Genomic DNA, 113,156 nt, shown 5'->3' with positions numbered 1-113,156 from the left:
CTGCCGGGTGAGCCGGGTGAAGAGCAGGGCGACTCCGGGCACCGCCAGCAGCCCCGTGGGCACGGCGGTGCGCTGCACTCGGATCTCGGGCAGGGCGGGCGACACAAGCGTGAGCGTACGGACCAGATCGGGCCGGACCGCGGCGACACGGGTGGCGATTGCGCCACCGAGCGAGTTCCCGAACAGGTGCACGGGACCGCGCCCGGAGGCCTCGAGGTAGCGGATGACCGCGCGCGCGTGCCCCGTGACGGAGTAGTCGCCGTCGTCCGGCGGCGGGGAATCCCCGAAGCCGGGCAGGTCGAGGGCCTCGCTGTCGACGCACTCGTCCAGCAGGGACATCAGCGCCGACCAGTTCTGCGAGGAGCCGCCGAGCCCGTGCACGTACAGCGCCGGGGGGAGCCCCTCGCACGCGGGCGGCCTCGACCGGACCGTCAAGGTGACGCCGGGCAGCTCGACCGACCGCAGCCTTTCGCCCTCCGCGACCCGGACGGTCCCCACCTTCGGCAGCACATTGGCAGGCGGCACGAAGGGCAGCTCGGTCGAAGACATGCGGCAATGTTACGAGACGATCACGTAGTGGCTCATGCGTTCGCCTGTGTTCGCCGTCACAGGAATCGGCCGTTGGGAGGGCTCGGGAGGAGGCACCCGGGTGCGCGGGGGTAGCAGTCAACGGAATGAGCACTGTGTCACGTCCCGGACGCGGATCGCATAGCGTCCGGACCGGGTGTCTCCTAGGCTCATAGGGAGGGCACCCGCGTGTGGCCCCTGCATTCCCAGGGACGTTCGTAGGAAGGGAGCCCAGCATGGCCGTAGACCCCACCGACCCGGAGACGTTCGAGGCCGATGACGCGCAGGAGGCGCGGGAGTTCGACGTCGAGGCCCCCGAGGTCGACGCGGCGGAGCAGCAGGCGGATCTCGCGCCGGACCGCGACGACCCGCTGACCTCCGTGGACCCGGACCGCGCCAACGAGGCCGACCTGGTGGAGCAGACCCGGATCGTCTCGCTCGACGAAGACGACTACCGGTGACCTTCGCCGCCGACCGGCGACGAGGAACCCCCGAGAACAGGAAAGGGGCAGCATTTTGCCCGCTCTGACCCTGTTTGAAACCTTGGCAACCGCTTTCGGATCCGTCCGGTCCGTGAAATTCTGCGTTCTCACCGCGCACACCACGGTTACCGAAAAGTACGATGGCGACGCGGCCAGATCCGCATGTGGACGACTATGGGAGGCGGCGTGACAGCCATCGAGCAGACAGAGGCGGTTCGCCCGCGGGGCACACGCCTGCCGCGCCGTGCCCGACGCAACCAGCTCCTGGGTGCCGCCCAGGAGGTCTTCGTGGCCCAGGGCTACCACGCCGCCGCGATGGACGACATCGCGGAGCGAGCCGGTGTCAGCAAGCCGGTGCTCTACCAGCACTTCCCGGGCAAGCTCGACCTCTATCTCGCGCTGCTGGACCAGCACTGCGAGTCGCTCATCCAGTCCGTCCGCAACGCGCTCGCGTCGACGACCGACAACAAGCAGCGCGTCCGGGCCACGATGGACGCCTACTTCGCCTACGTGGAGGACGACGGCGGAGCCTTCCGCCTGGTCTTCGAGTCGGACCTGACCAACGAGCCCGCCGTGCGCGAGCGCGTCGACAAGGTCACGAACGAGTGCGCGGAGGCGATCTGCGACGTCATCGCCGAGGACACCGGCCTGTCGCGCGCGGAGTCGATGCTGCTCGCCTCGGGCCTGGGCGGCCTGGCCCAGGTGGTGGCGCGGTCCTGGCTGCACAGCGACCGCAGCGTGCCGCGCGACCAGGCCGTGCAGCTGCTCACCTCGCTGGCATGGCGCGGCATCGCGGGCTTCCCGCTGCACGGCATGGACCAGCCACAGCACTGACGGCACTTTGTTCCCGCCCGTTGTTCGCTCGTGGCGTTCCCGGGCGGAGCATGTACGTCCCCTCACCGGGCTAATGTGTGCTGCGTACGGCGCGGAAGGTCGCGCACATCACTGACCGTCGGAGGGACATAGCCGTGGAGGTCAAGATCGGCGTGCAGCACGCGCCCCGCGAGATCGTTCTGGAGAGCGGTCAGACCGCCGAGGAGGTCGAGCGCGTGGTCGCCGAGGCGCTGGCCGGAAAGTCGCAGCTGCTCAGCCTCGTGGACGAGCACGGCCGCAAGCTCCTCGTCCCGGCCGACCGTCTCGCGTACGTCGAGATCGGTGAGCCGGCCCCGCGCAAGGTGGGCTTCGGAGCGCTGTAGGCGCATACGCGCGAAGGGGCGGGACGGCCAGTGGCCGTCCCGCCCCTTCGCGTTGATGTCCCTGTTCGCGTCGGTGTCCCCGTTCGCGTCGGTGTGCCCGTTCGCGTCGGTGTCCGCGTTTGCGCTCGTCTCCCCCTTTACGCCCGTCTCCCCGTTTGCGTCGGCCGTCCTCGGACACTCCTCCCCCGTAACGCTCGGCTTCCCCTTGCGGCGCACCGGTTCCTTCACGGATGGACCACAAGTCGCCCACAGGGGTGGATTGGAATCCGCAGGTCAGGGGTAAGACGGGCTACGACCGATTTGGGCAGGCCGGCCATGTGGGAGGGACCCCGACATGCTCCTGGAAGCGCTGAGTTCCGCGATCCTCGGCCTGGCTCTGGCGTGGGCGGCCACGCACCGCTGGGCGCACCGGCTCCCGGCCCGCTCCATGGTGCTGTCCACCGGTGTCGCGGGGGCTCTGTTCGGGGCCTTCGTCATGCACAGCGCGCTGGACGCCGGGCACGTGCTGCTCGTCCTGCTCGGCGCGGTCATCGTCTCGGTGGCCTCGCTGTCGCTGCTGCTGCGCCCCGCGGGAAGACTGCGCCGCCGGTCGGCGACCGCCTGAGGCGTCGCCGGTGGTGGCGGCGCCGATGACGACGGGCGCCGGCCGTACGGCGCCGGGCTAGGCGGCCAGTCCCAGCGCGGCCATCCGCTTGGTGTGGGCCTCGGTGATCCGGGAGAACATCTTGCCGACCTCGGCCAGGTCGAAGCCGTCCGCGACCCCGCCCACCAGCATGGTCGACAGCGCGTCCCGGTCGGCGACCACCCGCTGGGACTGCGACAGGGCCTCGCCCATCAGCCGCCGCGCCCAGAGCGCGAGCCGTCCGCCCACGCGGGGGTCGGCGTCGATGGCGGCGCGCACCTTCTCCACGGCGAAGCCGCCGTGCCCCGTGTCGTCGAGGACGGCCAGCACCAGGGCGCGGGAGTCGGAATCCAGCCGGGCGGCGACCTCGCGGTAGAAGTCGCTGGCGATGGAGTCGCCGACGTAGGCCTTCACCAGGCCCTCCAGCCAGTCCGAGGGGGCCGTCTGCTTGTGGAAACCGTCGTACGCGGCGACGAACGGCTCCATCGCCCGCGTCGGCTCCTCCCCGATCTCGGCCAGCCGGTCGCGCAGCCTCTCGAAGTGGTGGAACTCCGCCGACGCCATCTTGGCCAGCTCCGCCTTGTCCGCCAGCGTCGGCGCCAGCTTGGCGTCCTCCGCGAGCCGCTCGAACGCCGCGAGCTCCCCGTACGCGAGCGCGCCGAGCAGGTCCACGACCGCGGCGCGGTACTGCGGGTCGGCCGAGGCCGTCGCCCAGTCCTGGGCGGCGACGGAGGTGGGGGCGGCGGCGGTGTCCGAGGCGTTCTCAGGCTTGTCAGAGCTCGTCATGAAGCGCACAATAGCCCGCCTGCCGGGAGGCGTAAGGCCCTGGCCGATCACTGTGACGACGACTACGTGACCAAATCGGCCATCGCATGTGCGCGATTCCGGGGTATGGTGGTAATGCGCCTGCTGGTACGTCGTCGTACCTCGACAGGCCGCACGTATGAGGATGCCCGGTCGGTGGCCCGATCGGCTCCGACCCGACAGCCTTCCCCGGCCGTCCGCCACAGTGCGTACGAGACCCGGAGAGGGACACCCTCAGCGGCACGAGCGCTAGAGCGTCGGCGCGGTCCCGTGCTCTACGGCCCGCCCGTAGGCAGCCGACGTCCCCCGGCACGGTTGACACGACCCCCGCGCTCGCCTCGCGCCGCCCACACAGAAGAGGCAGCACCCTGACTACGTTCCGAGAGCTCGGAATCCTTCCCGAGACCGCCGAGGCCCTGGAGGCCGTCGGCATCGTCGCCCCCTTCCCCATCCAGGAGATGACGCTCCCCGTCGCCCTGTCGGGCAAGGACGTCATCGGCCAGGCCAAGACCGGCACCGGCAAGACGCTGGGCTTCGGCCTCCCGCTCCTCGAGCGCGTCACCGTCCCCGCCGACGTCGAGGCCGGACGCGCCGAGCCCGAGGACCTCACCGACGCCCCGCAGGCACTGATCGTCGTCCCCACGCGCGAGCTGTGCACGCAGGTCACCAACGACCTGCTGACCGCCGGCAAGGCACGCAACGTGCGCGTCCTGGCCATCTACGGCGGCCGGGCCTACGAGCCCCAGGTCGAGGCCCTGAAGAAGGGCGTCGACGTGGTCGTCGGCACCCCGGGCCGGCTCCTGGACCTCGCCGGGCAGAAGAAGCTGAACCTGAAGCACGTCAAGTGCCTGGTGCTCGACGAGGCCGACGAGATGCTCGACCTGGGCTTCCTGCCCGACGTCGAGAAGATCATCAACATGCTGCCGGTGCGGCGCCAGACCATGCTGTTCTCGGCCACCATGCCGGGCGCGGTCATCGGTCTCGCCCGCCGCTACATGTCGCAGCCCACGCACATCAGCGCCACCTCCCCGGACGACGCCGGCGCGACGGTCGCGAACACGAAGCAGTTCATCTACCGCGCGCACAACATGGACAAGCCCGAGATGGTGGCGCGCATCCTCCAGGCCGAGGGCCGGGGGCTGGTCATGGTGTTCTGCCGCACCAAGCGCACCGCGGCCGACCTGGCCGACCAGCTCAAGCAGCGCGGTTTCGCCTCCGGCGCGGTCCACGGCGACCTCGGCCAGGGCGCCCGCGAGCAGGCGCTGCGCGCCTTCCGCAACGGCAAGGTGGACGTGCTCGTCTGCACCGACGTCGCCGCCCGCGGCATCGACGTCGAGGGCGTCACGCACGTCATCAACTACCAGTCGCCGGAAGAGGAGAAGACGTACCTGCACCGCATCGGCCGCACCGGCCGCGCGGGGGCGAAGGGTACGGCGATCACGCTCGTCGACTGGGACGACATCCCGCGCTGGCAGCTGATCAACAAGGCGCTGGACCTGGGCTTCAACGACCCGCCGGAGACGTACTCCACTTCTCCGCACCTGTACACGGACCTCGGCATCCCCGAGGGCACCAAGGGTGTCCTGCCGCGCTCGGAGCGTACGCGCGCCGGGCTGGACGCGGAGGAGCTGGAGGACCTCGGCGAGCCGGGCGGCCGCGGGCCGCGCGGGCGCGGCGGCCGAGGTGGCCGCGGCGACCGCGAGGAATCCCGCTCGGCCGACCGCGAGCGGTCGCCGCGTACGCCGCGTCGCCGCCGCCGTACCCGTGGCGGTACCGCGCTGGACGGGGCGCCGGAGTCGGTCGGCGGCACCACCCAGGAGACCACGGCCACGGCCACCGAGGGCGCCGCCGAGGCGGACGCCGTCACGACTCCCCGCACTCCGCGTCGCCGCCGCCGCACCCGCGGCGGTGCCCAGTCCGAGCCGGCTTCCGTCACGGCGGTCGAGGCCCCCACGTCCGCGCAGGCGGCAAGCGCCGTCGCGACGGCCGAGGGCACGGCCTCGACGGCTCCCGGATCGGCGCCCGAGGCTGCGGCCGAGGCGCCTGAGGCGGCTGCCAAGCCGCGTCGACGCCGCACGCGCCGCTCGGAGCCGACGGTGGTCGAGACCGAGGCCGCGGTGACGCCGTCGGCCCCGGAGGCGACGGTCGTCGCCGACGCCCCGGCCACCGTGGACGCCGCACTGCCCGAGGCCTCGGCCACGCCGCGCCGCCGCACCCGCAAGGCCACGGCCTCCGCGGCCGAGTCGGCGGTCGACACGGCCGAGGGGAGCACCGAGTCCGCTCCGGAGCCGTCGGAGACGAAGCCGCGCCGGGCCCGCAAGACGGCCGCGCAGGCCGAGTCGGCCGTCGACACGGCGGAGGCCACCGAGGCCGCGCCGCGCCGCCGCACCCGCAAGACCGCCGTGGCGGCGCAGGACGGCGTCGAGGCGGCGGAGGCGAAGCCCCGGCGTACGCGCAAGGCGACCGCGGCCGAGTCGGCCGTCGACACGGCCGAGGCCACCGAGGCCGCGCCGCGCCGGCGCACCCGCAAGACCGCCGAGCCCGCGGTCACGGCCGAGGCACCCGCTGCCGCCGAGACCAAGCCGCGCCGCACCCGCAAGGCCGCGGTCGCAGCCGAGGAAGCGGTCGACACGGCCGAGGGCACGGAGGCCAAGCCGCGCCGCACCCGCAAGGCCGCCGAGGCCGCGCCCGCCGTCGCCGAGATCCCGGCCCAGTCGGTTCAGGAGCCGGAGACCGCCGAGGCCAAGCCGCGGCGTACCCGCAAGGCGGCGGCCGCCAAGGCCGAGGCGAGCGTCGACACGGCCGAGGGCACCGAGGCGAAGCCGCGCCGGACGCGCAAGGCGGCTGCCGCCGCTCCGGACGCGGAGGCCGTCGAGGCCAAGCCGCGCCGGACGCGGAAGACCGCCGCGGCGGCCGAGGCGAGCGTCGACACGGCCGAGGGCACTGAGGCCAAGCCGCGCCGTCGCGCCCGTAAGGCCGCCGAGCCCACCGAGATCCCCGCCCAGGCGGATCAGGAGCCGGAGACCGCCGCCACCAAGCCGCGCCGGACGCGCAAGGCGACCACGGCCGCCGCCGCGACCGCGGAGGACGCGGCCGAGGCGAAGCCCCGGGCCCGTCGCCCGCGCAAGGCCACGGCCGCCGCGGAGTCCTCGGAGGGCTGACACACCCCTCCCGGACGGCCCGGTCCCCTCACTCGGGGGGCCGGGCCGTTCGGCGTTCACCGGGGCACCGGGCCGGTGTCCCAGCCGTTACCCTCACCCCGTGACCAGCCACCCCGTCTTCCCTCCGCCCGCGGGCGCCCGTGCCCGCCGCCTGCGCACCTCACGGGGCGAGTTCGCCGCCGTCGACTCGCCGGCGGCGACCGGGCAGGAGGCGGGTGTGGTCCTGATGCTGCCCGGGTTCACCGGGAGCAAGGAGGACTTCAGGCTGCTGCACGAGCCGCTCGCCCAGCGCGGATACCGGCTCGTCGCCGTGGACGGGCGGGGACAGCACGAGTCCGGCGGCCCCTTGGACGACGAAACCCCCTACGCCCAGCGGGAACTGGCGCGGGACGTGCTCGCACAGGCCGAGGCGCTGGGCGGGCCCGTGCACCTCGTGGGGCACTCCCTGGGCGGGCAGATCGCCCGTGCGGCCGTGCTGCTCGACCACTCGCCCTTCCTCTCCCTCACCCTCGTCTCGTCCGGCCCGGCGGAGATCTCCGTCTCCCAGCAGCAGCGCGTGAAGCTGCTGCGCGACGCGCTCGCCGTGCTGTCGATGGAGGAGGTGTGGGGGGCCATCCGGGCCATGGGCCCGCCGGAGGAGGTGGGCGGACCCGCCCGCGGCCTCGGGACCGAGGAGCAGTTGCGCCGCCGCTGGCTGGGCCACAGCCCTGCCCAACTGCTCGCCACCGGACGCCAGTTGTGCACCGAGCCGGACCGCGTCGCCGAACTGGCGGCGGTGCCCCTGCCGTTCCACGTGCTGTCGGGCGCGCACGACGACACCTGGCCGGTGGCGATCCTCGACGACATGGCGCGGCGGCTGAACGCGCACCGCACGGTCATCACGGGGGCGGAGCACTCCCCCAACGCCGACCGGCCCGTTCCGACGGCCCACGCCCTCGCGGACTTCTGGGACGGCCTGCGACGGGCCTAGGGCCTGTCGTTTGGATCATGCCGACCCGAGCGGGGCGCCGACAGGCGCAGTCACTCTCGGCCGACCTGATCCAGACGACAGGCCCTAGCCATCCGGCCGACGTGCACTGGAGCCGGGCCCTAGTACTGCGTCCTCAGGTGCTCCCAGAAGCCGTCGCGCAGGGCTCGCCGCAGGTCCGCCTGACCGCGCAGCGAGTACTGAAGGAGCCCCTCCGCCTCCACGAGCAGGTCCTGGTCCACCGAACCGGGCAGGTACGGGTGTCCGGGCAGCAGTTCCACCAGGGTGTCCCGGCCGCGTGCCGCCAGCCACTTCGCGGCGATCTGGGCGCCCACGAACCGCACGTCCTCACGGCCGGGCCGGGCCGCTCCCGGCTCATGGGCGGCGGCGGTGCGGCGGGAGACGTACGGCTTGAAGAAGTCGAGGTCGAAGGTGCGCTGGCTGTCGACCTCCCAGAGCAGGGGCTCCGCCTGGTTGCGGCCCTCGGGCGCCTCGATGCCCCAGAGGTGGACCCGGGCGCCGTACCCCTGGGCCGCCTCCACCGCCGACACCAGGTCCTCGTCGCCGCCGAGCAGGGCGGCGTCGCTGATGGCGCGGTGCCGGGCGAGCGACTCCAGGTCGGAGCGGATGAGGGAGTCGACGCCCTTCTGCTGGTTGTTGGCATTGAGGTTGCCCAGGCGCACCTTGACGTCCGGCAGTTCCGCGATGGTCTGCTGCTCGGCCGTGTGGATGCGGCGCCGGGCGCCGTCGTACCAGTAGACCCGCAGCAGCCGGCTGTCCGCGAAGATCGTGCGGGCCTTGTCGATGAGCGCGTCGATCAGGCCTTCGGCGTCCAGGTCGAAGGCGCGGCGGTCCTCCGTACCGGCGACGAGGCGTCCCGCGGCCGCGTACAGATACCCCGCGTCCACGAAGATCGCGTGGGTCGAGGGCGTCTTCGCCACCTCGGCGAGCATGCGCTGGAGCAGCTCGTTCGTGCGGTCGATGCGGGCGTGGAGAGCCGCTGGGTCGTCGTTCATCACCTCCATTGTCCGGGCGGTCACACTGCGAACACAACCGGTCCCGGTCGGTCCCGTAACCACACTCTTACGTCTCGGTAATTAGCCGTTCGAAAAATTTCCTTAGCGTAGGGAATGTTTGACGCACGCATCGCTGTTGACTCATAAGGAACACCGGGCACGGACCCGGTGGACCGGACAACGCAGCACCACCAAGTAGTTCTCCTCAGGAGGATGACCAGACGAAGGGAGAAGCCCATGCGCTTCGAAATCATGCGGCTGGACGACGTGGACGGCACACCGGTGGACACGACCGTCGTGGACGCCGCCTCCGTCAACCGCATCGTTCAGCAGGCGGCCGCCATCGGGCAGCGCCTCTGGATCCGCCCGGCCGAGACCACGGCCTCATAACGCGCGCAGCTCTCCCGTACGCGGAGCCCCCGCCCGGCATCGGCCGTGCGGGGGCTCCGCTGTTGCGGACCTCACCGGCCGGGGGCGTACTGGCTGGGGGGCGCGCGAACCAGGACGGGACGGTGGAGCATGTCGGTGACGGACCAGTCGCACAGGGCGCTGCACGAGCGGGCCGCCGCCGAGGCCGCCCGGCGCTACGAGGACTCCACCGCCGAACGCGAGCGGGTCGAGGGCCGGCTGGCGGCCGGTGTGCGGTTCCCCGACTCCCCGGACGCGCTCGCGGTGCGCGCCGACCGGATCATGGACCGGGGCGGTCTGTCGCCCTCGGCGGTGGTGGCGGACATCCACCGCGAGGCCATGGCCCTGCCCGACGCCAACGAGCGGATCATCGACCTGTCCAACGAGCTCCAGGCCTGGAGCTTCCTGCCGCGCGGTGTCAGGGCCGGGGCCACGGTCGCCCGGATCACCCGGCGGCGCGACGGCCGTGAGCTGCCGCACGGCACCGGCTTCCTGGTCTCGCCGCGGCTGCTGATGACCAACCACCACGTCCTTCCGGACGAGAGCTTCGCCCGCACCTGCTTCGTGGAGTTCAACGCCCAGGTCACGGCCGACAACCAGCCCGACACCGTCGTCCGCATGGAGCTCGACCCCGGTACCTTCTTCGCGGCGGACGGACGGCTCGACTTCGCGCTCGTGGCGGTGGCGCCCGCCCCGGACGGCCCGCCACCGGGTGAGGTCTTCGGCTGGAACCGGCTGAGCGTGCAGATCGGCAAGCTGGTGCTCGGCGAGAAGGTGAACATCATCGGCCACCCTCAGGGGCGGCTGAAGGAGATCGCGCTGCGCGACAACGCGGTGCTGGTCCGGCTCGACGACTTCGTGCACTACACGACCGACACGGAACCGGGGAACTCCGGCTCCCCGGTCTTCAACGACCAGTGGGAGGTCGTGGCGCTGCACCACAGCGGCGTGCCGAAGCGGGACGACCAGGGCCGTGTGCTGCGCAAGGACGGCCGGCCCTGGCAGGAGGGCGACGGTGACACCGTCGAGTGGGTCGCCAACGAGGGCGTCCGCATCAGCTCGATCCTCAAGCACCTGGCCGGGCTGGACCTCACCCCGGAGCGGCGTGCGCTGCTGGCGGAGATGGGCCCGGACAGCGGTCTTGACCAGGCCTTGGCGGGCGCGCCGGCCTCTCTCACGGCACCCGGCCTCGTGTCCCCCGGCCTCGCGTCCCCCGGCCTCGGGGCGCAGCCCGACACGGCCATGCCCGGCCTCCGGGCGCAGCCCGGCGGGACGACGGCGCCGGTGCCGGGCGGGGGCGGTGTCACGAGCCTGCCGGTCCCCGCGGTCGGGGTCACCGAGACCGGGACCGGGGGCGAGGGGCCCAAGGTCGGGCTCCGGGCCCGCGCCACCGCCTTCGGCGGCCGGCAGCACCTGGTCTTCCTGCACGGCCGGGACCAGCAGGAGAAGGACCCCGCCGAATTGCGCCTTACCTGGACGGCCGGCCTGAACCGCGGGCTCACCCTCGCGTCCCTGCCCCCGCTCGACCCGGAGGACGCCTGGTTCCCGTTCTACGGCGTGCGCCTGCACGACCTCGTGAGCGGCAGGGAGAGCAGCGCGGCCGAGTCCATCGGCCTGGACCGGGTGAGCGCCGCAGCAGCCGCCGAGGTGTTCGCCGCGCAGTCGCCGACGGGCTCCTACGAACGGCTGCTCCACGAGGCCGCCACCCGGGCCGGCATGCCGCAGAACGGGCCGGCGACCACGGAGGGCTTCGGTGCGGGCCTGGTCGACGCGTTGCACCGCCCCCTGAGCTGGCTCGCCGCCAAGTCCGACGTGGACGAGTGGACGATCGCGACGTTCCTGCGGGACGTCGACCTGTACCTCGGTGACGGCGCGGTGCGGCAGGCGGTGCTGGACAGCGTCATGGAGACGATGCCCACCAGCGGTGAGCTGGTGCTGGTCACGCACAGTCTGGGCACGGTCGTGGGCATGGACCTCCTGACCCGCCTCCCCGACACCCTGGACCCGGTCCTGCTGGTCACCGCGGGCAGCCCGCTCGGGCTGGACGGCGTCAACGAACGGCTGCTCGTCCGGGGCCCGCACCGGCCGCCCCGGGTGCGGGACTGGGTCAACGCCTGGTGCCCCACCGACGCGGTGGCCATCGGCTGCCCCCTGGAGGACGAACGGTGGGGGAAGCTCTCCCAGCCGGCCGTCCGCAACGGCCGGGAGCGGGCGCACAAGATGGACGAGTACCTCGGCCACCCGGCGGTGGCCCGGGAGATCCGCGGCGTCCTGACCCACCAGGCATGAGGCGGGCCGTCAGCACCTCTGGACCCGCGCGGGCCGTCGGCACCTCGCGGGCCGTCGGCACCTCTGGACCCGCATGGGCCGTCGGCACCTCTGGACCCGCGCGGGCCGTCAGCTGCCCTGGATCACCTGGGTGACACCGTTGATGATCTGCTGCACGGCGATCGCGGAGAGCATCATGCCCGCGAGCCGGGTCACCAGGACGACACCGCCGTCCTTGATGATCCGGATGATCACCAGCGAATAGCGCATCACCAGCCACAGCACCACATGGATGGCGAGGATCGCCGCCCACACCGACACCTGCGTGGCGACGCTGTGGGCCTTCTGCACGGCGAGGATGACCGACACGATCGCCCCGGGTCCGGCCAGCAGCGGCATGCCCAGCGGCACGAGGGCGACGTTCACGTCCTTGGTCTGCTTGGGCTCGTCGGTCTTGCCGGTGAGCAGGTCCAGCGCGATCAGCAGGAGCAGCAGTCCGCCCGCGATCATCAGCGCGGGCACGGACACGTGCAGATAGTCCAGGATCTGGTGCCCGAGGAGCCCGAACACGGTGATGACCCCACCGGCCACGCAGACGGCCTGGAAGGCCATCCTCTTCTGCACCTTTCCGGGCCGGCCGGCGGTGAGCGCGAGGAAGATCGGGGTGATCCCGGGGGGATCCATGATGACGAAGAGGGTCAGGAACAGGGAGCCGAAGACGGCGAGGTCGAACATGAGTGAGCCTTGCGCAGGGGGCTACGGCCGTGGCCGGTCCGTTCCGCGGGAACGGGCGGGCACGGCGCGCAGCGCCGAGTGAGAGAGAAGGAAGAAGTGAGGAACGGGCCTACGGCAGGAGGACCTCAGAGGGCTCCGCCGGCGCCCGGCACGGGAAACGCCCCGAAGGCCCGCCGGGTGATCTCCCCGTAGACCTCGGGGTCCGTCGTGTACTCCCCGAGCACGCACGTCTTGCGGCTGCCGTGGTAGTCCGACGACCCGGTGACGAGGAGTCCGAGCTCCTTCGCCAGCCCCCGCAGCCGCGCCCTGGTGTCGGCGTCGTGGTCCATGTGGTCGACCTCGAGGCCGTCCAGCCCGGCGGCGGCCATCTCGGCGATGGCGGCCTCCGGCACCGTGCGCCCCCGCTTGCTGGCCGCGGGGTGCGCGAACACCGCGACTCCGCCCGCGCCCTTGATCAGCCGGATGGCCTCGAAGGGGTCGGTCTCGTGCTTCTCCACGAAGACCCGGCCGCCGTCGGCCAGCCAGTCCTGGGTGAAGGCGTCGTTCACGGTCGGCACGACACCGAGCTCGACGAGCGCGCTCGCCACGTGCGGGCGCCCGACGGACCCCTCACCGGCGATCCGCGCCACCTGCTCCCACGTCACCGGCACGCCCAGCTCCTGAAGCTTGGCGATCATCCCCTGGGCGCGCGGCACCCGGTCGTCCCGGACCAGCTCGCGCTCGGCGAGCAGAGCCGGCTCCTCGGCGTCGAAGAGGTACGCCAGCATGTGCATGCTGATCCCGTCGAGCCGGCAGGAGAGCTCGGCCCCGGTGACCAGCGTGACCCCTTCGGGCAGCGCCGCGATGGCCTCGGCATGCCCGCGGGTGGTGTCGTGGTCGGTCAGCGCGACGACGTCCAGCCCGGCCACAGCGGCCTTGCGCACCAGCTCGGACGGTGTGTCCGTGCCGTCGGAAGCGGTGGAGTGGGTGTGCAGATCGATGCGCACGACACGAACTCCAGACAGGGACGGCACGAACAGGGCTGCTCCAGGATAACCGGCTTTTCGACCCCGGATGTCACACCCGAACCCGCCAGGCGCCCCCTACACTCCCGGCGCTCCCCGCTCCCCGGCCCGTCCCCTCAGGGCCCGAGCAACCGCGGGGACAGGGCGCCGCAGGGGACCAGCTCGACCTCCGCACCGGCATCGCGCAGATCCGTCAGCACCAGTTCGTCGTACATCAGCAGCCCGGACTGCTCGGGCCACACCACGGCCCACAGCCACATGCCCAGCGCCTCACCGGCGAAGACGGCCCGGTCCTCCGGCGCCCCGGCCACGTGCCACAACGGCGTGGGACGGCCGGCGGCCAGCACCTTCGCCTGGGGCGGTTTCTCGACGTCCATGTGGGGGCCGGGGTCGGGGCCGTCCATGCCCGCGTACCGCGCGCCGAGTCCGACCCCCAGTTCCTCGGCCACCAGGATCAGCTCGCCCATGCCGCCGAGCGGCCCGGGCCCTGCGCAGGCGACGGCGGTCGCGCGGCCACCGGTGCGGTCGTCACCCGCGCAGGCCACGCCCGTGAACAGCCACCCGACCGGCAGCGGCCACGGCATCCACAGCGGGACCCGGGTGCGGTGCACCACCACGTCGAGGGCGTCGACGCTGGGCGGTATCACGGGCTGCACCGGGTGAACGGTGCCGTGCACATCGCACTGCCACGAGTCGGAGAAGAGGCCGGGAGCCCTGACCCGGCCACCGCACTTCGGGCAACTGGGTTCGCCCCTCATAGGGCCCCACGGTCCTACCCCTGCCGCGCCGCGTCAAGGACGATCACCCATCCGGACGGAACCCTTCACCACCGGCATTAGATGCAACTTGCATTAATTAGCTTGGCTAACTTAGTATGTGTATATACCAACTACATCGGTCTCGGGGGAATGGGAGCAAGCAATGGACCCCTTCGACGCCGGAGCGGGCGGCCTCCTGAAGCAGCCCACGTCCGTGTGGGCGACCGCCGGGGCGTCGGTCGTCGCCTTCATGGGCATCGGGCTCGTCGACCCGATCCTGCCGTCCATCGCCCAGGGTCTCGACGCCACGGCGAGCCAGGTCTCCCTGCTCTTCACGTCGTACTTCCTCATCACCGCCGTCGCGATGCTGGTGACCGGCTGGGTCTCCAGCCGGATCGGCGGCCGCAGGACCCTGCTGCTCGGCCTCGCGTTCGTCGTGGTGTTCGCCGGACTCGCGGGCACCTCCGGATCCGTCGGCGAACTGGTCGGCTTCCGGGCCGGGTGGGGCCTGGGCAACGCGCTGTTCGTCTCGACGGCCCTCGCGGTCATCGTCGGCGCGGCGGCCGGCGGCAGCGCCGCGGCGATCCTGCTGTACGAGTCGGCCCTCGGCCTCGGCATGGCCTGCGGCCCGCTGCTGGGCGCCCTGCTCGGCGACGCCAGCTGGCGCTACCCCTTCTTCGGCACGGCGTTCCTCATGGCCGTCGGCTTCCTGTGCATCACGGTGTTCCTGAAGGAGCAGCCCAAGCCCGCCCGCAAGACCTCGCTGCTCGACCCCCTCAAGGCCCTGGGCCACGGCGGTCTCGCCTCCGCGGCGGTCTCGGCGTTCTTCTACAACTACACGTTCTTCACCGTGCTGGCCTTCACGCCGTTCGTGCTGAACATGAGCCCGTACCGGTCGGGTGCGGTGTTCTTCGCCTGGGGGGTGCTGCTCGCCGTCTTCTCGGTGATCGTCGCGCCCCGGCTCCAGCAGCGGTTCGGTTCGCTGAAGGTGCTCGGCGGTTCGCTGGTGCTGCTCGCGGCCGACGTACTGGTGCTCGGCTACGGCTCGCACACCACGGCCGTCGTCTGCACGATCCTGTCCGGCGCCTTCATCGGCGTGAACAACACCGTCTACACGGAGCTGGCCCTCGGCGTCTCGGACGCACCCCGGCCGGTGGCGAGCGCGGGTTACAACTTCGTCCGCTGGTTCGCGGCGGCGGCCGCTCCGTTCTTCGCGCCGAAGATCGAGGAGTGGACCGACGTCCACGTCCCGTTCGTGGTGGCGGCGCTCACCGCGGTCCTCGGCGCGGCCGTGGTCGTCGTGCGGCGCAAGGCGCTCACGCACGAGGCAGCGGAACTCGAGCCGAGGCACGCCGGCGAGGACAGCGTCACCGTGTTCGCCAACTGACGCTTCGCGGACCGGCGTTGGTGAGCTTCCTCACTCCAGCGGGACGGACTTCCGGGACGGATCCCGGAGGTCCGTCCCTGAGTTCAGCCACTTCTCCTGAAGCGCCTGCGCGCCGTGCACCCGCTTCCAGGCGGCCTCGTTCGGCGTCATCGGCAGCAGCGGCAGGAACCGCACGGGGTCGAGGGGCTCGTCGAGCTCCAGGTCCTCCACCAGACCGCCCGGCTCCGCGACCAGGACCGAGGTGAACGGAGCGCCCGGCCACAGCGGCTCACCCACGTCGAGGGACGCGCCGGGGGCCACGACCAGGCCCTCCACCTGCGGAGACGCCGCGAGCACGGCGAGCGGCCGGAACGCCTTGTCGGTGTCGGCCCGCCCGGAACGGACGGAGAGGACCAGCTCGGCGCGCGGCCCCTTGACGGGGTCGGCGACCACCGCCGTGGGGTCCGTCATGGGGTGCGCGGACATGCCCAGCGTGGCGTAGCGGACGATGCCGCCCTCCTGGAAGCGGAGCACCTCGATGCGGTCCGTGCCCAGGAAGGTGACCGCCGCGCGCGCGTCCGGTTCGCCCAGCGCGGTGCGCAACCGGGCCTCGACCAGAGGAAGAACATCTGCCATGCGGCGAGCATAGAACTCGCCAGTAGCGGGCAAAGCAGCACCTTGACAGTTGTGTCGGCTGCTACTCTTGCCCGGTGGTTCGGGGCAGCACGCAGAAGCGTCGCGATCAAGCCCCGACGCCGAAGGAACTCCCTTACGAGGGACCGGCCGGAGGAGGTGGGGCTGCAATGGATCGAAGTCGACCGTGCAGTAGCACCACGCTCTTCGCGCCGCCGATGTAGCTGCTTCTGTACCTGGCTGCCACCTCTCGCACTCGCTTCACCGCGGAAGAGCGCTTCGTTTCGCTTTGCCTGATCTGCCTCAGTAGCTGAATCAGTAACGAAACCGGCCACCGCGACGGTGCGGTGCTCCCCGCTTTGTGGACGTGCCAAACATCCGTAGTTCCTACGTCCTCATTCCGGGTGGTTCCAACCGTCGCCGGCGCCGTTCGTTGCACGCCCGCGAAGGAGCCCGCCATGTCGATGATCCGCGACCTGCGCGCAGCCGTCCGTCCGTCCCGTGTGTCGCTGCGCAAGGAGGGCGGCGCCTACGACGCCACCCGCAGTCCCGCCGCGTCCTCCGCCGTCGTCGACTGCGCCGTCTACCGCGACGGCCGCCGCATCGAGACCGAGAACGCGCTGACCCCGCACGAGGCGGTGCGCCTGGTGCGCCGCGACGGGGGCTTCGTGTGGATCGGCCTGCACGAGCCGACGGAGGCCGAATTCTCCGGCATCGCCAGTGAGTTCGGGCTGCACCCGCTGGCCGTGGAGGACGCCGTCCAGGCCCACCAGCGGCCCAAGCTGGAGCGCTACGACGACTCCCTGTTCACGGTCTTCAAGACCATCCACTACGTCGAGCACGACCAGCTCGACGCCAACAGCGAGGTCGTGGAGTCCGGCGAGGTCATGTGCTTCACCGGACGGGACTTCTTCATCACCGTCCGGCACGGCGGGCAGGGCTCCCTGCGGGCCCTCAGGCACCGCCTCCAGGACGACCCCGAGCTGCTCGCCAAAGGCCCCTCGGCCGTGCTGCACGCCATCGCGGACCACGTGGTCGACGGGTACATCGCCGTCGCCGACGCGGTGCAGGACGACATCGACGAGGTCGAGACCGAGGTCTTCTCCCCGGGCCGCAAGGGCTCGCCGCGCGGTTCGGACGCCGGGCGGATCTACCAACTCAAGCGCGAGGTGCTGGAGTTCAAGCGGGCCGTGTCGCCGCTGCTGCGACCCATGCAGCTGCTGAGCGAGCGGCCGATGCGGCTGATCGACCCCGACATCCAGAAGTACTTCCGGGACGTCGCCGACCACCTCGCCCGTGTCCAGGAGCAGGTCCTCGGCTTCGACGAACTGCTCAACTCCATCCTCCAGGCCAACCTCGCGCAGGCGTCCGTCGCCCAGAACGAGGACATGCGGAAGATCACCTCCTGGGCCGCGATCATCGCCGTGCCGACGATGGTGTGCGGTGTGTACGGCATGAACTTCGACTACATGCCCGAGCTGCACTGGCGCTACGGCTACCCGGTGATCCTTGGCTTCACGGTGGTCGTCTGTCTCGGCATCCACCGCGCCCTGAAGCGGAACGGATGGCTGTGAGCGGCCTGGTTAGGCTGGGGCCCATGACAAGCGAGCTGCTCGACCAGGCCCTCGTCGAGGAGGCCACGAAGAAGTCCGGCCTCGTCTGGGTCCAGGGTCCCGACGGCCCGGCGCGCGCACTGTGGCACGTGTGGCACGACGGCGCCGCGTGCCTGGTCGGCGACGGGCCCGGCGAGCAGCCGCTGACGGGGCTGGCCGACGGCGCCGAGGCGACGGTGACGGTCCGCAGCAAGGACAAGGGCGGCCGGCTGGTCACCTGGACGGCCCGCGTCACCCGGCTCGCACCGGGCTCCGAGGCGTGGGACGCGGCGGTCGCCGAGCTCAAGGGCAAGCGGCTGAACGCACCCGACGGCGAGGCCATGCCCGAGCGCTGGGCCCGCGAATGCCGGGTGCTGCGCCTGGAGCCGACCGGTGCGACGGCGCCGCTGCCCGACGGCTCCCTGTCCGAGCCGCCCCTGCCGTCCCCGGCGATCACCCGTCGGCCGATCCCGGCGGGGCTGCCCCGCCTGCTGCTGAAGCGGCGCAAACGGGCCTGAGGGCCTACGACGCCGGCAGCTGTTTGCCGTAGTCCACCGTCTCGTTCCGCTCCGGCTTCCGCAGGGAGAAGTCCTCGCCCCAGGCGGAGAGCGTGAGGGTGCCCGCTCCGCCGGCCCGCTCCAGGCGCAGCGGATACGGCTTGCCCTCCAGGGAGACCTCCAGGGTGCCGCCGGAGCCCTTGTCGCCGGTGACGCGGATGGTGCGGACGCCCGCCTCCTCGTCGTGGCCGTCCGTGGCGAGCGTCCCGTGCAGGGTCAGCAGACCGTCGAGGAGGAGAGCCTTGTCCGTGAACCCGCTGAACTTCTTGTACGAGGGGTCGCCCTGCGGCACCTTCACGTACTTGCCGCCGAGCTTGGAGGCCGCCGCCGCGTCCCCCTCGCCGTCCTCGCCCTGGCCGCTGCCATGAGCCCAGAACGCGGCGTCCGCCTTGACGTAGAGCTGCTCGCCGATGCGCAGCAGCTTGAAGGTCGCGCCCTCGGTGGTGACCGAGCCGTCGCCGCCGTCGTCCTTCAGCCGCATGTCGAGGGCGTACGTGCGCCCGCCGCTGACGACGTTGCCGTGCACCCGGACCGCCCCGGCGGACTCGGCGGCCGACCGGGTCTTGCCCTGGATCTTGGCTGCGGGAAGTCTGCCGACGCCGTTGGTGCCCTCGTTCGGATCCTCCGCACAGCCGGTGAGCACCGTTCCCGTCACGAGCAGCGCGCACGTCGCGCTGGCGAGTGCGGCACTGCGGCCGCGGCTGCGGCTCTGGCGAATCGGAGTCACAGGTGGGGCTGCCTCTCTGACGAAAGACCTGAACGGCGTACCGCAGGGTACCGGGGTCGTGCGGGCGGATCGGAGCCAGTCCGTCCGGACCGCCCGCCGACGCGACCGCGATCAGGACGGGCTAGCCTGAAGCCCACCCGAGCGGGCAATTCGGAAGACACAGGCACAAAGACAGCCACCCAGACAGCCACCACGAACCACCCCGCACGTAAAGGAGCCGCGGCCATGGCAGCGGGCGTCCCCCGGATCTTCGTATCGCACCTCCAAGGTGTCGCCGTATTCGACCCGGCCGGTGACCAGGTGGGGCGGGTGCGCGATCTGGTCGTCATGCTCCGGGTGGGGCAGCGGCCGCCGAGGCTGCTCGGCCTCGTCGTCGAACTCGCCACCCGCCGCCGTATCTTCCTGCCGATGACCCGGGTCACCGCCATCCAGTCGGGCCAGATCATCACCACCGGCGTGCTCAACGTCCGCCGCTTCGAGCAGCGGCCCACCGAACGGCTGGTCTTCGGGGAGCTGCTGGACCGGCGCGTGACGCTCGGCGAGACCGGCGAGGAGGTCACCGTCCTCGACCTGTCGGTGCATCAGCTGCCGGCCCGCCGGGAGTGGGAGATCGACCGGGTCTTCGTCCGCAAGGGCAGGAAGGGCAGTGCCTTCCGGCGGGCCAAGGGCGAGGCGCTGACCGTCGAGTGGACCGCCGTCACCGGCTTCTCCCTGGAGGAGCAGGGGCAGGGCGCCGAGAACCTGCTCGCCACGTTCGAGCAGCTGCGCCCCGCCGACCTCGCCAACGTCCTGCACCACCTCTCCCCCAAGCGCCGCGCCGAGGTCGCCGCCGCCCTCGACGACGACCGGCTCGCCGACGTCCTGGAGGAGCTCCCGGAGGACGACCAGATCGAGATCCTCGGCAAGCTGAAGGAGGAGCGCGCCGCCGACGTCCTGGAGGCCATGGACCCCGACGACGCGGCCGACCTGCTGGGCGAGCTGCCGACGGACGAGCAGGAGCGGCTGCTGAGCCTGATGCAGCCCGGCGACGCTGCCGACATGCGCCGCCTGATGTCCTACGAGGACCGCACGGCGGGCGGTCTGATGACCACCGAGCCGATCGTGCTGCGCCCGGACGCCACCGTCGCCGACGCCCTGGCCCGCGTCCGCAACCGCGACCTCTCCCCCGCGCTGGCCGCCCAGGTCTACGTCTGCCGGCCGCCGGACGAGACACCGACCGGCAAGTACCTGGGCACGGTCCACTTCCAGCGTCTGCTGCGCGAGCCACCGCCGTCCCTGGTCAGCTCGATCGTGGACAACGATCTCCAGCCGCTCGACCCGGAGGCCGAGCTGCCGGCCATCGCCGGGTTCTTCGCCACGTACGACATGGTCGCGGCGCCCGTCGTCGACGAGGCCGGATCGCTGCTGGGCGCGGTCACCGTGGACGACGTACTCGACCACATGCTCCCGGAGGACTGGCGGGAGCAGGAGTTCCACCTGGACGAGGAGGTGGCGACCGATGGTCCCTGAGCGCGAGAGCCCGCGCGAACGCACCCCGGCGGGCGCCACGGCCGCCTCCCGGCCGCGCACCCGGCTCGACCAGCCGCTGCCGCGCCGGCGCCGGTTCCTGCCCGAGTACGACCCGGAGGCCTTCGGGCGGCTGTCGGAGCGCATCGCGCGCTTCCTCGGCACCGGGCGGTTCATCGTCTGGATGACGGTCGTCATCATCCTGTGGGTGGTGTGGAACATCTTCGCGCCCCGCGACCTGCGCTTCGACGAGTACCCGTTCATCTTCCTGACCCTGATGCTGTCGCTCCAGGCCTCCTACGCAGCCCCGCTGATCCTGCTCGCGCAGAACCGGCAGGACGACCGGGACCGGGTCAACCTGGAGCAGGACCGCAAGCAGAACGAGCGGTCGATCGCCGACACCGAGTACCTGACCCGCGAGATCGCCGCCCTGCGCATCGGCCTGGGCGAGGTCGCCACCCGCGACTGGATCCGCTCGGAGCTGCAGGACATGGTCAAGGAGATGGAGGAACGGCAGAACGGCCACCGTCACGACCCCGTCGTATTCCCGGCGGAACGGTCACGGGGACGTGACGCAGACGACCGCTGAGACACTTTCCTACGCACCGGTACGGCGCCGTACCATCGTCCTTATGGCTACGGAAGACGCGGTGCGCGAGGCACTGGCGACGGTGAACGACCCCGAGATCCACAAGCCCATCACCGAACTCGGGATGGTCAAGTCGGTGGAGATCGGCGCGGACGGGGCGGTCGCGGTCACCGTGTACCTCACGGTCTCGGGCTGCCCGATGCGGGACACGATCACGCAGCGCGTGACGGACGCGGTCTCCGCGGTCGAGGGCGTCACGCGCGTCGACGTCACGCTCGACGTGATGAGCGACGAGCAGCGCCGCGAGCTGGCGTCAGCCCTGCGCGGCGGCCAGACCGAGCGCGAGGTGCCCTTCGCCAAGCCGGGCAGCCTGACCCGCGTCTACGCGGTCGCCTCCGGCAAGGGCGGCGTCGGCAAGTCCTCGGTGACGGTCAACCTGGCCGCAGCGATGGCGGCCGACGGCCTGAAGGTCGGTGTCGTCGACGCCGACATCTACGGCCACTCCGTGCCGCGCATGCTGGGCGCCGACGGCCGTCCCACCCAGGTCGAGAACATGATCATGCCGCCGTCGGCGAACGGCGTGAAGGTCATCTCCATCGGCATGTTCATCTCGGGCAACGCCCCGGTCGTCTGGCGCGGCCCGATGCTCCACCGCGCCCTCCAGCAGTTCCTGGCCGACGTGTACTGGGGCGACCTGGACGTGCTGCTCCTGGACCTGCCGCCCGGCACCGGCGACATCGCGATCTCCGTGGCCCAGCTGATCCCGAACGCCGAGATCCTCGTCGTGACGACCCCGCAGCAGGCCGCCGCCGAGGTCGCCGAGCGGGCCGGCTCCATCGCCGTGCAGACCCACCAGAAGATCGTCGGTGTCGTCGAGAACATGGCGGGCCTGCCCTGCCCGCACTGCGACGAGATGGTCGACGTCTTCGGCACGGGCGGCGGCCAGACGGTCGCCGACGGCCTGACCCGCACGACCGGCACGAACGTCCCGGTCCTCGGCAGCATCCCGATCGACGTCCGCCTGCGCGAGGGGGGCGACGACGGCAAGCCGGTCGTCCTGTCGGACCCGGACTCCCCGGCGGGCTCGGCCCTGCGTGCTATCGCCGGCAAGCTGGGCGGCCGCCAGCGCGGCCTGTCGGGCCTGTCCCTGGGGATCACCCCGAGGAACAAGTTCTGATCTGACGGCCGGCGGGACAGCGCCCCTCCCAGGGGCGCGGGGCACTGCGCGAGCAACCACGAACGGTCCGCGGCCGCCCGCCGGCCGCACTCCTCATGGCGAAGGGGCGCCGCAGACGACCGGCGCCCCCGGGCTCACGCGTACGCGGCGATGTCCTTCACCACGGCGAAGCCGAGCCCGTACGCACTCATGCCCCTGCCGTACGCCCCGACATGGACCCCGGTCGAGGTGGACCCGGCAAGCACCCAGCCGAACTCCGACTCCCGGTAGTGGAACGCCGTCGGCACCCCGTCCACGGGAAGCGACAGCATCGACCAGTCGGCGCCGTCCAGGTCGTCCGCCAGCACCCAGGCCGTCTCGGTCTGCTGCTCCAGCCAGTCGTCCCGCAGCGCGTGGTCCATCTGCCCGGGCCAGGTGAACGACAGCAGCCCCACCCCGGCGAGCCACGCCGCGGAGGACACGGACGTGGCCTCCAGCAGGCCCGTTCCGTCCGCCGTGCGCCGTGAGGGATGGCCCGCCACGGTCACCACGACCGCGAACTTCTCCTTGGCCTCCTGGTCGCCGCCCGCGGCAAGCTCGTTGCGCAGCGTGGGCTCGTCACCGTGCCCGACCGACCCGTGTTCCACGGCCCCGTCGGCCGTCGTCCCGACCTGCATCAGCCAGCGCGGTCCCGTGAAGGCCTCGTCGAGGCCGTACCACGGGAAGGGCGCACGCAGGTAGCCGTCGACCGTACGCCGGGCGGAGGGGAGCTGTTGCCCGCCTTCCGCGGCCGGCGTCTGCGCGACTGCCCGACTCGTCGTCTCCATGTGCCCGGACGCCTCCTCGCTCTAGTCGGACCGGAACGGCCCGCCCCCCTTCGGGCGTACTCGTCACGGTCCGCACAACAACTCGGCAGCATAGCCACACCGCTGCGAGCAGCAGGGAAACCGCCCGGCGCGTGGGCCGCACGGGCGCCCCGATCGGGCCGTACACAGCCCGACCGGAGTATGAAACGCGTCACGTGCCCGGGGGCGTGCGCCCCTGGCTCGTCGCTCAGGTGGCGTCCGCGTCGAAGGGCGGCCGGTCGTCCGGGGCGGGCGTCTCCGGCTTCTTCGTCATGTCGATGCGGCCACCGGAGGAGCTTGCGGAGGACGCCGAGGAGGTGTCGGAGTCACGGCTGTGGACGGCGTCGGTGACCTCGGCCATCTCCTTCTTCAGGTCGAAGCCGTTGCGGATCTCCTTGAGCCCCAGGTCCTCGTTGTCCAGCTGCTTGCGGATGAAGGTCTTGGGGTTGAGGTCCTCGAACTCGAAGTCCTTGAACTCCGGGCCGAGTTCCTCCCGGATGTCGTTCTTGGCGCTCTCCGAGAACTCACGGATCTTCCGGATCGTGCGCGTCACGTCCTGGATGACCTTGGGGAGCTTGTCCGGACCGAAGACGAGCACGGCGAGGACGATGAGCGTCACCAGCTCGAGTGGTCCTATGTCATTGAACACCTGAAGCTCCTAGCGATGTCCTCGGTCCTCGGCCCTCGTGGTCGGTGCGGGTCTTGCCGTGGTCCGGGCCGGATCCACGGTACCCGGCGATCCTGTCCGACCGGTACCGTCCCGGGTCCTCCGTGTGCGGGAGGTGGGAGCGCTTTCCCGTTTGTTTGCCTTGTCGGTCCCTTATGCGGCCTGATGAGACGACTTCGCGGGTCCCGGGGCTCACCTCAGCCACCGGACGATCCGAGGACGAGGGAGACCTTCCGTTCCTTGCCGCCGCGCTCCACCGTCAGCTCCAGACGGTCGCCGGGGCGGTGCGCCCGGGTCTTGACGATCAGTTCCTCACCGGAATGCACCCGTTGACCGCCGACCTCCGTGATGACGTCGCCCGCCTTGATCCCGGCCTTGGCGCCCGGGCCGCCCGGGGTGACCGGAGATCCCCCCTCGCTGCCCTCGGAGGCGACGCGGGCGCCGTCGCCCGAGTAGTCCATGTCGAGGGTGATGCCGATGACCGGATGGGTGGCCTTCCCGGTGTTGATCAGCTCCTCGGCGACGCGCTTGCCCTGGTTGATCGGTATGGCGAAGCCGAGGCCTATCGAGCCGGACCGGCCGCTGTCCTCGGTGGAGCCGGTGCCCGCCGAGCGGATGGCCGAGTTGATGCCGATGACCCGGGCCCGGGCGTCGAGCAGGGGCCCGCCGGAGTTGCCGGGGTTGATGGGTGCGTCGGTCTGCAGCGCGTCCACGTACGACACGTCGCTGCCGTCGCCCTTCTCGCCACCGGCCGTGATGGGCCGCTGCTTGGCGCTGATGATGCCGGAGGTGACGGTGCCGGCCAGGTCGAAGGGGGCGCCGATGGCCACGACCGGGTCACCGACCTGCACGTTGTCCGAGTTGCCGAGGGGCAGTGGGGTGAGTCCGCTGACGCCCTTCACCTTCACGACGGCGAGGTCGTAGCCGCTGTCCCGGCCGACGACCTCGGCCTGGGCGCTCTCCCCGCCGTTGAAGGTGACGGTGATCTCGCCGCCCGATCCGGCGGGCTGCACGACGTGGTTGTTGGTGAGGATGTGCCCGCGGGCGTCGAGCACGAAGCCGGTGCCCGTCCCCTGCTCGCCGGCGCCGCTGACATGGAGGGTGACCACGCTGGGCAGGGCCCGCCCGGCGATCCCGGCCACACTGTCCGCGTCCCGCGTGGTGGGCTCTTTCCCGGCCTGCGGCAGCGTGATGGTCCCGACGCCGCCGTTCCGCTCCAGATACGTCCCCACGCCACCGCCGATGCCCCCGGACACGAGCGCGAGCAGCACGGCCCCGAGCACCAGGGACTTCCTGCCCCGCTTGCGCCGCTGCTCCGTGCTGAGGACGGCGGCGCCGTTCTGCTGGAAGGGGCCGTGCCCTCCGGCGACCCCGGGGGCCGCCCAGGGGTCGTAACGCTGCCAGGGGTCACCGGCCGGGGCCGGTGCGGGCGCGGCGGCGTCGGTGTGGGCGGGGCCTGCGGAGGCTGGGGGGAGGGCGGAGGCGGCCGGGGTGGGGCTGCCGGAGTCCGACGCAGGCGGTGTGCCGTGCGGGGGTGTGGCGTGCCCCGGCGTGCCTTGCGCCGGTGTTCCGTGCGGCGGTGGGACGGCGGGGGTGCCCGGCACGGTCGGCGGGGCCGGTGCCGGTACGCCCTGGGCCGGGGTCGCCGCCGGGTGCTGGACGGGCGGCGCGGGTGCCCAGGGACCGGGTTCGCCGTAGGGCGGGGTGCTGTAGGGGTCGGGGTCGTGCAGCGGCCTGGGAGCGCCCTCGACGGGCACGGCGTGCGCGCCGGGAACGTCCTGCCCGGCTGTGGCGCCCGCGGCCGATACGGCAGGGGCTACGGGAACGTCCTGCCCGGCCGGAGCACCCTCGGCCGGTACGGCAGGGGCGTCGGGGACGTCCTGCCCGGCTCGTGCGCCCTCGACCGGCACGGCGTGCGCGGCGGGGCCGACCGGGGTGTCCTGGTCGGTTCGGGCGGCGGGGACCGGGGCGGAGGCTTCGGCGGCTGCCTCGGGGCGCCGCAGCTCGTAGTCGCCCCCGTCCTCGTCAGGTCGGGCCAGGGGCCGGGCCAGCTCGAAGTCTCCGTCGCTGCCGGGCTCGTCCGCCGGGGCCGGGACCCGGGCCGACTCGTGCGGCCCGTTCACGGCCCGGTCGTCCGCGGCCACGCCGTCCGTGCCCTCCGGCTCTCCCGTGAGGTCCTGCGGCCGTGGACGGCTCCACCACTTCGCTTTCGTGGGCTTCCCCTCGTTCATGCTCTCCCCACAGCCGCGGCACGGCTCGTCGCGGTGGCCGCGTTTCGTCGAATCGGCGCCCGGCCACACCTCGGCCGCGGGCGACAACCCCCGGATTCAATCAGGTTCGCGGGGGGCTGCGCAGAGCCGGTCAGTGAGCCGTACGCGAGGAAGCGGGGGAAGAGGGGGACGAGGTCGGATCCGCGAGGGGCACGGTCCACAGCGGCGACGTGATCTCGGGGACCGAGGACAGCGAGGTCAGGGCGGCCGGCGTGGCCGCTTCGAGCGGACGTATCAGGGGGGACATGACGGCGGCACCGGCCATCACCGGGGCGGTCAGCGCGTGCAGCGCGTGCTGCCGGGCGGCGGTCGGCACCCCGGGCAGCAGCGGCGCGGACACCTCGGTCGGGGCGACCGGGGTGTGCCCGAGCACGCTCTGGCCGTGCGCCTGCCCGAGCAGCGGCGCCGTCCGGCGGCGCTGGGACTCGGGCGACGTGGCGGCGCCGGTGCCCTGGGTGCGCATCGGTGTCACGTTGCTCCCCGTGCCCTGGCCGCCGCGGGCCTCCACGTCGACGGGGGTGCCGGTGGTGACCCCGCCCAGGGCGATCGCGGCGAGGGAGACGGCACCGGCGGCCACGAAGGCGAACCGCAGCCGCGAGGAGGACCGATCGGTGTCGGGCCGGCCGACGTCGTGGATGCCGAAGCCCTTCCCGCCGGGCAGGCCACGGTGGCCGGACGGCAGTCCGCCGCGGTCGGCGGGCAGGCCGCGGCCGACCGAGGGGGAGGTCAGCGCGGGCAGGTGCGGCCGGGACGGGGCGTACCCGAAGTCGAACCGCTCGCCGCGCTTCATTCCGAAGGCCCCGGACGATCCGAACCGCCCGGACAGTCCCCCGGGCAGCCCTCCCCCGCCCGGCGGTGTGACATCACCGTCCGGGCCGCAGCCCGCGGGTAGTCCCTGCAGGCGGGCCAGGAAGCTCTCGGAGGGGGGCGGTGGGGCCGCCTCCGCGAAGACGTTCTTCAGCCGGCGCTGGGCGTCCACCTCCGCCTTGCACTTCGGGCAGGTGGCCACGTGCGCCAGGACGCGCTCGCGCGCGTCATGACCGAGCTCTCCGTCCACCAGGGCGGAGAGTCGGTCTCCCAGATGCTGCTCTGCGAGGTGATCCTCGGAAGCTTCAGGCCGTGATCCGCTCACGCGCTCGCGCCCCCTCCTCCCAGTGCGGGAACACGGGGCACGAAGGAGCGGCGCTCGGCACGCGCTTCCGGCGAGCGGTGCGCGAGGGCCTTGCGCAGCTGGGAGCGGCCGCGGTGGATGCGCGAGCGGACCGTGCCGAGCTTGACGCCGAGGGTCGCGGCGATCTCCTCGTACGACAGTCCTTCGATGTCGCACAGGACGACCGCGGCGCGGAACTCCGGGGCGAGGGTGTCCAGGGCCTGCTGGACGTCGGCGTCGAAATGCGCGTCGTTGAAGATCTGCTGCGGGGTGGGCTCTTTGCTGGGCAGCCGCTCGGCCGCGTCCTCGCCGAGCGCGTCGAAGCGGATGCGCTGCTTGCGGCGGACCATGTCCAGGAAGAGGTTCGTGGTGATGCGGTGCAGCCAGCCCTCGAAGGTGCCCGGCGTGTAGGTCGACAGGGAGCGGAAGACACGGACGAAGACCTCCTGCGTGAGGTCCTCCGCGTCGTGCTGGTTGCCGGTCAGACGGTAGGCGAGCCGGTAGACCCGGCCGCTGTGCGTGCTGACGATCTCCTCCCACGTGGGCGGAGTCCACGCCTGCCCGTCCGCGTCGGTGGTGAAGGTCGCGGTCTGGGCGTGGTCAGCGGCGTGACTGTGGTCAGCAGCGGTGTCGTTCACAGATGTCGGCCTGCCCGCCGATCCGAGGAAGCGCCGGAGCACTCCTGCGCGATCCACAGGCGCAGCCGCACCTCCCCTGTCAGCTCTGGTGGTGTCCAGTGGAGCCCCTACCATAGCCACCTCGCCCGTTAGGACCGGATAAGCGGTTTTACGAGAAATTGATCTGGGCTGATACGCCTCGTACTGCTGCGTCGGCACTTGCTCGGTGTCCTGATCCACCGCCCGCCCCCCGTCCTGACCCGCGTCACTTGCCCTTCTCTTCAAACGACCGGTCCCATCTGCGGGTTCCCGTGCCCAACGGATACAGTCACGCCCAGGCATTCACGGGGACAGGAGAGGGTCATTACCGGCAACCGGCAGACGAGCTGGGCGTTCGCCGACGCCTATGTCGCCGAGGACGAAGCGCTGCACTGGGCCCGGGACCGGGCCCGTGAGGCAGGGCTGCGCTCGGTGACGCCCGGCACGGGCGCCGCGCTGCGGTTGCTGGCCGCGTCCGTCGACGCCAAGGCCGTCGCGGAGATCGGGACCGGGTGCGGTGTCTCCGGGATCCATCTGCTGCACGGCATGCGGCCCGACGGTGTCCTGACGACCGTGGACCCGGAGCCGGAACACCAGCAGTTCGCCCGCCAGGCCTTCCGCGCCTGCGGCTTCGCCAGCAACCGGGCCCGGTTCATCCCGGGCCGCGCCCTGGACGTGCTGCCCCGCCTCGCGGACGCCGGATACGACCTCGTCTTCTGCGACGGCGATCGCCTCGAGGTGATGGACTACCTCGCTGAATCGTTGCGTCTGCTGCGCACCGGCGGGCTGGTCGTCTTCGAGGGCGCCTTCGCGAACGGCCGGACGGTGGACTCCGGCCCGCAGCCCACGGAGGTGCTGCGGCTGCGCGAGCTGCTGCGCGCGGTGCGCGAGAGCCAGGAGCTGGTGCCGTCCCTGCTGCCGGTGGGCGACGGGCTGCTGTGCGCGGTGAAGCGGTAGCCGGGTCGCACGTTAGCGTGGCGCGGAGCTGGGCAGGCGAGTGTCACCGGTGAGAAAACAGCTGCCCCGGCATCACGGATGATGCCGGGGCAGCTGAAAGGCTATGGTCGCTTGCGCGTCAGCCGACGACCTTCTTGAGGGCGTCGCCGAGCGCGTCGGCCTCGTCAGGGGTCAGCTCGACGACGAGTCGACCGCCGCCTTCGAGCGGAACGCGCATGACGATGCCCCGCCCCTCCTTGGTCACCTCGAGCGGGCCATCACCCGTTCGCGGCTTCATGGCCGCCATGCTCGTTCCCCTTCCTGAAACCCAGCTCATCGTCAAAGCCGACGGCCCTGAAGAAGGGCACACGTGCGCGGTCCATGTGGCAGGACACGCGTCACCGGCATCGAACACATTGCTTCCAGGCCATTATCCCGCATCGCAGGACCCGATGACCAACATCAGTCGGCATCGCTTGGGCAACGCACGCGAGCAAAACCACTCAATTCGGCGATGAGACTGCGATACTCCGCCACCACGCACACATCCGCCGAACCGATCCGGGCGAGAATTCTTTGACGCAGGTCACACGTCCGGTCCGGTGCGCCGCCGGCGATCTCCGTCATGCTGTCCTGCAGACGCGGGGCGTACCGGCCGGTACGTCCCGATCCGCGACTCGGAGGGGATACGCCATGACCGACACCGTGCTCTACGAGGTGAGCGACGGACTGGCGACGATCACGCTGAACCGCCCGGAGGCGATGAACGCGCTGAACGTGCGGACCAAGGTCGCTCTGCGGGAGGCGGTCCGGTCCGCGGCGGACGACGGTGCCGTACGGGCGGTGCTGCTGACCGCGGCCGGCGAGCGGGCGTTCTGCGTCGGGCAGGACCTCAAGGAGCACATCGGGCTGCTGGCCGCTGACCGGGAGACCGGATCGGGGCAGACCATGGGCACGGTGCGGGAGCACTACAACCCGATCGTGCGGGCGCTGGCCGGGGCGGCCAAGCCGGTGGTCGCCGCCGTGAACGGGGTCGCGGCCGGGGCGGGCTTCGGTTTCGCGCTCGCCGCCGACTACCGGATCGTCGCGGACACGGCGGCCTTCAACACCTCCTTCGCCGGGGTCGCGCTGGCGGCGGACTCGGGGGTCTCCTGGACCCTGCCGAGGGTCGTCGGACCCGGGCGCGCCACTGACCTGCTGCTCTTCCCGCGCAGCATCACCGCGCAGGAGGCGTACGAGCTGGGCATCGCCAACCGGCTGGTACCCGCGGGCGAGCTGCGGGCGGAGGCCGAGAAGGTGGCGCGGGCGCTGGCCGAGGGGCCGACGGTGGCGCTGGCGGCGCTGAAGGAGTCGGTGGCGTACGGACTGACGCACTCGCTGGAGGAGACGCTGGAGAAGGAGGACGAGCTGCAGGCGCGGGCCGGGTCCTCCGAGGATCACGCGATCGCGGTGCAGGCCTTCGTCAACAAGGAGAAGCCGAAGTACCTGGGCCGGTGAGGCCGGGGCGTCGCGCGCCGTGGGGCCGCGGGTCCCCTGTGTTTGATCTTGTGGTCCTCCGCGCCCTTACCGGGCGCTTCTGGCCACGCACGATTCCAGGTGGTCGTCCACCAGGCCGCACGCCTGCATCAGCGCGTACGCCGTCGTCGGGCCGACGAACCGCAGGCCTCGCTTCTTCAGCGCCTTGGCCAGGGCCGTCGACTCGGGGGTGACGGGCGGGACGTCGGAGAGCGTCTTCGGGGCCGGGCGGGCGGCCGGGTCGGGCGCGTGGGACCAGATCAGCTCGTCCAGTTCGCCCGGGGCCCACTCGGTCAGCGCACGCGCGTTGGCGAGGGTCGCGTCGATCTTGGCACGGTTGCGGATGATGCCGGCGTCGGCCAGCAGACGCTCGCGGTCCTCGTCGGTGAACGCGGCCACCGAGGCGATCTTGAAGTCGGCGAAGGCGGCGCGGAAGCCGGGGCGGCGGCGCAGGATGGTGATCCAGGACAGGCCGGACTGGAAGGCCTCGAGGCTGAGCCGTTCGAAGAGCGCGTCGTCGCCGTGGACCGGGCGGCCCCACTCCTCGTCGTGGTAGGCCACGTACTCGGGGGCGGACAGGGCCCAGGGGCAGCGCGGCGCGCCGTCCGGACCGGCCAGGGCGGCGCCGTCGCTCACGGCCGGTCCTCCGGCCGGGGGGCGGGCTTGTCCATGGGCACGCGGTTCTCCGCGGGCGGGTGCGCCGGCCCGTGGGCGGAGGCCGTGCGGGCACCGGCCAGGGCGGACTCCAGGTCGGCGATGCGGGCGTCGCGTTCGGCGAGCTCGGCGCCCAGGCGGCTCAGGGCGTCGTCCACGTCGGCCATGCGGTAGCCGCGGGCGGCGAGCGGGAACCGCAGGTTCTCCACGTCGGCTCGGCCGACCGGGCGGTCCGGGGGCAGGGGGTCGCGCAGCCGCTCGGGGGCGGCCTCGGGCAGCGGGCCGCTGTCGCCGCCGCCCACCACGGCGAGCGTCACCGCGCCGACCACGACGGCGAGCGCGACGACCAGGAACAGGAACATAACCATCGCGGGGCCCCCACGGTCGGCTGGATCGGACTCGTCGGAGGTCCTCCGAGTCGGATGCTGTCAGGCTCCGATCGTGCCATGCGAGGGGGACCGTTAGGGTCGCAGGCGGCGGAAGACGGGACGTCCTACGAAAGGTCACAGGGGATGCTCAGGCTGGGCAAGCGGGAATTCGGGACGCACGAGCCGGTGATCATGGCGATCGTGAACCGCACCCCGGACTCCTTCTACGACCAGGGCGCCACCTTCCGCGACGAGCCGGCGCTCGCGCGCGTGGAGCGGGCCGTGGCCGAGGGCGCCGCGATCATCGACATCGGCGGGGTCAAGGCCGGGCCGGGCGAGGAGGTCACCGCCGAGGAGGAGGCCCGGCGGACGGTCGGGTTCGTCGCGGAGGTGCGGCGGCGCTTCCCGGACGTGATCATCAGCGTGGACACCTGGCGGGCCGAGGTCGGCGAGGCCGTGTGCGAGGCCGGGGCGGATCTGCTGAACGACGCGTGGGGCGGTGTCGATCCGGGTCTGGCGGAGGTCGCCGCGCGCTACCGGGTGGGTCTGGTGTGCACGCACGCCGGCGGGGCGGAGCCGCGGACGCGGCCGCACCGGATCACGTACGACGACGTCATGGCGGACATCCTGGACGTGACGGTCGGGCTGGCCGAGCGGGCGCTGGCGCTGGGTGTGCCACGCGAGTCGATCATGATCGATCCGGGGCACGACTTCGGCAAGAACACGCGGCACAGCCTGGAGGCGACGCGGCGGCTGGACGAGATGGTCGCCACGGGGTGGCCGGTGCTGGTGTCGCTGTCCAACAAGGACTTCGTCGGGGAGACGCTGGACCGGCCCGTCAAGGAGCGGGTCGTGGGCACGCTGGCCACCACGGCGGTGTCCGCGTGGCTGGGGGCGCAGGTGTACCGGGTGCACGAGGTCGCCGAGACCCGGCAGGTGCTGGAGATGGTGGCGACGATCGCGGGGCATCGGCGTCCTGCTGTCACCCGGCGCGGGTTGGCTTAGCCCGGGTACCAGGGGGCTCCGCCCCCTGGACCCCCGGCCTGCGCGCTCCCGCCACCCGAAGCGGTCGGACCGGAAGCCGGGCTCGAAAAGCCCTTCAGCGGCCCGCCTCCTTCGACACCAGCGCCACCGCCTCGTCCACGTCGTCCGTCACGTGGAACAGCAGCAGGTCCTTGTCCGCCGCCTTGCCCTGGGCGATCACCGTGTCACGGAGCCAGTCGACCAGGCCGCCCCAGTAGTCGCTGCCGAACAGGACGATCGGGAAGCGGGTCACCTTCTGCGTCTGGACGAGCGTGAGGGCCTCGAAGAGCTCGTCGAGGGTGCCGAGACCGCCCGGCAGGACGACGAAGCCCTGGGCGTACTTCACGAACATCATCTTCCGCACGAAGAAGTAGCGGAAGTTCAGGCCGATGTCGACGTACGGGTTCAGTCCCTGCTCGAACGGCAGCTCGATGCCGAGGCCGACCGAGATGCCCTTCGCCTCCAGGGCGCCCTTGTTGGCCGCCTCCATCGCGCCCGGTCCGCCACCCGTGATGACCGCGAAACCGGCGTCCACCAGGCCCCGCCCCAGCCGGACCCCCGCCTCGTACTCGGGTGAGTCGGCAGGCGTCCGGGCCGATCCGAACACGCTGATGGCGGGGGGCAGTTCGGCCAGCGCGCCGAAGCCCTCGATGAACTCCGACTGGATGCGCAGCACGCGCCAGGGGTCGGTGTGGACCCAGTCGGAGGGGGCTCGCTCGTCCAGCAGCCGCTGATCGGTGGTGCTGGCCTGCACCTGATCCCGCCGCTGGAGGAGCGGGCCCAGGCGCTTTTCCTCCGGCGGCTGCTTCTTCCCCTCGGGGTTGCCGGTCGCCATGTGCGCTCCCTCCGTCGTGCCTGTCTTTCCACCTCAGCGTAGATCTACGCGGGTTACGAACGAGGGACGTGAGCATGTCCGCGATGGAGCGCCGTAAACACGAGGACGTCCCGGCAGAGTCAGGCGGTCAGCCAGTTCCGCAGGCGCTCCTCGCCCGCGAGGATCTTGGCGATCTCCACCCGCTCGTCCCGCTTGTGCGCCAAGTGGGGGTTGCCCGGGCCGTAGTTGACGGCCGGGACGCCGAGCGCCGAGAAGCGGGAGACGTCGGTCCAGCCGTACTTCGGCATCGGGGTGCCGCCCACCGCCTCGATGAACGCCTTGGCCGCCGGGTGGGACAGGCCGGGCATCGCCGCGCCGCTGTGGTCGACGACCTCGAACTCCTCGACCCCGCAGTCCGCGAAGACCTCCCGGACGTGGGCGACGGCCTCCTCGGGGGTGCGGTCGGGCGCGTAGCGGAAGTTGACGGTGACGACGCACTCGTCGGGGATCACGTTGCCGGCCACTCCCCCGCCGATGCCGACCGCGTTGAGGCCCTCGCGGTACTCCAGGCCGTCGATCACGGGCCACCGCGGTTCGTAGGAGGCCAGGCGGGCGAGGATCGGGGCCGCGGCGTGGATCGCGTTGGAGCCCATCCAGCCGCGCGCCGAGTGGGCCCGCTCACCCCTGGTCTTCAGCAGCACCCGCAGCGTGCCCTGGCAGCCGCCCTCGACCTGGCCGTCCGACGGTTCCAGCAGCACCGCGAAGTCGCCCTCCAGCCACTCGGGGTGCGTCTCGGAGACGTGCTTGAGGCCGTTCAGCTCGGCGGCGACCTCCTCGTTGTCGTAGAACACGAAGGTGAGGTCGCGGTTGGGGGCCGGGACCGTGGCCGCGATGCGCAGCTGCACGGCGACGCCGGACTTCATGTCGCAGGTGCCGCAGCCCCACAGGACGCCGTCCTCGTCGAGCCGGGACGGGACGTTGTCCGCGATCGGGACGGTGTCGATGTGGCCGGCCAGGACGACCCGCTCCGAACGGCCGAGGTCCGTGCGGGCCACGACGTTGTTGCCGTACCGGTCGACCGTCAGATGGGGCAGCGCGCGCAGCGCGGTCTCGATCGCGTCGGCGAGGGGCTTTTCGGTGCCGCTCTCGGAACGGAAGTCGACGAGCCGGGCGGTGAGCTCCGCGGCGTCCAGCGTGAGGTCAAGCGAGGTGTCGGCCATACCGTCGACCCTAACGCGCCCGGAGCACGGCCCCACTGTTCCCACCCGGCTCCTGTGACTCCGTACTCTCCAGTACCTTGTACGGCGTGCCAGAGCCGTCCTCTCCCAAGCGCCGTGGCCGCCTCTTCCGATGCGGAGCCGCCTTCGTGGCCCTGCTCGCGGTCGCCGGTTACCTCGTCGTGCAGTACATCACCGGGGGCTCGGGCGGCCCGGGCTGCAAGGTCGTCTCCGGCAACGGCGACGGGGCGTCGTACGAGTTCACGCCCGAGCAGGCGGTGAACGCGGCGACGATCACCGCCGTGGGGACCGCCCGCGGGCTGCCCGAGCGGGCCGTGACCATCGCCCTGGCGACGGCCCTGCAGGAGTCGGCCCTGCGCAACATCAGGCACGGCGACCGGGACTCCCTCGGCCTGTTCCAGCAGCGGCCCTCGCAGGGCTGGGGAACGCCGAAGGAGATCATGGACCCGACGTACTCGGCCGGTGAGTTCTACGACCACCTGGTCAAGGTGCCCGGCTACACCCGGCTGCCGCTCACCGTCGCCGCGCAGCGCGTCCAGCGCAGCGGCTTCCCGCAGGCCTACGCCAAGCACGAGCCGGACGCCGCGCTGCTCGCCGCGGCCCTCACCGGCCAGTCCGCGGCCACGCTGACCTGCGAGGGCCGCCCGGCAGCGACCCGGGCCTCGGGTCCCGACGGCGTGCGTGCCGCGCTCGTGCGGGACTTCGGGCGGGACGTGCTGGAGCCGGCCGGTGCCGAGGTCGACGCCTCCTCGACGGCCACGCCGGCGCCGTCACCGAGCGGCACGGGCGCGTCCGGCGGGCGGACCGTGACCCTGCCGGTGACCGCCGACCCCGGCTCCACGGCCGGGCGGAGCCCGCAGCAGCGGGGCTGGCAGCTGGCCCACTGGGCCGTGGCCAACGCCTCTGAGCTCCACATCGCCCGGGTCGCCTACGCGGGGCGCGAGTGGGTCGCCGGGAACACCGCCAGCCAGTGGCGGGACCTCCCTGCCAAGGGCACCGCGGGCGCGGAACGGGACGCGGACGCGGTCCGTATCGTCACGATGGGCTAGAGATCGCGCAGGGGTACGGGGGCTCACCCGCAGGGGTCACCCGCACGGGTCGGCGGCGCGCCTGGGCGCAGGTTTTCGCCCCCTCGCCCCGGAAACCGGAAAAACCCTTGGGAACGCAGGGCTGGAAGGATGCGGCGGGGTTGCGGGCAACCGCCTCTTTGCCCGTTTTTATCCCCAGCCGATAATGCGACGCATTACCAACTCTTTACGTTGCGGCGCCGCAACCTTCGCGGGCTTCGAGCGGTAGTCACTGCGTCCGAGCCGGGGATGATCCACAGCCGGTCGATCAACTGCCGGACCCGGTCGGACGATTCACGAAGCTCATTGTTCTCTCCGTCGAAGGAGCACCATGTCCCTCCCCCTGACCCGCCGGATCGCCCGTGCCGCGCTGATCGTCGCTGCGGGAGCGGCTGCCGGGGTCGGTGCGGCCGGCTCGGCCAGCGCGGCCCCCGAGCTGCCCGCCACCCCGAGCCTCGGTGGTCTGACCGCCGTGGACGGGGCGAACGTCGGCAAGACCGTCGACGGCGCGGCGCAGCAGGTCACCGAGTCCGCGGGTGAGACCGGCGGCAAGACCGTCAAGAAGGCGGTGCCGGCCGCGGGCAAGACCGGCGGCAAGGCGGTCAAGGAGACCACCCCCGTGGCGCAGAAGGCGGCCGGTGACGCGGCGGGCTCCGCCGGGCAGCTCGTCGGCGAGACGGCCGGTTCGGCCAAGGGCGGTCTGCCGACGGACTCCCTCACCAAGGGCGGCGTGCCGTCCGCCGACTCCCTGCCGGTGAAGAGCCTGCCGGTCGGCTGACGCACCGACGCACCGACGCCGAAGGGGTCCGGGGAGCTTCCTCGGACCCCTTCGGTGTGCTCGGTGGCGCGGTCACAGCCGCTGAACGGCCGCGGCCACCCTCTCGTCCGTGGCCGTCAGCGCCACGCGCACGAACTCGGCGCCCGCCGGGCCGTAGAAGTCACCGGGGGCCACGAGGATGCCGCGCTTGGCGAGGTGGTCGACGGTGTCCCAGCAGGATTCGCCGCGCGTGGCCCACAGGTAGAGGCTGGCCTCGCTGTGCTCGATGCGGAAGCCGTGGGTGACCAGGGCCTCGCGCAGCAGCTCGCGGCGGGTCGCGTAGCGCTCACGCTGGACGCGCACGTGGTCGTCGTCGCCGAGGGCCGCGATCACCGCCGCCTGCGTCGGAGCCGAGGTCATCATGCCGCCGTGCTTGCGGATCTCCAGCAGCGGGGCGAGGACCGCCGGGTCGCCGGCCAGGAACGCGGCGCGGTAGCCGGCGAGGTTCGAGCGCTTGGACAGGGAGTGCACGGAGACGATGCCGTCGTACGAGCCGCCGTTGACGTCCGGGTGCAGCACCGAGACCGGGTCGGCCTCCCAGCCCAGCTCCAGGTAGCACTCGTCGGAGAAGAGCAGGATGCCGTGCGAGCGGGCCCAGGCCACGATCCGGGTCAGCTCCTCCTTGGAGAGGACCTTGCCCGTGGGGTTCGACGGGGAGTTCAGCCACAGGAGCTTCAGACCCTCGGGGTCCAGCTCGGTGGGGTCGTCGTAGGCCTCGTAGGCGGCGCGCGCCAGCCGGGCGCCGACCTCGTACGTCGGGTAGGCCAGGCGCGGGTAGGCCACCCGGTCGCCGGGGCCGAGGCCCAGCTGGGTGGGGAGCCAGGCGACGAGTTCCTTGGAGCCGACGATCGGCAGCACGTGACGGTGGGTGACGCCCCGGGCGCCGAGGCGGCGCTCGGCCCAGCCGGTGATCGCGTCGCGCAGCTCGGGCGTGCCCCAGACGGTCGGATAGCCCGGCGAGTCCGCCGCCGCGACCAGAGCCTTCTGGATCAGCTCGGGGACCGGGTCGACCGGGGTGCCGACGGACAGGTCCACGATGCCGTCCGGGTGGGCGGCGGCCGTGGTCTTGTACGGCGTCAGCTTGTCCCAGGGGAACGTGGGAAGGCGGTCGGAGACTGCGGACACGGGTTCGGGCTCACTTTCTGGCACGTACGAGCCGGTCACGGCAAACGCCTCGGCCCCGTACGGCGATCAGCGGGCTGATCGGGCCGTACGGGACCGAGGCGGCGCTGGTGCTGGCCGCTCTTACTGGTTCTGCGGCGGCAGCGCGGCGACGAAGGGGTGGTCGCGCTCGATCAGGCCCAGCTTGCTGGCGCCGCCGGGCGAACCGAGCTCGTCGAAGAACTCGACGTTCGCCTTGTAGTAGTCCTTCCACTCCTCGGGAGTGTCGTCCTCGTAGAAGATCGCCTCGACCGGGCAGACCGGCTCACAGGCACCACAGTCGACGCATTCGTCCGGGTGGATGTACAAGGACCGCTGGCCCTCGTAGATGCAGTCGACCGGGCACTCCTCGATGCACGCCTTGTCCTTGACGTCGACACAAGGCTGCGCGATGACGTAGGTCACGCTGTCGTTCCTCCTCGATAGGGCGCTGGCGGGCCTCCTCAGGCTCCGCCGCCTGGCGCGCGGGAGCGCGGCGTCGTCGATGCCCGCCCCTAGTATCTCCGTTCCTGGGCATGATCCGAACAGGAGGGGTGAACTGACCTGTGGAAATCTCTGCCGCCGGGCGACTCGAGGTCCGTATCACCGCTGCTGACGTGGGCAAACGGGTCTCCGTACGGAGCTTGATCGAACATGGGGCTCCGGGTGAGAAGTTCACCGACACGGTCGGTGTTCTCACATCATGGGACAACGGTGTGCTGCTGATCACACGCAAGAGTGGCGAGAGCGTCCGCATCACGGAATCGGCGCTGGTCGCGGGCAAGGTCGTACCCTCCGCACCGGCGCGTCGCCGCGGTCCGGCCGCCTCCTACGAGGAGCTGGCCCGGGTCGCCGCGCGGGCGTGGCGGCCGGTGGAGAGCGACCGGCTGGGTGACTGGGAGCTGCGGGCCGCGTCCGGGTTCACCCGGCGGGCCAATTCGGTGCTCCCGCTGGGCGCGCCGGGCCTGCCGCTCGACGAGGCCCTCGACGCCGTACGGCGGTGGTACGCGGAGCGCGGGCTGCCCGCCTACGTCCAGACCGCGACCGGCGCCGAGGGCACGCAGGAACTGCTCTGCGCCGAGCTGGAGGAGCGGGGCTGGGAGCGGGAGGTGACCGCCGAGCTGTGGATCGGGCCGCTGGCGCCGGTCGCCGACCGGGGCGACCCGGCGGGGGTCGTGCTGTCCCGGGAGGCTGACGAGGGGTGGCTGGCCCAATATCAGCGCAAGGGCGTGAGCGAGGTGGCGCTGCGGGTGCTCGCCGGCGGGCCGTCGGTGTGGTTCGCGAGCGTGCCCGGGCCGGCGGGGCCGGCCGCCATCGGGCGGTGTGTCGTCGACGGGCGGTGGGCCGGGTTCGCCGCCGTCGAGGTCGATCCGGCGCTGCGGCGGCAGGGTCTGGCCACGGCCGTGATGGCCGCGCTGGCCCGCCGCGCGCTCGACGAGGGCGCCTCGGCCGCGTGGCTCCAGGTCGAGGCGGAGAACGCGGGAGCGCGGGCGCTGTACGCCGGGATGGGCTTCGCCGCGCACCACGCCTACCACCACTACCGGGCGCCGGACGCCGGCGGCACCGGACGGTAACCGATCGTCGCGAGAGGGCACGAGCCAGCCATGCGTCCCCCGTTTCCCCCGCCCCCCGAGCGTTCCGCCGAGCTGCGGCGGCGGTTCGCCGAAGAGGCCCGCTCCGAGCGGCCCGACCTGTCGGCGCTGTGCCTGCTGGTGGGCGCCGTGGCGGACGGGGGGCTGGACGAGCCGGGCCTGGACGCCGCGCAGGTCGAACTGGACCGGCTGGCCGGGCTGCTGCCGTACAAGCCCGGCGGCCCGCGGGCCTGGGCGGTCGCCCTGCGGGAGCTGCTGGGCGAGCGGACGGGGTTCCACGGCACCCCCGCCGACTACCGGCGTCTGGAGTCCTCGCTGCTGCACGAGGTGCTTCGGCGGCGCAGGGGGCTGCCGATCCTGCTGTCCGTGGTGTGGATGGAGGTGGCGCGGCGGGCGGGCGCCCCGGTCCACGGGGTGGCCCTGCCGGGGCATTTCGTGGTCGGGTTCGGGACCGGCGAGGAGCAGGTGCTCGCGGACCCCTTCGACGGGGGCCGGGTGCTGAGCGGGCCCGACGCGGAGCTGCTGGTCGCCGGGGCCACGGGGGCGTCGCTGGAGGCGGCGATGCTGCGGCCGGCGGATCCGCTGGAGGTGGTGCTGCGGATCCTGAACAACGTGCGGGCGTGGGCCGCGGCCCGTCCCGAGCGGTCGGACGTGGCGCTCTGGGCGGTCGACCTGTCGCTGCTGTTGCCCTCGCACCCGGCCCGGTTGCGCTACGAGCGGGCGCAGTTGCTCGTCCAGCGGGGCGAGTTCCTCGGCGGTGCCTCGGAGTTGGAGGCCTACGCGGAGGTCGTCTCGGCGGTGGACCAGGGGGCTGCCGAGCGGGTGCGGGGAGAGGCCTTCGCGGCCAGGGCGATGCTCAACTGACGCCCTTCGCGGGAGGTTGTGCTCGGTCACGCAGTTCCGCGCGCCCCTGAGAGCTCTACAACCAGCCCTTCTCACGCGCTACCCGGACCGCCTCCGCCCGGTTTCTGACCGCCAGCTTCTGGATCGCCGTGGAGAGGTAGTTGCGGACCGTGCCCTGGGACAGGTGCAGGGCCGCTGCCAGTTCGGCGTTGGTGGAGCCGTCGGCGGCCGCCCGGAGGACCTCTCGCTCGCGGTCCGTCAGCGGGTTGGCGCCCTCCGCCAGGGCCGCCGCCGCGAGCGTGGGGTCGATGACACGTTCGCCGGTCAGGACCTTGCGGACGGCCTCGGCCAGTTGGGCGGCCGGCGCGTCCTTCACCAGGAAGGCGTCGGCGCCGGACTCCATGGCGCTGCGCAGGTAGCCGGGGCGTCCGAAGGTGGTGAGGATGACCAGCTTCACCGCCGGGAGTTCGGCGTGCAGACGGGCCGCGGCTTCTATGCCCGTCGCACCGGGCATCTCGATGTCCAGGAGGGCCACGTCCACGGCGTGCTCGCGGGCCGCCTGGAGGACCTCGTCGCCGCGGGCCACCTGGGCGACGACCTCGATGTCCTCCTCCAGGCCGAGCAGGGCGGCCAGGGCCTCGCGGACCATCGACTGGTCCTCGGCGAGCAGGACCTTGATCGTGCGGCTCATGCCGGGGATCCTACGTCCGCCGGTCCGGCCGTCGGCACCCGGGCGACCAGGCGGAAGCCGTGCTTGAGCGGGCCCGCCTCCAGAGTGCCCCCGGCCTTGGCGAGGCGTTCGGTGAGGCCGGTGAGGCCGTTGCCGTGGCCGGTGCCCTCGCCGCCCGAGCCGTCGTCCTCGACGGTGAGCTCCAGCACCGGGCCGTCGAGGGTCTGGCGGTGCAGCAGCCCGACCGCGCAGTGGCGGGCACCGCTGTGCCGTACGACGTTGGTGACGGCCTCGCGCAGCGCCCATGCCAGGGCGGTCTCGCTCTCCTCGGGTACGCCGGACAGGCCCGGCTCGGCGGGCAGTTCGGCGACGACCCCGGCGGCGGTCAGGGCCACCCGGGCACCGGCGAGTTCGGCCCCCAGCCGGGCGCGGCGGTAGCCGGTGACGGCCTCGCGGACGTCGACGAGGGCCTGGCGGCTGACCTGCTCGATGTCGGCGACCTGCTGGGCCGCCTTCTCGGGCTGCCCGGGCAGCATCCGCCCGGCCAGCTCGCTCTTGAGCGTGATCAGGGAGAGCGAGTGGCCGAGCAGGTCGTGCAGGTCCCTGGCCAGGCGCAGGCGCTCCTCGTTGGCGGCGAGCTGGGCGACGGTGGCGCGCGCCTCGCGCAGGGCGATGGTCGTGCGGACGAGTTCGCGCACGCCGGTCATGGCGAAGCCGCCGAGCAGGGCCGGGATGAGCAGTCCGCCCAGGTAGGAGTGGCCCTCCGGCACGGCGAAGGACACCGCGGTCAGCAGCGCGCAGGTGCCCGGGATCGTCCAGCGGGCCATGCGCGGCGGCAGGGCGGCGCCGGAGGCGATCGACACGTACACGAACAACACCAGCCACTCGCGGCCCAGGGTGAGGGCGAGGAGGGCGGACTGGGCCGCGAGGACCCCCAGCGAGCCGAGCACCAGGCCGTTGCGCTCGCCGCGCCCGGTGCGGAAGACCAGCAGCATGTACCAGGTGACGAAGGCGGCCAGGCCCAGCCAGCCGAGGATCCGCACGCCCGTGCTGTGGCCGCCGTGCAGCAGGTCGGTGACCGGTGCGCTCAGGTAGACCAGCCAGATGCCGGTCCACAGCGACTTCACCACCCGCTGCCTGCGGTTGACCGGGCGCTGCCCGATGCCGACGCCGACGTCGTTCACGCCTTCAGGGTGTCCTTCCGGTACAGCCAGGCCGCGCCGCCCGCGAACAGGACGAAGGACACCACGAGGATGGCGAGGTCCTGGACGTGCGGGGCGCGGCTCTGCTCGATGGCCTGTCCGAGGGCAGCGTACGCGTGCGTGGGCAGCCACTTGGCGATGGTCTGGAGCCAGTCCGGGAAGGTCGTCGTGGGCATCCACAGGCCGCCGAGCATGGACAGGCCGAAGTAGGTGATCATGGTGATCGGGCGGACCGCGTCCCCGCTGGCCAGATAGCCGAGGGCCACGCCGAGCGCGGCGAAGACGAGGCTGCCGGCCCAGATCGCGCCGGTGAGGGCGAGCCACTGCCAGGCGTCCAGGCGTACGCCCTTCACGGCCGCGGCGACGGCGAAGACGATGACGATGGACGGCAGGCTGACGACCGCGGCGCTCGCGGTCTTGGCGAGGACGTAGCCGCGGCCCGGCAACGTCGTCAGACGCAACTGCCGTACCCAGCCGCCCTCGCGCTCCTTGGCGATGCGCTCGCTGTTGCCCATGAGGACGGCGGTGAGGGCGCCGAAGGAGGCCATCGAGACCATCATGTAGGTCGGGAGGGTCAGGGCGCTGCCGGGGACTTTCGTGGTGCTGTCGGCGTTGCCCGCGATGATCAGGAACAGCACCGACGGGTAGATCACGGAGAAGAACAGGAACTTGCGGTTGCGCAGGGCGCGGAGGAGTTCCAGCTTGATCAGGCTGTTCACTTCGACCTCGCCTCCTCGGCGGTGGTGATGGCGACGAAGGCCTGCTCCAGGCCGAGTCCGGCGACTTCGAGGTTGCGGGGGTAGACGCCGAGGCCGTACAGCGCGTGGACGGTGGCGTCGGCGTCGGCGGACTGGATGCGCACGGTCCGGCCGGAGACCGTCAGGGAGGTCAGGAAGGGCAGGTCGCGCAGGGCGGCCTCGTCGACGGTGTCCGCGAGGTCGAAGGAGATGCGGCGGGCCCCCGCCTTGGCCTTGATCTCGGCGGCCGTGCCGTCGGCGAGGAGCCGGCCCCGGTGCAGCACCAGGACCCGGTCGGCGACGGCGTCGGCCTCTTCGAGGTAGTGGGTGGCGAACAGGACGGTCCGGCCCTGGTCGGCCTGTTCGCGCATGGTGGCCCAGAACGCCTGGCGGGTGGTGACGTCCATGCCGGTGGTGGGCTCGTCCAGGACGATGAGGTCGCTGTCCCCGGCGGTGGCCAGGGCGAAGCGGACGCGCTGGGCCTGGCCGCCGGAGAGCTTGTTGACCTTGCGGTCGGCTATCTGCGTGATGCCCGCGCGGGACAGGACCTCGGAGGGCCGGTACGCCTTCGGGTGCAGGTCGCAGGCGAGTTGCACGAGTTCGGCGACCGTGACCTCGTCCATGAGGCCGCCGCTCTGGAGCATGGCGCCCACGCGTCCGGCGACGATGGCCTCCCGGGGACCGGTGCCGAAGAGCCGGACCGTGCCGCTGTCGGGCTTCTTGAGGCCGAGGAGCAGGTCGAGGGTGGTGGACTTCCCGGCGCCGTTGGGGCCGAGCAGGGCGACGGTCCGGCCCGGGCCGAGGTCAAGGGTCAGTGCGTCCACGGCCCGGACGCTGCCGTATGCCTTGCTCACCCGGTCGAACGCGACGGCTGTCGTTGTCATGCGGACATCGTGGCTTCGCGGGCGTGGGCGGGGGCAGTGCCGGGTGTCCGGACTGCAGCATGACAGGTGTCATGCCGGCGGGGGTGACGGCGAGAGCCCCCGTCCTCACGGGGCGGGGGCTCTCGTGCGGCGGCCGGGCGGAGGTCAGTTCGGCTTGGTGTCGATGACTCCGACGCGCTCCGCGGGCGTCTTGCCGCGCAGGGCCTTGCGCAGCGCGGTGACGACGTCCTGCGGCGTGACGTCGCGCTTGCCGCTCGCGCCCTCGATCTGCACACCGTCGAAGGTCGCGCCGTACGCCTCCTTGAGCGCCTTGAGGTTGTACGTGTCCACGAGCTTGCCGTCGACGGCCTTGAAGCTGAGGATCTTCGGCAGCGACAGGGCGCCGAACGGGATGCTGTGCGCCGCGTCGGTCTGCACGATGGCCTTGGCCGACATCGCGGGCTCCGCGAAGTCCTTCAGGACCCGGTCCACCTCGGCGTTCGAGACGGTCGGCTGCCGCGTGGTGGTCGGCAGGTTCACCGTGCCGGCGGTGCCGGTCTCCACCTGGGTGCGGTACGCCTCCTCCACCGTCGTCGTCGCCTTGGCGAGGTCGACGCCCTTGCCCACCTTGCCGTACACGGGGACGGCCTTGCCGCCCTTGAACTCGATCGTGCCGTCGGTCGACGCGCCGGAGTCGCCCGCCGCCTCCTCCAGCGAGACGTGCAGCTTCTCCTCGTCGACGGGCATGACCGGCGTGACGACTCGGTGGTTGCCGAAGAGCGAGCCGATCACGGAGACCGGGTTGTAGTCGCTCTTGGCCGCCGCGTCGGCCGTGGCGTCCATGTCGAACTGCAGGCCCGCCTTGTCCGGGTCGAGGGCGACGGTCCTGCCGCCCACCGACAGCTTCAACGGCTTGCCCGCGTTGCCGTCGAAGGCCTCGTCGAGCTTCCTGACCGCGCCGTCGCGGGTGGTGCCGCCGATGTCGACGCCGAGCACGGTGGTGCCCTTGGGCACGTCGGTGCGGTTCATCAGCAGCCCGGCGCCGTAGACGCCACCGGCGGCCACGACCACGCCGACCGCGAGCAGCACGAGCTTGTTGCGGCCCTTTTTCTTGGGCGCCTTCGAGGAGCTCGCCGGGGGCGGGGAGACCGGCTCGGGCAGCTTCGGGGCGGCGTGGGGCACCGGGCCGTCGGCGGGTGCGCCGGGGCCGAACGGCGAGGCCGCACCAGGCGTCACGACGGGCATGCCGCTGGTGACGGTGTGCCCGGAGACGTTGTCGTGCCGGGGGCCGTAACCGGGGCCGTCCGACGGGTCGGGGGCGGGCTTCTGCGGGGTGAGGATGGCGGTGTCGTCGCTCATGCCGCCGCCGGGCACCCGGGCGCCGGGGGCGCCGCCCCGGGCGGCCGGACCCGCGGGGCCGCCAGGAGCTCCGGGCACGCCCGGGCCACCGGGGCCGCCGCCTATGGCTCCGGGCCCGGCGGGCGCGCCGGGGCCTCCCGGCCGGCCGGGGTCGTCGAAGGCCCCGGGGGCACCGGGCCGGCCCGGCTCACCGAAACCACCAGGGCCACCGGAGCGGCCCGGCTCGTCGAAGGCCTCGGGCGCGCCGGGCCGGCCCGGCTCACCGAAACCGCCGGGGGCGCCGGGAGCGCCCGGGGCGTTGTAGGCGCCCTGGCCGCCCGGCTCGGTGCCGAAGGGGCCGGGGGTGCCGGGGCCGCCCGGGGCGTGAAAGGCGTCGGGGCCACTCCCGCCACCGGGTGCGTCGAAGCCGCCCTGGCCGCCCGGGGGCACCATCGGGCCGTCGCCGGTGACCGGTCCGCCGGTCGGGCCGGCCGGGCCCCGGGATCCGGGCGTCTCACCGAAGCCGTCGGCGGCGCCGGGGCCGCCGTGCTGACCGTCGTAGCCGCCCTGCCCGTTCTCGGAGAAGTACGGCAGGTCGTCGCGGCGCGGTTCGCCGCCGCCCGGGGCGGGACGCGCGCCGTTGCCCCGCGGGCCAGCCGCCAGGGCCTCGGTCACGTCGAAGGAGCCGGTGCCGCCGCCGTGCCCGGGCGCGACGGGGCCGCCGGTCGCGCCGGCCGGGAGCCCGGCACCGTTCGTACCGCCGGACCGGGAGCCGCCCGGCGCGCTCATGGAGCCGACCACGCCTCCGGGCCGCCCGGCACCGGGCCGGGCCCCACCCGACGCACCGGCACCGGAGCCGGTGCCCGGCGCACCGGGGCCGCCCGGCGCCGGTGCGGAACCGCCCGGCAGTCCGGCCCCGTTGGTGGAACCGGCGCCCGGACCGCCCTTGCCGCCGCCGGACTTGCGGGGCGCGAACCAGTCGCTGGCCGGTTTGTCGTCGCCCGGCTGCGCGGGCTCGGCGGGAGGCTCGGCCGGGGCCGGGGACGGGGCGGTGTCCGGACCCGCCGACGCCTCACCGCGCGTGTCGGTGTCGGCCGGGCCCTCCGCCTCCGCGACGGGTTTGCGCACGACGACCGGCGGAATCGGCCGCGATCCGGGGATGTTGATCCGGATCCGGGTCGTCAGCGTGGTCTCGGTCTTGCGTTCCTCCGGCCGCGTGGCGGAACGGCCCGCGTCCGCACCGGCGTCGGAGACCGTCGGGGTCCCGTACGGCGGCGTACCCGACGGGTAGGCGGCTCCGCCGCGCCCGTTGGGCCCGGAGGACGGAGTGTCAGTTTCACGACTCAAGGCAGGTTCTCCCGGTTGGCTCCGCCGCCCGACACGACCTCACGCGGGCAGCTCGGCGGCGCGCACCACCATACTGGCCACTTCTCACCCGTATCCCGGGACCGCCGGGGAAACTCACACCGGACCCCCACGGGCATGTCCCGGCGAAGTGGTACGTCACTCGCCAAGTCGGACGTGGTCACCGTCCGGTTGCCGCCCCGGGCGAAGCGTGGCGCAGATCACAGCCACGGCGATGCCCCCGAGCAGGAAGAGATAGGAGCCGCTGCCCGCGGCGAAGAGAAAGTCGCCCTCGGGGCGGCTGGCGGTGAGCAGGATGACGGCCAGCATCCAGCCGGCCGCCACCGCGACGCCCCCCGACCTGCTCCGCAGGACGCGGGCGGCACCCAGGACGGCTCCGGCCTCGGCGGCGAGGGCGAGCAGCAGCCCGCCCGGGAACCACCCCGGCTGCACCAGCGCCCCGGCCGCGCTCACCAGGGCCCCGAGCACGAAGAGCCCGAGCAGGCCCCCGGCCCGCCCGGCGGTGGGCGGCCGCATCGGCTGGGCGAGCATCGGCGTCCGGTCGCTCATGAGGCCCCCTCGACACCGGCGAACAGGTCCGTCTCCCGCTCACCCGGGCCCTTCTCACCCCGCACCAGCTCGTAGTACTCGGTCGTGAGGATCGGCTGGGCGAGGTCGTTGGACAGCACGAAGTACGGCTCGGCGACGGTGATCTGGGTGGCGTGGGCGCGCATCGCGGCGGCCTTGGCGGCGGCGTGGGCGGTGCCGTCCACGACGGTGGTGATCCGCTCCTCGGCCACGACACCCGGGACGTCGTCGACCTCGGCCGCCTTGGTGAACGGCGTGCCGGGCAGGTCCTCCCGGAGCCGGGCGAAGGATTCCTCCACAACCGGCCGGGGGACCCGGTTCCAGTAGACCTTGGCGATCGGCAGGCCGGCCTCGGCGGACAGCTCGGCGGCGCGCATCGCGACGCGGTGGGCCTGGATGTGATCGGGATGGCCGTAGCCGCCGTTGTCGTCGTAGGTGACGAGGACCTGGGGGCGTACCTCGCGGATCACCTCGACGAGGTGCGCGGCGGCCTCGTCGACGTCGGCCCGCCAGAAGCAGGCGGGGTCGTCGTTGTCGGGCAGGCCCATCATCCCGGAGTCGCTGTAGCGCCCGGCGCCGCCGAGCAGGCGGACGTCCCGGACACCGAGCTCGGCCATGGCGGCGGCGAGCTCGCTGCGGCGGTGCTGGCCCAGGGCGGCGCCCGTCAGGTGCGCGAGCTCGGGCGGAATGACCTCACCGCGCTCGCCGAGGGTGCACGTGACCAGGGCGACGTGGGCACCCTCGGCCGCGTACCTGGCCATGGTGGCGCCGTTGTTGATCGACTCGTCGTCCGGGTGCGCGTGCACCAGCAGCAGACGCCTCGCGGAGCGAGGTGGGTATCCCCCCTGCTCGGAGAGCGTGGGGGAGGGCAGTTCCGTCATGGGACCACCCTACGAGGTCCCGGGGTGGTCAGAACTTGATGCTGCCGATCATGCCCGCGATGTTCGTCGTCAGCTCGTTGATCGTGGGAGCGACGGTCGAGGAGGCGAGGTAGAAGCCGAGCAGCATGCAGACGATCGCATGCCCCGCCTTCAGTCCCGACTTCTTGACGAGCAGGAAGACGATGATCGCCAGCAGCACCACCGCCGAAATCGAGAGTGCCACGGCGGCTCACCTCCAAAGATCCACGAGGGCGCGGGGGGTCGGACTATGGGGGCATCAAATCCGTACAGCAGCCAGCAGGTTCATACCCACTATGCGACATTGATCATAACTATCCGGCTGCGCGCATCGCTCGGCGCACAGCCGCACAAGGGGGCGCATGGCCAATATGGTCAGGGCATGACGACCGAGCCTCACTCCTTCCCCCGACGGCACGCCCGAACCCAGCGCTTCACGCTCGGCGCGCCGCGTTCCTTCACCGTGGCGCCCGACGGTTCGCGTGTCGTGTTCCTGCGCTCCGCTTCCGGTACGGACCGGGCGAATTCGCTCTGGGTCCTCGACCTGGAGGAGGGCGGGGAGCGCGTCGCCGCCGACCCGCGCGCCCTGCTGGGCGGTGCCTCGGAGAACCTCTCGCCCGAGGAGCGGGCCCGGCGCGAACGCAGCCGTGAGGGCGGGGCCGGCATCGTCGGGTACGCCACCGACACGGCCGTCGAATTGGCCTCTTTCGCCTTGTCAGGGCGGCTTTTCACGGCCGAGCTGCGGGCCGGGACGGCGCGTGAGCTGCCCGCGCCCGGGCCGGTCATCGACCCGCGTCCGTCGCCCGACGGGCGGCACGTCGCGTATGTCGCGCGGGGTGCGCTGCGGGTGGTGGGAGCCGAGGGCGAGGGCGACCGGGCGCTCGCCGAGCCGGAGTCGGAGAACGTCTCGTACGGTCTGGCGGAGTTCATCGCGGCGGAGGAGATGGGGCGTTCGCGCGGCTTCTGGTGGGCTCCGGAGTCGGACCGGCTGCTCATGGCGCGCGTGGACGACACGCCGGTGCGGCGGTGGTGGATCGCCGACCCCGCCCATCCGGAGCGGGAGCCGCAGCGGGTGCCGTATCCGGCGGCGGGCACCGCCAACGCGGAGGTGCGGCTGTTCGTGATCGGGCTGGACGGAGTGCGCACGGAGGTCGCCTGGGACCGGGCGCGGTACCCGTATCTGGCGCATGTCCACTGGTCAGCGGCGGGCGCGCCGCTGCTGCTCGTCCAGGCGCGCGACCAGCGCAGCCAGTTGATCCTGGCCGTGGACCCGGACACGGGCGCGACCCGGATGGTGCACGCCGACGAGGATCTAACATGGCTGGAACTTTTCCCCGGAGTGCCGTGCTGGAGCCCGTCCGGGCAGCTGGTGCGGATCGCCGACGAGGGGGGTGCGCGGGTGCTGGCGGTCGGGGAACGGCCGCTCACCACAGCGCAGTTGCACGTCAGGGCCGTGCTGGACGTCTCCGAGCACGACGTGCTGGTCTCCGCGTCGGCGGGAGCGGAGGCCGGTGAGCCGGAGACGGGCCAGGTGCACGTGTACCGGGTGAACGAGCTGGGCGTGGAGCGGGTGTCGCAGGAGCCGGGGGTGCACGCGGCGGTGCGGGCCGGGGAGGTGACGGTCCTGGTCTCGGCGACGCTGAACCGGCCAGGTTCGCGGGTGCAGGTCCTGCGCGACGGGAAATCGACCACGACTGTCCCGTCGTACGCCGAGGATCCCGGTTTGTCCCCCCGCGTGACGCTCACCGAGGGGGGCGCACGCCGCGTCCCGTGCGCCGTGCTTATGCCTCGGGACTACGACGGTGACACCCCCCTGCCGGTGCTCATGGACCCGTACGGGGGCCCGCACGGGCAGCGGGTGGTCGCCGCGCACAACGCCCACCTGACGTCGCAGTGGTTCGCGGACCAGGGTTTCGCGGTGATCGTCGCGGACGGCCGCGGCACACCGGGCCGCTCCCCCGCCTGGGAGAAGGCGATCCACCAGGACTTCACGCTGTCGCTCGACGACCAGGTGGAGGCGCTGGAGGACCTCGCCAAGCGCCACCCCCTCGACCTCTCCCGGGTCGCGATCCGCGGCTGGTCCTACGGCGGCTGGCTCGCGGGCCTGGCGGTCCTGCGCCGCCCGGACGTCTTCCACGCGGGCATCGCGGGCGCGCCGGTGACGGACTGGTCCCTGTACGACACTCACTACACCGAGCGCTACCTGGGCACGCCGGCGGAACACCCTGCGGCCTACGCCAAGAGCTCCCTGGTCACCGCGGAGGGCCTGTCCTCCCCGGCCGAGCCGCACCGGCCCCTGATGGTCGTGCACGGCCTCGCCGACGACAACGTGGTGGTCGCCCACGCCCTGCGCCTGTCCTCGGCGCTGCTGGCCGCCGGCCGCCCCCACGAGGTGCTGCCGCTGTCCGGCGTCACCCACATGACCCCGCAGGAACAGGTCGCCGAGAACCTGCTCCTGCTCCAGGTCGACTTCCTGAAGCGCTCCCTGGGCATCACGGCCCCCTGAGCACGGCAACGGGCCGGGACGCCTCTCGGCGCCCCGGCCCGCTCACGGCACCCGCACGGCCGTACGCTGACCAGCCTGACGCGTCCGTATATCGGAACCGGGTCAGCGAAGTTGCTTGCGTGTTAACGCAGTTGGCGGGGTGACCGCGACGGCCGCAGGGCCGGGCCTGACAACGGCATTTCCCGGCACCCCTGGGGGTGCCGGGAAATGAGGAGGCCGGGTCAGGCCGCGTGGACCACGTCCTTCTCCTCCGCGAAGTGGCAGGCCGACTCGTGGGCCGCCGGGGTGTCCGTGCCCTGGAAACGCTCCGGGATGGCCAGGAGGGGGACCTCCTGGGCGCACTTGTCCTGAGCCTTCCAGCAGCGGGTGCGGAAGCGGCAGCCCGAGGGCGGGTTGGCCGGGGACGGGACGTCACCGGTGAGGATGATCCGCTCGCGGCCCTCGCGGGACTCCGGGTCGGGGACCGGGACGGCCGACAGCAGCGCCTGGGTGTAGGGGTGCGTCGGATGGTCGTAGATCTCCGTGTCCGACCCGATCTCGGCCATCTTGCCGAGGTACATCACACCCACGCGGTCCGAGATGTGCCGGACGATCGACAGGTCGTGCGCGATGAAGAGATACGAGAGGTTGAACTCGTTCTGCAGCTTCTCCATCAGGTTGATGACCTGCGCCTGGACGGACACGTCCAGCGCGGAGACCGGCTCGTCGCAGATGATGATCTCGGGGTTCAGGGCCAGGCCGCGGGCGATGCCGATGCGCTGGCGCTGACCGCCCGAGAACTGGTGCGGGTAGCGGTTGATGTACTCGGGGTTGAGGCCGACCACGTCCAGGAGGTCCTGGACCTTGCGGCGGCGGTCGCCCTTCGGCGCCACCTCGGGGTGGATCTCGAAGGTCTCCCCGATGATGTCACCCACCGTCATACGGGGGTTGAGCGAGGTGTACGGGTCCTGGAACACCATCTGGATGTTCCGGCGGACCGCCTTCAGCGCGCGCCCGGACAGCTTGGTGATGTCCTGGCCCTTGTAGAAGATCTCGCCCGCGGTCGCCTTCTCCAGCATCATCAGCAGCTTGGCGACCGTGGACTTGCCACAGCCGGACTCGCCCACGATGCCGAGCGTCTCGCCCTGGTAGAGGTCGAAGGAGACCCCGTCCACGGCCTTGACCGCGCCGATCTGACGCTTGAACAGGATGCCCTGGGTCAGCGGGAAGTGCTTGACCAGGTTGCGCACCTGAAGGATCGGCTCACCGCGCTCGACCGGCGCCTCGATGGCGGCCACGGCCTCCTCGTCGGTGGCGGCGTCGACCGTCTCCACCTCGGTGACGTTGGGGGTGGCGTCCATGGACTCGTCCTTCTTGCCCAGCTCAGCCATGGATCGTCTCCTTCCAGAAGTGGCACGCGCTGCCGCGGCCGACCAGCTCGCCGCCGTCCCGCTCGGTGACCGGGTGCAGCGGCGGGACGTCCGTGCGGCAGATGTCCTGCGCCATGGGGCAGCGCGGGTTGAAGGCGCAGCCGGACGGGATACGCGTCAGGTTGGGCGGCAGGCCCTTGATCGCGTACAGGTCCTGGCCCTTCTGGTCCAGGCGCGGGATCGACTCGAGCAGACCCTTGGTGTAGGGGTGCGCGGGCCGCTTGTACAGCTCGTGCACGGGCGCGGTCTCGACGATCCGGCCCGCGTACATCACGGCGATCTTGTCCGCGACGTCGGCGACCACGCCGAGGTCGTGGGTGATCAGGATCAGGCCCATGTTGTACTCGCGCTGGAGTTCCGCGAGCAGGTCCATGACCTGGGCCTGGACCGTCACGTCGAGGGCCGTGGTCGGCTCGTCGGCGATGATCAGGTCCGGCTCCAGGGCGAGCGCCATCGCGATCATGATGCGCTGGCGCATACCGCCGGAGAACTGGTGCGGGTAGTCGCCGACGCGCTCCTTGGCGGCCGGGATCTTCACGCGGTCCATCAGCTCGATGGCCCTGGCCTTGGCGTCCTTCTTGCTCAGGCCCTGGTGGACGCGGAACATCTCGCCGAGCTGGTAGCCGACGGACAGCACGGGGTTCAGCGCGGACAGCGCGTCCTGGAAGATCATGGCGATCTTCCGGCCCCGGATCTTGCGCCGGGCGTCGCCCGACATGGTGAGCATGTCCTCGCCCCGGTACAGGATCTGACCCTGCGGGATCCGCCCGGGCGGCATGTCGAGGATGCCCATGATCGCCTGGGCGGTCACGGACTTGCCGGAGCCGGACTCACCGAGCACGGCGAGGGTCTCGCCGGAGTTCACGGTGTAGTTGACGCCGTTGACGGCCTTGGCCACGCCGTCACGGGTGTGGAACTCGACGTGCAGGTCGCGCACTTCGAGCAGGGGGACGTCACCCTCGGCCGCGCCGCGCGGCTCGGGGACGTTCCGGGTTTTGTCGATGGTGGTCACGTACGCCCTCCTCAGCGCAGCTTCGGGTCAAGGGCGTCGCGGACCGCGTCGCCGAGCATGATGAACGCGAAGACCGTGAGGCTGAGCATGCCCGCGGGGAACAGCAGCGTGTGCGGGTTGTCCCGGATCACCTTGCTGCCCTCGGAGATGTCGATGCCCCACGAGATCGTCGGGTCACTGAGGCCGAGACCGAGGAACGACAGCGTCGCCTCGGCCGAGATGTAACCGCCGAGGGCGATCGTGGCCACGACGATGGTCGGCGCGACGGCGTTCGGCATCACGTGGCGGAACAGGATCCGCGTGGTGCCGGCGCCCAGCGCCCGGGCCGCCGTCACGTAGTCCGCCTGCTTGGCCGTGATCACCGAGCTGCGCATGACGCGGGCGATCGAGGTCCAGCCGAGGAAGGCCAGGGCCAGGATGACCACGTAGACCTTGCGCTCGGTGAAGGCGTTCAGGACGACCATCGTGCCGAGCAGGAACGGCAGGCCGAAGAAGATGTCGACGACCCGGGAGATCACCGAGTCGACCCAGCCGCCGAAGTAGCCGGCCAGCATGCCGAGCAGGCCGCCGAGCAGCGTGACGGCCGCGGTGACGCAGACGCCGACGAGGATCGAGGCACGGGTGCCGTGGATGACACGCGAGTAGATCGAGCGGCCCTGCTGGTCGTAGCCGAACCAGTCGGCCTGGAAGAAGTGCCCCAGCTCCGGCTTGCCCAGGTAGTGGTGGACCAGGTCGCCGTCGCGCGGGTCGACGCTGGTGAACATGCCGGGGAACGCGGCGATCACGAGCAGCAGGACCAGCAGCACCGAGGAGATCCAGAACATGGGCCGGTGGCGCAGGTCGTACCAGGCGTCGCCCCACAGGGAGCGGGGCTTCTCGCTCTTCTGCGTGCTCTCCTTGCCGGGTGCGTCGACGGCCGGCGGGGCGATGGCGTCCACGGCCGCGGCGTCGGTGGTCTGGGCCTTGGTCACGTCAGGCATACCGGATCCTCGGGTCCAGGACCGCGTACAGCAGGTCGATGAGCAGGTTGATCAGGAGGATGACGAGGACGAGGACCGTCACCACACCCGTGACCGTCGAGCCCTCGCTCGTCTGGATCGCCCTGTACAGGAGGTTGCCGACACCCTGGATGTTGAAGATGCCCTCGGTGATGACCGCGCCGCCGATGAAGCCGCCGACGTCGGTGCCGACGAAGGTGACCACCGGGATCAGCGAGTTGCGCAGCAGGTGGACACCGATGATGCGGCGCCGGGGCAGGCCCTTGGCGAGCGCGGTCCGCATGTAGTCGGCCCGCAGGTTCTCGGCGAAGGTCGTCCGGGTCAGCCGGGCCACGTAGGCCATCGACAGCATGGCCAGGACGAACGCCGGCAGGAACAACTGCGCGTAGTCCGTGGAGTCCTGGACGTTGGGCGGCAGCCAGCCGAGTTCGTCGGCGAAGATGAACCGGGCGATGAAGCCCAGCACGAACACGGGGATGGAGATCACCGTCAGGGTGAAGACCAGCACGCCGGTGTCGGCGGCCTTGCCGGCCCGCAGACCGGCCCACGCGCCCAGGCCGACACCGATGATGATCTCGATGGTGATGGCCAGCAGCGTCAGCCGCAGGGTGACCGGGAAGGCCTCGGCCATGAGGTCGACGACCGGGCGGCCCGCGAGGTTGTTGCCGAAGTCTCCCTTGAGGAGATTCAGCATGTAGTGGAAGTACTGCTCGAGGACGGGCTTGTCGAAGCCGTACTCGCGCTTGATCTGCGCGATCTGTGCGGGATCGGGAGCCTTGTCCCCGTAGATGGCCCGGACCGGGTCGCCCGGAAGAATGTGGACCATCAAGAAGATCAACAGAGTTGTCCCGATGAAGATCGGGATCATCTGGAGCAGTCGCCTGGCGGCGTAGCGCCCCATCTTGCGCCTCCATGCCGTGAGGGGTCGGCGAGGCCTGCGCACTCATCTACCGCAGGTCGGGGGGTGAGGTGGAGGCCTGTGCCTACGGACCGGCGCCGCCGCTCCCCTTGTGCGGGAGGGGCGGCACCGGTCTGCGGTTGTCTGGTTACTTCTGCTTGACCTGGATCTCGTCGAAGATCGGGTCACCGTCCTGGCCGTAAGGGATCTTGCCCAGGATGTGCTTGGACTGACCACTGTTGACCTTGTAGAACCAGAGCGGGATGCCCGGCATGTCCTTCACCAGGAGCTGCTCCGCCTCCTGGTACTTCTTCACGGTCTCGTCGATGGAGCTCGCCTTGTCGGCCTCGGAGCTCAGCTTGTCGAACTCCTTGTTGGAGTAGCCGCTGACGTTGCCGGCCGCCGTGGTGCCGTACAGGTCACGCATGAAGTTCGAGTTGACCGGGTAGTCCAGCACCCAGCCACTGCGGTAGAAGGACTTGACCTGGTGCTTGTCGCGGGCGTCCAGGTCGGCCTGGAAGGTCGGCTTCGGGGCGCCGGTGCACTCGACGCCGGTGGACTTGCGGATCGAGTTGCAGACCGCGTCGACCCAGGGCTTGTGGTCCTGGTCGGCGTTGTACTGGATCGAGATCTTGTTGCCCGGGACGCCGCCACCCTCCTGGATGAGCTTCTTGGCCTGGGCCGGGTCGAACTTGACGATGTCGCCGAGCACGCCCTTCTTGTAGCCGAGCACGCCCGGAGCGACGAAGGAGTCGGCCGGGGTGCGGGTGCCCTGGAGGACGGTCTTGGTGATCGTCCCGCGGTCGATCGCCATGGACAGACCCTGGATGACCTTGGGGTCGATGTCCTTGAACTGCTTACCGTAGAAGGCCGGGACGATCGTCTGGATGGCCGAGTACGGCTGGTCGATCGCGCGGTCGCCGAGGTCCGACTTGTAGTTCGTCAGCGCGGTGGTCGGGACCTGCTCGATCCAGTCCACGTTGTCCGAGCGCAGGTCCGAGTACGCGGCGTCGGCGGTCGTGTAGTTCTTGAAGTCGATGCCGCCGTTCTTGGCGACGTTCGGGCCCTTGTAGCCCGCGAACTTGCGGACCTTGATGAGCTTGTTGTGCTCCCAGGACACGAACTTGTACGGGCCGTTGCCGACCGGCTTCTCGCCGAAGCCCTTCGGGTCCTTGAAGAAGGCCTCGGGAAGCGGCGCCCACACGTCGTAGCCCAGCTTGTACGCGAAGTACGAGACCGGCTGCGACAGCTTGATCGTGAAGGTGTTCTCGTCGACGACCTTCAGACCCGACATCTTGTCGGCCTTCGGGTCACCCTTCTCCGGGTGCACGTCCTCGAAGCCGACGATGTCGGAGAACCAGCTGGAGTTGGTCTGGTTGTTCTTGATGTTGGCGGACCAGTTCCAGGAGTCCACGTAGGACTTCGCGGTGACCGGGGTGCCGTCGTGGAACTTCCAGCCCGGCTTGAGCTTGACGGTCCACTCCGACGAGTCCTTGTTCGGCGTGACCGACTCGGCGTTGATGTACTCCAGCTTGCCGGTGCCGGGCTCGTAGTCGACCAGGCCGGCGAAGACCGTGCGCAGCACGCGGCTGCCCTGGCTCTCCTTGGCGTTGGCCGGCTGGAGCGGGTTCTGGGGCTCGCTCAGCTGCGCAGTGACGATGCCGTTCGGGTCGGCCTTCCCCTTGTTCATGTCGTCGCCGGCACTGTCGTCGCCGCCGCCGCAGGCGGTGGCGGCCAGGGCGACGACTATCGCCCCCGCGACCCACTTGGCGCTCTTGGCACCGCGCATGGGTTCCTCCTATGAAGTCATTGGTTCACCGCGAAGGGAGCACACGACACATCACGGCCCCCGCCCGTCGCCGGTGCCGGAATTCGTCGAGTGCCCCCGCGCTCGTGAGTCGCGCCGCTATCGGCTACTGACCCGTACATCCGAGCTCTACGCGCCTAACTATCTGCCAAACACCAAGACCGAACCACACTCTCGAGGTCTCGGTTCGATCACAGCTCTCGCCTACATCTTCCAAAATCCGGACAAAGGGTTTGGTGAAAGATCCCTGCGAAACGGACTTGTTACACATCTATCGGTGTCGGCTGTCCGCATTCCGGACGCGAGAGTGAGATAAACCGCTTGCGACGTACCGTGGGTCCCGTGCAGGGTGCCACCGGAGTCTGTCGCGCGCTCAAGAAGCTTGTGCGGCAAGGCCGTTGCGCGTTCCCCTGGGTCGGGGAGGCGTGGCGCTTTTGGAGCAGGGTAGTGGGAGAAAACCGCCCCTGACGGCCGTCACCGGCAAATCGAGGGTTTTCCCTACCCCTTTCCTTCGCGTTCCCCCTCCTTTACGCAACGGCACCGGGCACCCCGCCCATGCGGGGTGCCCGGTGCCGTCGGAAGGGGCGTCAGCCGTGCTTGGCGCGGCTCGCGGCGCGGGCGCGCTCGCGGGCGTCCAGGTTCACCTTGCGGATGCGCACGGCCTCCGGGGTGACCTCCACGCACTCGTCGTCACGGCAGAACTCCAGGGACTGCTCCAGCGACAGCTTGCGCGGCGGGACGATCGCCTCGAAGGAGTCGGCCGAGGAGGACCGCATGTTCGTGAGCTTCTTCTCCTTGGTGATGTTCACGTCCATGTCGTCGGAGCGCGAGTTCTCGCCGACGATCATGCCCTCGTACACCTCGGTGCCGGGGTCCACGAAGAGCACGCCGCGCTCCTGGAGGTTGGTCATCGCGAAGGCGGTGACCGCACCGGCGCGGTCGGCGACCAGCGAGCCGTTGTTACGGGTCTGGAGCGTGCCGAACCAGGGCTCGAAGCCCTCGTGGATGGAGTGGCCGATGCCGGTGCCGCGGGTCTGGGTCAGGAACTCGGTACGGAAGCCGATGAGACCGCGCGAGGGCACCACGAACTCCATGCGGACCCAGCCGGAGCCGTGGTTCGACATGTTGTCCATGCGGCCCTTGCGGACGCCCATGAGCTGCGTGACCGCGCCCATGTGCTCCTCGGGCACGTCGATCGTCATGCGCTCGACCGGCTCGTACGTCTTGCCGTCGACCTCCTTGGTGACGACCTGCGGCTTGCCGATGGTCAGCTCGAAGCCCTCGCGGCGCATCTGCTCGACCAGGATGGCCAGCGCCAGCTCACCACGGCCCTGCACCTCCCAGGCGTCCGGCCGCTCGGTGTCCAGCACCCGGAGGCTGACGTTACCGATCAGCTCGCGGTCGAGGCGGTCCTTGACCTGGCGGGCGGTGACCTTGCGGTCCTTGACGGCCGCCTTGTTGTCGGCGCCCTTGCCGGTGGCGCCACGGCCGACCAGCGGAGAGGTGTTGGTGCCGATGACCATGGAGATCGCGGGCTCGTCGACCGTGATCAGCGGCAGCGCGACCGGGTTCTCCGGGTCGGCCAGCGTCTCGCCGATCATGATGTCCGGGATACCGGCGACCGCGCAGATGTCACCGGGGCCGGCCATCTCCGCCGGCTTGCGGGTGAGCGCCTCGGTCATCATCAGCTCGGAGATGCGGACGTTGCTGACGGACCCGTCGCGCTTCATCCACGCGACCGTCTGGCCCTTGCGCAGCTCGCCCTGCTCGACGCGCAGCAGCGCGATACGGCCGAGGAAGTTGTCGGCGTCCAGGTTGGTGACGTGGGCCTGGAGCGGGGCGGTCTCGTCGTAGGTCGGGGCCGGGATGTGCTCCAGGATCGTGGAGAAGAACGGCTCCAGGCTGGTGGAGTCGGCGGGGACCGTGCCGTCGTCCGGCTTGGTCAGCGAGGCGATGCCGTCGCGGCCGCAGGCGTAGACGATCGGGAACTCGATCTGCTCCTCGTCGGCGTCCAGGTCGAGGAAGAGGTCGTAGGTCTCGTTGACCACCTCGTCGATCCGGGAGTCCGGGCGGTCCGTCTTGTTGATGCACAGGATGACGGGCAGCCGCTGCTGGAGCGCCTTGCGCAGCACGAAGCGGGTCTGCGGCAGCGGGCCCTCGGAGGCGTCCACGAGCAGCACGACGCCGTCCACCATCGACAGACCGCGCTCGACCTCGCCGCCGAAGTCGGCGTGGCCGGGGGTGTCGATGATGTTGATGGTGATGGGCTCCCCGCCGTCCTTGGGGTGATACTTCACCGCCGTGTTCTTGGCGAGGATCGTGATGCCCTTCTCACGCTCCAGGTCGTTCGAGTCCATCATGCGGTCGTCGACGCCTTCGAGCTGGTGGGCGGCGAAGGCACCCGCCTGCTTCAGCATGCCGTCGACGATGGTGGTCTTGCCGTGGTCGACGTGGGCGACGATAGCGACGTTGCGGATGTCGTGGCGCGTGGCCATATTGCGGCGTACTCCCGGAGTGTGAGGAATGCCCTGCGCGGACGTCTGCGGTGCGCGGGCCCTGCCGGGCTCAACATGCCACGGCCACTGCCCATGGTACGGGGCTCCGGCCGTAGGGGTTAGCCGGGATATATCGGTGCAGGTCAGGACGGTTCGCAGGCCTGCCGAACGGCTTGTCGCGCCAGGGCCGAGTCCGGGCGCTCGTCACAGTCGAGCAACCCTGTGATGCTGACCGTCCAGTTCCGGGCGTGACCGGAGGCGGTCCTGCCGTCCGGACAGGTGTAGCGGAAGTCCGCCGAGATCTCCCGCACGCCGGCGTACTGGACGAACTCGCCCGCCGCGTGCGGTACGACGCGCTCGTTGTCGGGCTTCGGGGCCGGTTGCCGGACGTCGGTGAACGACCAGGTGTCGCCGCCCGCCTCCGCCAGGGTGCGCGCGTCGGAGTCGATCACACCGGCCTTCTTGCCGAGCGAGAAGAGGACCTCCGCGGCCGACAGGTCCGGTCCTCCGGCGGCGCGTACCGAGGGGCTGGGGGTGGACACCCGCCGCATCGGGCTCTGCAGGGCGCCCTCGCCCTTGCCTGGCCGCTCCGGGTCGGAGACGTCGGTCAGGCGGTCCCGCTCGGTGAGGCGGGACCAGGTGAAGGTGCCGTCCGCGCAGGCCTTCGGCACGGCCCTGTCGGTCTTACGGGCATCGGAGGCCTTGGGGGCCTTGTCGTCGCCCGCGTCCGCCGTGCACGCCGTCAGTCCCGTCACCAGCGCCCCGATGACCAGCCCGGCCGCGCAGGCCCGCCGTAGTGTGCCGCGCATGAGCGGCCCCCGTCCCCCGTGCACGGACGCCCGGCGCCCGCACCATGATCGCTGACCTGATGGTGGGGGCACCGGACGGGGGACGGCAAGGCGTTTGAGCATTACCAGAGCTACCGAGCGGCGGAGCCCTTCGCCGACGGGCCGGACGCCGGCTTCGCGCCCTTCTTCAGGAAGCCCATGTCCTCGTAGACCGGGGTGGCGAAACCGAAGGCGCCGGTGTTGACCAGGTTCTTGCGGGCCGCCAGGAGCTGGGGGCGCTGGAAGAGCGGGATCGAGCCGGCCGCCGCCCAGATGCGGGAGTCGGCCTTGCGGATCAGCGAGCGGGACTCCTCCTCGTCGAGGGTCGACGCCGCCTCGTCGAAGAGCTGGTCGACCTGGTCGGTGCCGACGCGGGTGTAGTTCTGCTCGACGTTGAGCGAGCCGTCGGCGGCCGGGACGGGCTTGGCGTAGACGGGGCGGGCGTCGGTGGCGGGGAAGGCCGTGGCGGGCCAGGAGTACAGGGCGAGGTCGTACTGGCCGGAGGCGATGTGGTCCTTGAAGTAGGACTCGTCGGAGACCTTGGAGATCTCCGTGCCGATGCCGACGCGCTCCAGCATGCGGGAGATGCGGTCCGCGACCGTGCGCAAGCTCTGGGAGCCGGGCCCGGAGGGGAGCACGAAGCGCAGCGTGAGGGGCTTGCCGTTCTTGGCGAGCGGGGCGGTCTCCTGGTTCGCCGGGGCGGCGGTGCCCCGGGGGGCGTAGGCGCCGGGGGCACCGCCCTGGTGCGGCTTGTACTGCTTGCCGTCCTGGGCGAGGTGTTCGGCCGGGTCCGGTCCCCGGTGTGCCTTGTTGTCCTCGGCCCCGGTGCCGTCGCCGTCCGCCGCCTCAGGGGAGCCGGCGCCGGCCTTGTCACCCTCGGAGCCGGCCGCCTTCTCCTTCTTCTTCTGTTCCTCGACCGGGCCGCCGCGCACCCACCCGGCGTCCGCGAGCAGCGCCTGGGCCTCCTTGGTGTCCTGACCTCCCAGGGCGCCGCTGTTGTCGGCGTAGGCGGCCTGGCCGGACAGGGCGAGGTGGCTGCCGACCGGCACGGCCGGCAGGCCGAGCGGCTTGAGGACGGCTTCGGCCAGTTCCGCGCGGTCCAGGGCGCGGGCGACGGCCCGGCGGACGCGTTCGTCGGTGAGCGGGCCCTCGGCGCCGTTCAGGGCGAGCTGGGTGTAGGCGGGCTCCAGGGACTTGCGCACCTCGAAGCCGCTGAGAGCCTGCTGTCGCCGGGCTGCCCTGGCGGCCGCCTTGCGCAGCTTCTTGCGCGCGAGGGTCTCCTCGTCGGCGGCGTCCTCGTCGGAGCCGTTGGCGACGGCCCAGGAGCGCAGGGAGTCGGCGGCGGACCGGTCGGCGCCCGGGCCCATCAGCGCACTGGCGGAGCCGTGCGGGCGGGCGGCGACGGTGATGCGGCGGGCGGCCACGGGGTCGATCTCGGCCAGGTCCAGCGTGCCGGCGGCCAGCTCGGCGGCCCGCTTGTCGCGCGGGACGGTGCGCAGCTCGATCTCGGAGAGCTTGGCCGGCTCGCCCCACCAGCGCGCGTTGCGGGCGAGGGTGATCCGCTCGTCCTCGCGGTCGACCTCCTGCACCGTGAAGGGACCGGCGGTGACCTGGAGCTTCTTGCGGGCCCCGTCGTTGAAGGAGTCCGGGGTGCCCATGACGTCCTTCGGGTACAGCGGCGAGAACAGCGAGCGCCAGTCCGCGTAGGGCCGGCTGAAGGTGACCCGGACCTCCAGGGCGTTGTCGCCGCGCTCGATCTTCTGGATGCGGTCGTAGCCGGCGTTGCGGGCGGTCCAGTACGCGGTGTCCTTGCCGGACAGGGCGCGCCACTGGGCGGCGAAGTCGGCGGCGCCGATCTCCCGGCCGTCGCTCCAGACGGCCTGCTGGTTGAGCTTGTACAGGACGACCTGCTTGGGCTCGGTGTCGACGATCTCGGCGGACTCCAGGTAGTCGGCGTTGCGCTCCGGGCGGCCGGAGGCGTCCATGCGGAACATCGACGGCAGGACGGCCTGGGCGACGCGGGTGGTGGTGGCGTCGGCGTCCGACTGGAAGGTGTTCAGGGTGTCCGGAACGGAGTCGACGGCCCAGCGCAGGGTGCCGCCGTCGGAGATCCGGTCGCGGGGGGCGGGCTGGATGTCCTGCCCGGCGAGCGGCTTGCCGGACGGATCGTCCGAGCCGCATCCGGCGAGCGCTGGCACCGCGAGCACACCCGCGGTGAGGAAGGCGACCGAGCGCGTGACCGCACGCGGGCCGACGCCGTGCTGGGACATCTGTGGTACCTCCGGGAAGCCGCGGGCGTTATGATCACTTTTGGCGGTATTTGGAGTTCATCTGATGTATGCGGCCACTGAAGAGGAAAGGGTTCGGCAACACAGGGCGACACGGCGGTCACGCACGGGAAGCCACCCGTGCGGCGCAACGCACCGCACAGTGCACCCACACGCCTCGGCCAATCGATGCACATCCCTTCACAGCACAAGGTGTGACGCGCAACACTCGCAGGCGCATGGACGTTGCCGCCTTGGGCCACCGAAGGACCCGCGGAAGTGAGGGCAAGTCATGTCCGTTCACGACGAACTGATGTCAGTCCAGCGCAGTCTCGACGAAGTGTTCCGGTCGCTGGGGCGCCTGGAGAAGCAGCTCGGCACCGGCGGCCTGGAGATGCGCCGCGTCCGGGCCGACGCCAGCCACCTGCGCGAGAGCGTCGCCCTGCTGCGCGACGCCGCCGCGTCACCGACCGCGCCGAACCGCCCCGAGCTGGTCACCATCTCGGACGCGCCGTACGACCCGTCGCTGTGGGTCGACTCGGACGACGAGGGTCTGGGCGCCCGGGACCGGCGCGCTCCCTGACCCGGGGAGGAGTCGAGCGCGACCGGCACCTCCCCCGAACCCGACCGGAGTCGTCACGTGGCCACTGGTACGGAACCCCCTGCCACCGAACCCCAGCCCCGAAGCGGCGGTGTGCGGGGCGCCGCGCGGGCCGCGATCGCCGCCCCGCACCTGCGCACCGACCGCTGGTGGCTGGCCCCGGCCGGCACGGCCGCGGGCCTGCTCGCCTTCATCGTCTACTCGACGTGGCGGGCCTTCGCCGACACCGACTACTACGCGGCACCGTACGTCTCGCCCTTCTACTCCCCCTGCCTGGCGGAGCGGTGCGAGCCGATGCGGTCCGGTCCGAACTGGGAGATCTTCGGCAGCTGGTGGGGCATCTCGCCGGCGATCATCATCCTGGTCTTCCCGCTCGGCTTCCGCCTGACCTGCTACTACTACCGCAAGGCCTACTACCGGGGCTTCTGGGCCTCCCCACCGGCCTGCGCGGTGGCCGAGCCGCACAAGAAGTACACCGGTGAGACCCGCTTCCCGCTGGTCCTGCAGAACATCCACCGGTACTTCTTCTACGCCGCGATCGTGGTCGCCGCAATCCTGACCTACGACACCGTGCTCGCCTTCCGCGACGAGACCTACGCCTGGGGCCACATGGGTCTGGGCACGCTGGTGTTCCTGGTCAACATCGTGCTGATCTGGGCGTACACCCTCTCCTGCCACTCCTGCCGGCACATCGTCGGCGGCAAGCTCAAGCACTTCTCCCGGCACCCCGTGCGCTACCGGATGTGGCAGTGGGTGGGCAAGCTCAACGCCCGGCACATGCAGCTCGCCTGGGCGTCGCTGGTGAGCGTGGCGCTCGCCGACTTCTACGTCTATCTGGTCGCGTCCGGTGCCTTCGACGATCCGAGGTTGTTCTGATGTCCGTGGTCGACCGGCAGGAGTGGGACGTCGTCGTGGTGGGCGCGGGCGGCGCGGGTCTGCGCGCGGCCATCGAGGCACGCGAGCGCGGCGCCCGCACGGCCGTCATCTGCAAGTCGCTGTTCGGCAAGGCCCACACGGTGATGGCCGAGGGCGGCATCGCGGCCAGCATGGGCAACGCCAACCCCAACGACAGCTGGCAGGTCCATTTCCGCGACACCATGCGCGGCGGCAAGTTCCTCAACCAGTGGCGCATGGCCGAGCTGCACGCCCAGGAGGCCCCGGACCGGGTCTGGGAGCTGGAGACCTGGGGCGCGCTGTTCGACCGGACAAAGGACGGCCGGATCTCGCAGCGCAACTTCGGCGGCCACGAGTATCCGCGCCTCGCCCACGTCGGCGACCGCACGGGCCTGGAGCTGATCCGCACCCTCCAGCAGAAGATCGTCGCCCTCCAGCAGGAGGACTTCAAGGAGACCGGCGACTACGAGTCCCGGCTGAAGGTCTTCCAGGAGTGCACGGTCACGCGTGTCCTGAAGGAGGACGGCCGCGTCTCGGGCGTCTTCGCCTACGAGCGCGAGTCGGGCCGCTTCTTCGTCCTGGAGGCACCGGCCGTGGTGATCGCGACGGGCGGTATCGGCAAGTCCTTCAAGGTGACGTCGAACTCGTGGGAGTACACCGGCGACGGGCACGCGCTGGCCCTCCTCGCGGGCGCTCCCCTGCTGAACATGGAGTTCGTGCAGTTCCACCCGACCGGCATGGTCTGGCCGCCGTCGGTCAAGGGCATCCTCGTCACCGAGTCGGTGCGCGGCGACGGCGGGGTGCTGCGCAACTCCGACGGCAAGCGGTTCATGTTCGACTACGTCCCCGACGTCTTCAAGGACAAGTACGCCGAGACGGAGGAGGAGGCCGACCGCTGGTACGACGACCCGGACCACAACCGGCGTCCCCCCGAGCTGCTCCCCCGTGACGAGGTCGCCCGGGCCATCAACGCCGAGGTGAAGGAGGGGCGCGGCTCCCCGCACGGGGGCGTGTTCCTCGACGTGTCGACGCGCATGCCCGCCGAGGTGATCAGGCGGCGGCTGCCGTCGATGTACCACCAGTTCAAGGAGCTGGCGGACGTCGACATCACGGCCGAGCCGATGGAGGTCGGGCCGACCTGCCACTACGTGATGGGCGGGGTCGCGGTCGAGTCCGACACGGCGGCGGCGCGCGGGGTGCCCGGGCTGTACGCGGCCGGTGAGGTCGCCGGCGGCATGCACGGCTCGAACCGGCTGGGCGGCAACTCCCTGTCCGACCTGCTGGTGTTCGGCCGCCGGGCGGGCCGGCACGCGGCCGAGTACGCGGCGGGGCTGGGCGGGACACGGCCCGCGGTGGACGACGCCCAGATCGACTCGGCGGCGGCCGAGGCCCTGCGGCCCTTCTCGGCCGAGGCGGAGACCGAGGAACCGGCGGGCGGCCCGCCGGAGAACCCGTACACCCTGCATCAGGAACTCCAGCAGACCATGAACGACCTGGTCGGCATCATCCGCCGCGAGACGGAGATGAAGCAGGCCCTGGAGAAACTGGCACAGTTGCGGGTCCGGGCGCGCCGGGCCGGGGTCGAGGGACACCGGCAGTTCAACCCGGGCTGGCACCTCGCCCTGGACCTGAGGAACATGCTGCTGGTCAGCGAGTGCGTGGCGCGGGCCGCGCTGGAGCGCACCGAGTCGCGCGGCGGGCACACCCGGGAGGACCACCCGGGCATGGACCGCGCGTGGCGCCGGATCAACCTGCTGTGCGCGCTCACCGACCCCACGGGCGGCCTGGCGGCGACGGACCCGGTCCGCGGCCAGATCACCCTCACCCGTGAGACCACCGAACCCGTCCGTGCCGACCTGCTCGCCCTGTTCGACAAGGAGGAGCTGGTCAAGTACCTCGCCGAAGAGGAGCTCCACGAATGAGCGGCTATACGGCCCACTTCAGGGTGTGGCGCGGGGACGTGAGCGGCGGCGGCCTTCAGGACTTCGAGGTCGAGGTCAACGACGGCGAGGTGGTGCTCGACATCGTCCACCGCCTCCAGGCCACCCAGGCGCCCGATCTCGCCGTGCGCTGGAACTGCAAGGCCGGCAAGTGCGGTTCCTGCTCGGCGGAGATCAACGGCCGCCCGCGGCTGCTGTGCATGACGCGCATGTCGGTCTTCGACCGGACGGAGACGATCACGGTCACGCCCCTGCGCGCCTTCCCGGTGATCCGCGACCTGGTCACGGACGTCGGCTTCAACTACCAGAAGGCCAGGGAGGTCCCCGCCTTCGTGCCGCCGGCCGGTGTGGGGCCCGGCGAGTACCGCATGATGCAGGAGGACGTGGACCGGCCGCAGGAGTTCCGCAAGTGCATCGAGTGCTTCCTGTGCCAGGACACCTGCCATGTGGTGCGAGACCACGAGGAGAACAAGCAGGCGTTCGCCGGGCCCCGTTTCCTGATGCGGGTGGCGGAGCTGGACATGCATCCGCTGGACGCGGCGGCGGAGACGGGCCTGGACCGCAAGACCACCGCCCAGGACGACCACGGCCTCGGCTACTGCAACATCACCAAGTGCTGCACGGAGGTCTGCCCCGAGGGCATCAAGATCACCGACAATGCCCTGATCCCCCTGAAGGAACGGGCGGCCGACCGCAAGTACGACCCGCTGGTGTGGCTCGGCTCGAAGATCAGGAGGCGCTCCTCGGCAGGCTGACGGGGCGGCTCGGCCCGGTCACCGCACCCAGTCCTCCTTGTAGGCGCGCCAGTCGGCCTCGGTGGCGGCGAAGTCGATGTACAGCGCGACGCCGAACCGGGCCCGGTCGGCGTCCGTGCGGGACAGGCCCAGGCGGACGCCGCGTACGGCGGCGGGGACGGTCTCGGCGTGGTCCCAGTGCCCGAAGCGGTTCTCGTGGAAGAAGGGCAGGCCCATCAGCAGGTCGGTGGAGGGCGGGGTGACCTCCAGCGCGAGGGAGGTCTGCTGTGCGACATAGCCGCCGTAGGTGCTCTCAAGGGGCTGCATCGTGTCGTACGACATCATGGCGATCTGGTCGACGCGGCGGGCGACCTGGCCGAAGAACTCCTGCGACCACCACTTGGGGTGGCCGGTGACGCCGCCCCACAGGGTGTGGAAGGCCGGGAGCGGGTCGATCTGGTGTGAGGCGACCGACAGCCGGGCGCCCCGGGAGCGGGTCTCGCCGCGCAGGGCGTCGAGGAGGGCGAGGTAGTTCCGGTCGCCGGAGTGCAGCGGCTCCAGATCGAGGTGGACGCCCTCGTAGCCGGTGTCCAGGATCCGGCGGGCGGAGCGCAGGACGGCGGCGCGGGTCCGCGGCTCCTCCAGGCGCATGCCCTCCTCGCCCTCGGTGGCCAGCACGTCGCCCAGGAACGCCTGGACGCGGACGCCGGGGAGCTTGTCGTGCACGGCCTCGATGAACCAGCGCGCCCTCGGGTACGCCGACTCGGGGAGGGTGCCGTCGTGTTCCAGCGGTCCCGAGTGGACGTACAGGTCGCGGATGCCGGTGCCGTCGAGACGCCGGGCCAGCGCGGTGACGTCGGCGTCCTTCTTGCGGCCGTCGACCCAGGCGTGGCCGAGCCAGAGGGCGTCGCGGCCGCGGGTGCGGGTGCCGTCGGCCGGGTCGCCCATGTAGGTGATGCGCAGGGCCGTCAGCGCGGAGAGGACGGGGAGCAGGAGGAGCACGGCCAGGGCGATGGCCGTGCGTCCGAGCAGGCGCCGGCGCCTCGTGCGGCGGTCGTGGCCGGGCGCGGGATCCGCCTCGGGCGCTGCGGCGTTCTCGCTGTCGGCGGCTTCCGTGTGGGCCATGCCGTCTCCCCCCGGTGGCGCGTTGACGTTGCCGGAGAGGACGATCAGCATGCGTGTTCGGTTGCGGGTCAGAACAGGCTCAGCAGCGCCTCCGCCGGATCCGTCAGGCTCGTGTCGCCTCCGGGCAGGGGCAGTTCGAACCACACCGTCTTGCCCCGGGGCGTGCGGCGGGAGCCCCACGCGGCGCTGAGCAGGCCGACGAGCTGGAGGCCGCGGCCGCCCTCGTCGGTGTCGCGGGCGCGGCGTCGGCGGGGCTGGACCAGGCCGGAGTCCCAGACCTCGCAGACGAGGGTGCGGTCGAGCAGGAGGCGCAGGCGGATCTCGCCCTCGCCGTAGCGCAGGGCGTTGGTGACCAGTTCGCTGACGAGGAGTTCCGTGGTGTCGACCAGGGGTTCCATGTCCCAGGCGAGCAGTTGGGCGCGCGCGTACTCACGGGCCCGGCCCACGCTGCGCGGCTCGCGCGGCAGGGTCCAGTCGCCGACGGAATCCGTGGGCAGTCCCTGTACACGTGCCATCAGCAGCGCGATGTCGTCCTCGCCGTGATGGGTGTCGAGGGTGTTGAGGACGTGGTCGCAGACGTCCTCCAGCGGCTGGGTGGGGTCGGCGAGGGCGCTGACGAAGGCCTGGAGGCCCTCGTCCAGGGGGTGGTCACGGCTTTCGACCAGGCCGTCCGTGTAGAGCGCGAGCAGGGCGCCCTCGGGCAGTTCGACCTCGACCTCCTCGAAGGGTTCCCCGCCGACGCCGAGCGGCATGCCGGGCGGCACGTCGAGCATCAGCGCCGGCTCGCCCGGCTCGACCAGGACGGGCGGCAGATGGCCCGCGTTGGCGAAGGTGCAGCGCCGGGTGACGGAGTCGTAGACGGCGTAGACGCAGGTGGCGAGGTACACCTCCGACAGGTCCGCCTCGCGGGGGCGGCGGGCCGCCCGGGTCGCCTGCTGCACGCCGCCGGGGGCTCCGAGGTTGCGGGCGATCTCGTCCAGCTGGGAGAGCACCTCGGCCGGTTCCAGGTCGAGCTGGGCCAGGGTGCGGACCGCCGTGCGCAGTTCGCCCATGGCGACGGCGGCGCGCAGGCCGCGGCCCATGACGTCGCCGACGACCAGTGCGGTGCGGTGGCCGGGGAGTTCGATGACGTCGAACCAGTCCCCGCCGACCTCGCTGGGCCGGCCGGTGTTGACGCTGCCGGGCAGGTAGCGGCAGGCGATGTCCAGGCCGGAGGCCTCCGGGTCGCCGGGCGGGAGCAGGGACCGTTGCAGTATCAACGCGCGTTCGTGCTCGCGCCGGTACAGGCGCGCGTTGTCGATGCAGACCGCGGCCCGGGCGGCGAGTTCGACGGCCAGGTCACGGTCGCGGTCGCCGAACGGCTCGCTGCCCTTGGTGCGCGCGAACTGCACGAGCCCGACGACGGTGTCGTGGGCGACCATCGGCACGGCGAGCGTGCCCTGCACGAGCCCGCCGTCCTCACCCGGGACGATCTGCGGGCGGGCCGTGCGCAGGGCGTCCGCGCAGGGCGAGTTGAACGGGTAGTGGTGGACGGCGCCGACCGAGACGGGCACGCCGGCACCCGCGAAGGGTTCGTCGGACACGGCGCTGGCGAAGGCCACACGGCGCAGTTCGGCGCTGCCGTCGGCGAGCCCCGGCGGGGTCTCGTCGCCGGCCAGCAGGCCCTGGTAGAGGTCGACGGTGGCCAGGTCGCAGAAGCCGGGGACGACCACGTCGAGGAGCTGGCGGGCGGTGGTCTCCAGGTCGAGGGAGTTGCCGATGCGGGCGCCCGCCTCGTTCAGCAGGGCGAGATTGCGCCGGGCGGCGGCGGCCTCGCGGGCGGCGGCGCGCCGGGCGGTGATGTCGGTGCCGAGCCAGGCGATGCCGATGGGGCGTCCCGAACCGCTGTGCACGCGATAGAGGTTGACCGACCAGTGCCGGCGCTCGTCGGAGCCCGGCACGAAGCCCGTGACGTGCATGTCCGTGATGGAGTTTCCGCTCTCCAGCACGCGGCGCAGGGTCGCGGCGACCCGCTCGGCCTCGCCGCGCGGGAGATAGTCGTGGACGCCCTTGCCGCGGTGGTCGTCGGGCGTGCCGCCGAAGATGGACGCGAAGCGCTGGTTGGCGCGGCGGACCCGCAGATCGGGGTCGATCAGCAGGAAGCCGAACGGGGATTGACCGAAAATGGCCTGCGAGGCGGCCAGGTCCGTCTCGATGCTGCGCAGGGTGCGCACGTCGACGACGATGCAGACGGCCGCCTTCTCGCCCTCCTCGGTACGCGTCGGCATGACGTACACCTCGGCGAGGCCCTCGTGGCCGCACTCCCCCTCGACGCCCTTCGGCATCCGGAAGGGCACCACGCCGGTCCACTCGCGGCCGTCGAGGATCTCGGCCATCTTGCGCATGCCGCGCTCGCGGTGGCGCGGGTCGATGAACGCCTCGATGGGGTCCATGCCGACGGCGCGGTCGGCGCAGATGCCGAAGAGGTGCTCGGCGCGCAGGCTCCACTGCTCGACCAGCCCGTCGGGGCCGATGGAGAAGGACGCGACCTTGATGTAGTCGTAGATGGATCCGGGGGGACTGCTCTGCCAGATCGCGTCCCCGGAGCGCCCCCCGTCGGCGGCGGGCGCACCGTCCACCGCGGGGACCGGGCTGTCGGCAGCCCGCGCCCTCGCGCCCTCCGACGGGTCCTCGGACTCCGAGGCCCTCGCTGGTATCTCGCTCACGCGAACCGTCCCCTCCAGCTCACCGCGCCCGGCACCGGTCACCGGGGGCGGCTGCCCGCAGTATCCAGCACTACGGTGCCGCACAACACGGTGTTCACGATCACAGCACGGTCCCGATGGTTTTCGGTCCGGACCGTGACAACACTTCCAGTCTTCTAACCAGGGGACACGTCGTCGAATCCCGTCCGCCGGCAACCGCCACTGGCCTGAACCAATCGCTCTACAGGGGGAAGACGTACGTACACCGGATTTTCACTCCGGTAGCGCGAGTTCGAACCAGACCGTCTTGCCCGTGGTGCCCGGCCGGGTACCCCAGCGGCGGGAGGACGAGGCCACCAGGTGCAGTCCGCGGCCGCTCTCGTCCTCCAGGCGTGCGGCGCGCTCGCGGGGCGGGTCCGGCAGTGGGTCGGAGACCTCGACCAGGAGGACGGCGCCGAGGCCGGAGGGGCGCACCAGGCGGACTCCGATGGGGCCTGTGGCGTGCCGCAGGGCGTTCGTGACCAGTTCGCTGACCAGCAGGGCCGCGAGATCGGCGAGGCTGTCGAGGTTCCAGTCACGGAGTTGGCCGCGCACGGCCTGGCGGGCGGTGCGCACGGCGCCCGGCTCGGCGGGAAAGGTCCACTCGGCGCAGCCGCCTTCGGGGTCGATCACGCCGATCACTTCCCGGGCAGAAGCCTCACCCATGTCCGGTTTCATGGGGTTAATGGGCACATACCCGATATCCAGGGCGGAGTACCGCGCGGGACGGCGCACTGTGACACGAAAGGCGCAGAGGCGCCCGTGGAGCACTGGGGCGAAACCGCACGCCCCCGTCCTGCGTCAGGCGCCGGGGTCCTGCACCGGGCCGGTGCCCGGGTGGCCGGAGGCCAGGTGTCCGGCGACGGCGAGGTGGGCGAGGGCCTGCCGTACGGCCGGGACGTCCTGGTCCAGCCAGCTCACGTCCCAGATCTCGTCGGGGCCGAGCCAGCGCAGCTCGTCGTGGTCCTCCAGGGGCTCGGGGGCGGCGGAGCCGGGCCGCAGCCGGGCGGTCCACACCTGAAGGACGTAAGGGGGCCGCAGCGGCCACTGGCCCGGGACGCGCCCGCCCACCTCGGCGTCGACGCCGAGTTCCTCGCGCAGCTCGCGCGCGAGCGCCGCGTCGGCCGTCTCGCCGGGCTCGACCTTGCCGCCGGGCAGTTCCCAGCGCCCGGCCAGCTCGGCGGGGGCGCTGCGCCGGGCGGCCAGCAGCCGCCCGTCCTCGACCAGCGCGGCACCTACGACGATCCGCTCACTCATGCGGGGGAGCCTACGGGAGTCCCGCCGATCACCGCCGCCCCTCCCGGGGCGGCCCCGCGGCAGTCAGTCGTGCACCACGGCGGAGCCGTTCTGGCCGAGCCGCTCGACCCAGTACAGCTGCTTGTGGCCGCGGCCGTCGAGGCTGTCCGCGATCTTCTGGGCCTCCGCCCGGGTCGCGTACCGGCCCACGCGGTAGCGGTTGCCGTTGTCGTCCTCTCGTATCACGAGCCAGGGAAGAGTGACCGTGCTGTCGTTCATCGCGCCCCTCCACTTCCCACCCGCGGCCTGTGCCGTGCCCCACCCGCTAAGGAAACCGCAATGCGCATATGCCCGAGCCTACGCCTAACCTTCACGGAGCGAATACGGCTTTTCACAAAGAGGTACGCAACAAGCCAGAACGCAGGGGGCGCACGCAGATGAACGCGCCGTCCGCGCACTACGGAGCAACCCGTCGCAGGCATACCGCATACACAAGCCTCGACCTGGGTGAACGACAGCCGGCCCCGGGACCCGCACCGGCCGGGCCCGTGTCCGCGCACAGGCCGTCGTGTGAGCGGGGCGCACGGGGAGCGCGCCCCGGGGCGGATGTGAGGGTTCGCTACTTGACCGGAAGGTGGTACGCGACCCGGTACCGATCGGCCGGGATGACCACGTCAGCCGTCTCCACCGGACGGCCGGAGGCGTAGAACGTGCGCTGGACGACCAGGACCACGTGCCCCGGGACGCCGCCCAGGACGAGCAGCTCCTCGGCGAGGCCGGGGCGGGCGCCGACCTCCTCCGTGACGTTGTCCACGATCACGTCGATGGCGCGCATCCGCTCGACGACGCCCATGCCGCCGACCGGCCCCTCCTCCGGCAGCATCACGGGCGTACGCCCCGTCACGGCGAGGGGCTCCCAGGACGTGGAAAGCATCATCGCCTCGCCGCCCTCGCGGTAGAGGTACCTGGTGCACATGACCCGCTCGCCCGGCTCGATCCCCAGCCGCTCGGCGACGGCGACACTCGCCTCGGACTGCTCGCTGCTCGACTCCCAGGTGCCGCGGCCGTCACCGTCGGCCTGCTCCTGGCGGAACGCGGTCGCCCCGCCGGTCGGGCGGAAGCCGGAGCGGGAGATGCGCCGGGGCACGGGCCGCTCGCGCACATACGTGCCCGAACCGGAGCGGCCCTCGACCAGGCCTTCCGCCATGAGCACCTTGCGGGCCTCCAGCGCGACGGTGTCCGACACCCCGTACTCCTGGCGGATTCTGGCCTGGGAGGGGAGACGGGTGTGCGGTGGCAGCTGACCGTCGACGATCTTCTGGCGGAGATCACCCGCGACGCGCAGATACGCCGGCTGCTCACCGAATGTCACTGGCCGCTCCCATCAGGTTGTACAGACAGCAACAGCGTGGCAACCCTAGGTTGTCCGGTGCAAGCAAAGGCCAGAGAATCACTCGATGTGATGACATGGTGGCCCTGAGGGCTTTACGCAGGCACTTTCTCCCCGCTATGGCGGCCCTCACACCTGCGCTGCCGAGTTGCGCGTCCCCTCCTCCCCGGCGGCCGGCGGAGTCGTCGCCGGCCCGAGGGCCTTGCGCGCCGTGACGGTCACCGCTCCCCCGCGGGCGCCCTCCAATGTCCACGACCAGACGGGCGACGGGCGACGGGGCGGGGTCGCCGGGGTCACTCCCCGCCCGTCACCCGCCGGCAGGCCTCCGCGTACGCCCGCACCAGGGGCCGTCGCCCCTCGTCGCGGCGCCAGGCCAGGGCGTAGCGGCCGGGGGCGACGCCGTGGACCGGACGGGTCGTCACCCCGCCGAGGGTGAGCAGGGGGACGTTGCCCGCGGCCACGAGGCAGACGCCGAGGCCGGCGGTGAGGGCCTCGTAGGTCTCCTCCGTGCTCGCGATCTCGGCGCCGATGCGGGGCGGGCGGCCGCCGCGGGCGTCGAGGGCGAGCCAGAAGTCGCGCAGCGGGCCCGTGCTCTCGGGCAACGCGAGGAACGGCTCGTCGAGCAGGTCGGCGAAGTCGACCGCGGCGCGCCCGGCGAGGGGGTGCGTCTCCGGGAAGGCGACCATGAGCGGTTCCTCGGCGACGACCGTCCAGTCGTAGCGGTCCTGGCCCGGCAGCGGCAGCCAGACGAACGCGACGTCGGTGGTGCCGTCGGCCAAGCCCGCGCTCGGGTCCTCCCAGTTCACCTGCCGCAGACGCAGGGAAGCCTCCGGGTGCGCCGCCGTGAAGCGGGAGCGGATCGCGGGCAGCAGGCCGCCGCGGACGGGGCTGGTGCTCATGCCGACGACCAGCGCGGCGCGCCGCGCCGACCGGACGGCGTCGACCGCGGCCCCGGCCTCCTCCCACGCCTCCAGCAGCCCACGCGCGTGCGGCAGCAGCGCCGTACCGGTGTCGGTGAGGGCCACGCCGTGCCGGTCGCGCAGGAACAGCCCGGTGCCCAGCTGCCGCTCCAGCGCCCGGATCTGTTTGCTGAGCGCGGGCTGGGACACGTAGAGGCGCTCGGCGGCGCGGGTGAAGTGCAGTTCCTCGGCCACCGCGACGAAGTAACGCAGGTCCCGCAGGTGTACGTCCATGGTCATGCCCATCGGTTATCACCGAAAGTCTTGGACGCACAACACCCGTATACACAAGGGTGGTTGGTGTCAACGACACGAGACGGGGAGTTGTGATGAACAAGGTGTGGCTGATCACCGGCGCGAGCAGCGGGTTCGGGCGGGCGATCGCCGAGGCCGCCCTGGCGGCCGGCGACGTGGTGGTGGGCGCGGCCCGGCGCCCGGAGGCCCTGGACGACCTGGTCGCCGCCCATCCCGACCGGGTGGAGGCGCTGCGCCTGGACGTCGCCGACACCGGCGCCGCCGAGGCCGCCGTACGGGACGTCGTGGCGCGGCACGGGCGCATCGACGTCCTGGTGAACAACGCGGGCCGGACCCATGTGGGGGCGTTCGAAGAGACCACCGAGGAGGAGCTGCGGGCGCTGTTCGACGTGCACGTCTTCGGCCCGGCCGCCCTCACCCGGGCCGTGCTGCCGCACATGCGCGAGCGGCGCTCGGGCGCGATCGTGCAGATGAGCAGCATGGGCGGGCAGCTGTCCTTCGCGGGGTTCTCGGCCTACAGCGCGACGAAGTTCGCCCTGGAGGGCATGTCCGAGGGACTCGCGGACGAGGTCGCGGAGTTCGGCGTCAAGGTGCTGATCGTGGAGCCGGGGGCCTTCCGCACCGGGCTTTTCGAGGCCGGGCGGGCCGGGACGAGCGCGGACAGCGGGGTGTACGGGAAGGTGAGCCGGACCCGCGGCGCGGTCGCGGGCGGCGACGGCACACAGCCGGGCGACCCGGCCAAGGCGGCCGCTCTCATCCTGGCCGCACTGGACGCCGAGTCCACTCCTCTGCGCCTGCCCCTCGGCGACGACGGCGTCAGCGCGGTGCTCGGCCACCTCGACCAGGTCCGCGACGAGGTCCTGGCGTGGGAGAAGCGCAGCCGGGACACCGGGTTCGACCGGTAGGGGAAGGCATCAGCCGGAACCCCGGCGCAGGAGGAGGAGTTCGGCGTTCATCTCGGCGAGGAACCGCACCACCACGTCCAGCTCCTCGGGGCTGAAGCAGCCCCTGGCCGCTTCGGTGCTCCGGGCCAGGGGCCGGAAGTAGTCCCGGGCCGGACCCCAGGCCGCTTCGGCGTAGTGCAGGTGCACCACGCGCCGGTCCCCGGCATCGCGGACCCGGCGGATGTGCCCGGCCCGCTCCAGCCCGTCGAGGCACGCCGTCACCGCCCCGGAGGTGAGGTTGAGCTGCCGGCGCAGGCGGCGGTGCTGCTGGTCGCGACCGTGGGGCTCAACTTCCTGGCGACGCTGGGCGTGTCCGCGCTGGTCTTCCCGCACCTGCTCGGGTTCGGCGGCACGGACGCGTCGGTGCCGCTGTACGGCTTCGTGTTCCTGGTGGCACTGGGCGTCGACTACAACATCTTCCTGATGTCGAGGGTCCGGGAGGAGGCGCTCGCGCACGGCGACCGGCAGGGGGTGCTGCGCGGGCTGACCACCACCGGCGGTGTGATCACCTCGGCCGGTGTGGTGCTCGCGGCGACGTTCGCGGCGCTGATGGTGATCCCCCTGGCGTTCCTGGTGCAGATCGCGTTCATCGTCGCCTTCGGGGTGCTGCTCGACACGCTCGTGTGCGCTCGCTGCTGGTCCCCGCGCTGATGATCGACATCGGGCGGCGGGCGTGGTGGTCGAGCGCCCTGGCCCGCCGGGCCCCGCGACGGACCGACGGCGGCACGCTCTCCGGCTGAACCCGTCGCAGCCGCCCGTGCCGTGCATCCGCCGGAGGCGCCGGGCCGGAAGTGTTCGCGTCGCGGCCGTGATCCGGCGGCACGGCGACGGCACCGGAGACGGAGGCACGACCATGACGACGGACGGGCGGCGGTTGCACTGCCTGGTCACCGGGGCGTCCGGCTACATCGGCGGACGCCTGGTGCCGGAGCTGCTGCAGGAGGGCCACCGCGTCCGCTGTCTCGCCCGCTCGCCCGGCAAACTCCGCGACCACCCCTGGGCGGCGCACGCCGAGACCGTCCAGGGGGACGTCACCGACGCGGAGTCGGTCGCCCGCGCGATGCGCGGTGTCGACGTCGCCTACTACCTGGTGCACGCCCTCGGATCCGGCTCCCGGTTCGAGGACACCGACCGCGCCGCGGCCCGGATCTTCGCCGAACAGGCCCGGGCCGCAGGGGTGCGGCGGATCGTCTACCTCGGCGGGCTCACCCCGCGCGGCGTCCCCGAGGGGGCGCTGTCCCCACATCTGCGCTCCCGGGCCGAGGTGGGAGAGATCTTCCTCGCCTCCCCCGTCCCCGCCACCGTGCTGCGCGCCGCCGTGGTCATCGGCTCGGGCTCGGCGTCGTTCGAGATGCTGCGCTACCTCACCGAACGCCTGCCCGTCATGGTCACCCCGAGCTGGGTGCACACCCGCACCCAGCCCATCGGCGTGCGGGACGTGCTGCGCTACCTCGTCGGGTCGGCGACCATGCCGGACGACGTCGACCGGGCCTTCGACATCGGCGGGCCGGACGTCCTCACCTACCGGGACATGATGCTGCGCTACGCCGCCGTGGCCGGGCTGCCGAGGCGGTTCATCCTGCCGGTCCCGGTCCTCACCCCGGGGCTGTCCAGCCACTGGGTCGGCCTGGTCACCCCGGTGCCCGCCTCCCTCGCCCGGCCGCTGACCGAGTCGCTGCGGCACGAGGTGGTCTGCCACGAACACGACATCGCCCGCTACGTACCGGACGCCCCGGGCCGGCCGCTGCCCTTCGACGAGGCTCTCGCCCTGGCGCTGCGCCGGGTGCGGGAGGCGCAGGTCGCCACGCGCTGGTCGTCGGCCTCGGTGCCCGGGGCGCCCAGCGATCCGCTGCCCACGGACCCGGACTGGGCGGGCGGCAGCCTCTACCAGGACGAGCGGCAGCGGCCGGTCAGGGCGTCCCGGGCGGCCCTGTGGCGGGTGATCGAGGGCATCGGCGGCGACAACGGCTGGTACTCCTCCTCCCTGGCCTGGGCGATCCGGGGCGGGCTCGACCGGTTCGCGGGCGGGGTCGGGCTGCGCCGCGGACGGCGGGACACCGAGCGGCTGCGGGTCGGCGACTCGCTGGACTTCTGGCGGGTCGAGGAGATCGAGCCGGGTCGTCTGCTGCGGCTGCGCGCCGAGATGCGGCTGCCCGGGCTGGCCTGGCTGGAGATGTACGCCGAGACCGACTCCGAGGGCCGCACCCGCTACCGGCAGCGGGCCCTGTTCCATCCGCGCGGCCTGCTGGGCCACGCCTACTGGTGGAGTGTCGCCCCCTTCCACTCCGTCGTCTTCGGCGGCATGGCGCGCAACATCGCCCGGGCGGCCGCGTCCGGCGCCGGCGCAGGCCCGGGGCGCCCGGGCATCCGGCGCCACCGCGCGCGCCGAAGTGTCCGGCAGCACCACCCGGATTCCGCACCACCGCACCAGGAGTGACGCCATGACCGCCGCGGTCGTCCTGTTCACCTCGGACCTGCGCCTGCACGACCACCCGCCCCTGCACGCGGCGCTGCGAGCGGCGGACGAGGTGGTGCCCCTGTTCGTCCGCGACCCGGCCGTCCACGCCGCCGGTTTCGACGCGCCCAACCGCGCCGCCTTCCTCGCCGACTGCCTGGCCGACCTGGACGCGGCGCTGCGCCGGCGCGGCGGACGGCTGGTCGTGCGCAGCGGCCCGGTCGCCCGGGAGGTCCGCGCGGTCGCCGCCGCCTGCGGCGCCACGGAGGTGCATCTGGCAGCGGGCGTGACCGGCTTCGCCCACCGCCGTGAGGAGCGGCTGCGCGAGGAGCTCGGCGCCGAGGGGATCGCACTGCGGGTGCACGACAGCGTGGTCACCGCCGTCGCGCCGGGGGCCGTGGCACCGCTCGGCTCCGACCACTTCGCCGTGTTCACCCCCTACATGCGCCGCTGGTCCAAGGAACGGCTGCGCGACCCCCTGCCCGCGCCGCGCGCGGTGCGCGTCCCGGACGCGGTGCGCGGCGAGGAGCCGCCGTCCCGGGCGGGCATGACCGGCCTGTCACCGCGCCTCCCGGACGGCGGGGAGACGACGGGCCGGGACCGGTTCGCCCGGTGGGCGGACACCGGCATGCCCCGGTACGAGGAGCGGCACGACGACCTGGCCGGTGACGCGACCTCGCGCCTGTCGCCCTACCTCCACTTCGGGGCGCTCTCGCCGGTGGAGGTCATACGGCGGGCCCGGGAGAAGGGCGGCGCCGGGGCGGAGGCGTTCGTCCGTCAGCTGTGCTGGCGCGACTTCCACCACCAGGTCCTCGCGGCCCGGCCCGAGACGTCCGTCCGGGACTACCGCGGCCGGGGCGACCGGTGGCGCGGCGAGGAGGAGGCCGCCGGGGACATCGCCGCGTGGCGGGAGGGCCGCACCGGCTACCCGGTGGTCGACGCGGGCATGCGCCAGCTGCGCCACGAGGGCTGGATGCACAACCGGGCCCGGCTGCTGGTGGCGAGCTTCCTGACCAAGACGCTGTACGTGGACTGGCGGATCGGCGCCCGGCACTTCCTGCGGTTCCTGGTGGACGGCGACCTCGTCAACAACCAGCTGAACTGGCAGTGGGTCGCCGGCACCGGCACCGACACCCGCCCCCACCGCGTCCTCAACCCGGTGCTCCAGGGCAGGCGCTACGACCCGGACGGCACCTACGTACGCCGTTGGGTGCCCGAACTGGCGGATGTCGGCGGCGCTGCGGTGCACGAACCGTGGCGGCTGCCCGCCGGCGAGCGGGCCCGGCTGCGCTACCCCGCGCCGCTCCTCGACCTCGGCGAGGGCCTGGCCCGTTTCCGGCAGGCCCGCAGCCGCGGCTGACAGCCCGGCGGCACGCGCATCCGAAACACCGCTCCCCGTGGAAGCACTGATGTGCGGATGACCGGAAGCGAGAAGGGGTTGCGCATGCTTGGACCGCGTCCGACGCCGGCCGGACCGGCGGAGACGAACCGTGCCCCGCTCACCGCTCCCGGGGCCACGCGCGCCGTGGAGCACGTCCTGGAGCGGGTGCTGGACACGCGACTGCGGCAGGCCCGTGAGATCGACGCCGTGTTCGCCCACGACATGGCCGAGCGTCTCGCCGCGTTCGTCCGGCGGGGCGGCAAGCGGCTGCGTACGGCGTTCGTGTGGTGCGGCTGGCGGGCCGCGGGCGGCACCGGCGACACCGGCGCGGTCCTGCGCACGGGGGCGGCCCTCGAACTGCTCCAGGCCTGCGCCCTCGTCCACGACGACGTGATGGACGGTTCCCCACTGCGCCGGGGCGCGCCGGCGATGCACGTGGACCTGGCCCGCCAGGCCGGGGCGGGCCGGGCGGCCGTGTCCGCCGAGGCGTTCGGGACGTCGGCCGCCGTGCTCGCGGGCGACCTGGCGCTGGCGTGGGCGGACGACCTGCTGACGGAGACGGCGCTGGCCGCACCGCACGGCTCACGGCTGTACGCCGAATGGCGGGCCATGCGCACCGAGATGGTCGCCGGGCAGTACCGCGACCTGCGCGCGCAGGCGACCGGCTCGTCCGGTGCCGAGGAGGCCCAGACCATCGCCGTGCTGAAGAGCGCCCGGTACACCGTCGCCCGGCCCCTGGCCCTGGGCGCGTCCCTGGCCGGTGCGGACGCACCCGTCCTGGGCGCGCTGCGGGCGGCGGGCCGGTGCGCGGGGCTGGCGTTCCAGCTGCGCGACGACCTCCTCGGGGCCTTCGGCGACCCGGCGGTGACCGGCAAACCGGCCGACGACGATCTGCGCTCCCGCAAGCTCACGCCGCTCCTCGCGGCCGCCGTCCGGCTCGCCGAGGCCACCGGCGACCGGGACGCCGCCGCCCTGCTCGCCCCGGGCGCGCACACACGGCCGGAGCACACCGTCGAGCGGATGCGGGCGGCGCTGGAGCGCACGGGTGCCCGGGCCGAGATCGAGGCGAGGATCTCCGGCCTGGCGGCAGCCGGTCTGCGGCACTTCGAGGCGACCGGCGCCGCACCGGCCGTACGGCGGGAGTTCGCCGCCCTGGTCGAGCGGGCCTCGGGCATCACCCCGCGGCCCGCGGAGGAGCTCGTATGAGGACGGTGACGGGTCCGACGGACCATGTCGTGGTGGTGGGCGCCGGCCTGTCCGGCCTGGCCTGCGCCCTGCACCTGCTGGGCGCGGGCCGCCGGGTCACGCTCGTCGAACGGGACGCCGGGCCGGGCGGCCGGGCCGGGCGCGTACGGCTGGGCGGCTATCTGGTGGACACCGGGCCGACCGTGCTGACGATGCCTCACCTGGCCGACGAGGCGTTCGCGGCCGTCGGCGAGAGCCTCGCACGGCACGTCGAACTGGTGCCCCTGCACCCCGCCTACCGGGCGGGCTTCGCGGACGGCACGTCGCTCGACGTGCACACCGACGGCGACGCCATGGAGGCGGAGGTGCGGCGCTTCGCCGGACCGGTGGAGGCGGCGGGCTACCGCAGGCTGCGCCAGTGGCTGGAGCGGCTGTACCGGGCACAGATGCGCCGGTTCATCGACACCAACTTCGACTCGCCTCTCCAGCTGGCGCACCCCGACCTGGCCCGGCTGGCGGCCCTCGGCGGCTTCGGGCGTCTGGACGGCCGCATCGCCGGCTTCCTCTCCGACGCCCGTCTGCGCCGCGTCTTCTCCTTCCAGGCCCTGTACGCCGGGGTGGCACCGGCCCGCGCCCTCGCGGCCTACGCGGTGATCGCCTACATGGACACCGTGGCCGGTGTCTGGTTCCCGAAGGGCGGCATGCACGCGCTGCCCCGGGCGATGGCGGACGTGGCGGCCGGGGCCGGGGCCGACCTGCGCTGGTCGGCCGAGGTGGACGCGCTGGAACGCTCCGCGGGCCGGGTACGGGCGGTCCGCCTCGCCTCGGGTGAGCGCATCCCGTGCGACGCGGTGGTGCTTTCCTGCGAACTGACCGCCGCACACCGGCTGCTGGGCCGGGCACCCCGGCGCCCGGTCCGGCTGCGGCACTCGCCGTCCGCGGTGGTCCTGCACGCCGGGACCGACCGCACCTGGCCCCACCTCGCCCACCACACGCTGTCTTTCGGCGCCGCGTGGGAGGGCACCTTCGACGAACTGACCCGCTCGGGGACGCTGATGAGCGACCCGTCGCTGCTGATCACCCGGCCGACCACGCACGACACCTCCCTGGCACCGCCGGGCCGCCACCTCCACTACGTCCTGGCGCCCTGCCCCAACACCGACGTCGGACCCTCCGCCGCCGCCTGGCGGGACCTGGGCCCGCGCTACCGGGACCGTCTGGTCGCCGAGCTGGAACGCCGCGGCCTCGACGGCTTCGCGGCCGGCGTGGAGGAGGAACTGCTGGTCACCCCGCTCGACTGGACGGCCCAGGGGCACGCCGCGGGCAGTCCCTTCTCCGTCTCCCACACCTTCGCCCAGACCGGGCCCTTCCGGCCGCGCAACCTCGTACGCGACCTGGACAACGTGGTGCTCGCGGGCTGCGGGACCACGCCCGGCGTCGGCGTCCCGACCGTGCTCATCAGCGGCAAACTCGCCGCCGCCCGCGTCACCGGGGGCCGCACCCGGGCGACCGGGGCGATCCGGCGCCCGCACCACCGCCCGTCCGCCCCGACCGGAGCAGGTGCCCATGACCCGTCGTGAACTGGACGCGGCCGGGATCACCGACCCCGGCCTGCGCACCGCCTACGGCCGGTGCCGGCAGCTCAACGCCCGGCACGGCCGGACCTACTTCCTGGCCACGCGCCTGCTGCCGCTGGAACGCCGTACGGCGGTGCACGCGCTGTACGGCTTCGCCCGCTGGGCCGACGACATCGTCGACGACCTGGACCGGCGGCTGACCCCCGACGAGCGGGACCTGCTGCTGAAGCGGCTGGAGGGCGACCTCGCGCACGCCCTGCGCAGCGGCGGCGGGACCGAGCCGGTGGTCCGGGCCGTGGCGGACACCGCCGAGCGCTACGGCATCGAGGTGGACCTGTTCGCCGACTTCCTCGCCTCGATGCGCGCCGACCTGACCGTCACCGACTACCCGACCTACGCCGATCTGCGGGCCTACATGCACGGCTCGGCCGCGGTGATCGGCCTTCAGATGCTGCCCGTGCTGGGCACGGTCGTCCCGCGCGAGGAGGCGGCACCGCACGCGGCGGCCCTCGGGGTGGCGTTCCAGCTGACCAACTTCCTGCGGGACGTGGGCGAGGACCTGGACCGCGGCCGTGTCTACCTGCCGGCCGACCTGCTCGCCGCGCACGGCGTGGACCGGGCACTGTTGCTCTGGAGCCGGCGGACCGGCCGCCGCGACCCGCGCATCCGGGCGGCGCTGGCCGCGGCCGAGGCCATGACCCGGGACGTGTACCGGACGGCACGGCCGGGCATCGCGATGCTCGACCCGAGGGTGCGCCCCTGCATCGGCGCCGCCTTCACCCTGTACGGCGGCATCCTCGACGCGATCGCGCGGCACGACTACACGGTGCTGCACCACCGCGCCGTGGTGCCCCGCCGGCGGCGGGCGGCCACCGCCGCGGCGGGTGTCCTGAAGGTGGCCGCCGCACGGTGGCGTGCGGGGCGCGCGGCGGATCGCGCCGCACTGGAACGGAGAGGACCGGGCCGTGGCTGACCGAGCGGACAAGGCACGTTGGACATCACCGCTGCGGCGGCGCCGCGGCCCGGGCTGGGCGGAGCAGACGCCGACCTGGCGCGCGGCCCGGCCGACGCTGATCGCGGACGCCCTCAAACGGGCCTGCGCACGGCCCGGTGGCAACTGGTTCGTGGTGGGCGCCTCCCGGGACGTGCGCCCCGGCCGCCCCTACGGCAGGACCGTCGGCGGCGCGGAGGTGGTGCTGTGGCGCTCGCGGTCGGGTGACCTGCGGGCCGGGCCCGGTGTCTGCCCGCACCTCGGGGCACCGCTGCGGGACAGCCGGGTGGTGTGCGGCACCTTGATGTGTCACTGGCACGGACTGGCCCTGGACGGCTCCCCGTTCGCCGGCTGGCTGCCGTACCCCGCCCATGACGACGGGGTGCTGGTGTGGGTGCGGCTGGACGCGGCCGGAGGTGAGGAGCCGACGGAGCGGCCGGTGGTTCCGGCCCGTCCGGCCGCGGGAGCCGGGGTGGACGCCGTGTTCACGGCGGCCGGGCGGTGCGAGCCGCAGGACGTGGTGGCCAACCGCCTCGACCCGTGGCACGGGTCCTGGTTCCACCCGTACTCCTTCGTCGACCTGACGGTCGTGAGGGAGCCGCGGGGCGACGAGGACGACGCCTTCGTGGTCGACGTCTCCTTCCGGGTGGCGGGCCGTCTGGTGGTGCCCGTGCGGGCCGAGTTCACCGCGCCGGAGCCACGCACCGTCGTCATGCGCATCACCGACGGCGAGGGAGCCACGTCCGTGGTGGAGACCCATGCCACGCCGCTGACCGCGCCGGACGCGCGGCAGCCGCGGACGGCCGTGATCGAGGCGGTCGTCGCCGCCTCGGACCGGCCCGGCTTCGCCCTGGCCCGGGCCGCGGCCCCGTTGCTGCGCCCGTTGATGCGGAGCACGGCCGGGCGCCTGTGGCGCGACGACCTGGCCTACGCCGAGCGGCGCTGGGAGTTGCGCAGCACGGGGCGCTTTCCCGGGTGATGTGCTTGGCCGGGCGGACCGGCCGGGGTGGCCCCTCCGGCCGACCTGGCGTCACCGGTGTGGTGGGCGGGCCGCGAGCGCGCCCAGTGCCCGCAGCACCCGGGAGCGGCCCGCACGCGGCACCGTCCACAGCACCTGGCCCCGGACACCCCACCCGGCGAGCAGGGCGTTGGACGCCAGGAAGCCGGTGGTGGCGGCGCGTTCCATCAGGGCCACGGGCAGGTCGCAGCGCAGCCCGTCACCGGCCAGCACGAGCCACGGGTGGGGGGTCTCCACGGTGGGGCGCCGATGGTGGGTGCCGACCGGGAACAGCGGGCAGTCGGAGCGCCACTCGTGCCGGGCGTCGACGACCCGCGCCTGACGGGTCTCCGGGTAGATCCGCCGCAACTGCCCGAGCAGCGCGTCCCGCACGCCCTGGGGGTCCGCGCCCGGGCCGACGGCGTAGGCGTGCAGTTCCACGACGGAACCGGCGTTCTTCGCGGCCCAGCGGGCGGCCTCGCCCTCGTAGCGTTCCAGGACGCTGATGTTGTCCAGGCCGTCGTAGCCGCTGGTGCCGAGGAAGCCGGGGCGGTCGGCGCGCACCGGCCGGTCCAGCCAGAGCCGTGAGACGAGGAACGGCGGGGCGGTGCGCAGGGCGGCGATGTCCTCGCGCCAGGCAGCGGTGCCCAGGCCGGGCGAGGCGGCCACCACCCGGCGCAGCCCCGCGGTGTCCAGGGCGAGCACCACGGCGTCGTACCGGCCGGTGCCGGTGCCGGTGCGCACCTCGGCCCCGTCGTGACCGGCGGGTTCCACGGCGAGGACGGGCGTGCCGGTGCGGACGGTCGTGCCGAGGCGCTGGAGGTAGTCGGCGAGCGGTTCCCACAGGGCCTGCGGGAAGGGCTCGTCGGGCACGTCGAAGAGCAGCCCCTCCGAGGAGCCGAGGAAGTAGATGTGGAACATCAGCATCAGCTCGGCGGCGGAGAGTTCGCGCGGATCGGCGAAGAAGCTGCGCGAGAACACCTCGAAGGCCAGGTGGTGCGCGGCCTCGGGGAAGCGGACGCGTTCCAGGAAGTCGGTCGCGCTGACGTGGTCGAAGCGTGTGTACACGTCGGGCACGCGCACGTCCATCAGCGGCAGCGCCGCCCGGGCGTCCAGGGCGGCCAGGTCGCGCGGGCCGAAGGTGGGGCTGAGGGCGACGAACCCGAGGGCGCTGAGGGGCGGGGTGCGCGGGACGCGGGCGAAGCCGTCGGTCAGCCCGCCGCTGTGCCGCAGGGGGTAGTCGGGCAGGGGGGTGAGGCGGGCGAGGGCGGGGTCGGTGCGCCGCAGCAGGCCGCGCAGGTTGTAGTACTGCCGGAAGAAGGCGTGGAAGCCCCGGCTCATGGTGACGTCCGAGCCGTCCGCCAGCCGGGTGGGGTGGCCGGCGAGGCGGCCGCCCAGGGACTCCTCCCGTTCGTAGAGGGTCACCCGGGCGCCGCGTTCGGCCAGTCCGGTGGCCGCGGCGAGTCCGGCGATGCCGCCGCCGACGACGGCGACGGACGGTGCGTCCCCGGGCGCGAACCCGTCCCGCCCGGGCGCCGGCATCAGGACCTCGGCCTTGCGGTCCCGGCCCCGCCGGGCGGCCGGGCGGGTGCGCGCCCGGCGGCTCTCGGGTGTGCTCTCCAAGGGACTCATCGGAGGACTCATCGAGTGGCCTCCCCGGCCGCGGCTGACCCGTTGCGGGCGACGAAGGTGTGCGTGATGCCGGTCTGCCACCCGGCGAGGGGCAGGGCCCGTGCGCCCGTGAACCCGGCCCTCGTCAGCCGCCCGGTGAAACCGGAGGCCGTGTCGAAGGCGAGGACACTGCGCCACAGGTGGTGGTACAGGGCCCGGTCGCCGGTGAGCGTCCCGGCCGGGATGATCACCCCCTGGCACACGGCCGTCCACAGGGCGCGGTGCGCGGGCGAGCCGCCGAGGCTGTACTCGTGGACGGCGAGCCGCCCGCCCGGCCGCAGCAGTTCGCGCACCGTGCGGAGGACGCCGTCCGGGTCCGAGACGTTGCGGAACAGGTAGGCGGCGAAGACCGCGTCGAACGGGCCTTCGCCGGCCGTCGGCAGTTCCTCGGCACTCAGGTGCAGGAAGCGCACCCCGTCGGGCCACGGCTTGGCGAGCGCCCGCCGCAGCATGCCCGCGGAGGCGTCCACGGCGGTGATCCGGGCCCGGGGCGCGGCCCGCAGCAGGGCCCGGGTGGAGGCGCCGGTGCCGCAACCGAGATCGAGCAGGCGCAGACCGGCCCCTTCCGCCGGGAGGCCCAGCCGGCGGGCCGAGCGCAGCAGGTCGGTGCGGTAGCCGGGATTGAGGCCTGTGAGGCGGTCGTAGGTGCCGGACGCGTGGTCGAAGGCGTGGGCCAGATCGTGGTCGCGCAGCAGGGTCATCGAGGGCTCTCTCCGGTTCTGGTTCCTGGGGTTGGGTGGGTGCGGCGGGGCAGGAAGGGCACTTCGCACGCGGTGCGCAGCATCGGGCCCACGGGGGTGCGCAGTCCGATGCCCCACTCCTCCCGGACGGAGGTGGCGCCGTCGAGGAAGCGCAGCAGGCGTTGCGGGGGCGTACGCCGGAACAGGCCGGTGAAGAACGCGGGGCCGTCGATCCGCCCGGTGTCCAGGGCCCGCAGCAGCACCGCGTCCATGGCGAGCGCCCGCCGCCCGTGCGGCCGGGGCACGGCGGCGCGGCCGTCGCGCAGGGCGTCGGCGATGGCACGGCTGTGCCGCTGCACGGCCGCGAAGGTGTAGCCGGTGGCGGGCCGGGTGGCACCGCCCGCCGTCCCGATGCGGAACACGGCCGCCCCGCTCCGCCGGGGGAAGCGGGCGTCGGTCATGGGGATGACGCCCTGTTCGGCCGTCTCCACGGTGAACTCGCCCAGGCGCAGCACGTCCCGGGCGTAGTGGCCGAGCGCCGCCTCGTAAGCCGTGGTGGTCAGGGGGGTGCGGGAGAACTCGGTGTACTCGACGAGGGCCCGGTCCGGGGCCAGTGGGAGGACATACCCGAAGGCGAGTCCGTGCCGGGGCTGGGGCACCCGGAAGTCCATGAGGTCGGCGACCGCCGGGTCGAACCGGCCGGTGCGGGTGCGCACGAACCAGCCGCGGAAGTGCTGGAGCAGCTGCGTCCGGGCCGGGGGCAGGGCGGGCAGGGGCCGCGAGTCGAAGACGTACCGGGCACGCAGGGTCAGCGTCCGGCCGCCGGGTGCCGTGCAGCGGACCTCCGCGCCCGCGGGACCGTCCCGCACGCTGTCGGCCGTCGCCCGCAGCAGCCGCCCGCCGGGGGAACGCGCCAGCCGGCCGTGCACCAGACGTTCGAACGCCGTGGAGCGGATCATGCGGTAGCGCGAAGGGGCCGGGTCGAGGGTGTGCGGGCTGCCGTCGGGGCCGTGCACCCGCAGCAGCGGCCAGGTCGCGGTGACTGCGGCGTCGAGGTCGCCGCCGTCCCGGTCCCAGTAGCACCAGGTCCGCTCCGGGGGCCGCGTGGGACCGTCCGGTGGTTCCACCACGGTCACGGTGACGGCGCCGGTCTCGACCAGCCGGTGCGCGAGGCTGAGGCCGGCCGCGCCGCCCCCGATCACCACCACGTCCGACGTTTCGGCGGGCCCCCGGCTCACCGGGTCCGCCGCGCCGCTCATCTCCACACCACGCTCCCGGCCGCCCGGTCGACTGTGTTCCGCTCGCTCACCGCTTCGGGCGGGCGGCCGCTTTCGGATGCAGTCGGCCGGAATCAGGGCCTGTCGCGGCAGAGGTGCGTGCCACGCTCCGCGACGCCGGCATGATCCAAACGGCGGGCCCTAGCGCGACAGGACCGACTCCAGCAGGGAGACGGCCTCGGCCAGGCCCGTGGGACGCGGCAGGCCGGTGACGGAACGGCCGGCCCAGCCGGGCCCCATCGTCAGCACGACCGGCTTGCGGCGGGCACCCCGTACGCCCCACTCCATCGCGGCCACGTGCTGGGCCAGCGGCCGGCTGGCGGTCGTGCGGGACTGCGCCCACAGCCCCACCGCCGCGGGGCCCGTCCTGCGTACGGCCGTGACCAGGGACTCCACGGGCAGGGCACCGCCGAACATCCGCACCGGCAGCCCCCGTTCGGCGAGCGCGGCGGCCAGCACCTCCATGGGCAGGGTGTGGTTCTCGCCCGGCACACAGGCGAGCACGACGGTCGCGCCCGGGTGGTCGGCGGCCGCGGGCGGTGCGGCGCGCCGCAGCGCGCCGGAGACGTGCCAGGACAGGAAGTGCTCGACCTCGACGTACTTCTCGCCCGAGCTCTCCCATGAGCGGCCGACGGCCTGGAGGGTCGGCATGATCACCTCGGTCCAGGCGGCGACCAGCCCGTGCTCGGTGATCGCGGCCTGGAGCAGGTCGTCCAGCGCGGCGGCGTCCAGGCGCAGGGCGGCGCGGGCGATGCCCTTGCACTCCTGGCGCGCGTCACCGAGGCGCAGACCGCTGCCCGCCCGGCTGCGGGCCCGGGTCGAGGCGGGGGGCCGGGGCGGCGCGCCGGAGCTCGGGCCGCCGGGGGACGCCTCCGCGGGCGTCTGCGGCAGGGGCGCCGGGGAGGTCCGCGGGCGGGCCGCCGAGGGCGCGTCGGCGGTCGGACCGTCCGGGGCCGCCTGCTGCGTCGCTTCGCCGAGTACCGTGCGCGCCGCCTCGGCGGGCGGTATCCCGGTCGCCGTCAGTGCGCACATCCGCTCCAGCCGGGCCACGTCCGCGGGGGTCCACCGCCGGTGCCGGCCGCCGGTGTGCCCGTCGGGTCCGAGGCCGTAGCGGCGGTCCCACGTCCGGACCGTGGTGGGCGCCACCCCCAGCCGTCTGGCCACCTCCCCGGTGGTCAGGCCGCCGCCGGCCGGCGGGACCCGGGGCCCGCGGTCCTCGGTGTCCCGTTCGTGTACACCCATGCCTCCGACTGTACGACGCACAAACGACGCATGTTGAGTCGCGTCGTTTGTGCACCGAACACTGGCGTGGAGCCCGTGGTCGCGGCTCGGCACAGCGCGACAGGTGCGGCTCGGCAGACGGCCTTCCGTCCCCGCACGACCCACTGCAGGAGGAACCAGGCCATGATCACCGACACACGACTCACCACCCCGGCCGCGCACGCGCCCGCGGAGGAAACGCGGTACGAGGAGGAGCTGGCCCGTGGCCTCGCCGCCGCCGACGAGGAGGCGTTCGCCGCGATCTACCGGCGCTGGGGCTCGCTCGTCCACACCATGGCCACCCGACTGCTCGGCGACACCTACGAGGCGGAGGACGTGACCCAGCAGGTCTTCCTCGGCGCCTGGCACGGCCGGGCCGGGTTCCGCCCCGAACGCGGTCCGCTCGGCGCCTGGCTGGTCGGCATCACCCGCCGGAAGATCGTCGACGCGCTGGCGGCCCGGACGCGGCGGCTGACGCTCATCGACTCGGCCGGCAGCGCCGCGGACACCGCGGGGCCCGACGAGACGGCGCCCGACCACGTCCTGGACCGGGTCCTGCTCCTCGACGCCCTCGCCCGGCTGCCGCGTCATCAGCGGGAGGTGCTGTGCATGGCGTTCTACGAGGACCTCACCCAGGCGCAGATCGCCGAACGGACCGGCATGCCCCTGGGCACGGTCAAGAGCCACGCCCGCCGCGGCCTGCACCGGCTGCGGACGGTCATCGAGCAGCCCCCGGTCTCCGACACGGACCCCTCGCAGGTGCCGCAGTGCACGCATCCACTGCGGTCCCCGCACCAGAAAAAGGACCGAGACTCCGCACCCGACGGAGAGCCCTTCCAAGGGCTGTCGAAGGGATGATTCCCATGATCTCCTCCACCCGCATCTCCTCCACCCGCCTCACCCTCGCCGCCTCGGCCGGTGCCTGCGCCCTGGCCCTCGGCGTCTGCGCTCCCGCCCTGGCCGGCCAGCAGGACAAGGCCGTGGTGTCCGTCTTCCACGGCATCCCCGGCATGACCGTGGACGTGTACGCCAACGGCGACGAACTGATCGGCGACTTCAAGCCCGGCACGGTGAGCGACCCCCGCTCCCTCACCGCCGGCACGTACGACATCCAGATCTTCGAAGCCGGCAAGGGTCCCGGTGGAACTCCGGCACTGGAGAAGAAGATCGAGGTGCCCGAGGGCGCGAACGCCACGGTCGCCGCCCACCTCTCCGCCGACGGTGAACCGGAGTTGACGACCTTCACGAACGACGTCTCCCAGGTGGACGCCGGCAAGGCCCGGCTGACGGTCCGTCATGTAGCGGCAGCACCCGCCGTCGACGTCCGGGCGGGTGGCCAACCGGTCTTCAGCAATCTCACCAACCCGAAGGAGGACACCGCCGAGGTCGACGCCGGCTCCCTCAACACCGATGTGGTGCTCGCCGGTACGGACACCGTGGCCATCGGACCGGCCGACCTGAAACTCTCGGCGAACACCGGCAACGTCGTCTACGCCTGGGGCAGTGCCGAGGACAAGAACCTGGCCCTGGCGACCCAGACGTTCAGCGGCATGACGTCCTCGCCCCGTGGCGTTGGCTGAGGGCGGGCGACGGCCGACCGGACCGATCACGGCGGCTGCCGCTCCGGCAGCCGCCCTCGGTTGCCCGGACCGGCCGTCGCACCCGGCCGCACCCGTGAGCCCGGCAGGCGTCGCAGATCAGGGGAACATGGCCGACCCCGACGACCCTTCCGTGTCCGGCCGCTCCCGCGTCACCGCGAGGAAGGACGGCCTGCCCCACCTCGTCCTCGCGACGGAACCGTTCGGGAGGGCGCAGTGGCCCACGTAGAGCCCGCGCACCTGGTGGAACTGGCGCTGCGCAACGCGGCCCCGACCGACGCGGACGCCGAGGCCCTGCGTCACCTCGAACGGTGCCACCGCTGCCGCGACGACCTGCGGATGCTGACCCGCGTGGTCACGGCGGCCCGCGCCGCGCACCTGGTGGACCTCCCGACGGCACCCCCCGAACGCGTCTGGCAGCGCATCACCCGCGACCTCACCCAGAAGCCGGACCCGCCCCGACCACCCCCAGCCCTTCCGGACCATGCGAAGCGGGCACTGCTCCTGGCCGCCCTGGCCCTCACCGCGTCGACGGGCATCGCCGCCCTCCGCCGGTCCCGGCAGGAGCGCTCACGCCGGCGGCGGGAGCACGCGAACCAAGCGGTCCGTGATCGGCGGAAGTGAGCTTCAGGGTGACCGTCCGGCCCGCAGAGAAAAGTTCTGTGGATCTTCGCGGCAACCTCTTCGGCCTCTCTGGCCACTCAGTGTTGTCCGGCCACGTGGTCCGGTCAGATGCAACAGCTGAAAGAGAGCACAGGCATGTCCCTGGAACGAGAGCACAGACATGTCCCCGGTCCGCCCACGTCACCGGTGGCGTCCCGCGGCGGCAGCCACCGCGCCGACGGCGGTACGCGCGGTGGTCGTCCGAAGCATCGTGGTAGTCGGTTGCTCGCGCGTCGGGGCCTATGGGGTGGTCTCGCCATGGTGATCGTGGCCGGCTCGGCTGTCGTGGTCAGCCAGGCTTCGGCGGAGCAGAAGCAGAAGACCCTCGACCTGAAGAAGTGGTACGTACTGGTCAACCGCAACAGCGGCAAGGTGCTGGACGACCGCGGCTCCGCCAAGAACGACGGCGCGGCGGTGGTGCAGTGGGCGCGCCACGGCGGGGCCAACCAGCAGTGGCGGTTCATCGACGCGGGTGACGGGTACTACCGGCTGAAGAACCGGACCTCCGGCAAGGTGCTGGACGACCTCGGCTGGTCGAAGACCGCCGGCTCAGCCATCGTGCAGTGGAAAGACCTCAACGGCACCAACCAGCAGTTCGAACTGGCCAAGTCGTCGAACGGCTACGTGCGTTTGGTCAATCGCTTCAGTGGCATGGCTGTCGGTGTCAGCAACGCCGCCAAGGCCGACGGGGGCGGTGTCGTCCAGAACCGCGACCGGGGCCGCGCCGATCAGCAGTGGCAACTCGTCCCGGTCGGGAGCGTCGGCGGCGCCGGTACGCCCACCGCGCCGGGCAGCGGCGTTCCCGCAAGCCCGACTCCGAGCGATACACGACCGTCGCCTTCGTCTTCGTCTTCGCCTTCGTCGCCCGCGGGTGGTGGCGGCATCTCGACGAAGCGGTTCATGGGCAGCGACAAGGTGATCATCGGCGGCTCGATGTCCGACGCCTCGGCGACCGCCGCGCCGTTCGACGCGCGCTACGCCTATGTGCACAGCCGGCCCGCGCCCTCGTCGGACTACTACACCGCAGCGCGCTGCAAGGACGCGTGGTCGAGCTGGTGGGGCTGCTGGAACGGCAGCACCACGGCGCCCGGCACGTACGTGACCTGGCGGGACGACGTGGCGGCCAAGGCGACGTACAAGGGCAGCCCGCGTCCGCAGAAGATGCTCTGGACCTGGTACTCGTTGCGCGACCTCGGGGATGCGGCAGGCGAGGGCGACGGTCCGGGCGAGGTCAAGGCCATCAACCGGCTCGACCTGCTCACCCGGTACCTGAACGACTACCGTTTCTTCCTCCAGAAGATCGGCACGTCGCACGACGCGATCGACCTCGAGCCCGACTTCTGGGGCTACGTCCGCTCGCTCGGCGATCCGCGCCAGGTTCCCGCACAGGTCTCGGGCGCGAATCCGAAGGACTGCGGGTCGCAGGAGAACAGCGCCACCGGACTCGCCCAGTGCCTGATCTCGATGGCGCACAAGTACGCGCCGAACACCGCCGTGGGGCTGCACCTTTCCTGCTTCGACTGGGAGACCAACACACAGGCGTGCGTCAAGGACTACGCGAACCTCGGGGCGAAGAACGCCGACTTCCTGGTCAGGGATGTGTCGGACCGCGACGCGGGCTGGTACGCACAGCCGGCCCACGGCGGCCGTGACACTTTCTGGACCGACCAGAAGGCCGCCGCCGCGCTGAAGTTCTACAAGACGATGGCCGAGTCCTTCGGCAAGCCGGTGGTCCTGTGGCAGATCCCCGTGGGCAACATGGCGCAGAACAACACCCGCAACCACTACAAGGACGACAAGGTCGACTGGTTGTTCGCCCACATGGACCAGGTCGCGGACGCCCACATCGCCGGCCTGTTCTTCGGTCCGGGGCAGGACGAACAGACCACGGTCGAGTCGGACGGCAAAAACCTGATCAACAAGACGATCGCCTATCACCACTCGGGCGGTGCAGCGCTCAAGTAGCGGTGAGCAGATGAAAGACAGAGAAAGGCGCCCCCATCTCTTCGATGGGGGCGCCTTTCGTCAACTTCGTCGGGCTGGGGACTTCTCCGTCAGGCGGGTCAGCGCTTCAGGGTGAGGATGCCGGGGCGGTACGGCAGGTTGTCGTAGGAGGTGTTCGGCGGGGTGTCGGGGGACTTGCCCTGGTAGAGGAACTGCAGGTTGCAGGGGTCGATGGTCATGGTCTGGTCGGGGTTGGTGCGGACCAGGTCACCGTGGCTGATGTCGTTGGTCCAGGTGGCACCACTGTTGGCCTTGCCCGCGAAGGGGTTGGACTCGGTGGCGGCCTGCGGGGTCCACGGACCGTTCAGGCTGGAGGCGGTGAAGGAGCGGAAGTAGCGCCGCTCGCTCGCCCCGCGAGCCTCGACGATCATGAGGTACTGGTTCCGGCCCTGGACCTTGTAGACCTGCGGCGCCTCGAAGAGGTTCTTCTCCGTGTCGCTCATGACGGTCGTGTACGACGAGCCGAAGCTGCCGGGGAAGTTGCCGATCGGCATGGTCGACTTGTAGATCTTGCCGTTGTCACCGGCGAAGAACAGGTGGATGTTCTTGTCGTCGGCGATCAGGGTCTGGTCGATCGGGCCGGTGGGGGACTCGGTGCGGGGGATGCTGCCGGTGAACAGCGGCTGCGGCGCGGACCAGCCGCCCGGGTCGGTGGGGTCGCTGGAGGTACGGTAGCTGAAGGGCCACGGACCCCACTGGTAGGCCAGCACCCAGATCTTCTTGGGCGCGAAGTAGAACAGCGTGGGCGCCACCGCCTTCTGGTTCATGCCGGTCTGGCGGGCCGACGCCATGTCCGACCAGTTCGTGAAGGGGCCGAACGCCATCGAGCCGTAGGCCGATCCCGAGTAGTTCGACCCGTAGACCAGGTGCTTGCCGTTGTGGGTCGCGGTGGTGAAGTCCTTCAGAGAGGCCCACCCGTTCGCCGGCTGAGCCAGCGCACCCGTCGAGGTCCACCGGTACGTCGACGGAAGAGCACACGTGTCGCTTCTCGGCGCCGCGGTCGGCTGGAAGGTCCAGCGTTGGTTGGCGCCGCCGCCGTTGGTGTCCCAGATCTGGACGGGAGTGCCGTTGGCGGTCCGACCGCCGGGGATCTCCAGCGCCCGCCCGCTGGCGACGTTGGTCAGCGTGTAGGAGCCGTCGCTGTTGCGGCGGGCCTTCCAGCGCTGGTGGGCGCCGCCGTTGGCGTCCCAGACCGTCGTCCTCGTCCCGTTGGCCGTCCGGTTGGCCGGTTCGTCCAGCACCCGGCCGCTGGCGATGTTGGTCAGGGTGTAGGAGCCGTCGCTGTTGCGGCCCGCCCGCCACTGCTGGTTGGAGGCGCCGCTGGCGTCCCACACCTGGAGCGGGGTGCCGTTGGCGTTGTGTCCCGCGGGCTGGTCGAGAACGCGTCCGGCGGCGGCGTTGGCGAGCGTGTAGACGGTGCCGGAGGTGATGCCCCCGGCCTGCGTGCTGCTGCCGCCGCTGCCGCTGCCGCCCAGGGCGGTGCGCACCGCGTCGTAGGCGGGCTTCCTGTTGCCGCCCGCGTCGAACAGCAGGGCGTTCTCACCGGTGCGCCAGGAGTCGCTGTCGCGGATGCCCCACACCGTGATGCCCGTGCAGCGAGCGACGTTCATGCACGACTGGACGGCCTTGGTGTAGGCGGTCGGCGACGCCTGGGCGATGTCGAGCTCGGTGATCTGCACGTCCACGCCGAGCGCGGCGAAGTTGGACAGGGTGGTCTGGAAGCTCGCCGGCGGGCCGCTGGATGCGAAATGGCTCTGGAAACCCACGCAGTCGATGGGCACACCGCGGGACTTGAAGTCCTTGACCATCCTGTAGACGCCCTGGGTCTTGGCGTCGGACCAGTTCTCGATGTTGTAGTCGTTGTAGCAGAGCTTGGCGGCGGGGTCGGCGGCCCGGGCGGTGCGGAAGGCTTCCTCGATGAAGCCGTTGCCCAGCACGTCCTGGAACACGGAGCTGCGGTGCCGGCCGCTGCCGCCGTCGGCGAAGGCCTCGTTGACCACGTCCCAGGCGTAGATCTTGCCCTTGTAGTGGGTCATCACGTTGGTGATGTGGTTCTTCATCACCGTGCGCAGGGTGCCGGCGTCGGTGATGGACTTGACCCAGCCGGGCAGTTGGGAGTGCCACACCAGGGTGTGGCCGCGCAGGCGCTGGCCGTGCGCGGAAGCGTGGTCGACGATCCGGTCGGCGGGCCCGAAGGTGAACGACCCGCGGGAGGGTTCGGTGGCGTCCCACTTCATCTCGTTCTCCGGGGTGATCATCTTGAATTCCCGGTCGAGCAGGGCGGAGTACGTGGAGTCGCCGAGCTTGCCCGCGGCCACTGCCGTGCCGAAGTAACGGCCGCTGCCGGCCGCCGCGTCGGCGGCCGTGGCCGGTGCGGCGGCCTCCGGCGTGCGAGCGGCCAGGGCGACCAGTGGTACGGCGGCGCCTGCGGCGGCGAGGACCACGGCGGCGGCGATCACGCGGCGGGTCGCCGGGCGGCGGCGATGAGAGCGGTTCTGATCTGACAACGGGATGTCCTTCTGGCACGGCGGGCTTTGTTCCAGCCCCGGTGCCTGTCAGTTGCCGCCCTGCACACAAAGGTTGCCGCGATCAAGGGAAGCGGCCCCGCGAGGTCCGGCCGCAGCACGGTGCTGCCTTCGCGGCCGCCGCCGTCGCCGTCGCCTTGCCGCAGAGCGGCGTTCACCGGGTCGGGACGAACCCTCCCCGGACCGACGCGGAGCCGCCCGAACCCTGTGCGTCGACGCGGTAGCCGTCGCCCGCGGCACTGCGCACGCCGGGGCCGTTGTTGAACTGCGCGGCGAACTCATGGCTCCCGGCCGGCACGGTCAGGCCCGGCTTGAGGACCCAGCGGTAGACCAGCGCGCCGCCGGCCTCCTGGACGGTGACGGTGAAGTCGCCATTCGGCAGGGTCTGCCAGGTGCCGGTGTTCTTCGCCCCGCCGGTCTGCACGATCCGGATCTCGACCGTGAGCGAGGTGAGCGGCTGGGTCGTCTTGAGGGCGAGGTTGCTCTGGGTCCAGTAGACGGTGCTCTTCGGATCCAGCGAGCCGGCCGACCACAGCGGCCCGTTCTGGTTCTCGCCGCCGGTCGGCGAGGGACTGGTGGCCGACGGAGTCGGGCGCGAGCTGCCCGGGGTGGAGACCGGGGGCGGCGCGACAGGGGTGGGACGGGCCGACGTCGGGGGCGGAGAGCTGACGGTCGGGGACGGGGTGGCAGGCGTGGTCACGGTGGGCGACGGCGACGGGGTCGCGATGATGGCGGCCACGGCGAGGCCGCCGGTCGTCAGGATGCCGCCGGCGGCGAGCCCGGCGAGGGCGACTCTGGTCCCGGACCGCGCGAACGGTCGCGCGCGGTGGCGGACGGCGGGGCCGGCCATGCCGCGTTCCACCCGGGCCAGCATCCGCGCGCGGTCGGGCCGGTGGGCCTCGGCGGCCTCGCGCAGCCGACGGGCGATTTCCTCGTTCACCGGTTCCTCCTCCCTGGCACCAGGTCCCCGGCCGCGTGTGCGCCCAGGAGCTTTTCCAGCTCGGCCATTCCCTTCGAGGTCTGGCTCTTCACCGTTCCGACCGATATGCCCAGCGCCGCCGCCGTGTCCTTCTCCGACAGGTCGAGGGCGTGCCGCAGCACCACGCAGACGCGCTTGCGGAACGGCAGCCGGGCGAGCGCCGCGCGGACGTCCAGCACGGCCGCCATGTCCGGCCCCTCCACCTTCTCGGGGCTGCGGGACCAGAACAGCGTGATCCGACGCCGCTCCCGCATCGCGCTGCGGATCCGTCCCCGCGCCAGGTTGGCCACCACACCACGGGCGTAGGCGAGCGGGTGGTCGGCCTGCCGCAAGCGGTCCCAGCGCTGCCACAGGGCGACCAGGGCATCCGCCGCGAGGTCGTCCGCCGCGTCGCTCTCGCCGGTCAGCAGGTATGCCAGACGGGCAAGCTCGGCATAGTGGCGTTCGAAGAATTCGTGGAACTCCGCGGACGCGTCATCGAGGACCATCCCCCGGTCGCCCTCTCCTTGCCATGATGTGCGCGTTGGTTGCATCTTAAACAACAACGGGGGCGCAGCCTAACAGTGCCCGGCCCGGGATTCGAACGTCGGTCGTGCTCGATTGCGGGGCGCTGAAGGCTGACCGGCGGGCTGGTCAATGCCGGGCGAAGCGGACGCCGGTCGGCTGCGCGACGTCCGGCCGCACGGCAGTGCCGTGACCGGTCCGCGCCTGCGCCACGGTTGCGGCGCGGCGCGCTTCATTGCCCTCATGCCCGTCCATCCGGTAGTCCGACTCGGCCTTCCGGCTCCCAGTTACCGCACAGGACGAGAAGGTTGCCGCCCCGACGCAATTTTCTCGGCGACCGGTGCACGGCACGCAAGGCTGCATGTCCGCGCCATAAGGTCCCCGCGCGCGGCGGCTCAGGCCGGGCGGGGCCCGCGCTCGGACTTCACCCGGACCGTGCCGGCACGGTAAAAATCAAGGGGCCTGACCCCGAGGAGTCAGGCCCCACTTGACCTGCGTGTTTGCCAGATCAGCGAAGTGGTGTCAGGTCACCGGCTAGACATTGAAGCGGAACTCCACCACGTCCCCGTCCTGCATCACATACTCCTTGCCCTCCATGCGCGCCTTGCCCTTCGCGCGGGCCTCCGCCACCGAGCCGGTCTCCACCAGGTCGTCGAAGGAGATGACCTCCGCCTTGATGAAGCCCTTCTGGAAGTCGGTGTGGATGACACCGGCGGCCTCGGGGGCGGTGGCGCCCTTCTTGATGGTCCAGGCGCGGGATTCCTTGGGGCCGGCCGTCAGGTACGTCTGGAGCCCCAGCGTGCGGAAGCCGACATGGGCGAGGGTCGCCAGGCCCGGCTCCTCCTGGCCGACCGACTGGAGGAGTTCCAGGGCCTCCTCCTCGTCGAGCTCGGCGAGGTCCGCCTCCAGCTTGGCGTTGAGGAAGATCGCCTCGGCGGGGGCGACCAGGGCCCGCTGCTCGTTCTTGAAGTCCTCGTCGGTCAGCTCGTCCTCGTCGACGTTGAAGACGTAGAGGAACGGCTTGGTGGTGAGCAGGTGCAGGTCGTGCAGGAGCTCGGCGCGCTCGCTGCCCTGGACGAGGCCGTGCGCGAAGAGCGTGTCGCCCTTCTCCAGGATCTCCTTGGCGTCCTCGACGGCCTTGACCTTCGGCGCGATGTCCTTCTTGATGCGCGACTCCTTCTGGAGGCGCGGCAGGACCTTCTCGATGGTCTGCAGGTCGGCGAGGATCAGCTCGGTGTTGATCGTCTCGATGTCGTCCTTGGGCGAGACCTTGCCGTCGACGTGTACGACGTTCTCGTCCTTGAAGGCCCGGATGACCTGGCAGATCGCGTCGGACTCGCGGATGTTCGCCAGGAACTTGTTGCCGAGGCCCTCGCCCTCGGAGGCGCCGCGCACGATGCCGGCGATGTCGACGAAGTCGACCGTGGCCGGAAGGACCCGCTGCGAGGAGAAGATCTCCGCCAGTTTCGTCAGGCGGGGGTCAGGGACGCCGACCACGCCGACGTTCGGCTCGATGGTGGCGAACGGGTAGTTGGCCGCCAGCACGTCGTTCTTGGTCAGGGCGTTGAACAGGGTCGACTTGCCGACATTCGGCAGACCGACGATTCCGATCGTGAGCGACACGTTGCGACTTCCCGTGAGTGGAGGGCCAGGAGGCCAGGGGACCGGCCGATCCACCAGTCTACGGCGTGTCCGGAACCGGCCCGGCGACGTATCGAACGCTTGGCCAAGCCGCGACCCACGGCGTGTCAGAAGGCCTATTCGGCATATTGAACGACCTAAGTTGGTGCGGTGGAGCAATACAGGACGCGATCTCCCCAGTACGCACCGCGACAGGACGCACCGCGCCAGGACGGGCCGCGACAGCACGGACCGCGACGGGACCGGCCCAGGCCGCCCCGGCAGCCCGTGCCGTCGCAGGCGGGGCGGGGAGCGGGCGGCGAGCCCGTGCGCGCGGCCCGGCCGCCCCAGCCGCGGCCCCGCCCCGCGCCGGTACGGCGGCCCGCGCCCGCACCGGCGTCCGCTGCCGGCCGGCTGCCGAACCCCCGGCTGACGGGCCTGGGCAGCGCGCTGTTCTGCACGGCGGCGATGTTCCTGCTCGGCGCGCTGTGCGCGGCGCTGTTCGGCGCGTCCCTGACGGCGTACGGCGTGCTGTTCCTGCCGGTGTGCGCGCTGACCGCCCTCTGGGTGCGCCGGGGGGACCTGATGGCCGCGCCCGTGGTCGTGCCGATCGCCTTCGCCGTCGGGCTCGTGCCGGTGGCGGACGGGGAGGACGGGTCGAGCGGCACCCTGATGGGCCTGCTGACGGCGCTCGCCACGCAGGCCGGCTGGCTCTACGGAGGCACTCTGATCGCCGGGCTGATCGTGATCGTCCGACGGATCCGGATGGTGCACCGGCGGCGGACGGCAGGAGCCCGGCCGCCGGTCTGACACCTCCCGGCGCGGGACGGACGCTGGTGCCGGGCCGCCGGTCAGACACCCACCGGCGCGGGACGCGCCATGGTGTGCCGGGCCCTGGAGCCCGGCCGCCGCTGTGCCGCCTGAGGTCCGGCGACGGCCCTAGTGGCCGGCCGCCCGCATCGCCGCGCCCACGATCCCCGCGTTGTTCTGGAGCTGCGCCGGGACGATCTCCGTCTTGAGGCCCTCGATGTAGGGCAGGAACTTGTGGGACTTGCGGCTGACGCCGCCGCCGATGATGAACAGCTCCGGCGAGAACAGCATCTCCACATGGGCGAGGTACTTGCGCACCCGGTGTGCCGCCCAGTGCTCCCACGTCATGTCGTGGTCCTCGCGGGCCTTGCTGGAGGCGCGCTTCTCCGCGTCGTGCCCGTCGAGCTCCAGGTGGCCCAGCTCGGTGTTGGGGACGAGGACGCCGTCCACGAAGACCGCGCTGCCGATGCCGGTGCCGAGGGTCAGCAGGATGACCGTGCCCCGGCGGCCCCGGCCCGCGCCGAAGTTCATCTCGGCGACGCCCGCCGCGTCCGCGTCGTTGACCACCGTCACGGGCAGTCCGCCCAGCCGCTCGCCGAGCAGCGCGCGGGCGTCGGTGTCGATCCAGCTGTCGTCGACGTTGGCCGCCGTACGGATGGTGGCTCCGTCGGTGACCACGCCCGGGAAGGTGGCCCCGACCGGGCCCGTCCAGCCGAAGTGGTCGACGACCTGCTTGACGCCGTCGGCCACCGCGTCGGGCGTGGCCGGGTGCGGGGTGAGGACCTTGTGGCGCTCCTGGGCCAGGTCGCCCTTGTCCAGGTCCACCGGGGCGCCCTTGATCCCGGATCCGCCGATGTCCACTCCGAAGATCTGCATGGCCCTACGTTACGACGAACGACTGACCGTCACAGGCCGGACGGGGGTGCCGCCCGGCCTGTCCGCGAGCACTCCCCGATCACTCCCCGGAAACTTCACCGGTCCCGGCGCCGGTGCGCTCGGCGACCAGGGCCGCGGCCTCCTCGCGCAGATCGCGGCGCAGCTCCTTGGGCAGGGAGAAGGTGATGGACTCCTCGGCGGCCTTGACGATCTCGACGTCCTCGAAGCCGCGCCGGGAGAGGAACTCCAGGACCTGCTCGACCAGGATCTCCGGGACGGAGGCGCCCGAGGTGACGCCGACCGTGGTCACGCCCTCCAGCCAGGCCTCGTCGATCTCGTCGGCGAAGTCCACGAGGTAGGCCGCGCGGGCACCCGCGATCTTGGCGACCTCGACGAGCCGCTTGGAGTTGGAGGAGTTGCGGGAGCCGACCACGATGACCAGGTCCGACTCGGCGCCCATCTGCTTCACCGCGAGCTGGCGGTTCTGCGTGGCGTAGCAGATGTCGTCGCTGGGCGGGGAGATGAGCTGCGGGAACTTCTCCTTCAGGGCGTCAACGGTCTCCATGGTCTCGTCGACGGACAGCGTGGTCTGGGAGAGCCAGACGACCTTGGACGGGTCGCGGACCTCGACCTTCGCCACGTCGCCGGGGCCGTCGACGAGCTGGATGTGGTCGGGGGCCTCACCAGAGGTGCCGATGACCTCCTCGTGGCCCTCGTGGCCGATCAGGAGGATGTCGTAGTCGTCGTCGGCGAAGCGGACGGCTTCCTTGTGGACCTTGGTGACCAGCGGGCAGGTGGCGTCGATGGTGGCGAGGCGGCCCTGCTTGGCCTCCTCGTGGACGACGGGGGCCACACCGTGCGCCGAGAACATCACGATGTTGCCCGGCGGGACCTCCTCCGTCCGCTCGACGAAGATCGCGCCCTTCTTCTCCAGGGTCTGCACGACGTACTTGTTGTGGACGATCTCGTGGCGGACGTACACCGGAGCGCCGTACTGCTCCAGGGCTTTCTCGACGGCGATCACGGCGCGGTCCACACCCGCGCAGTAGCCACGGGGGGCGGCGAGCAGGACACGGCGGCCAGGCGAAGCAGACATGCGTCCCATCGTAAGGCCGCGTTCGGCGGGTCAGAGATCGCGTGCGTGTGGAGTCCCCGGGAAGACTGACATCGCGCGGCGCGAGTGACGTACAGCGGGAGCGGAGGCGCGATGTCCGGGACCGGAACCCAGGCCCGTGCGGACGAGGGGGAACCCGCGCTGCGGCGCAGTCTCGGCTTCCGGGACCTGGTCGTCTACGGGCTGCTGTTCATCGCCCCGATGGCACCGGTCGGCGTGTTCGGCACGCTGGACGCCAAGTCGCACGGCGCCGTCGCGCTGGTCTACCTTGTCGCCACGATCGCGATGGCGTTCACCGCGTTCAGTTACGCCCAGATGGTCCGGGTGGTCCCCCAGGCGGGCTCGGTGTTCGCCTACGCGCGGGCGGGGCTCGGGCACGGCGCCGGGTTCGTGGCGGGCTGGATGGCGATGCTCGACTACGTCCTGATCCCGGCGGTGGCCTACCTGTTCTCAGGGGTCGCGATGAACGCGCTGGTCCCCGAGGTGTCGCGGTGGGTGTGGACGGCCTTGGCGGTGGTCGTGACGACGCTGCTGAACCTGCGGGGCGTACGGGCCGCCGCCCGGGTGGGTTTCGTGGTCCTGGCGATGGAGGTCGTGGTCCTGCTGGTCTTCGTCGTGTCGGCGGTCGTGGTGCTGGCCCGGGACGGCGCCGAGCGGGGCTGGCTGTCGCCGCTGACGGGGGACGGCACGCAGGGGGCGTTCGCGCTGTCGGCGGTGCTCGGGGCGGTGTCGGTGGCGGTGCTGTCGTATCTGGGGTTCGACGCGATCGCCTCCTTCGCGGAGGAGGTCACCGGCGGTTCGGCGAAGATCGCGCGGGCGCTGCTGTTCTGTCTGGCGCTCGCGGGTGTGCTGTTCATCGCGCAGACCTACCTCGTGGCGCTCCTGGAGCCGGTGTCGTCGGCACGTCTGGCGGCGGAGCCGGGGCGCCAGGGGACGGCCTTCTACGACACGCTGGACGCCTCGGCCGGTACCTGGCTGCACGACCTGGTGGCGGTGAGCAAGGCGATCGGTGCGGCCTTCGCGGCGCTGGCAGGGCAGGCCGCGGCGGGCCGGCTGCTGTTCGCCATGGGGCGCGAGCGGCGGCTGCCGCACGCGCTGTCCCGGACGAGGAACGGGGTGCCCCGGCCGGCGCTGCTGTGCGCGGCCGTCATCACCCTGGTTGCGGCGGTGTGGGCGGCCCGCCGGGACGACGGCATGGACCAGCTGGTGTCGGTGGTCGACATCGGTGCCCTGACGGCGTTCACGCTGCTGCACGCGAGCGTGGTGGGCTGGTTCGCGGTGAAGCGCCGGGGCGGCCCGGTCGTCTGGTGGCGCCATGTCCTGGCACCGGCGGCGGGGGCGGCGATCACCGTCGCCGTGATCGTGGAGGCGTCGGGAACCGCCCAGGCGGTGGGCGCGGTGTGGCTGGCGGTGGGGTTGGTGGTGCTGGCGGTGCAGGGAAGCCGGCGGGCGGTGCCGCCGCCCCCGTGAGGTGCCGGTGTCCGCAGGGCGGCTGAGCCGGGTTGTCGGTGCCGCCCACTACTCTCGCGGGCATGGCTGTGAACACGACTCCGGAAGCCCCGCTGCCCGTCGGCGAGGTGTCGCGGCTCATCGGAGGCTGGATCGACCGGCTCGGGGCGGTGTGGGTCGAGGGGCAGATCACGCAGTTGTCGCGGCGCCCGGGTGCCGGTGTGGTGTTCCTGACACTGCGGGACCCGTCGTACGACATCTCCGTCAGCGTCACCTGCTACCGGCAGGTGTTCGACGCCGTCGCGGACGTGGTGAGCGAGGGCGCCCGGGTGGTCGTCCTGGCGAAGCCCGAGTGGTACGCCCCGCGGGGCCAGCTGTCGCTGCGGGCCGCCGAGATACGGCCGGTGGGCGTCGGGGAGCTGCTGGCCCGGCTGGAGCAGCTGAAGAAGGCCCTGGCGCGCGAGGGGCTGTTCGCGCCGGAGCGCAAGAAGCCGCTGCCGTTCCTGCCGCAGCTGGTCGGGCTGGTCTGCGGCCGGGCCTCGGCGGCCGAGCGGGACGTGCTGGAGAACGCCCGACACCGCTGGCCCGCCGTCCGCTTCGAGGTGCGCAACGTCGCGGTGCAGGGTGTGCACGCCGTGCCGCAGGTCGTGCAGGCCGTGAAGGAGCTCGACGCGCTCGACGACGTGGACGTGATCATCGTCGCCCGGGGCGGTGGCAGCGTGGAGGACCTGCTGCCGTTCTCCGACGAGCAGTTGATCCGGACGGTCGCGCAGTGCCGTACGCCCGTGGTGTCCGCCATCGGGCACGAGCCGGACAACCCGCTGCTGGACTACGTCGCCGATCTGCGCGCCTCCACCCCGACCGACGCCGCGAAGAAGGTCGTGCCGGACGTCGGCGAGGAGTACGAGCGGGTGCGGCAGCTGCGGGACCGGGCGCGGCGGTGCGTGGCGGCGATCGTGGAGCGGGAGGAGCGGGGGCTGGCGCACGCGCTGGCGCGGCCGTCGATAGAGGATCCGCACCGGATGATCGACGAGCGGGCCGACCAGGTGGCGAATCTGCTGGACCGGGGCCGGCGCTGTCTGCGGCACCAGCTGGACCGGGCCGACTCGGAGCTGACGCACACGCACGCGCGCGTGGTGGCCCTCTCCCCCGCCGCGACCCTGAAGCGCGGGTACGCCGTGTTGCAGAGGGCGGACGGGCACGCGGTCCGCGACCCCGGCGAGGTGGAGGCCGGGGAGGCCCTGCGGGCCCGGGTCTCCGAGGGTGAGTTCTCCGTACGAGTGGACACATAGGGTGGGTGGATGACCAGCGAGGTTGATGAGACACCGGGCATGAGCGAGGCGCTCGGGTACGAGCAGGCGCGGGACGAGCTGATCGAGGTCGTCCGGCGCCTGGAGGCGGGCGGTACGACGCTGGAGGAGTCCCTCGCGCTCTGGGAGCGCGGCGAGGAGCTGGCCAAGGTGTGCCGTCGCTGGCTCGACGGGGCCCGGGCGCGGCTTGACGCGGCGCTGGCGGAGGAGGCCGCGGAGGACGGGGACGCGGAGTAACGAGGGCGGTTCGGTCCGGAGTGATACACGACACTCCCGCAGTAGTTGAATGTTGAACTTCACTGGCGTACGGTCGAAGACGTCAGCCGATCTTCCGGACCGGACACGAGAAAGTGCCTTCATGTCCCTCGTTCTTGACCCCGCCGCCCAGGACCTGCTCTTCCGCGAGGCCCGCACCGCCAACACGTTCACCGACGAGCCGGTGACCGACGAGCAGGTGCAGGCGATCTACGACCTGGTCAAGTACGGTCCGACCGCCTTCAACCAGACCCCGCTGCGCATCACGCTGGTCCGCTCCGCGGAGGCCCGCGAGCGCCTGGTCGCGCACATGGCCGAAGGCAACCGGGCCAAGACGGCGAGCGCCCCGCTGGTGGCGATCCTCTCCGCGGACAACGAGTTCCACGCGGAGCTGCCGCACCTGTTCCCGGCCTTCCCGCAGGCCAAGGACGTCTTCTTCGCCGAGCGCCCCGCGCGTGAGAGCGCCGCCGCGATGAACGCCGCCCTGCAGGCCGCGTACTTCATCGTCGGCGTGCGCGCCGCCGGTCTCGCCGCCGGCCCGATGACCGGCTTCGACTTCGAGGGTGTCCGCAAGGAGTTCCTCGACGACGACCACACCCCGCTGATGGTCGTCAACATCGGCCGCCCGGGCCCGGACGCCTGGCACCCGCGCTCCCCGCGACTGGACTTCGACCAGGTCGTCACGACCGTCTGACCGACGGACACGACCCACGACGAAGGCCCCCGGCACACACGCCGGGGGCCTTCGTCATGGGCTCACTTCGTCTCCAGCGCCCCTGCCATCTTCGTCAGCTGCGCGAACGACGCGGTGCCCGTCACGACCGTCGTCGCGCCCTTGGTGCCCTCCAGGACCAGCGCGTCGTACCGGCCGCCCTCGTAGCGGGTCCACGTCCGGCCGTCGATCTTCTCGGTCCTGCCGGTCTCCCGCGCGCCCTGCGTCGCCTCGTCGAGGAAGACCGGGCGCCGCTGAGTGGACTGCTCGACCGCCACGTACTCCCCCTCGGGGTCGTGGAAGCCGAGGTGCCAGGCGTCGAACTTGTCCCCCTGGAAGCGGACGGAGGTGGCCTTCCACGTGGCGGGCAGGCCCTCGGGGGCGGCCACGGGGTACGAGGCGGCACGGCGTGCCGTGAGCAGCTCGACCCGGTAGTCGACGGCCTTCACGTCGGGCGCGCTGTCGTCGTGCGGGATGAAGAGGTACACGAAGCCGGCCACCAGGACGATGACTCCCATGGAGAGGATCATGTCCCGCGCCGTCTTCTGCTTGCCGTTCTCGCCTGCCACGCCCCTATCGTCGCAGGTCCCTGCTGCGCTCATCCGTGGGGGCCCCTGCTCATTTTGGCGACTCGGAGATAGAGTCGTGCGACAACACCCTCATCCGGCCGTCGTCGTACAGAAAGGTGCGCTCCGATGACCGAGCATCATCACTTGCCGTCCGAACTCGATGTGCCCTCCGAGGCCCCCGACCGCAACCTCGCCCTGGAACTGGTCCGGGTCACCGAGGCGGCGGCGATGGCCGCGGGCCGTTGGGTCGGGCGGGGTGACAAGAACGGCGCCGACGGTGCCGCGGTGCGCGCCATGCGCACCCTCGTCTCCACCGTCTCGATGAACGGCGTCGTCGTGATCGGCGAGGGCGAGAAGGACGAAGCCCCGATGCTGTTCAACGGGGAGCGCGTGGGCGACGGCACCGGGCCCGAGTGCGACATCGCCGTCGACCCGATCGACGGCACCACGCTGACCGCGAAGGGCATGACGAACGCGATCGCGGTGCTGGCCGCCGCCGAGCGAGGGTCGATGTTCGACCCGTCCGCCGTCTTCTACATGGACAAGCTCGTCACCGGTCCCGAGGCGGCCGACTTCGTCGACATCAACGCCCCGGTGTCGGTGAACATCCGCCGGGTCGCCAAGGCCAAGCGGTCCGCGCCGGAGGACGTGACGGTGGTGATCCTCGACCGCCCCCGGCACGAGGGCATCATCAAGGAGATCCGGGAGACCGGCGCCCGCATCAGGCTGATCTCCGACGGCGATGTGGCCGGCTCGATCCTGGCACTGCGGGAGGGCACCGGCGTCGACCTGCTGCTCGGCATCGGCGGCACGCCGGAGGGCATCATCTCCGCCTGCGCGGTGAAGTGCCTGGGCGGCACGATCCAGGGCAAGCTGTGGCCCAAGGACGACGAGGAGCGGCAGCGGGCGATCGACGCGGGGCACGATCTCGACCGCGTGCTGACGACCGAGGACCTGGTCACCGGCGAGAACGTGTTCTTCGTGGCCACCGGCATCACCGACGGCGAGCTGCTGCGCGGGGTCCGCTACCGGGCGGAGACCGCCACGACCGACTCGATCGTCATGCGGTCGCGGTCGGGCACGGTGCGCCGGATCTCCTCCGAGCACCGGCTGAGCAAGCTGCGTGCCTACAGCGCGATCGACTTCGACAAGGGGAAGTGACCCCGGACGGAAGCGGACCGGCACAACGAAAGGGCGCCCCCGGTGCGGTGGGGGCGCCCTTCTCGTGCCGCCGGACCGTCAGCCCGCCGCCGCTATCTGATTCGCGGGGCGGGCCGTCTTCTTCAGCTCCATGTCCCGGCGGCGGCGCCGGGCCAGCACCACGCGGCGCTCCGCCGCGGTGAGGCCGCCCCAGACGCCGTAGGGCTCGGGCTGGAGCAGGGCGTGTTCACGGCACTCGACCATCACCGGGCAGCGTGCACAGACCCGTTTCGCCGCTTCCTCCCGGGACAGCCTCGCGGCGGTCGGCTCCTTGGAGGGAGCGAAGAACAGGCCTGCCTCGTCCCGCCGGCACACCGCCTCGGTGTGCCACGGGGCGTCCTGGTCCCTGTCTCGCGCTGGCACCCGCGGGGCCGGAACGGCAGCTACCTGCACGGACGAATGCGGCGGTTGCAGCACGGTCTACTCCTGACGACGGCTTCGCGAGCGAGAGACGATGCAGCAAGGCCTACCCGCTGTACGCGCGCCTATGCACTGAGTTCCGAACCGCCGGGCAGGGAGGGTTCGCGACTGTCAATGGCCCAGGTGTTTGCGCAAACCCCTGTCGACCTTGCGCTGCACCCGGTCCATGATGTCCGCGACGACCTTGCCGCGCCGGGGCCGCGCCTCGACGCTGCCCAGCACGGCCCAGCCGTCGATGTAGACGATGGGGGCCTCCGGTTCGCCCGAGTCGAGGGTGGCCACCTCGAAGCTGCCGAGGACGCCGCCGCCCATGCCGCGCAGCGACACGTTCTCCGGGACGCGGATGTCGACGCTGCCGAAGACCGCGAACGACTTGACGACGACCTGCTGGTGGTCGAAGAGGGCCTCGCTGAGGTCGATCTCGACACTGCCGAAGATCGCGTAGGCGTGGATGCGGCGGCCCGCGCGCCAGCGGCCCTTGCGGACGGCACTGCTGAACACCGCGACCACGTTGTCGTCCGGGTCGATCGGGATGGCTCCGGCCGTGGGGCGCTGGGGGGCCGGGGCGTGGGAGGGGCCGGGGCCCCGGCGGTGGGCGGCGGGCAGGTCCCGGATGAAGACCTCCAGTTCGCCGACCGTCTTGGCGCGCAGCACCCCCTCGACGCGCTCGGCGTGCTCGTCGGCGGTGAGGCGGCCCTCGGCCAGGGCGTCGTGGAGGACGTCGGCGATACGGTCGCGCTCGGCGTCGGAGGCGCGCAGCGCGGAGACGGCGGGCTCCTGCCGCTGAAGGGCCGGCTTCTGGTCCTGCTGGTGAAGGTCCACGACGGCAGCGTACCGAAACACGATAGATCGCGACACCCCCGGTTCGCGGGCCGAGTGTGACGAACTGAGCCTTACCTCACAAGCCCGCCGTCGGCGGCAGGTTCTACGCTGGTGGGCGCCCGCCAACGGAGGCGGGCCGCCGTCCGTCGAGTGAGGAATGGGCTGAGATGCCTGAGTTCGCGTACACCGATCTGCTCCCCCAGGGAGAGGACACCACCCCCTACCGGCTGGTGACCTCCGAGGGTGTCTCCACGGTCGAGGGGCCGGACGGGCGCACCTTCCTCCAGGTGGAGCCGGAGGCGCTGCGCAAGCTCGCCGAGGAGGCCATCCACGACATCCAGCACTACCTGCGCCCGGCCCACCTCGCCCAGCTGCGCCGGATCATCGACGACCCCGAGGCGTCGGGCAACGACAAGTTCGTGGCGCTGGACCTGCTGAAGAACGCGAACATCGCGGCGGCCGGCGTGCTGCCCATGTGCCAGGACACCGGCACGGCGATCGTCATGGGCAAGCGCGGCCAGAACGTGCTGACGCGCGGCCGCGACGAGGAGGCCCTGAGCCGCGGCATCTACGACGCGTACCAGAACCTCAACCTGCGCTACTCGCAGATGGCTCCGCTCACCATGTGGGAGGAGAAGAACACCGGCTCCAACCTCCCCGCGCAGATCGAGCTGTACGCGGCCGACGGCGGCGCCTACAAGTTCCTGTTCATGGCCAAGGGCGGCGGCTCGGCCAACAAGTCGTTCCTGTACCAGGAGACGAAGGCCGTCCTGAACGAGTCCTCCATGATGAAGTTCCTGGAGGAGAAGATCCGTTCGCTCGGTACGGCGGCCTGCCCGCCCTACCACCTGGCGATCGTGGTCGGCGGCACGTCCGCCGAGTACGCGCTGAAGACGGCCAAGTACGCCTCCGCGCACTACCTGGACGAGATCCCCGCCGAGGGCTCCGAGCTCGGGCACGGCTTCCGGGACAAGGAGCTGGAGCAGAAGGTCTTCGAGCTGACGCAGAAGATCGGCATCGGCGCGCAGTTCGGCGGCAAGTACTTCTGCCACGACGTGCGCGTGGTGCGCCTGCCCCGGCACGGCGCGTCCTGCCCGGTGGCGATCGCGGTGTCCTGCTCCGCCGACCGCCAGGCCGTCGCGAAGATCACCGCCGAGGGCGTCTTCCTCGAGCAGCTGGAGACGGACCCGGCGCGCTTCCTGCCGGAGACGACGGACGAGCAGCTCGACGCCGACGGCGACGTGGTCAGGATCGACCTCAACCAGCCGATGGACGACATCCTGGCCGAGCTGACCAAGTACCCGGTGAAGACCCGCCTGTCCCTGACCGGCCCGCTGGTCGTGGCGCGCGACATCGCCCACGCCAAGATCAAGGAGCGGCTGGACGCGGGCGAGGAGATGCCGCAGTACCTGAAGGACCACCCGGTGTACTACGCGGGTCCGGCCAAGACGCCCGAGGGTTACGCGTCGGGCTCCTTCGGCCCGACCACGGCCGGCCGGATGGACTCCTACGTGGAGCAGTTCCAGGCGGCGGGCGGCTCCAAGGTGATGCTCGCCAAGGGCAACCGCAGCAAGCAGGTCACCGACGCGTGCGACGCCCACGGCGGCTTCTACCTCGGCTCCATCGGCGGCCCGGCCGCGCGCCTGGCGCAGGACTGCATCAAGAAGGTCGAGGTCGTCGAGTACGAGGAGCTCGGCATGGAGGCCGTCTGGAAGATCGAGGTCGAGGACTTCCCGGCCTTCATCGTGGTCGACGACAAGGGCAACGACTTCTTCCAGGACCCGGCGCCGGCCCCGACGTTCACGTCCATTCCGGTACGGGGTCCCGGACTCGCCTGACATCGGCGGTGACGATTCGCCTCCACGGGGAACAGTGGTCGCGGCGCTGACGCTGTGACACGTGGAGGTGATCGTCGATGACCGACGAGCAGGACAGGACCGAGTACCGCACCGAGCACGACTCCATGGGCGAGGTGCGGGTGCCCGCCCACGCCAAGTGGCGCGCCCAGACCCAGCGGGCGGTGGAGAACTTCCCGATCTCCGGGCAGCGCATCGAGCGCGCGCACATCGAGGCGCTGGCCCGGATCAAGGGCGCGGCGGCCAAGGTCAACGCCGAGCTGGGAGTTCTGGACAAGGACATCGCCCAGGCGATCCAGGAGGCGGCCGGAGAGGTCGCCGAGGGCAGGTGGGACGAGCACTTCCCGGTGGACGTGTTCCAGACCGGGTCGGGGACCTCGTCCAACATGAACACCAACGAGGTCATCGCCACCCTGGCCAGCGAGCGGCTCGGGCGCCCGGTGCACCCGAACGACCACGTCAACGCCTCCCAGTCGTCCAACGACGTCTTCCCCTCGTCCCTCCACATCGCCGCCACCGCCGCGGTGACGCGCGACCTCGTCCCGGCCCTGGACCATCTCGCCGCCTCCCTGGAGCGCAAGGCCGAGGAGTTCGCCGACGTGGTGAAGTCCGGGCGGACCCACCTCATGGACGCCACGCCCGTGACGCTGGGCCAGGAGTTCGGCGGGTACGCCGCCCAGGTGCGGTACGGCATCGAGCGTCTGGAGGCCTCGCTCCCCCGGCTCGCCGAACTGCCGCTCGGCGGTACGGCCGTCGGCACCGGCATCAACACCCCGCCCGGCTTCTCCGCCGCCGTGATCGAGGAGGTCGCCCGCGCCACCGGGCTGCCCCTCACCGAGGCCCGCAACCACTTCGAGGCACAGGGCGCCCGGGACGGCGTCGTCGAGACCAGCGGGCAGCTGCGGACCATCGCGGTCGGGCTGACGAAGATCGCCAACGACCTGCGCTGGATGTCCTCCGGGCCTCGCACGGGTCTCGCCGAGATCGCCCTGCCGGACCTCCAGCCCGGTTCCTCGATCATGCCGGGCAAGGTGAACCCGGTCGTTCCGGAGGCCGTGCTGATGGTCGCCGCGCAGGTCGTGGGCAACGACGCCACCGTCGCGACCGCGGGCGCCGCCGGCAACTTCGAGCTCAACGTGATGCTGCCCGTCATCGCCAAGAACGTGCTGGAGTCGATCCGGCTGCTCGCCAACGCGACACGGCTGCTGGCCGACCGGACCGTGGACGGCATCACCGCGAACCGCGAGCGGGCCCGGGAGTACGCCGAGTCCTCCCCCTCGGTCGTCACGCCGCTCAACAAGTACATCGGCTACGAGGAGGCCGCGAAGGTCGCCAAGAAGGCGCTGGCCGAGCGCAGGACGATCCGTCAGGTCGTCCTGGACGGCGGGTACGTGGAGCGCGGGGACCTGACCTCCGAGCAGCTCGACGAGGCGCTGGATGTCCTGCGGATGACGCACCCGTGACAACAGGGGCGGACGTGTGCCCGGCGCGTGAACCGTGACACGCGCCGCAGCGTCGTATGCCTACGGCACCTAATATCTGTTCATGGCGGACGGTGGAGCGATGAGACGCGTGGAAACGGGTGGTGCGGCAGGGTTCTGGGCTCCGGGAAGCCGGATCCTGTGGCGCTACCGGGAGAACGGCGGCACGCGCGTGCACATCGCGCGTCCCGTCACCGTCGTCCGGGACGACGCCGACCTGCTCGCCGTCTGGCTGGCCCCCGGCACCGAGTGCGTCAAGCCGGTGCTCGCCGACGGCACGCCGGTGCACCTGGAACCGCTTGCGTCGCGCTACACCAAACCGCGTACCGTGGTGCGCGACCGGTGGTTCGGCACGGGCGTGCTGAAGCTGGCCCGGCCCGGCGAGCCCTGGTCGGTGTGGCTGTTCTGGGAGCCGGGCTGGCGGTTCAAGAACTGGTACGTGAACCTGGAGGAGCCGCTGGCCCGTTGGGCGGGCGGCGTGGACTCCGTCGACCACTTCCTGGACATCTCCGTCCATCCCGACCGCAGTTGGCACTGGCGTGACGAGGACGAGTTCGCCCAGGCCCGGCGGGACGGCCTGATGGACGACCAACAGGCCGAAAAGGTACGGGCGGCTGGGCGGGAGGCGGTGCGGGTGATCCGTGACTGGGGGCCGCCGTTCTCGGAACGCTGGCAGCACTGGCGCCCGGATCCGTCCTGGGGGGTACCGTCACTGCCGGAGGACTGGGATCGTACGCCCGCGCATGTGTCCACATGAGACCCTTGATGCGCCCCCGGGCAAGAAACGTAGGATCGTCCTCCGCAAGGGCGCGCGGCGGCAACTACCGGAGCACGCGCTGGGCTTGACCGATCGTCACCGAGGGGCGGCAGGACGTGAGCGAGGGGTACGAGGGCAACACCGGCAGGGCCTGCACCGCAGGCCCCGCGGGCCGCGGCCGGTCTGCCGGTGACACAGGAACAACCTCTGACCACGCGGGAATTCCGTTCCTGGGGCATGTATTGCGGGTATCGGAGTTTCGGCGGGACCAACTGCGCGCGCGGCGCGCAGCCCCGGACGGATGGATGCGACACGCGTGACGGAGCAGCCGACCTCGTTCGAACGCCCCCAGACGGGCGTCGACCCCGTGGATCCCCGCGGGGCGTTCGTGCACACCCCGACACCGGCGCGAGCGCCGGGCGCGGGCACCTTACCGGTACAGGGCCGCCCCGGCGGCGACGTCACCGTTCCGGTCACGACGGCACACAGCACGCCGGGCACGTCGGAGCCGGGCACCTCCACGCCGTTCGGCAAGGGCAAGGACACCGTGAGCGACCCCGCCTCCGAGCACTCCCAGCCGGGTGCCGAGCAGACCGCCGAGCGCGAGACGCCTCGGCCGCGCCCCGCCCCCGAGGGCATTCCGGTCCAGCCGGCCGACGGACAGGACCGTCCGCCGGTGGCCGCCGACGGGGCCGAGCGCCGCAGCGGGCAGAGCCTGCCGCCGGGCCGGCCCACGCCGATGCGGCGGGACGGCGACCGGCTCAGGTTCGTGGGGGCCGCCACCCGGCGGATCGCCCGCGGCATCGACCTCGACGAGATCGTGATGGGGCTGTGCCGGGCCACCGTGCCCACCTTCTCCGACGCGATCCTGGTCTATCTGCGTGACCCGCTGCCCGTCGGCGACGAGCGGCCCATGGGCCCGCTGGTGCTGCGGCTGCGCCGCACCGACCGGATACCTCCGGAGCGGGACACGGAGAACGGCTTCCTGCCGGCCGCGCAGCCCGAGCCGAGCGAGCTGGAGTCGGTCGGCGCCGAGCTGTGCGAGGTGCGGCCGGGCAGCGCGCTCGCCGAAGTGCTGCGGGGCGTGCGCCCGGTGTTCACCGACGCCCCCGCGGCCCGCGCCGCCCTGCCCGAACTGCTCGGCGAGGGCGGAGAGTTCGCCGTGCCGGACGGGCAGCGTGCCATTCTCGCGCCGCTGCGCGGCCGGCGCCGGGTGATCGGTGCCGCGCTGTTCCTGCGCCGCCCCGAGCGCATCGCCTTCGAGCCGGACGACCTGCTGGTGGCCGCCCAGCTCGCCACGCACAGCGCCCTCGGCATCGACAAGGCCGTGCTGTATGGCCGCGAGGCCTACATCGCGGACGAGTTGCAGCGCACCATGCTGCCCGAGACGCTGCCCCGGCCGACGGGTGTACGGCTGGCCTCCCGCTACCTGCCGGCGGCGGAGACGGCCCGGGTCGGCGGCGACTGGTACGACGCGATCCCGCTGCCGGGCAGCCGGGTCGCCCTGGTCGTCGGTGACGTGATGGGCCATTCCATGACGTCGGCGGCGATCATGGGCCAGTTGCGCACCACGGCCCAGACCCTCGCCGGTCTCGACCTGCCGCCGCAGGAGGTCCTGCACCACCTCGACGAACAGGCCCAGCGCCTGGGCGTGGACCGCATGGCGACCTGCCTCTACGCCGTCTACGACCCGGTATCGCACCGCATCACCATCGCCAACGCCGGTCATCCGCCGCCCGTCCTGCTGCACCTGGGCGGCCGCGCCGAGGTGCTGCGCGTGCCCGCCGG

Annotated in this window: 103 protein-coding genes and 3 pseudogenes (2 of these 106 running past the window's edge); 48 read left to right on the top strand and 58 right to left on the bottom strand. The window is 72.1% G+C overall.

Features of this window, described 5'->3' with window-relative positions; all coding sequences use genetic code 11:
- On the bottom strand, nt 1–549 hold the 5' portion of the coding sequence (locus tag AC0665_RS03510) for an alpha/beta fold hydrolase (protein ID WP_478604695.1). 498 nt of this gene lie to the left of the window's left edge; 549 of the gene's 1,047 nt are visible here — the first part of the coding sequence; its start codon is at nt 547–549; its stop codon lies off the left edge, out of view.
- Between the two features lie 254 nt (nt 550–803).
- On the opposite strand from AC0665_RS03510, the gene AC0665_RS03505 reads away from it, so the two are divergent.
- The 4 genes from AC0665_RS03505 (at nt 804) to AC0665_RS03490 (ending at nt 2,849) form a co-directional block, all read left to right on the top strand.
- Nucleotides 804–1,028 (top strand): hypothetical protein, encoded by a 225-nt coding sequence (locus AC0665_RS03505; RefSeq protein ID WP_468638783.1) that lies wholly within the window; start codon nt 804–806, stop codon nt 1,026–1,028.
- 207 nt (nt 1,029–1,235) lie between these two features.
- Complete coding sequence (locus AC0665_RS03500; protein ID WP_053671654.1) at nt 1,236–1,883, top strand: TetR/AcrR family transcriptional regulator; 648 nt, start codon at nt 1,236–1,238, stop codon at nt 1,881–1,883.
- A 134-nt stretch (nt 1,884–2,017) separates the two neighbouring features.
- Nucleotides 2,018–2,245, top strand: coding sequence for a DUF3107 domain-containing protein (locus AC0665_RS03495; protein ID WP_030854792.1), 228 nt, complete (start codon nt 2,018–2,020; stop codon nt 2,243–2,245).
- 334 nt (nt 2,246–2,579) lie between these two features.
- Nucleotides 2,580–2,849: a hypothetical protein gene (locus AC0665_RS03490; RefSeq protein ID WP_363117143.1), complete on the top strand. Its 270-nt coding sequence runs from the start codon at nt 2,580–2,582 to the stop codon at nt 2,847–2,849.
- Nucleotides 2,850–2,906: 57 nt separating this feature from the next.
- On the opposite strand, the gene AC0665_RS03485 is transcribed toward AC0665_RS03490, so the two are convergent.
- Complete coding sequence (locus AC0665_RS03485; RefSeq protein WP_468407345.1) at nt 2,907–3,653, bottom strand: ferritin-like fold-containing protein; 747 nt, start codon at nt 3,651–3,653, stop codon at nt 2,907–2,909.
- Nucleotides 3,654–4,129: 476 nt separating this feature from the next.
- Here AC0665_RS03485 and AC0665_RS03480 point away from each other — a divergent pair, with 476 nt between their 5' ends.
- Entirely contained in the window at nt 4,130–6,832 is a 2,703-nt protein-coding gene (locus tag AC0665_RS03480) for a DEAD/DEAH box helicase (protein ID WP_478704339.1), read from the top strand.
- 100 nt (nt 6,833–6,932) lie between these two features.
- Entirely contained in the window at nt 6,933–7,802 is an 870-nt protein-coding gene (locus AC0665_RS03475; RefSeq protein WP_478704338.1) for an alpha/beta fold hydrolase, read from the top strand.
- A 119-nt stretch (nt 7,803–7,921) separates the two neighbouring features.
- Here the strand turns inward: AC0665_RS03475 and AC0665_RS03470 are convergent, their stop codons facing one another.
- Nucleotides 7,922–8,815, bottom strand: a complete 894-nt coding sequence (locus AC0665_RS03470) for an NYN domain-containing protein (RefSeq protein WP_468407338.1) — start codon at nt 8,813–8,815, stop codon at nt 7,922–7,924.
- 237 nt (nt 8,816–9,052) lie between these two features.
- Between AC0665_RS03470 and AC0665_RS03465 the strand changes: the two genes are divergently transcribed.
- Both AC0665_RS03465 and AC0665_RS03460 read left to right on the top strand, forming a co-directional pair.
- Nucleotides 9,053–9,205 (top strand): hypothetical protein, encoded by a 153-nt coding sequence (locus AC0665_RS03465; RefSeq protein WP_094057445.1) that lies wholly within the window; start codon nt 9,053–9,055, stop codon nt 9,203–9,205.
- A gap of 129 nt (nt 9,206–9,334) precedes the next feature.
- Nucleotides 9,335–11,512: a trypsin-like serine peptidase gene (locus tag AC0665_RS03460; protein ID WP_478704337.1), complete on the top strand. Its 2,178-nt coding sequence runs from the start codon at nt 9,335–9,337 to the stop codon at nt 11,510–11,512.
- 108 nt (nt 11,513–11,620) lie between these two features.
- On the opposite strand, the gene AC0665_RS03455 is transcribed toward AC0665_RS03460, so the two are convergent.
- From AC0665_RS03455 to AC0665_RS03445, 3 genes are all read right to left on the bottom strand, one after another.
- Complete coding sequence (locus AC0665_RS03455) at nt 11,621–12,226, bottom strand: MarC family protein (RefSeq protein WP_344458645.1); 606 nt, start codon at nt 12,224–12,226, stop codon at nt 11,621–11,623.
- A 125-nt stretch (nt 12,227–12,351) separates the two neighbouring features.
- Complete coding sequence (locus tag AC0665_RS03450) at nt 12,352–13,212, bottom strand: PHP domain-containing protein (RefSeq protein ID WP_363117135.1); 861 nt, start codon at nt 13,210–13,212, stop codon at nt 12,352–12,354.
- 134 nt (nt 13,213–13,346) lie between these two features.
- Complete coding sequence (locus AC0665_RS03445; protein WP_478704336.1) at nt 13,347–13,988, bottom strand: DUF6758 family protein; 642 nt, start codon at nt 13,986–13,988, stop codon at nt 13,347–13,349.
- 163 nt (nt 13,989–14,151) lie between these two features.
- On the opposite strand from AC0665_RS03445, the gene AC0665_RS03440 reads away from it, so the two are divergent.
- On the top strand, nt 14,152–15,375 hold the full coding sequence (locus tag AC0665_RS03440) for an MFS transporter (protein ID WP_478704335.1): 1,224 nt from the start codon (nt 14,152–14,154) through the stop codon (nt 15,373–15,375).
- A 30-nt stretch (nt 15,376–15,405) separates the two neighbouring features.
- Here AC0665_RS03440 and AC0665_RS03435 read toward each other — a convergent pair whose 3' ends face one another.
- A complete protein-coding gene (locus AC0665_RS03435) occupies nt 15,406–15,990 on the bottom strand; it encodes a suppressor of fused domain protein (protein WP_363117132.1) in 585 nt (194 codons plus the stop codon).
- Between the two features lie 455 nt (nt 15,991–16,445).
- Here AC0665_RS03435 and AC0665_RS03430 point away from each other — a divergent pair, with 455 nt between their 5' ends.
- Both AC0665_RS03430 and AC0665_RS03425 read left to right on the top strand, forming a co-directional pair.
- Nucleotides 16,446–17,561: a magnesium and cobalt transport protein CorA gene (locus tag AC0665_RS03430; RefSeq protein ID WP_468407327.1), complete on the top strand. Its 1,116-nt coding sequence runs from the start codon at nt 16,446–16,448 to the stop codon at nt 17,559–17,561.
- Between the two features lie 23 nt (nt 17,562–17,584).
- Entirely contained in the window at nt 17,585–18,097 is a 513-nt protein-coding gene (locus AC0665_RS03425) for a hypothetical protein (RefSeq protein WP_468407325.1), read from the top strand.
- 4 nt (nt 18,098–18,101) lie between these two features.
- Here the strand turns inward: AC0665_RS03425 and AC0665_RS03420 are convergent, their stop codons facing one another.
- Nucleotides 18,102–18,863, bottom strand: a complete 762-nt coding sequence (locus AC0665_RS03420) for a hypothetical protein (RefSeq protein WP_468407323.1) — start codon at nt 18,861–18,863, stop codon at nt 18,102–18,104.
- A 225-nt stretch (nt 18,864–19,088) separates the two neighbouring features.
- On the opposite strand from AC0665_RS03420, the gene AC0665_RS03415 reads away from it, so the two are divergent.
- The 3 genes from AC0665_RS03415 to AC0665_RS03405 are packed head-to-tail and all read left to right on the top strand — an operon-like array spanning nt 19,089 to nt 22,135.
- A complete protein-coding gene (locus tag AC0665_RS03415; RefSeq protein WP_468407321.1) occupies nt 19,089–20,372 on the top strand; it encodes a magnesium transporter MgtE N-terminal domain-containing protein in 1,284 nt (427 codons plus the stop codon).
- A complete protein-coding gene (locus AC0665_RS03410) occupies nt 20,362–20,958 on the top strand; it encodes a DUF1003 domain-containing protein (RefSeq protein WP_468407319.1) in 597 nt (198 codons plus the stop codon). The genes AC0665_RS03415 and AC0665_RS03410 overlap by 11 nt, the downstream gene beginning before the upstream one ends.
- Before the next feature lie 43 nt (nt 20,959–21,001).
- On the top strand, nt 21,002–22,135 hold the full coding sequence (locus AC0665_RS03405; protein WP_363117126.1) for an Mrp/NBP35 family ATP-binding protein: 1,134 nt from the start codon (nt 21,002–21,004) through the stop codon (nt 22,133–22,135).
- 134 nt (nt 22,136–22,269) lie between these two features.
- Here AC0665_RS03405 and AC0665_RS03400 read toward each other — a convergent pair whose 3' ends face one another.
- The 5 genes from AC0665_RS03400 to sigE all read right to left on the bottom strand — a co-directional run bounded on the left by AC0665_RS03400 (nt 22,270) and on the right by sigE (nt 27,726).
- Nucleotides 22,270–22,941 carry a hypothetical protein gene (locus AC0665_RS03400; protein ID WP_468638796.1) on the bottom strand — a complete coding sequence of 224 codons (672 nt, stop codon included), beginning with the start codon at nt 22,939–22,941 and terminating at the stop codon, nt 22,270–22,272.
- 226 nt (nt 22,942–23,167) lie between these two features.
- Nucleotides 23,168–23,608, bottom strand: coding sequence for a sec-independent translocase (locus AC0665_RS03395; RefSeq protein ID WP_478604718.1), 441 nt, complete (start codon nt 23,606–23,608; stop codon nt 23,168–23,170).
- A gap of 215 nt (nt 23,609–23,823) precedes the next feature.
- Nucleotides 23,824–25,857, bottom strand: coding sequence for a S1C family serine protease (locus AC0665_RS03390; protein ID WP_478604721.1), 2,034 nt, complete (start codon nt 25,855–25,857; stop codon nt 23,824–23,826).
- A 130-nt stretch (nt 25,858–25,987) separates the two neighbouring features.
- A complete protein-coding gene (locus AC0665_RS03385) occupies nt 25,988–27,028 on the bottom strand; it encodes an anti-sigma factor family protein (RefSeq protein ID WP_478704334.1) in 1,041 nt (346 codons plus the stop codon).
- Nucleotides 27,025–27,726 (bottom strand): RNA polymerase sigma factor SigE, encoded by a 702-nt coding sequence (sigE, locus tag AC0665_RS03380; RefSeq protein ID WP_363117675.1) that lies wholly within the window; start codon nt 27,724–27,726, stop codon nt 27,025–27,027. Before sigE ends, AC0665_RS03385 begins: the two co-directional genes overlap by 4 nt.
- A gap of 234 nt (nt 27,727–27,960) precedes the next feature.
- Between sigE and AC0665_RS03375 the strand changes: the two genes are divergently transcribed.
- On the top strand, nt 27,961–28,659 hold the full coding sequence (locus AC0665_RS03375) for an O-methyltransferase (protein ID WP_269465895.1): 699 nt from the start codon (nt 27,961–27,963) through the stop codon (nt 28,657–28,659).
- A 118-nt stretch (nt 28,660–28,777) separates the two neighbouring features.
- Here the strand turns inward: AC0665_RS03375 and AC0665_RS03370 are convergent, their stop codons facing one another.
- Entirely contained in the window at nt 28,778–28,945 is a 168-nt protein-coding gene (locus AC0665_RS03370; RefSeq protein WP_003966491.1) for a DUF3117 domain-containing protein, read from the bottom strand.
- Nucleotides 28,946–29,100: 155 nt separating this feature from the next.
- On the bottom strand, nt 29,101–29,265 hold the full coding sequence (locus AC0665_RS03365; protein ID WP_478704333.1) for a hypothetical protein: 165 nt from the start codon (nt 29,263–29,265) through the stop codon (nt 29,101–29,103).
- A 66-nt stretch (nt 29,266–29,331) separates the two neighbouring features.
- On the opposite strand from AC0665_RS03365, the gene chcB reads away from it, so the two are divergent.
- Nucleotides 29,332–30,135, top strand: a complete 804-nt coding sequence (chcB, locus tag AC0665_RS03360) for a 2-cyclohexenylcarbonyl CoA isomerase (protein WP_468407308.1) — start codon at nt 29,332–29,334, stop codon at nt 30,133–30,135.
- A 66-nt stretch (nt 30,136–30,201) separates the two neighbouring features.
- Here chcB and AC0665_RS03355 read toward each other — a convergent pair whose 3' ends face one another.
- Nucleotides 30,202–30,789: a DNA-3-methyladenine glycosylase I gene (locus tag AC0665_RS03355; protein WP_468407306.1), complete on the bottom strand. Its 588-nt coding sequence runs from the start codon at nt 30,787–30,789 to the stop codon at nt 30,202–30,204.
- Entirely contained in the window at nt 30,786–31,175 is a 390-nt protein-coding gene (locus AC0665_RS03350) for a DivIVA domain-containing protein (RefSeq protein WP_468407304.1), read from the bottom strand. The genes AC0665_RS03355 and AC0665_RS03350 overlap by 4 nt, the downstream gene beginning before the upstream one ends.
- A gap of 144 nt (nt 31,176–31,319) precedes the next feature.
- Here AC0665_RS03350 and folP point away from each other — a divergent pair, with 144 nt between their 5' ends.
- Nucleotides 31,320–32,180, top strand: coding sequence for a dihydropteroate synthase (gene folP / locus AC0665_RS03345; RefSeq protein ID WP_468407302.1), 861 nt, complete (start codon nt 31,320–31,322; stop codon nt 32,178–32,180).
- 94 nt (nt 32,181–32,274) lie between these two features.
- Here the strand turns inward: folP and AC0665_RS03340 are convergent, their stop codons facing one another.
- Together AC0665_RS03340 and dapE are read right to left on the bottom strand one after the other, a co-directional pair.
- Nucleotides 32,275–33,033: an LOG family protein gene (locus tag AC0665_RS03340; RefSeq protein ID WP_468407300.1), complete on the bottom strand. Its 759-nt coding sequence runs from the start codon at nt 33,031–33,033 to the stop codon at nt 32,275–32,277.
- Between the two features lie 119 nt (nt 33,034–33,152).
- Nucleotides 33,153–34,232 (bottom strand): succinyl-diaminopimelate desuccinylase, encoded by a 1,080-nt coding sequence (dapE, locus tag AC0665_RS03335; RefSeq protein ID WP_366052601.1) that lies wholly within the window; start codon nt 34,230–34,232, stop codon nt 33,153–33,155.
- An 86-nt stretch (nt 34,233–34,318) separates the two neighbouring features.
- Here dapE and AC0665_RS03330 point away from each other — a divergent pair, with 86 nt between their 5' ends.
- Nucleotides 34,319–35,299: a VldE C-terminal domain-containing protein gene (locus AC0665_RS03330; protein ID WP_478704332.1), complete on the top strand. Its 981-nt coding sequence runs from the start codon at nt 34,319–34,321 to the stop codon at nt 35,297–35,299.
- 349 nt (nt 35,300–35,648) lie between these two features.
- Nucleotides 35,649–36,095, top strand: a complete 447-nt coding sequence (locus AC0665_RS03325) for an ATP-binding protein (protein ID WP_363117113.1) — start codon at nt 35,649–35,651, stop codon at nt 36,093–36,095.
- 72 nt (nt 36,096–36,167) lie between these two features.
- Here the strand turns inward: AC0665_RS03325 and AC0665_RS03320 are convergent, their stop codons facing one another.
- Both AC0665_RS03320 and fdxA read right to left on the bottom strand, forming a co-directional pair.
- Nucleotides 36,168–37,259, bottom strand: coding sequence for a bifunctional succinyldiaminopimelate transaminase/glutamate-prephenate aminotransferase (locus AC0665_RS03320; RefSeq protein WP_468407295.1), 1,092 nt, complete (start codon nt 37,257–37,259; stop codon nt 36,168–36,170).
- A 120-nt stretch (nt 37,260–37,379) separates the two neighbouring features.
- Nucleotides 37,380–37,700: a ferredoxin gene (gene fdxA, locus AC0665_RS03315; RefSeq protein ID WP_003973842.1), complete on the bottom strand. Its 321-nt coding sequence runs from the start codon at nt 37,698–37,700 to the stop codon at nt 37,380–37,382.
- 140 nt (nt 37,701–37,840) lie between these two features.
- Here fdxA and AC0665_RS03310 point away from each other — a divergent pair, with 140 nt between their 5' ends.
- Entirely contained in the window at nt 37,841–38,848 is a 1,008-nt protein-coding gene (locus AC0665_RS03310) for a GNAT family N-acetyltransferase (RefSeq protein ID WP_478704331.1), read from the top strand.
- 30 nt (nt 38,849–38,878) lie between these two features.
- Nucleotides 38,879–39,730, top strand: coding sequence for a transglutaminase family protein (locus AC0665_RS03305; RefSeq protein ID WP_478704330.1), 852 nt, complete (start codon nt 38,879–38,881; stop codon nt 39,728–39,730).
- A gap of 55 nt (nt 39,731–39,785) precedes the next feature.
- Here AC0665_RS03305 and AC0665_RS03300 read toward each other — a convergent pair whose 3' ends face one another.
- The 8 genes from AC0665_RS03300 to AC0665_RS03265 all read right to left on the bottom strand — a co-directional run bounded on the left by AC0665_RS03300 (nt 39,786) and on the right by AC0665_RS03265 (nt 47,555).
- Nucleotides 39,786–40,400 carry a response regulator transcription factor gene (locus AC0665_RS03300; protein WP_363117109.1) on the bottom strand — a complete coding sequence of 205 codons (615 nt, stop codon included), beginning with the start codon at nt 40,398–40,400 and terminating at the stop codon, nt 39,786–39,788.
- Nucleotides 40,397–41,563 (bottom strand): sensor histidine kinase, encoded by a 1,167-nt coding sequence (locus tag AC0665_RS03295; RefSeq protein WP_478704329.1) that lies wholly within the window; start codon nt 41,561–41,563, stop codon nt 40,397–40,399. Before AC0665_RS03295 ends, AC0665_RS03300 begins: the two co-directional genes overlap by 4 nt.
- On the bottom strand, nt 41,560–42,300 hold the full coding sequence (locus tag AC0665_RS03290; RefSeq protein WP_468407286.1) for an ABC transporter permease: 741 nt from the start codon (nt 42,298–42,300) through the stop codon (nt 41,560–41,562). The genes AC0665_RS03295 and AC0665_RS03290 overlap by 4 nt, the downstream gene beginning before the upstream one ends.
- Nucleotides 42,297–43,202 carry an ABC transporter ATP-binding protein gene (locus AC0665_RS03285; protein ID WP_478704328.1) on the bottom strand — a complete coding sequence of 302 codons (906 nt, stop codon included), beginning with the start codon at nt 43,200–43,202 and terminating at the stop codon, nt 42,297–42,299. Before AC0665_RS03285 ends, AC0665_RS03290 begins: the two co-directional genes overlap by 4 nt.
- 144 nt (nt 43,203–43,346) lie before the next feature.
- Nucleotides 43,347–45,866, bottom strand: coding sequence for a hypothetical protein (locus tag AC0665_RS03280; RefSeq protein WP_478704327.1), 2,520 nt, complete (start codon nt 45,864–45,866; stop codon nt 43,347–43,349).
- Between the two features lie 156 nt (nt 45,867–46,022).
- The gene (locus AC0665_RS03275) at nt 46,023–46,433 is read right to left on the bottom strand and encodes a DUF6113 family protein (protein ID WP_478604745.1); all 411 of its coding nucleotides are present in this window, start codon (nt 46,431–46,433) and stop codon (nt 46,023–46,025) included.
- Nucleotides 46,430–47,332: an N-acetyl-1-D-myo-inositol-2-amino-2-deoxy-alpha-D-glucopyranoside deacetylase gene (gene mshB, locus AC0665_RS03270; RefSeq protein ID WP_478704326.1), complete on the bottom strand. Its 903-nt coding sequence runs from the start codon at nt 47,330–47,332 to the stop codon at nt 46,430–46,432. Before mshB ends, AC0665_RS03275 begins: the two co-directional genes overlap by 4 nt.
- Before the next feature lie 28 nt (nt 47,333–47,360).
- Nucleotides 47,361–47,555 carry a hypothetical protein gene (locus AC0665_RS03265; RefSeq protein WP_031103282.1) on the bottom strand — a complete coding sequence of 65 codons (195 nt, stop codon included), beginning with the start codon at nt 47,553–47,555 and terminating at the stop codon, nt 47,361–47,363.
- Nucleotides 47,556–47,732: 177 nt separating this feature from the next.
- On the opposite strand from AC0665_RS03265, the gene AC0665_RS03260 reads away from it, so the two are divergent.
- A complete protein-coding gene (locus AC0665_RS03260; RefSeq protein WP_478604747.1) occupies nt 47,733–49,856 on the top strand; it encodes a S9 family peptidase in 2,124 nt (707 codons plus the stop codon).
- A 221-nt stretch (nt 49,857–50,077) separates the two neighbouring features.
- On the opposite strand, the gene AC0665_RS03255 is transcribed toward AC0665_RS03260, so the two are convergent.
- The 8 genes from AC0665_RS03255 to AC0665_RS03220 all read right to left on the bottom strand — a co-directional run bounded on the left by AC0665_RS03255 (nt 50,078) and on the right by AC0665_RS03220 (nt 61,572).
- Nucleotides 50,078–51,226, bottom strand: coding sequence for an ABC transporter ATP-binding protein (locus tag AC0665_RS03255; protein WP_363117101.1), 1,149 nt, complete (start codon nt 51,224–51,226; stop codon nt 50,078–50,080).
- A complete protein-coding gene (locus AC0665_RS03250; protein ID WP_363117100.1) occupies nt 51,219–52,277 on the bottom strand; it encodes an ABC transporter ATP-binding protein in 1,059 nt (352 codons plus the stop codon). The genes AC0665_RS03255 and AC0665_RS03250 overlap by 8 nt, the downstream gene beginning before the upstream one ends.
- A gap of 11 nt (nt 52,278–52,288) precedes the next feature.
- Nucleotides 52,289–53,257, bottom strand: coding sequence for an ABC transporter permease (locus tag AC0665_RS03245; protein WP_478604749.1), 969 nt, complete (start codon nt 53,255–53,257; stop codon nt 52,289–52,291).
- On the bottom strand, nt 53,250–54,176 hold the full coding sequence (locus tag AC0665_RS03240; RefSeq protein WP_363117098.1) for an ABC transporter permease: 927 nt from the start codon (nt 54,174–54,176) through the stop codon (nt 53,250–53,252). Before AC0665_RS03240 ends, AC0665_RS03245 begins: the two co-directional genes overlap by 8 nt.
- A gap of 145 nt (nt 54,177–54,321) precedes the next feature.
- Nucleotides 54,322–55,962: a peptide ABC transporter substrate-binding protein gene (locus AC0665_RS03235; RefSeq protein ID WP_468407267.1), complete on the bottom strand. Its 1,641-nt coding sequence runs from the start codon at nt 55,960–55,962 to the stop codon at nt 54,322–54,324.
- Between the two features lie 605 nt (nt 55,963–56,567).
- On the bottom strand, nt 56,568–58,475 hold the full coding sequence (gene typA, locus AC0665_RS03230) for a translational GTPase TypA (protein WP_468407265.1): 1,908 nt from the start codon (nt 58,473–58,475) through the stop codon (nt 56,568–56,570).
- A gap of 143 nt (nt 58,476–58,618) precedes the next feature.
- Entirely contained in the window at nt 58,619–59,284 is a 666-nt protein-coding gene (locus AC0665_RS03225) for a hypothetical protein (protein WP_478704325.1), read from the bottom strand.
- Nucleotides 59,285–59,394: 110 nt separating this feature from the next.
- Complete coding sequence (locus AC0665_RS03220) at nt 59,395–61,572, bottom strand: ABC transporter family substrate-binding protein (RefSeq protein WP_478704324.1); 2,178 nt, start codon at nt 61,570–61,572, stop codon at nt 59,395–59,397.
- A 289-nt stretch (nt 61,573–61,861) separates the two neighbouring features.
- Between AC0665_RS03220 and AC0665_RS03215 the strand changes: the two genes are divergently transcribed.
- From AC0665_RS03215 to AC0665_RS03200, 4 genes are read left to right on the top strand one after another with little or no spacing between them, the layout of a single operon-like run.
- A complete protein-coding gene (locus AC0665_RS03215; RefSeq protein WP_363117093.1) occupies nt 61,862–62,152 on the top strand; it encodes a hypothetical protein in 291 nt (96 codons plus the stop codon).
- 57 nt (nt 62,153–62,209) lie between these two features.
- Entirely contained in the window at nt 62,210–63,046 is an 837-nt protein-coding gene (locus AC0665_RS03210; protein WP_478704323.1) for a hypothetical protein, read from the top strand.
- Nucleotides 63,046–64,986 (top strand): fumarate reductase/succinate dehydrogenase flavoprotein subunit, encoded by a 1,941-nt coding sequence (locus AC0665_RS03205; RefSeq protein WP_478704322.1) that lies wholly within the window; start codon nt 63,046–63,048, stop codon nt 64,984–64,986. The genes AC0665_RS03210 and AC0665_RS03205 overlap by 1 nt, the downstream gene beginning before the upstream one ends.
- Nucleotides 64,983–65,759, top strand: coding sequence for a succinate dehydrogenase/fumarate reductase iron-sulfur subunit (locus tag AC0665_RS03200; protein ID WP_478704321.1), 777 nt, complete (start codon nt 64,983–64,985; stop codon nt 65,757–65,759). Before AC0665_RS03205 ends, AC0665_RS03200 begins: the two co-directional genes overlap by 4 nt.
- Before the next feature lie 18 nt (nt 65,760–65,777).
- Here the strand turns inward: AC0665_RS03200 and AC0665_RS03195 are convergent, their stop codons facing one another.
- The 7 genes from AC0665_RS03195 to AC0665_RS03165 form a co-directional block, all read right to left on the bottom strand.
- Nucleotides 65,778–66,914: a glycoside hydrolase family 18 protein gene (locus AC0665_RS03195; RefSeq protein WP_478704320.1), complete on the bottom strand. Its 1,137-nt coding sequence runs from the start codon at nt 66,912–66,914 to the stop codon at nt 65,778–65,780.
- Between the two features lie 17 nt (nt 66,915–66,931).
- The gene (locus AC0665_RS03190) at nt 66,932–69,568 is read right to left on the bottom strand and encodes a SpoIIE family protein phosphatase (protein ID WP_478704319.1); all 2,637 of its coding nucleotides are present in this window, start codon (nt 69,566–69,568) and stop codon (nt 66,932–66,934) included.
- Nucleotides 69,569–69,820: 252 nt separating this feature from the next.
- Entirely contained in the window at nt 69,821–70,252 is a 432-nt protein-coding gene (locus AC0665_RS03185; RefSeq protein ID WP_363117087.1) for an ATP-binding protein, read from the bottom strand.
- Between the two features lie 135 nt (nt 70,253–70,387).
- Entirely contained in the window at nt 70,388–70,843 is a 456-nt protein-coding gene (locus tag AC0665_RS03180; RefSeq protein ID WP_468635907.1) for a (deoxy)nucleoside triphosphate pyrophosphohydrolase, read from the bottom strand.
- 63 nt (nt 70,844–70,906) lie between these two features.
- Nucleotides 70,907–71,101 carry an SPOR domain-containing protein gene (locus tag AC0665_RS03175; protein ID WP_363117085.1) on the bottom strand — a complete coding sequence of 65 codons (195 nt, stop codon included), beginning with the start codon at nt 71,099–71,101 and terminating at the stop codon, nt 70,907–70,909.
- Between the two features lie 340 nt (nt 71,102–71,441).
- Complete coding sequence (locus AC0665_RS03170; protein WP_468635905.1) at nt 71,442–72,194, bottom strand: GntR family transcriptional regulator; 753 nt, start codon at nt 72,192–72,194, stop codon at nt 71,442–71,444.
- A gap of 311 nt (nt 72,195–72,505) precedes the next feature.
- The gene (locus AC0665_RS03165) at nt 72,506–73,417 is read right to left on the bottom strand and encodes a LysR family transcriptional regulator (RefSeq protein ID WP_468407242.1); all 912 of its coding nucleotides are present in this window, start codon (nt 73,415–73,417) and stop codon (nt 72,506–72,508) included.
- Nucleotides 73,418–73,500: 83 nt separating this feature from the next.
- On the opposite strand from AC0665_RS03165, the gene AC0665_RS03160 reads away from it, so the two are divergent.
- Nucleotides 73,501–74,331 carry an oxidoreductase gene (locus AC0665_RS03160; RefSeq protein ID WP_478604763.1) on the top strand — a complete coding sequence of 277 codons (831 nt, stop codon included), beginning with the start codon at nt 73,501–73,503 and terminating at the stop codon, nt 74,329–74,331.
- A 9-nt stretch (nt 74,332–74,340) separates the two neighbouring features.
- On the opposite strand, the pseudogene AC0665_RS03155 reads toward AC0665_RS03160, so the two are convergent.
- Nucleotides 74,341–74,628 (bottom strand): annotated as a pseudogene (locus AC0665_RS03155) (MarR family winged helix-turn-helix transcriptional regulator); the annotation flags it as partial.
- Nucleotides 74,629–74,631: 3 nt separating this feature from the next.
- Here AC0665_RS03155 and AC0665_RS03150 point away from each other — a divergent pair.
- From AC0665_RS03150 to AC0665_RS03120, 7 genes and pseudogenes are all read left to right on the top strand, one after another.
- A pseudogene (locus AC0665_RS03150) lies at nt 74,632–75,110 on the top strand (MMPL family transporter); the annotation flags it as partial.
- Between the two features lie 113 nt (nt 75,111–75,223).
- Nucleotides 75,224–76,807 carry an SDR family oxidoreductase gene (locus AC0665_RS03145; RefSeq protein ID WP_478704318.1) on the top strand — a complete coding sequence of 528 codons (1,584 nt, stop codon included), beginning with the start codon at nt 75,224–75,226 and terminating at the stop codon, nt 76,805–76,807.
- Between the two features lie 4 nt (nt 76,808–76,811).
- Entirely contained in the window at nt 76,812–78,185 is a 1,374-nt protein-coding gene (locus AC0665_RS03140; protein WP_478704317.1) for a cryptochrome/photolyase family protein, read from the top strand.
- 84 nt (nt 78,186–78,269) lie between these two features.
- Nucleotides 78,270–79,412, top strand: a complete 1,143-nt coding sequence (locus AC0665_RS03135; protein WP_478704316.1) for a polyprenyl synthetase family protein — start codon at nt 78,270–78,272, stop codon at nt 79,410–79,412.
- Nucleotides 79,409–80,971, top strand: coding sequence for a phytoene desaturase family protein (crtI, locus tag AC0665_RS03130; RefSeq protein WP_468407231.1), 1,563 nt, complete (start codon nt 79,409–79,411; stop codon nt 80,969–80,971). Before AC0665_RS03135 ends, crtI begins: the two co-directional genes overlap by 4 nt.
- The gene (locus AC0665_RS03125) at nt 80,958–81,941 is read left to right on the top strand and encodes a phytoene/squalene synthase family protein (protein WP_478507276.1); all 984 of its coding nucleotides are present in this window, start codon (nt 80,958–80,960) and stop codon (nt 81,939–81,941) included. Before crtI ends, AC0665_RS03125 begins: the two co-directional genes overlap by 14 nt.
- Nucleotides 81,934–82,938, top strand: coding sequence for a Rieske (2Fe-2S) protein (locus tag AC0665_RS03120; RefSeq protein ID WP_478704315.1), 1,005 nt, complete (start codon nt 81,934–81,936; stop codon nt 82,936–82,938). Before AC0665_RS03125 ends, AC0665_RS03120 begins: the two co-directional genes overlap by 8 nt.
- Before the next feature lie 51 nt (nt 82,939–82,989).
- On the opposite strand, the gene AC0665_RS03115 is transcribed toward AC0665_RS03120, so the two are convergent.
- The 4 genes from AC0665_RS03115 to AC0665_RS03100 form a co-directional block, all read right to left on the bottom strand.
- Complete coding sequence (locus tag AC0665_RS03115; RefSeq protein ID WP_478604778.1) at nt 82,990–84,588, bottom strand: FAD-dependent oxidoreductase; 1,599 nt, start codon at nt 84,586–84,588, stop codon at nt 82,990–82,992.
- Nucleotides 84,589–84,596: 8 nt separating this feature from the next.
- Nucleotides 84,597–85,328: a class I SAM-dependent methyltransferase gene (locus AC0665_RS03110; protein WP_478704314.1), complete on the bottom strand. Its 732-nt coding sequence runs from the start codon at nt 85,326–85,328 to the stop codon at nt 84,597–84,599.
- A complete protein-coding gene (locus tag AC0665_RS03105; RefSeq protein ID WP_478704313.1) occupies nt 85,325–86,566 on the bottom strand; it encodes a lycopene cyclase family protein in 1,242 nt (413 codons plus the stop codon). The genes AC0665_RS03110 and AC0665_RS03105 overlap by 4 nt, the downstream gene beginning before the upstream one ends.
- 159 nt (nt 86,567–86,725) lie before the next feature.
- Nucleotides 86,726–87,826 (bottom strand): MerR family transcriptional regulator, encoded by a 1,101-nt coding sequence (locus tag AC0665_RS03100; protein WP_478604784.1) that lies wholly within the window; start codon nt 87,824–87,826, stop codon nt 86,726–86,728.
- Nucleotides 87,827–87,988: 162 nt separating this feature from the next.
- Here AC0665_RS03100 and AC0665_RS03095 point away from each other — a divergent pair.
- The 4 genes and pseudogenes from AC0665_RS03095 to AC0665_RS03080 all read left to right on the top strand — a co-directional run.
- Nucleotides 87,989–88,591, top strand: a pseudogene (locus AC0665_RS03095) (sigma-70 family RNA polymerase sigma factor); the annotation flags it as partial.
- 107 nt (nt 88,592–88,698) lie between these two features.
- Nucleotides 88,699–89,424 (top strand): DUF4397 domain-containing protein, encoded by a 726-nt coding sequence (locus AC0665_RS03090; RefSeq protein ID WP_478507281.1) that lies wholly within the window; start codon nt 88,699–88,701, stop codon nt 89,422–89,424.
- 234 nt (nt 89,425–89,658) lie between these two features.
- Nucleotides 89,659–90,066 (top strand): hypothetical protein, encoded by a 408-nt coding sequence (locus AC0665_RS03085; protein WP_478604786.1) that lies wholly within the window; start codon nt 89,659–89,661, stop codon nt 90,064–90,066.
- A 297-nt stretch (nt 90,067–90,363) separates the two neighbouring features.
- Nucleotides 90,364–92,070, top strand: a complete 1,707-nt coding sequence (locus AC0665_RS03080; RefSeq protein WP_478704312.1) for an RICIN domain-containing protein — start codon at nt 90,364–90,366, stop codon at nt 92,068–92,070.
- A 98-nt stretch (nt 92,071–92,168) separates the two neighbouring features.
- On the opposite strand, the gene AC0665_RS03075 is transcribed toward AC0665_RS03080, so the two are convergent.
- The 4 genes from AC0665_RS03075 to ychF form a co-directional block, all read right to left on the bottom strand.
- On the bottom strand, nt 92,169–94,568 hold the full coding sequence (locus AC0665_RS03075) for a non-reducing end alpha-L-arabinofuranosidase family hydrolase (RefSeq protein WP_478704426.1): 2,400 nt from the start codon (nt 94,566–94,568) through the stop codon (nt 92,169–92,171).
- A gap of 220 nt (nt 94,569–94,788) precedes the next feature.
- Nucleotides 94,789–95,574: a superantigen-like protein SSL4 gene (locus AC0665_RS03070; protein ID WP_478704311.1), complete on the bottom strand. Its 786-nt coding sequence runs from the start codon at nt 95,572–95,574 to the stop codon at nt 94,789–94,791.
- Nucleotides 95,571–96,101: a SigE family RNA polymerase sigma factor gene (locus AC0665_RS03065; protein WP_478604795.1), complete on the bottom strand. Its 531-nt coding sequence runs from the start codon at nt 96,099–96,101 to the stop codon at nt 95,571–95,573. Before AC0665_RS03065 ends, AC0665_RS03070 begins: the two co-directional genes overlap by 4 nt.
- 550 nt (nt 96,102–96,651) lie before the next feature.
- Nucleotides 96,652–97,740 (bottom strand): redox-regulated ATPase YchF, encoded by a 1,089-nt coding sequence (ychF, locus tag AC0665_RS03060; protein ID WP_363117066.1) that lies wholly within the window; start codon nt 97,738–97,740, stop codon nt 96,652–96,654.
- Between the two features lie 168 nt (nt 97,741–97,908).
- Here ychF and AC0665_RS03055 point away from each other — a divergent pair, with 168 nt between their 5' ends.
- Nucleotides 97,909–98,547, top strand: coding sequence for a DUF6542 domain-containing protein (locus AC0665_RS03055; RefSeq protein ID WP_478704310.1), 639 nt, complete (start codon nt 97,909–97,911; stop codon nt 98,545–98,547).
- A gap of 129 nt (nt 98,548–98,676) precedes the next feature.
- Here the strand turns inward: AC0665_RS03055 and ppgK are convergent, their stop codons facing one another.
- Together ppgK and AC0665_RS03045 are read right to left on the bottom strand one after the other, a co-directional pair.
- Entirely contained in the window at nt 98,677–99,423 is a 747-nt protein-coding gene (gene ppgK / locus AC0665_RS03050) for a polyphosphate--glucose phosphotransferase (protein ID WP_478704309.1), read from the bottom strand.
- Between the two features lie 79 nt (nt 99,424–99,502).
- Nucleotides 99,503–100,528, bottom strand: a complete 1,026-nt coding sequence (locus tag AC0665_RS03045; RefSeq protein WP_468407206.1) for a 4-hydroxy-3-methylbut-2-enyl diphosphate reductase — start codon at nt 100,526–100,528, stop codon at nt 99,503–99,505.
- Nucleotides 100,529–100,630: 102 nt separating this feature from the next.
- On the opposite strand from AC0665_RS03045, the gene AC0665_RS03040 reads away from it, so the two are divergent.
- The 4 genes from AC0665_RS03040 to AC0665_RS03025 all read left to right on the top strand — a co-directional run bounded on the left by AC0665_RS03040 (nt 100,631) and on the right by AC0665_RS03025 (nt 104,245).
- Nucleotides 100,631–102,007, top strand: a complete 1,377-nt coding sequence (locus AC0665_RS03040; RefSeq protein WP_478704308.1) for an APC family permease — start codon at nt 100,631–100,633, stop codon at nt 102,005–102,007.
- A gap of 62 nt (nt 102,008–102,069) precedes the next feature.
- The gene (xseA, locus tag AC0665_RS03035) at nt 102,070–103,278 is read left to right on the top strand and encodes an exodeoxyribonuclease VII large subunit (protein ID WP_478704307.1); all 1,209 of its coding nucleotides are present in this window, start codon (nt 102,070–102,072) and stop codon (nt 103,276–103,278) included.
- A 9-nt stretch (nt 103,279–103,287) separates the two neighbouring features.
- Nucleotides 103,288–103,533, top strand: a complete 246-nt coding sequence (locus AC0665_RS03030; protein WP_468407200.1) for an exodeoxyribonuclease VII small subunit — start codon at nt 103,288–103,290, stop codon at nt 103,531–103,533.
- Between the two features lie 121 nt (nt 103,534–103,654).
- Nucleotides 103,655–104,245 carry a malonic semialdehyde reductase gene (locus AC0665_RS03025; RefSeq protein WP_468407198.1) on the top strand — a complete coding sequence of 197 codons (591 nt, stop codon included), beginning with the start codon at nt 103,655–103,657 and terminating at the stop codon, nt 104,243–104,245.
- 62 nt (nt 104,246–104,307) lie between these two features.
- Here AC0665_RS03025 and AC0665_RS03020 read toward each other — a convergent pair whose 3' ends face one another.
- Nucleotides 104,308–104,832, bottom strand: coding sequence for a DUF4245 domain-containing protein (locus AC0665_RS03020; protein WP_363117058.1), 525 nt, complete (start codon nt 104,830–104,832; stop codon nt 104,308–104,310).
- Between the two features lie 126 nt (nt 104,833–104,958).
- Between AC0665_RS03020 and glpX the strand changes: the two genes are divergently transcribed.
- Entirely contained in the window at nt 104,959–105,993 is a 1,035-nt protein-coding gene (glpX, locus tag AC0665_RS03015; RefSeq protein WP_030842703.1) for a class II fructose-bisphosphatase, read from the top strand.
- 78 nt (nt 105,994–106,071) lie between these two features.
- Here glpX and AC0665_RS03010 read toward each other — a convergent pair whose 3' ends face one another.
- Together AC0665_RS03010 and AC0665_RS03005 are read right to left on the bottom strand one after the other, a co-directional pair.
- On the bottom strand, nt 106,072–106,449 hold the full coding sequence (locus AC0665_RS03010) for a WhiB family transcriptional regulator (RefSeq protein ID WP_031103048.1): 378 nt from the start codon (nt 106,447–106,449) through the stop codon (nt 106,072–106,074).
- A gap of 114 nt (nt 106,450–106,563) precedes the next feature.
- Entirely contained in the window at nt 106,564–107,274 is a 711-nt protein-coding gene (locus AC0665_RS03005; protein ID WP_478507283.1) for a DUF1707 SHOCT-like domain-containing protein, read from the bottom strand.
- 167 nt (nt 107,275–107,441) lie between these two features.
- On the opposite strand from AC0665_RS03005, the gene AC0665_RS03000 reads away from it, so the two are divergent.
- The 4 genes from AC0665_RS03000 to AC0665_RS02985 all read left to right on the top strand — a co-directional run.
- Nucleotides 107,442–109,112, top strand: coding sequence for a fumarate hydratase (locus AC0665_RS03000; RefSeq protein WP_366054008.1), 1,671 nt, complete (start codon nt 107,442–107,444; stop codon nt 109,110–109,112).
- A 77-nt stretch (nt 109,113–109,189) separates the two neighbouring features.
- On the top strand, nt 109,190–110,593 hold the full coding sequence (locus AC0665_RS02995) for a class II fumarate hydratase (RefSeq protein ID WP_468407190.1): 1,404 nt from the start codon (nt 109,190–109,192) through the stop codon (nt 110,591–110,593).
- Nucleotides 110,594–110,675: 82 nt separating this feature from the next.
- Nucleotides 110,676–111,368 (top strand): cytidylyl-2-hydroxypropylphosphonate hydrolase, encoded by a 693-nt coding sequence (gene fomD, locus AC0665_RS02990; RefSeq protein WP_468407188.1) that lies wholly within the window; start codon nt 110,676–110,678, stop codon nt 111,366–111,368.
- Nucleotides 111,369–111,669: 301 nt separating this feature from the next.
- Nucleotides 111,670–113,156: the 5' portion of a SpoIIE family protein phosphatase gene (locus tag AC0665_RS02985; RefSeq protein WP_478704306.1), read on the top strand. 658 nt of this gene lie beyond the right edge of the window; only the first 1,487 of its 2,145 coding nucleotides appear in the window; the start codon lies at nt 111,670–111,672; its stop codon lies beyond the right edge, outside the window.

The organism is Streptomyces sp. NPDC043685 (assembly GCF_056436585.1).
Note: the sequence above shows the minus strand (reverse complement) of the source record. Positions and strands in the feature narration are given on the sequence as shown.

Excerpts from the sequence above, each read along its gene's own strand:
- AC0665_RS03460 (WP_478704337.1), top strand. The coding sequence starts at position 9,335 with ATGTCGGTGACGGACCAGTCGCACAGGGCGCTGCACGAGCGGGCCGCC.
- AC0665_RS03490 (WP_363117143.1), top strand. The coding sequence starts at position 2,580 with ATGCTCCTGGAAGCGCTGAGTTCCGCGATCCTCGGCCTGGCTCTGGCG.
- AC0665_RS03245 (WP_478604749.1), bottom strand. The coding sequence starts at position 53,257 with ATGCCTGACGTGACCAAGGCCCAGACCACCGACGCCGCGGCCGTGGAC.
- fomD (WP_468407188.1), top strand. The coding sequence starts at position 110,676 with ATGGCGGACGGTGGAGCGATGAGACGCGTGGAAACGGGTGGTGCGGCA.
- AC0665_RS03000 (WP_366054008.1), top strand. The coding sequence starts at position 107,442 with ATGCCTGAGTTCGCGTACACCGATCTGCTCCCCCAGGGAGAGGACACC.
- AC0665_RS03225 (WP_478704325.1), bottom strand. The coding sequence starts at position 59,284 with ATGCGCGGCACACTACGGCGGGCCTGCGCGGCCGGGCTGGTCATCGGG.
- AC0665_RS03435 (WP_363117132.1), bottom strand. The coding sequence starts at position 15,990 with ATGGCAGATGTTCTTCCTCTGGTCGAGGCCCGGTTGCGCACCGCGCTG.
- AC0665_RS03440 (WP_478704335.1), top strand. The coding sequence starts at position 14,152 with ATGGACCCCTTCGACGCCGGAGCGGGCGGCCTCCTGAAGCAGCCCACG.
- xseA (WP_478704307.1), top strand. The coding sequence starts at position 102,070 with ATGGCTGTGAACACGACTCCGGAAGCCCCGCTGCCCGTCGGCGAGGTG.
- AC0665_RS03105 (WP_478704313.1), bottom strand. The coding sequence starts at position 86,566 with ATGAGCGGCGCGGCGGACCCGGTGAGCCGGGGGCCCGCCGAAACGTCG.
- AC0665_RS03125 (WP_478507276.1), top strand. The coding sequence starts at position 80,958 with ATGACCCGTCGTGAACTGGACGCGGCCGGGATCACCGACCCCGGCCTG.
- AC0665_RS03195 (WP_478704320.1), bottom strand. The coding sequence starts at position 66,914 with ATGCTGATCGTCCTCTCCGGCAACGTCAACGCGCCACCGGGGGGAGAC.
- AC0665_RS03100 (WP_478604784.1), bottom strand. The coding sequence starts at position 87,826 with ATGGGTGTACACGAACGGGACACCGAGGACCGCGGGCCCCGGGTCCCG.
- AC0665_RS03115 (WP_478604778.1), bottom strand. The coding sequence starts at position 84,588 with ATGAGTCCCTTGGAGAGCACACCCGAGAGCCGCCGGGCGCGCACCCGC.
- AC0665_RS03340 (WP_468407300.1), bottom strand. The coding sequence starts at position 33,033 with ATGGCGACCGGCAACCCCGAGGGGAAGAAGCAGCCGCCGGAGGAAAAG.
- AC0665_RS03415 (WP_468407321.1), top strand. The coding sequence starts at position 19,089 with ATGGCAGCGGGCGTCCCCCGGATCTTCGTATCGCACCTCCAAGGTGTC.
- AC0665_RS03080 (WP_478704312.1), top strand. The coding sequence starts at position 90,364 with ATGGTGATCGTGGCCGGCTCGGCTGTCGTGGTCAGCCAGGCTTCGGCG.
- AC0665_RS03365 (WP_478704333.1), bottom strand. The coding sequence starts at position 29,265 with ATGACGGAGATCGCCGGCGGCGCACCGGACCGGACGTGTGACCTGCGT.
- AC0665_RS03400 (WP_468638796.1), bottom strand. The coding sequence starts at position 22,941 with ATGGAGACGACGAGTCGGGCAGTCGCGCAGACGCCGGCCGCGGAAGGC.
- chcB (WP_468407308.1), top strand. The coding sequence starts at position 29,332 with ATGACCGACACCGTGCTCTACGAGGTGAGCGACGGACTGGCGACGATC.
- AC0665_RS03040 (WP_478704308.1), top strand. The coding sequence starts at position 100,631 with ATGTCCGGGACCGGAACCCAGGCCCGTGCGGACGAGGGGGAACCCGCG.
- AC0665_RS03160 (WP_478604763.1), top strand. The coding sequence starts at position 73,501 with ATGAACAAGGTGTGGCTGATCACCGGCGCGAGCAGCGGGTTCGGGCGG.
- mshB (WP_478704326.1), bottom strand. The coding sequence starts at position 47,332 with ATGACGGAACTGCCCTCCCCCACGCTCTCCGAGCAGGGGGGATACCCA.
- AC0665_RS03240 (WP_363117098.1), bottom strand. The coding sequence starts at position 54,176 with ATGGGGCGCTACGCCGCCAGGCGACTGCTCCAGATGATCCCGATCTTC.
- AC0665_RS03135 (WP_478704316.1), top strand. The coding sequence starts at position 78,270 with ATGCTTGGACCGCGTCCGACGCCGGCCGGACCGGCGGAGACGAACCGT.
- dapE (WP_366052601.1), bottom strand. The coding sequence starts at position 34,232 with ATGGCCGACACCTCGCTTGACCTCACGCTGGACGCCGCGGAGCTCACC.
- AC0665_RS03350 (WP_468407304.1), bottom strand. The coding sequence starts at position 31,175 with ATGGTTATGTTCCTGTTCCTGGTCGTCGCGCTCGCCGTCGTGGTCGGC.
- AC0665_RS03480 (WP_478704339.1), top strand. The coding sequence starts at position 4,130 with ATGACGCTCCCCGTCGCCCTGTCGGGCAAGGACGTCATCGGCCAGGCC.
- AC0665_RS02995 (WP_468407190.1), top strand. The coding sequence starts at position 109,190 with ATGACCGACGAGCAGGACAGGACCGAGTACCGCACCGAGCACGACTCC.
- AC0665_RS03465 (WP_094057445.1), top strand. The coding sequence starts at position 9,053 with ATGCGCTTCGAAATCATGCGGCTGGACGACGTGGACGGCACACCGGTG.
- AC0665_RS03145 (WP_478704318.1), top strand. The coding sequence starts at position 75,224 with ATGACGACGGACGGGCGGCGGTTGCACTGCCTGGTCACCGGGGCGTCC.
- AC0665_RS03045 (WP_468407206.1), bottom strand. The coding sequence starts at position 100,528 with ATGGGACGCATGTCTGCTTCGCCTGGCCGCCGTGTCCTGCTCGCCGCC.
- AC0665_RS03260 (WP_478604747.1), top strand. The coding sequence starts at position 47,733 with ATGACGACCGAGCCTCACTCCTTCCCCCGACGGCACGCCCGAACCCAG.
- AC0665_RS03305 (WP_478704330.1), top strand. The coding sequence starts at position 38,879 with ATGCGTCCCCCGTTTCCCCCGCCCCCCGAGCGTTCCGCCGAGCTGCGG.
- AC0665_RS03205 (WP_478704322.1), top strand. The coding sequence starts at position 63,046 with ATGTCCGTGGTCGACCGGCAGGAGTGGGACGTCGTCGTGGTGGGCGCG.
- typA (WP_468407265.1), bottom strand. The coding sequence starts at position 58,475 with ATGGCCACGCGCCACGACATCCGCAACGTCGCTATCGTCGCCCACGTC.
- AC0665_RS03505 (WP_468638783.1), top strand. The coding sequence starts at position 804 with ATGGCCGTAGACCCCACCGACCCGGAGACGTTCGAGGCCGATGACGCG.
- AC0665_RS03200 (WP_478704321.1), top strand. The coding sequence starts at position 64,983 with ATGAGCGGCTATACGGCCCACTTCAGGGTGTGGCGCGGGGACGTGAGC.
- AC0665_RS03030 (WP_468407200.1), top strand. The coding sequence starts at position 103,288 with ATGACCAGCGAGGTTGATGAGACACCGGGCATGAGCGAGGCGCTCGGG.
- ppgK (WP_478704309.1), bottom strand. The coding sequence starts at position 99,423 with ATGCAGATCTTCGGAGTGGACATCGGCGGATCCGGGATCAAGGGCGCC.
- AC0665_RS03180 (WP_468635907.1), bottom strand. The coding sequence starts at position 70,843 with ATGAGTGAGCGGATCGTCGTAGGTGCCGCGCTGGTCGAGGACGGGCGG.
- AC0665_RS03370 (WP_003966491.1), bottom strand. The coding sequence starts at position 28,945 with ATGGCGGCCATGAAGCCGCGAACGGGTGATGGCCCGCTCGAGGTGACC.
- AC0665_RS03090 (WP_478507281.1), top strand. The coding sequence starts at position 88,699 with ATGATTCCCATGATCTCCTCCACCCGCATCTCCTCCACCCGCCTCACC.
- AC0665_RS03165 (WP_468407242.1), bottom strand. The coding sequence starts at position 73,417 with ATGGGCATGACCATGGACGTACACCTGCGGGACCTGCGTTACTTCGTC.
- AC0665_RS03110 (WP_478704314.1), bottom strand. The coding sequence starts at position 85,328 with ATGACCCTGCTGCGCGACCACGATCTGGCCCACGCCTTCGACCACGCG.
- folP (WP_468407302.1), top strand. The coding sequence starts at position 31,320 with ATGCTCAGGCTGGGCAAGCGGGAATTCGGGACGCACGAGCCGGTGATC.
- AC0665_RS03300 (WP_363117109.1), bottom strand. The coding sequence starts at position 40,400 with ATGAGCCGCACGATCAAGGTCCTGCTCGCCGAGGACCAGTCGATGGTC.
- AC0665_RS03175 (WP_363117085.1), bottom strand. The coding sequence starts at position 71,101 with ATGAACGACAGCACGGTCACTCTTCCCTGGCTCGTGATACGAGAGGAC.
- AC0665_RS03430 (WP_468407327.1), top strand. The coding sequence starts at position 16,446 with ATGTCGATGATCCGCGACCTGCGCGCAGCCGTCCGTCCGTCCCGTGTG.
- AC0665_RS03185 (WP_363117087.1), bottom strand. The coding sequence starts at position 70,252 with ATGGGTGAGGCTTCTGCCCGGGAAGTGATCGGCGTGATCGACCCCGAA.
- AC0665_RS03255 (WP_363117101.1), bottom strand. The coding sequence starts at position 51,226 with ATGGCTGAGCTGGGCAAGAAGGACGAGTCCATGGACGCCACCCCCAAC.
- AC0665_RS03065 (WP_478604795.1), bottom strand. The coding sequence starts at position 96,101 with ATGGTCCTCGATGACGCGTCCGCGGAGTTCCACGAATTCTTCGAACGC.
- AC0665_RS03025 (WP_468407198.1), top strand. The coding sequence starts at position 103,655 with ATGTCCCTCGTTCTTGACCCCGCCGCCCAGGACCTGCTCTTCCGCGAG.
- AC0665_RS03445 (WP_478704336.1), bottom strand. The coding sequence starts at position 13,988 with ATGAGGGGCGAACCCAGTTGCCCGAAGTGCGGTGGCCGGGTCAGGGCT.
- AC0665_RS03275 (WP_478604745.1), bottom strand. The coding sequence starts at position 46,433 with ATGAGCGACCGGACGCCGATGCTCGCCCAGCCGATGCGGCCGCCCACC.
- AC0665_RS03140 (WP_478704317.1), top strand. The coding sequence starts at position 76,812 with ATGACCGCCGCGGTCGTCCTGTTCACCTCGGACCTGCGCCTGCACGAC.
- AC0665_RS03390 (WP_478604721.1), bottom strand. The coding sequence starts at position 25,857 with ATGAACGAGGGGAAGCCCACGAAAGCGAAGTGGTGGAGCCGTCCACGG.
- crtI (WP_468407231.1), top strand. The coding sequence starts at position 79,409 with ATGAGGACGGTGACGGGTCCGACGGACCATGTCGTGGTGGTGGGCGCC.
- AC0665_RS03485 (WP_468407345.1), bottom strand. The coding sequence starts at position 3,653 with ATGACGAGCTCTGACAAGCCTGAGAACGCCTCGGACACCGCCGCCGCC.
- AC0665_RS03470 (WP_468407338.1), bottom strand. The coding sequence starts at position 8,815 with ATGAACGACGACCCAGCGGCTCTCCACGCCCGCATCGACCGCACGAAC.
- AC0665_RS03325 (WP_363117113.1), top strand. The coding sequence starts at position 35,649 with ATGTCCCTCCCCCTGACCCGCCGGATCGCCCGTGCCGCGCTGATCGTC.
- AC0665_RS03285 (WP_478704328.1), bottom strand. The coding sequence starts at position 43,202 with ATGACAACGACAGCCGTCGCGTTCGACCGGGTGAGCAAGGCATACGGC.
- glpX (WP_030842703.1), top strand. The coding sequence starts at position 104,959 with ATGACCGAGCATCATCACTTGCCGTCCGAACTCGATGTGCCCTCCGAG.
- AC0665_RS03235 (WP_468407267.1), bottom strand. The coding sequence starts at position 55,962 with ATGCGCGGTGCCAAGAGCGCCAAGTGGGTCGCGGGGGCGATAGTCGTC.
- AC0665_RS03455 (WP_344458645.1), bottom strand. The coding sequence starts at position 12,226 with ATGTTCGACCTCGCCGTCTTCGGCTCCCTGTTCCTGACCCTCTTCGTC.
- AC0665_RS03425 (WP_468407325.1), top strand. The coding sequence starts at position 17,585 with ATGACAAGCGAGCTGCTCGACCAGGCCCTCGTCGAGGAGGCCACGAAG.
- AC0665_RS03410 (WP_468407319.1), top strand. The coding sequence starts at position 20,362 with ATGGTCCCTGAGCGCGAGAGCCCGCGCGAACGCACCCCGGCGGGCGCC.
- AC0665_RS03220 (WP_478704324.1), bottom strand. The coding sequence starts at position 61,572 with ATGTCCCAGCACGGCGTCGGCCCGCGTGCGGTCACGCGCTCGGTCGCC.
- AC0665_RS03215 (WP_363117093.1), top strand. The coding sequence starts at position 61,862 with ATGTCCGTTCACGACGAACTGATGTCAGTCCAGCGCAGTCTCGACGAA.
- AC0665_RS03405 (WP_363117126.1), top strand. The coding sequence starts at position 21,002 with ATGGCTACGGAAGACGCGGTGCGCGAGGCACTGGCGACGGTGAACGAC.